Raw genomic sequence first — 115,343 nt, 5'->3', positions numbered from 1 at the left:
AAATAAAGTTGATGGTCCTGGTATCGAATGCTGCTGTGCGCCCTGTCGGGCAGGATGGCCATCCCGCACACGGGATCTCTCACCTTATGCAATACGTGGCCCTCGTCCGGGGATAATGTCTGCTCAGAAGCAGTCTGGTTGTTGTGTTGCACTGCATTGTCATTTTTCACAGTAACTCTCCTTATGCATACCGAAGCATCTTCTGTCTTCAGGGTATGTCATGGATGCGATTACCACGAATATCGCCGGCACAGGAGTGCCTGCTACCGGCGTCCCGTTATCAGCCGTTCCGCTGACTATTCGATTCGCTGGAAGACTTTTTTACTTCCATCCGGTGAGAATGCGATAACATCGTAAGCCTCTTTTCGGGCTCCCATCTCCATTCCAGGACTTCCTGCTGGCATACCGGGGGTGGCGAGACCGTATATACCCGAACCAGACTGCATTGCCTTATGTATCGTTGTCGCAGGCACATGGCCTTCAATGATCAAATTACCGGCAACCGCGGTATGACAACTTCGTAGTCCTGCAGGAATAGCATGCTTTTCTTTCAGGGCTGACAGCGCCTGATCATTCATGACGTGAGTTCGTACTTCAAACCCGTCTTTTTCCATCGCTTTGCCCCACAGGGAACAACAGCCACAGTTTTCAGATTTGTACATATCAATCACTTTTTCACTCGCCATTGCGGGCAGTGAAAGGCCGAGAGCCAGGGCCACCAGGACCACTTTTTTCATACTCACCTCTGTATATTATCGATATAACCCCTGACGTCAGGATGAATCAGTACAGAAGGGCACCCACAGAGGATGCCCTTACAGGGTTATGACACGCTTTTTTTATGTCTGCGCAGCCAGATTAATTTGTAGGCGGCAGGAATTATGAACAGGGACAGCAGCGGAGCCGTGATCATCCCACCAATCATGGGTGCCGCGATACGGCTCATGACTTCTGAACCTGCACCGGTTCCCCAGAGTATTGGCAGCAGACCCGCAATGATCACCGCCACGGTCATGGCTTTCGGCCGGACACGCAGCACGGCACCATGATAGAGGGCTTCATCAAGACCTTCCGGTGTGAACGTCTCTTTACGGGACAATTCCGGGTGCACTTCAATGGCATGACGCAGATACATCAGCATGACCACGCCAAACTCTGCTGCCACCCCGGCCAGAGCGATAAACCCCGTTCCGGTTGCGACAGACATATGGAAGCCCTGCCAGTACAGGAACCATATCCCGCCAACCAGGGCGAACGGCAGGCTCATCAGGATCAGCAGGGCTTCATCAACCCGGCGGAATGCCAGATACAACAGGATGAAGATGATCATCACCGTCATCGGCACCATCAGCTTCAGTTTCTTGTTGGCATGCTCAAGCAGTTCAAACTGTCCGGAGAATGACACGCTGGTACCCGGTCTCAGTTTCACTTTCTGACTGATCGCCGTTTTAATGTCATTAACCACCGACACCATATCCCTGCCGCGCGCGTCAATGTAAATCCAGCTGGCTGGACGGGCATTTTCCGTTTTCAGCATGGTTGGTCCGGAAACGACCTTAATATCCGCAACATCGCCCAGCGTGATCTGCTGCTTCATCGGGGTCAGGATCGGCATCTGTTTCAGAGCCTGCGGGCTGTTCCGGTAATCCTGCGGATAGCGGATATTAATCGGGTACCGGGCCACGCCTTCAACCGTTTCCCCTACCGTCGCGCCGCCGATGGCTGATGAGATGAACAGCTGCACATCGCCCACCGTCATTCCGTAGCGGGAAGCTTTTTCCCGGTTGATATCGATATCGATGTAGCGCCCACCCTCAAGTCGCTCAGCCAGGGCAGACACCACGCCCGGTACCGTTTTGGCTACCGCTTCGATACTCTGCGCCGTTGCATCGATATCGGACAGAACCGTTCCGGACACCTTGATACCTATCGGGCTTTTGATCCCGGTTGAGAGCATATCAATACGGTTACGGATTGGCGGCACCCAGAGGTTTGCCAGCCCCGGTAAACGGACGGTCCTGTCGAGTTCTTCAATAATCTTGTCAATCGTCATGCCAGGACGCCACTGATCCTCAGGTTTGAGCTGGATCGTGGTTTCAACCATTTCGAGCGGTGCGGAATCCGTTGCGGTCTCTGCTTTACCAGTCTTGCCAAATACAGAGGCCACTTCAGGAACGCTTTTGATTAACTTGTCCGTCGTCTGCAGGAGCGCTGCAGCTTCTGCCGGAGAGACGCCCGGCAGGGTCGACGGCATATACAACAGGTCGCCCTCGTTAATCTTTGGCAGAAACTCACCACCCACCTGACTCAGTGGCCAGATAACGGTGAAAATGGACAAGGCCGCAACCAGCAGGGTTGTTTTTGGCCAGTGGAGGACCCGCAATAGTAATGGATGATACGCTTTTATCAGCATCCGGTTCAGGGGGTTACTGGTCTCGGCAGGAATTTTCCCCCGGATCCAGAATCCCATCAGAATCGGAATGACGATGATGGCCAGCGCGGCCGCGCCAGCCATGGAGTACGTTTTCGTGAATGCCAGCGGGCCAAACAGACGTCCTTCCTGACCTTCCAGGGTAAAGATAGGAATAAAGGACAGGGTGATGATCAGCAGGCTGATAAACAGTGCGGGTCCCACTTCCACGGAGGCGTCGGTAATCACCTTCCAGCGGGTGGCGTTGTCAATCTGCTCACCCGGATGCTGGTGATCCCACTCCTCAAGCCGTTTATGCGCATTCTCAATCATCACAATGGCGGCATCCACCATCGCACCGACGGCAATCGCTATTCCTCCCAGAGACATGATATTGGCGTTAAGTCCCTGGAAGTGCATGACGATAAAGGCGATACACAGGCCAAGCGGCAGGGAGATAATCGCCACCAGGGCAGAACGAACGTGCCACAGGAACAGGGCACAGACGATGGCCACCACGATAAACTCTTCCAGAAGTTTGGAGCTGAGGTTATCAATTGCCCGGTCGATTAACTGGCTGCGATCGTAGGTGGTCACGATTTCAACGCCTTCAGGCAGGCTGGCCTTCAGCGTCTCAAGTTTATCCCTCACTGCCGTGATAACGTCGCGCGCATTTTTACCCGATCGCAGGATCACCACGCCGCCTGCAACTTCTCCCTGGCCGTTCAGCTCGGCAATACCACGCCGCATTTCGGGCCCGGTCTGCACGCGGGCAACATCCCGCAGATAAACCGGCACGCCGTTCTCGCCTGTTTTCAGGACGATGTTATTAAAATCATCAATGCTCTGAAGATAACCGCTGGCACGGACCATATACTCCGCTTCGGCCATTTCAACGGATGAGCCACCGGCCTCCTGGTTAGACGATTCAAGTGCCTGTTTCACTTCGGGCAGGCTGATACCGTACTGGGACAGTTTTACCGGATTGACCTGAATCTGGTACTGTTTCACCACGCCGCCAACCGAAGCGACCTCAGCCACGTTCGGGATGGTTTTCAGCTCAAATTTCAGGAACCAGTCCTGCAGAGAGCGCAGTTCTGAAAGGTCGTGTTTTCCGTTGCGATCGACAAGGGCATATTCAAATATCCAGCCCACTCCCGTGGCGTCCGGGCCGATTTCAGAGCTCACACCCGCAGGCAGTTTGCCCTGAACCTGATTCAGGTATTCCAGCACGCGCGAACGGGCCCAGTACAGATCGGTGCCGTCTTCAAAAATGACATACACATACGAATCACCGAACTGTGAAAAGCCACGCACGGTTTTTGCGCCAGGTACGGACAGCATGGTGGTGGTAAGCGGATAGGTGACCTGGTTTTCTACAATCTGCGGGGCCTGTCCGGGATAGCTGGTTTTAATAATGACCTGCACATCTGACAGGTCAGGCAGCGCATCGACCGGCGTGTTAATTATCGTCCATGTGCCCCAGATGCTGAGAAACAGTGCGCCCATCATGACCAGGAAACGGTTGGCGACAGAGCGCCGGATAATCCATTCAATCATCGTCGTCTCCTCAGTGCCCTGAATGCATATTTACAGGCTGCTCAGACATTGCTGGCATACTGTTTTCTGTTTTTTCAGGGTGGCGCATACGTTCCAGCGCGCCCGTAATATTGGCTTCGGAGTCAATGAGGAACAGGCCACTGACCACCACGGTATCGCCTTCATTCAGGCCGGAGCCAATGCCGGACTGTTGCTGTGATTCATGCAGAACGTGGATCTGTTTCGGCACAAACTTGCCTTCATCATCAACAGTAATCACGCGCTGTTCTTTGCCGGTATCGATAACGGCCTGGCTTGGTATCAGCAGCATCTCCTGGCTCCTGGTATTCAGTTTCAGATAGGCATTCATGCCCGGCTTGAGAAACTCATCCTTATTAGAAACCTGGAGACGGACCTGAAGCGTACGGGTTGTCTGATCCACGCTGGGAAGAATGTTCCATTTTTCGACATGGAATGTTTTATCCGGATAAGCCGGTACCGAAATTTCAAACTGCGACGTATCTTTCAGCAGATATGCGATAGATTCTGGCACTGCAGCGCTGATCCAGACCGGGTCCATCCCCTGAATCTGAGCCACTACTTTATCTTTCGAAATATTCATTCCGGTGCGCAGGTCAAACGCAGTAATGACACCATCAATAGGTGCTTTAATGGTAAAACGGGTCTGGATTGTGCGGGTTGAACGCAGCCTTTGAATATCCTCTTCCGGCATACCAGCCAGACGAAGTCGCTCCAGAACCCCTTTTATCTGGGTTGACGTACCGCCTGTACCGGATAACAGCAGGAACTCACTTTGTGCCTCAACCCATTCAGGAATGGTGATATCGATAAGCGGAGTGCCTTTCTTCACATGATCGCCAATCGTCAGGGGATACACTTTTTCGACGAAACCGTCAGAGCGCGCCTGCACAATGACAAACTGATACTCGTTGTAACTGACATTAGCCGGGATTGTCTGAGAATAATTCAGCATTCCTCGCGTGACTTTTTGCGTTTTTAATCCCAGATTCTGAACCTGCGTTGGATCGATACGGATCCCGCCACTGCTTTTATCGCCGCTTTCATCAGCATATTTTGGCACCAGGTCCATATCCATAAAGGGAGATTTTCCGGGTTTATCAAATTTGGTATCCGGTTTCATCGGGTCATACCAGAAAAGTACCTTTCGCTCCGGTGCCTTTTGTTCGGTTTGTACTGTTTTTTGTGATGAGTTTACATACTGCCAGGCAGTAACCGATATCAGCCCTCCTGCTATGAGGCTGCTGATAATTATTGCAGCATATTTTATCTTTAAAGAAGCCATACAATTTCTCGCTGAAAAATCAAAACACCTGGCATATGCGCCCGATCATTCATTCACAGTAATCCCTTAATGAATGTTCAGGCGCACTGGATGTATTCGCTCCGGACTGATAATCAGGATTGCGTAACGTTAATGCTTTTGAGTAAGGAGATATTGCCCTGCTGAATAAACGAGAAATCGACATGGTTGCCGGTTTTCAGGGCATTGATAGCGTCGTCTGCATTAACAAAAGTGAAGCGCATGGTCATTGCAGGCCAGCCCACAGCAGGGATTGCTTCGTGCGAAATGGTAATCTTTTTACTATTCATATCAATGTTTTTAACGACACCGGTGCCCTTGATAACCTGCTGTACCGAAGCATCACTGGCAGCATTCATATCGCCATGCTGATGTGTTTCAGCATGAAGACCGGCAGAAAACATGACAGAGAAGGCACCAAATAAAACGGCTTTAAGTGAATTACGCATTTTTAATTTCCTGATTAATTAAATAAATTTACTCTACCCAACCGCCACCCAGCGCGGTAAACAGATTAATTTCGTTAACCTGTCGGGAATAGGTAAGATCGAGAATGGTTTGCTGCGTAGCGAAGAGGGAACGTTCTGCATCCAGCACTTCGATGTAACTGACAGCACCACTTGCATATAATCCTCTGGCACGCTGGAGAGTTATCTGAAGTGAATCAAGATAACGCTGCTGTGACTCAAGTTGCTGGCTAAGGCTGTCGCGCAGCGCAAGCGTGTCGGAAACATCCTTAAAGGCTGACTGAATTTTTTGTTCGTAATTAACCACCGATTGTTGCTGGCGAATTTCAGCCAGCTTCAGATTGGCTTTATTCCTGCCAGCATTAAAAATAGGAATTTCAATTTTAGGGATAAAATTCCACATTCCACTTCCTGACGTAAACAGGCTGGACAGCTCCGTACTGCTTGCGGAAAGACCACTGGTCAGGGTAATGGAGGGGAAAAAGGCCGCTCGCGCTGCGCCAATATTGGCATCAGCCGCTTTCAGCTGATATTCCGCTTCCATAATATCCGGTCGCTGCAGCAAAATTTGTGAAGATAGATTTGGTGGCAATTTTACTGGTGCGATCTCCCCGCCTTTCATCCCTTTTTCTGACGGAAGTGCGCGGTACGTTCCCAGCACCAGTTGCAGGGCATTGTTTGCCTGAGCCAGATCGCCTTCTCGTTTGGCTATTTCGGCGCGGGTACTTTCGATTTGTCCTCTCGCCTGTTCAAGTGCCAGAACGTTCGTACTCCCGGTCACGAGCTGTTGCTCAACGAAAGCATAGGACTGTTCATAATTTTTCAGCGTTTCCCGCGCAATACGGAGTTGTTCGTACGCCAGTTGCTGGCTGAAATAGCTCTGTGAAACGTTGGAGACCAGCAGGATGTGTACGGCCCGACGGGATTCTTCGCTGGCAAAGTAGTTCTGGCGGTCAGCATCACTCATGTTCTTAAGTTTGCCGAAAAAATCGAGCTCATAGCTGAGCTCCAGTCTCGCGTCGTACTCCTGTGTGGTCGGCTTGTCACCTTTCAGACCACCGCTGTATGTTATCCCGGATGAGGCATTCAGCTGGGGATAACGATCTGCATCCGTGACGTTGAACTGGGCTCGGGCCTCTTCAACCTTCAGGGCAGCCATTCTCAAATCACGGTTATTAGTCAGAGCTTCACCGATCAACCGGGTAACCTGGGGATCGACAAAAAAGTTACGCCAGCCCGTATCCTGATAGCCATTTACCGCTGGCGTCAGGCTGTTATGGGACAGTGAAAACTGCTGGGGTACCGGTGCTGCGGGCCGCTGATATTCAGGCGCAAGCGACACGCAGCCTGCCAGGATGAATATCGTGCTAATGCTGAGTAATTTTAATTTGAACATAACGCTTCTCGTCCAGGCAGACCTGGTAAATGGTTCAAATGAAGTCCAGAGTATTGATAGGGGTACTTTACCTAACGCTCTCTGTTTGCCGGGTGACAGGATAATGACAATGTTGTCATTTTTGCTGTAATCCGTTGATAACGATCGTGGGCGCAATAGAATGACATTAGCAGCCAGCCGGGGAGCAAGATGAAAATATTGATCGTCGAAGACGAAATTAAAACAGGTGAATATCTCAGCAAAGGGCTTACAGAGGCAGGGTTCGTAGTGGATCACGCTGATAATGGTCTTACCGGATATCATCTCGCCATGACAGCCGAGTATGATTTAGTCATTCTGGATATCATGCTACCTGATGTGAACGGCTGGGATATCATCCGCATGCTGCGCACTGCCGGAAAGGGTATGCCGGTCTTACTGCTGACAGCCCTCGGCACGATCGAACATAGGGTCAAAGGACTGGAACTGGGTGCGGACGATTATCTGGTTAAACCCTTTGCGTTTGCCGAACTGCTCGCCCGGGTGAGAACCCTTCTGAGGCGGGGAAACACGATGATCACGGAAAGCCAGTTTAAGGTGGCTGACCTCTCGATTGATCTCGTATCCAGAAAAGTCAGTCGCGCCGGAAACCGCATTGTGCTCACCAGTAAAGAGTTCAGCCTGCTGGAATTTTTCATTCGCCATCAGGGAGAGGTTCTTCCCCGCTCCCTGATTGCCTCTCAGGTCTGGGACATGAATTTTGACAGCGACACTAATGCGATCGATGTCGCAGTAAAGCGACTCCGCGCTAAAATAGACAACGATTACGAGACAAAGCTGATCCAGACAGTCCGGGGCGTGGGCTACATGCTGGAGGTCCCGGATGCATAGCAAACCGTCCAGACGCCCTTTCTCACTCGCTCTGCGGCTGACCTTTTTTATCAGCCTGTCCACGATACTGGCTTTTATCGCCTTCACCTGGTTTATGCTGCATTCTGTTGAAAATCATTTTGCCGAGCAGGATGTCAGCGATCTTCAACAAATCAGCACCACACTGAACCGTATACTGCAGTCCCCGGTGGATCCGGATGATAAAAAAATAAGCAAAATAAAGGAATCAATTGCCAGCTACCGCAACGTTGCCCTTTTGCTCCTCAATCCCAGGGGTGAAGTGCTCTTTAGCTCAGCTCAGGGGGCGGCACTACGCCCGGCAGTGAATTCAGCAGATTTTAGCGAGCACAGCCGCGCACGGGATGTCTTTCTCTGGACGGTGGAGGATCCTGCGGGACCGATGGATACCGGGTCCGAAATGAAGATGGAAACATACAGGATTATCGCCTCCTCTGGTCAGGCGATATTTCAGGGCAAACAGCAGAACTATGTCATGCTGACTGGCCTATCCATTAATTTCCATCTCCATTACCTCGATGCGCTGAAAAAGAACCTGATTGCGATTGCCGTCGTGATAAGCCTGTTGATTGTTCTGATCATTCGAATCGCTGTCCGTCAGGGGCACCTGCCCCTTCGTAATGTCAGCAATGCCATTAAAAACATCACCTCCGAGAATCTTGATGCGCGACTGGAACCGACACGCGTTCCCATTGAGCTGGAGCAACTGGTTATCTCGTTCAATCATATGATTGGAAAGATTGAGGATGTCTTTACCCGCCAGGCCAATTTCTCTGCCGATATCGCGCATGAGATCAGAACGCCCATCACCAATCTGGTGACGCAGACTGAAATCGCACTGAGTCAGGATCGAACCCAGAGGGAACTTGAGGATGTCCTCTATTCCAGTCTTGAAGAGTATAACCGGATGACCAAAATGGTCAGCGATATGCTGTTCCTGGCACAGGCAGATAATAATCAGCTGATACCTGACAGGGTCATGTTTGACCTCAGAGCGGAAGTCATGAAAGTCTTCGAGTTTTTCGAAGCCTGGGCCGAAGAACGCAATATCACGCTCAAATTTAACGGGATGCCCTGCCTGGTTGAGGGAGATCCACAAATGTTCAGAAGGGCGATCAATAATCTGTTATCCAATGCCCTGCGTTATACCCCGGAGGGACAGGCAATCACCGTCTCAATAAGAGAGCAGGAGAGCTTTTTTGACCTTGTGATTGAAAATCCGGGGAAACCAATCCCTGAAGAGCATTTATCAAGGCTGTTTGACCGTTTTTATCGGGTAGATCCGTCCAGACAACGAAAAGGAGAAGGCAGCGGCATCGGCCTTGCGATTGTGAAGTCCATCGTGGAAGCACATCACGGAAGAGTGCAGGTGGAATCGGACGTACGTTCAACTCGTTTTATCCTATCCGTGCCCAGACTGGAGAAAATGATTCCGGAAACCCAGTACTGAGAATAAAGATTTAAATGACAAAGATGTCATTAGCCTGTCATGCAGCAAACAGAAGCCATTCGATATAATTAGTGCAACTTATCAGGAAGGCATTATTACTTCATCCATACACGGCATCAGCACAAGCCAGGAGTTGTATTAAAGCCTCATCCCGGCGGAATAAGGTCTGTAGAGTTGTCAGTTGTACTACTGAGGACACAGATCGAAATTCACGGACATCACTAATTCAGAAATGGAGAGTTACCATGAAAAATATCGTCTTAGCATCAGTGTTAGGTTTGAGCTTAATTTCTACGGCCTGGGCCACTGAAACTGTAAATATCCATGAGCGTGTCAATAATGCTCAGGCTCCGGCCCATCAGATGCAGTCTTCTTCAACTCCAGCCGCCATCCAGGGGGCAGCTCCACGGATGGCCGGTATGGATCAGCATGAACAGGCTATTATTGTTCATGAAACCATGAACAATGGTTCAGCAGATGCACATAAAAAAATGGCGGAAAGTCATCAGAAGATGATGGGAACTGGCACCGTTAACGCTTCCCGTCCGGCGACTTCGTTTGCGGCAATGAATGAGCATGAAAGAGCTGCAGTTGCCCATGAATTTATGAATAACGGTCAGTCCGGCCCACATCAGGCCATGGCCGAAGCGCATCGTCGTATGCTCAATGCAGGCTGACGGCGATGGTAGTATCTTTGCAGTCCTGATTTCCTTGATAGATTTTTCCGTAACCGGATATATTGCAACATCTTTGCCCCCTACAGGGGGCATTTTTATCAGATTCTGCTACAGTTAACGGGTATCAACGCTAAAAGGATATTTTTTATGAAAGCCAGAAACACTTTATTTGCAGTATTAATGTTATCCCTGCCAGCGATTTCAGCAGAACATTCAGAAATGAAAATGACTGATATGTCTACCTCAGCTTCGTCACAGGAATATATGGCTGGCATGAAAGACATGCATGACAAAATGATGACTGCTGTAAATGAATCCGATCCCGACAAGGCTTTTGCGAAAGGCATGGTAGCACACCATGAAGGGGCAATAGCAATGGCTGAGACTGAGCTAAAATACGGAAAAGATCCCGAAATGAGAAAGCTCGCGCAGGACATCATTAAAGCTCAAAAAGGTGAAATTGAGCAGATGAATAAATGGCTTGATACTCAAAAGTAAAATTTGCAGAAATGTCACGATAAGCGTGATTTTACATCATTCCTGGACACAGGAGTCTGTTAATCGTTAAATAATTCAAACCCGATTAATTTCGGGTTTTGTATTTTTACGCGCCAAATCGGTAACTGCCAGGAAATAATGACATTCTCTGTAAGTAAGGTAAAAGCATTACTATTGAATAACATTCACCTGTTCTGTCCTTTATAATAGCGAATCAAATCCTCCAGAGATATATCGATAGCTACCTGTTTTAACAACTCCTTTCTCTCATTATATATTTTCTCAAGCATTTCTTCATATCCCTGTCCGAGGTGAATTTGCTTATGGCAATTGCAACACAGCGATATTATATTTTCTTCGACGTCAAGCGAAGTGTTAAAGTCATCCTGCCTGGACATAGGTACAATGTGATGAGGTTCAGTATAATTCAGGGGAGAGTTACGCCTTCTGAAGGTTGGGTGTTCGCCATCGACTTCACATCTGTAACCTGCTTTGTTCAGTGCATTTTTTGAAACCCCTTTACTTCTTGGGTACGAGACGCCATTTTTTACTTCTGTTGCATGTTTCTTTGGTTTAGCTTCCCCTGTATATTCAAATGTCTGCGCGACATCAAATGTATTATTCGCCTCCATGGCGTTGATCAACTCATCGTCTGAGTAATACTCATTGGTGGTTATTTCTTCCGACCCAAAAAAATCCAGTTCTTTAATTGCCTGAACAAGTTCATCACGAATAGTCCATAAGTATCTTTTTGGTTTTTCACCGGTTTCTTTACTCTTCATGACTGTAATGAATTTTGTGCCGGGTGCTATATTGCCGATCCCTTTAACTTCAAATCTGCCAAGCTCTTTTTGAACTCTACCACCGAGCCCGTTAATAACGCCATTAGCACTCATACTGTGCTGTTCGTACTTTTTGCCTATATCGAAACATGTGCAGGAATGATTTGGTTCAACATACCATTTTTTTAACGCCTCAATACTTTTAGAGTCAAAAACCTTTTCATTCATTAACAGAGCTTTCCATTCTTCCACACTGATATCAATGTCGCAGACGTACTCCCCGTCAATTACCTGGCAAATCTTATTGATCACGATCATCCCCCTGTAATAAAAAAATCATCACAATACACAGTTCGTTACCCGGTATGAGTGCGGCCGGGTAACATCTGCAGTATGCCATATTCACAGCTCAGGTAAATCAGAAAAACTATTTTTACAGTACCACAAATGAAATTGTTTCATAAATGACAGAATCTCAGCATCCATAACCAACCATTCCATGTTTTCAGCCTGCCCCAGATATAGTGGACAGATAATTCTGCTCATTATCCGCGACGATGAAACAGTCTCCGGTCAACAAAACCGTACAATACTTTCAATGATCTGCACTTTTAACTGCACAAGCGACATACCATTCAGAACTTAAAAAGTTAACAATGTTTTCATACTGGCGTGTATGCCACATTATTATCATTTTGCGAATAAAAATAACTGGCATAATTGTATTTAATGATAATGTTACATATTGTTAGCCAGGTTCCGGAAAGCGAGAACCGGAACCGCACCTGTCCAGCCGGTATTCCCGTCGATGACCCTCGCTTTTTACTGATTTGTGCCCGACTGAGAAGTCGGTAACTCAGTTTCGGAATCGGCGCAGATGAGTTTCGGGAACAAAATAAATGTTGCCGCGCGCCCGTGAGCATGCCACGTACAGCCTGTTACGGGACGACGGTGGAAGGGTTGCCAGTTCCTGACGGGTCAGAAGCTTCCAGTGGGAGGATCCCATCACAATGCAGACATCCTGAAAGTGATCGAGCCCTTTACTGGCGCCCCAGTTCATGGAATAGCAGCCGTAACGGTGATGTTCACGATAGAAGAGCTTAATCACCGTATTATCGGCGTGCAGGGTGGCTGAGCGCTCTGTATCTGCGATCGTTTCAATCAGGGAGGCATGTATCCCATGGGCAGCGATACGGATGTTCAGTTGCCCGGTGATAAACTCGCACACTGAAGCTGAGCAACGCCATGTCCGGTTGAGCGTGTCCCGGTCAACCGCGAAACCTGCTGCGTCGAAGCGGGCCTCATATCGCGTGATGTCGTCGTGCAGCGTTGAATTAACGTTGCCGTCATGGCTTGTATCAAAGGTATGCTGATAAAAATCGCCGCAACAGAGCACAGTGATTTCCGCGCGGCAGAGCTCCAGCAGAAAATTAAAGTCATGTCCGGCAAAGTCCTGGACTTCATCGACAAGCAGTTCATCATAGTAACGGGCAAGCCGGATACGGATATCCGGCAGCAACCCCCGGGCTGTCAGTAAATGTGCGAGCCTCCGGTGATACAGCCGTCCGGCGGGATCCTGATAATGCCGGGCATTCGTGCGCGGTATTCTGGGTGGGGGCTGGTCGAAGCTCAGGCCACGCGATGCCAGCTGCTCCTGCAGGAAAGGCCGGAAGCAAAAACCGTGCAGAAACTCAAACCAGGTCATCACCCTGATCCCTTCCGGGATAAAGCCAAAACGTCTGATAATCTGTGCCCGCAGATGCGCTTCATTATTCACGGTGAAGGTCAGGAGCAGCGTCCTCCTGTCCTCACTCAACCGTCGTATCAGCAGCGTGGTCTTGCCCGAGCCGGCAACCGCAAATATCACTCTCTTATCCATGCCAGTGCCTCCTGAATATAATCAGGTACGGTCAGCTCTCCGGCGTGCAGCTGTAACAGCCGGAATGCTGCTTCTGCCTTATTGGCCAGCATGTATTCCTGCACCGTGAGTGTCCGGCGGGGTCCGCGGAAAAGCGTATCACACAGATCAGCGTTATCCTGATACAGGCTGATTTCAAATGTGGATCGGGTGTTATCGCGATCAGCAAATACCCGGGAGCGGGAACAAATCACGTCAGCATAGCGTTCATCGCAGTTTTGCTGATAGTTGCCGTCATTATCACGAAGGGCCGCGACGCGATTTTCCAGAAGACGGGCCAGTTCAAGATAACGACGGAAACTCGTTCCGCCGATAGCGATGATGTGAACTCCGTCTTCCTCCGGTGCCCTGCCATACAGGCGGCGATAAAAGGCCTCGATCAGAATAAACTCAGCATCCCCCTCCACGAGCAGCACACGTCTGGCCAGCGCAAATTCCAGTACGTTATTATCCGGTGCTTTCATGAAGAAGGCGGCAGTTTCAGCGGAAAGTTCATTCATCAGTACCGGCCGGGCAGACCCGAGGAGGATTGCCTTACGCAGATCGAGGCGGGAGGAGATATGGCTGCTGTGTGTGGCAATAAACACCTGCGTCTGCCGTTCAGTGGCAAGCTGATTAACCAGCCTCTTCATACTGACATGGCTGAGATGATTTTCCGGCTCCTCAAGCAACAGTACGTGGAGCTCTCCCTGCTGCTGATGCCGCTGCAGCGCAAACTCCGTTTTGATGAAGCACTGCCTTCCTTTTCCACGGTGACGAATGGAAATACCGTCCTCGGTAATGTCCAGATTCGCCTCAAGCCCTGATTTAGCACCGGAACGCACGCCAAACTGATACGTTTCCAGCGTGTCGTTTATGGCTGACAGATGCCGGGTGCAGAAGTGCATTTTCTGTTGCCGGTAACTGTTTTCAAGCCGGTACCGATCGGCCACCGGCACATTGACGCTGTAAACTGTGCGCGTATATTCCTGTGCGGCGTGCTCGTTATCGATGCGTGCACTGTCTAAGAGCAGATGGCGCAGATAGCGTCTGAAGCTGGCGAAATGACCACCGGAGAAGGTGCTGAACCGCACGGAATAGTATTCATAGGGAAAATTATCGGGATCCTGCTGTAGTACATTGTGAATATCCTGGCCGTATTCCTCCGTCATTGGTGCAATACGCATTCTGAGACCATCCGCATTGATACCCGCCAGATTTTGCCTGCCGTTCAGGTCAGGATCTCCCCCATTACTCAGGAAAACGTCAGCTGTCAGCACGGGTAACTGATCGGCGCGGCGCTCACCTTCCTGAAACTGCCTTACTGCTGACTGGGACAGGAGCGATTCCACACCCAATGCCTCGACCCGGTGCCGGCTGTCACTCAGCACAAGGTCAAGGGCCAGCAGAATCGTGCTTTTCCCGGACTCATTGTCCCCGACCAGAATGTTACGGTCATGAGTGAAGCGCAGGTCCAGTTCCGGAAACTTTTTAAAGTTTTGCAGCATAAGCCGCGTGATCAGAGGCATCTTTTATTCCTTTATATACCGCTGACTGAAAGAGTGTCCGGCTGCGCCAGACCGCCTGTTTTGTTTTACAGCGTTATCTTACCCAGTCTTCCAGCACAAGACCCGGTACCCGCTCAAATTCCCGCGTATTATTCGTCACCAGCACGGCACCGGCGGCGATGGCGTGCCCGGCAATGGCCGTGTCGTTCGGGCCGATCGGCGTCCCGGCCATTCGCAGCGCCACCTTAATCTCCGTGGTGGCGTCCACCGCAGCGCGATCCCAGGGCAGGATGGCATCGAGGCGGGCGCAGAACGCGTCGACCAGCTCGACGTGGCGCGGGGAGGCCTTCGGGCCGGTGGCCCCGAAGCGCATTTCAGAATAAGTGATGGCCGAGACAACGATGCGCTGGCCGCGCAGCACCGCCAGCTCCAGGCGCTTCAGGACGGCTTCCGGCTGCTCGCGCATGATGAACGAGCAGATACAGGTGTCGAGCATATAGGTCTTGTTCACAGGTTAAATCGTCCTTCGTCGCTGACAACGTCCTCGCGCTCCGCCATAAAGTCCGGGTCTGCCTTCTCGAACTGCGCGAACGAGCCCCAGGTCGGCCGGACGGGACGCAAAATAATGCTGTCCCCTTCCCGGACGATCTCCAGCTCGCTCACTCCTTCAAAATCCAGATCGCGGGGCAGACGAATGGCGCGGTTATTGCCGTTTTTAAAAATGGATACAGTTCTCATCATTTCCTCCTGGCCGACCGGCCTGTATGACTATGTTCAGTATATGCAGATGCAAAGCATATGTATAGCCATAGCATATGCAGATGGTAAGTATATGCGTATGCCACACCTATGCAGATGCCCGGCATATGGATATGTTGAACCTATGTTGTATTCTCTCTTTTCCCGGTCAGATCCGAAAAAAGGTAGTTCCGGATCTGCCGGAGCCACCCTGGCGCGCAGCGGCACGGCAACACAAGATGTAGCAGTATTCTCAGTTGAAAATGACGCTATATGTTGTGTCTCTCCCCTGCCCCGTGACTGCCTGCTCACCACCATAAAAGGGCGCTTTGCTTATTCCCTGACCATGGTACACTTCCGGAAACTTATCCAAACGTGAAAAGTCGGATCCGGACGAAACGGCAGTCCGGTAATTTAGTGGCGTGACTGTATTTCTAATTATTGTAAGATGAGTTACTATAACTCTTTGCGTCAACGCAAACAGGAAGGATGCGTCAGGAGGGGGGGCATGGCGGGATTATTAATATAGAGGATAGTTAATTGCACACCTCAATTATTCAGGCTTGGGATTATCTGACACACCTATGTGGTCATAAATGGTTATGGGTAAAATTGAATCAATTACCTCGTGGATATACAGGTTCCACTTATAAACATAAATTAGCCATTTACAGTCAAAGCGGCCGCATTTTAGGGACTCTCGATCCGTTCAGAGGTATATGGGTGTATTCAAGTTTCACACCACGCTGTATTCCCGCAGATAAAATACTTACTGGGTTTCAAGACGCTCTGCTTCTGGATCGAGATCTAGCGTCACATTTTCGTTCACAAGGATACTGATCCCTGACATCTGAAATAGGCATTAAGTAACTCAATTGTAGGCGGGATTTCTCAACAGATCATCGGTACAGAAAACCTATGAAAAAGAAAAAAGCGTCAGAACCGGTGTTACTGACAAGCGACAGCGACTGGCACAATAATGCATGTTTAAATTACATGTCGGATCACGGCACAGCGTACACCGAAGGTTACCGGCGGGCTGGTGACATTGATGTGTCTGGACGGGTTCAGAATTTTCTGGTTTATCCGGTGTTGTTTCTCTACAGGCATCACATCGAACTCCTTATCAAACAAATTGTCGGACTGGCTTTGGTACTATCAGAGGTGCCGGATACAGACCAGTACAAAAAAGATAACCATAACCTGAATACCTTATGGCTGCTGGCAAAGAAACTTCTCCCTGAAGTTAATGACAGCCATCGATCTTCTAATTTTCGACTCATCAAGGAAGTCGTTAAAAAGCTTCACAATGCGCACAGGCTAGTAACGGATTTGCGTTATGCCCGGTGAAATGACGACACGCGGAGCTTTGAAGGAATTCAGGATGTCAACACCAGTTGCTTTAGAGAAAAATGGAAACGGCTTCCTATTCACTAGATGCAATAGATAGCGGTCCTCGTTATCTGCTGAAGCAAATATTGGAATTGCATTCAACCCTCAACGACTTCTGATTTTCAAGACAGTGTCTACTTGTACATAACACATATCTGCAGCACTGTGCTGAATTAGGGCCAGATGGCACTCCAGCCCCCTGAGGTAGGGACACATCTTCAAAGATTCCAGGTTTTTTTCTACTACTTTCATCAATGCCATCTCTGGAAGGCGCTGAGTAGTTATCCGCAGCAACCAGCAGAGTTATGTTGCAGACGAATAATGCTGTCTACCGGATACTGGCAGCCCCGACTCCTCTGTACTATGAGACAAAGCTCGCTCATCTCAGTAAATATTACATTCGGTGTTCCGTGTTTTTGCATCAAATCACATCCTGGTTTCTCTGTTATTTAAGCAGTTCAGAACGACTTTTCAGTAACGCTTTCCCCTGCGCCAGCAGCAGGTGATTACACTGCCCTTCAATTTCTACCAGCTGATCGGCAAGCAATTGCTGAGTGTTTGCGCTGAAAGTGCCGTCAGTTCAATTCCCGGATGGTAAGTTTTCTCGCTTCTTCCAGCGGAAGCGCTCTGGAGTAATACCAGCCCTGAGCATAACTCTGTGGCCAGAACGTCTTCAGATAGTTCACCTGCTCCTGAGTCTCTACACCCTCAAACACAATCTTATCTGCAATGGAGCGGAACATCTCATGCAGTCCGGGAAGAAGATCATATCGTAAAGATTCAGTACCAATAGCACTAGTTAGCGATTTGTCTATTTTTATTTCATCTACATCAAGCGCAGCTACCAGATTAAGATTAGAATATCCTGTCCCAAAGTCATCGATGGCAAACCTGACACCATGATTTTTATATTTATCAATGTGAATTTTCATACCTTCAAAATCCCCTCCTTGACGCTCCGTAATTTCAAGAAGGATTGTTTTATATGGGATGTTATATTCAGAAATTAATCCTAGTAGTTTATCCCTGAATTTTTCTGAGTCAAGATCGCTTGGATTAATGTTAACGCTCAAAAATATTTCATTCTGAATAGCAGTATGGATAAATTCTCGGATAGCATGGTTAATGACGAATAAAGTCACATCCTCCTGCAACCCTTCCCTTTCAGAAAGCGGTATAAATACTTCAGGGCTAATATTCCCGAGTCTTTCATCTTTCCATCTGAGCAAGGCCTCAAATCCGCAGATCTGTCCGTCTTCAATTCTGTAAATAGGTTGATAGACCAGCGACAGGGCTTCATTTTTCAAAGCCTTTACAAACCTTGCAGATAGTGAACTATTGAGTTCTGCTCTGTTCATAATGAGAATATAAATCATTAAACCGGAAAGTAGTGACACTGTTACTAATAACATTTGTATGCTCCAGTGCTCTGAAAATATCCCCGTAAAATACCCACCTCCTGCAACACAGAGATCATAATGTAGGCTACATGCCCTAAACACTCTAAACCTTAGTGGAACGCTATCATGCCGATCAAGAAGAGGAGCATCAGGTCCTATATTGAAGTAATGCCTGTCATGCTTACTATTTCCGACAACAGCGCTAAAGTTTTTTGAATACATATCAGTTTCGAATCGTCTGAAGACAAATGGTGATAGGGTCACCATAATACCTTCAGAAATATATCCATTGACGGATATATCATCCATAAGCTTAATACCAAAAAGCCACACTCCTTCCCGCGAAGGCCATTTTTTATCAAAATGTTCCAGACTTAAGGTGGGACGTAAACTCCCCCACAGAGCACTACAGGCTAATTCTCCTTTTATGATGTAGCCAACATCTTTAATCAACGGATAGGGCCATACTACAACCCGAAGATGTAGGATATTTTCATTAGTACATGGACTGTCGCCTATATTCACATGTGACTTTGCAGCAGTCTTGACAGATTCAGTCTGAACTAGGAGCGATTCAGAGCGAACAAGCACATCGGAAGTATAGTCTTTAATTTTATCCCGAAAAATCAGGTAAGCTACGCTCTCAGATAATACAAAAAAAAATATACCAGTTGAAAGAATCGATAAAGAGAGGGCTGATAGATTATGTATCCACTTTCCAGGGCTAATCAAACGTTCCAGCTTACGACTAACCATGCAGATCTCCCCTCAAATTGAAAAGATATAAAGCTATATTTTCGCCAACTTCACTGACCGATAAGCTGGCACTGAACATACTATTCCAGTATACCTATTCTTGCCTTACTCATCACGGGTATGAATCAAATAATGTGACATGGTTCGGATAGATACTGGTTATGATTTACAGAGAGAATTCATGCGTGATTAATAGCCTTGTGAAGGCTCCAGATTTATTGCGCAACTTTTAAGCAATGCATGTAATGCGGTTTTTTACTCGCTATTATAGAACGAATATTGATTTTTTGCTGGGCGATCGCCCCCTAATGTGTGCACCAAAACAAAGGTACTCTTTTTTTTAAAAAAAACAGAGTAAAATGTTGTGTGGTGCCGGCATTACAAAACGAAAGATTATGTTATAATCGGGTTATTGTTGATAATGTTTCGCATTACAATGTGTAACCAGATATCTGCATTTGGGTGGAGATAGCTTAAGATGGATAAAAAATATGATTTTTCGCTCAGCTATGAAGCCTTGACACGAGTATGTGAAAATGCAATATGTGAACATATTCGCAGAGCAGGTTCTCTGGAAGGGTTAGGTTTCGCACTTGAATATACCAAGGCCTATGCCATCCTGGAAGTATGGTCTCTGCTGGCAGCTACTGGCGATACATTTCCAGCTCTCATTGAGAAAGACAGAATATATCTATTGCAGCTAATTTCCGGGAAAAATAATATAGAACTACATTAGATCATATATTATTTGGCAGATCTTCTCAGTTTTTACTAAACGCACGTCAGAATCAGTGAAGTGAGGAAAAGAAAATTTGTTGTGCAATAATAATTCTGATTATTCTGGTCAGTCGGATTGGCCGTAGATTTTCAGTATTCTTGTGCAATGACAAGACGGGATAACTACCGTCATCGCGCCCTGTCTGGAATCAATGACTTCAGTTTTAGATATAAAGACACATTAGATAAAAGTGAGAACAACTCGTCCTGTATAACATGAGGTAAAGTATTTATCATTAACTTACTGAAGACGGAATAACTACATTTATACCCGAAAGCTATTCTCTTTGAATCTACATTAGATTTCTATTATTCCTGATTGCCATAGGCTTTTTTACAGTGCCCTGTGATTTCCTTGATTTCACTTTATATTTTATTATCATCCCATATAATAAAACCAGCGAAATAGATAAAACAACATAGAATAACATAAAAATACCTGTGTTAACAATTAAAAAGGGATATTAGGTCGAGTCCGTGAGGGATTTTAACATATGCGCGAATTGATACAACTCATATATGCTAGCCAGTTTCATCTTTTTCTTTATTTCTTTTATATGATATTTTATAGTATTGACAGTAACTTTGTTTAGTGAAGATGGTAATGCTGCCAACTTACTGATTTAGTGTATGATGGTGATTTTAAGGTGCTTGCGTGGCTTCCATTTCCATCAGATGTCCTTCCTGCTCCGCTACTGAAGGCGTGGTGCGTAACGGCAAAAGCACTGCCGGACATCAGCGCTATCTCTGCTCTCATTGCCGTAAAACATGGCAACTACAGTTCACTTACACCGCCTCTCAGCCCGGTACGCACCAGAAAATCATTGATATGGCCATGTATGGCGTCGGATGTCGCGCCAGTGCACGCATTATGGGCGTTGGCCTCAACACGGTTTTACGTCACTTAAAAAACTCAGGCCGCAGTCGGTAACCTCGCGCATACAACCGGGCAGTGATGTGATTGTCTGCGCTGAAATGGACGAACAGTGGGGCTACGTCGGTGCTAAATCACGTCAGCGCTGGCTGTTTTACGCGTATGACAGGATACGGAGGACGGTTGTGGCGCACGTCTTCGGTGAACGCACTCTGGCCACACTGGAGCGACTTCTGAGCCTGCTGTCGGCCTTTGAGGTCGTGGTATGGATGACGGATGGCTGGCCGCTGTATGAATCCCGCCTGAAGGGAAAGCTGCACGTTATCAGCAAGCGTTACACTCAGCGCATTGAGCGACATAACCTGAATCTGAGACAACATCTGGCAAGGCTGGGACGGAAGTCACTGTCGTTCTCAAAATCGGTGGAGCTGCATGACAAGGTCATCGGGCATTATCTGAACATAAAACACTATCAGTAAGTTGGAGTCATTACCCAAATTGCCTTCTCTCAAACTTACAGAATAGATAAAGAAAATGTAATATTTGGTAGCGAAAGCTTATATAAAGAACACAAAGAGAGAATTATTATGCTTGGTCTGCTAACTGAAGCAATTCGCGAAAACCAATTTGTTGTTTATTATCAACCTAAATATAGTTTTATTAATTCTGATGTAGCCGGCGCAGAAGCATTAATACGATGGTATCATCCAAATTATGGTTTCATACCACCAGACAATTTTATTCCTTTTGCTGAGAAAGTAGATTTAATACATTCTATAACTGCAATGGTTATCACAACGGTCTTCAGTTTCTCACAACAGGTGAATAGCATTTCTTTCTCGATTAATTTATCTGGTAAGGATTTTGAAAATAGTACCCTTCTTAATCATATAGACAAAATGGCTGAACTATATGAAGTCAATCCTTGCAGAATAATTTTTGAAATTACTGAGAGCGAAATGATAACTAATCCAACTTTAGCTTTAAACAACCTGATTAAACTTAAAGAAAAAGGATATAAAATTCACATTGATGATTTTGGGACTGGATATTCCTCTCTCAACTATCTTAGAGAATTTCCATTTGATGCGATTAAGTTAGACAGAACTTTCATTAGTGGTATTGCTTACGATGCACGGGACTTATCTATTGTAAGAAGCATAGTGTCTCTTGGAAAAGCTTTCAGTTTAGGTATAGTAGCAGAAGGTGTGGAAAATAATGAACAGTTTGAATTGCTTAAAAATATGAATTGCGATGAATTTCAAGGTTATTATTATTCGAAGCCTTTGTCAGGTGATCAACTGATTGATTTTTTGAGGGGCCAAAAAAAATAGGGCTGTATGCCCTATTTTTTCATATACTATCGTTTTCCCTTTTTAATTTCATACATTCTTTCGTCTGCATCCTGCATGATAGCAGAGCGTTCAGTATGAATTTTCTCATCATATTCAATAATCCCTGCAGAAAAATCTATGTTGTATTTTTTTTGAGAATTAAGATTGTAGCTGGTAATCCCGGCCCTCAATTTATGAAGGAATTCTTCTGCTTCTTTATAGGTTGACTCGGGTAATAGAACACCAAATTCATCACCTCCTAATCTTGCAACAACGCTTTTTGAACTACTAAGATCTTCCAGCATATCTGCAAAATTGCAAAGTACTTCATTACCTTCTGAATGACCGAAGTTATCATTGATTGGTTTAAAATTATCGAGATCTATGATCAGAACACAGAATGTTTTTTTCTTTTTTTTGGCTTTTCTTAACGATTCATCCGTCATTAGGGCGAAAGAACGCCGGTTACATATACCTGTCAAAGGATCAGTAGTTGCTTCGTTTATTATTCTAAACTCATCCTCTACGATTTCTGCTAAATCTTTAAGCAATAAGAAGTCATCTCTGGTTAATACTCTTGGTTCTGTATCAATAATACATATTGTTCCAGCTATCTCACCATCTGGCAGTCTTACGGGATGCCCTGCATAAAACCGGATATAAGGATCATTTTTAACTAATTTATTTTCTTTGAATCTTGGATCAAGGCTTGCATCGGGCACTATTAATGGTTCACTAAGATCTACTGCTATTGTACAAAATGAATCACTTCTATCTGTCTCTTTTATCTTCAGCCCATAACATGACTTAAACCATTGCCTGTCTCTATCAATTAATGAAACAAGTGCTATTGGTACATCAAAGAGTTTGGTGGCAATCCTCGTCAATCTGTCAAATCGTTCTTCAGATTTTGTATCAAGGATCCCCATAGAATATAATGATAATAACCTGTTCTCTTCTTTATGGTTTGTCATAATTTTCATCTTGAGTGGTTATTGCAGGGTAGTGTTGGTTATCGCTATCTTATCAGAATTGTCCTGGAACTCAATAATCCCAATATCTCATAATCATATAAAACTTAACAAGTTTCCAATACATCATGATGAATAGTGAACTGTTACATCTAATCATCTGTGACCTGAAGCGCTCATTATACACTTCCATGTATTCAGAATGCATAATGATTTGTATATTAAAAATCGCCATAACTTACAATGACTTATTTTTGTGGCACAATTAAAGCGCATCTGTTCAAATGAATGTAAAGACATTAATGCTTGATCTTCATGGTTTCTTATGAAAACCAGTGGCTGAAGAAACGTATGGCAGTTCTGAATCTGAACAAGACGAAACGGCATGAAAGGCTCAAGAAAATTGTCCAGGAAGGTGCATAGTTTCCTTATCCAATATTTTCTACTGAGGGTATATTGTATCAGCTTAAGACAGGAACTGTTGATACAGAACAGAAAAGTTCAACACAGCCTGAATCTGCGCGACGCTAAATTTTTTCCTTCTGGCGAACCAACAAACAGCCCGTTTATAGATAGATTCTGCAGACGACAAAAGGATTAACCCCTGAAATTGCACTGAATTGTCACCTGAAGATGTGCAGGACAAGCCAGATTACTCTGACAAGGGATACCATCGTAATTTAGCAAAAACACCTAAGACCTAAACGACAGCTAAGTACATAGTGCCGGACGGATCATGATTTTTTATTTAACTTACGGACTTCATTTTTCAGCAAATATCTTTTCTCTTCTGTTGTAAACTTATGAAAGCGTTACGCGAAATCCCGCAAGGTTACAGGGGTGTACCAGGCCGGAAATCGCGTAGCGCTCTCTTCTCTTCTTTTTCCTGCCTAACATGTACATCCTGGCATTACTCCAATAATACATATTGTTCCAGCTATCTCACCATCTGGCAGTCTTACGGGATGCCCTGCATAAAACCGGATATAAGGATCATTTTTAACTAATTTATTTTCTTTGAATCTTGGATCAAGGCTTGCATCGGGCACTATTAATGGTTCACTAAGATCTACTGCTATTGTACAAAATGAATCACTTCTATCTGTCTCTTTTATCTTCAGCCCATAACATGACTTAAACCATTGCCTGTCTCTATCAATTAATGAAACAAGTGCTATTGGTACATCAAAGAGTTTGGTGGCAATCCTCGTCAATCTGTCAAATCGTTCTTCAGATTTTGTATCAAGGATCCCCATAGAATATAATGATAATAACCTGTTCTCTTCTTTATGGTTTGTCATAATTTTCATCTTGAGTGGTTATTGCAGGGTAGTGTTGGTTATCGCTATCTTATCAGAATTGTCCTGGAACTCAATAATCCCAATATCTCATAATCATATAAAACTTAACAAGTTTCCAATACATCATGATGAATAGTGAACTGTTACATCTAATCATCTGTGACCTGAAGCGCTCATTATACACTTCCATGTATTCAGAATGCATAATGATTTGTATATTAAAAATCGCCATAACTTACAATGACTTATTTTTTGTGGCACAATTAAAGCGCATCTGTTCAAATGAATGTAAAGACATTAATGCTTGATCTTCATGGTTTCTTATGAAAACCAGTGGCTGAAGAAACGTATGGCAGTTCTGAATCTGAACAAGACGAAACGGCATGAAAGGCTCAAGAAAATTGTCCAGGAAGGTGCATAGTTTCCTTATCCAATATTTTCTACTGAGGGTATATTGTATCAGCTTAAGACAGGAACTGTTGATACAGAACAGAAAAGTTCAACACAGCCTGAATCTGCGCGACGCTAAATTTTTTCCTTCTGGCGAACCAACAAACAGCCCGTTTATAGATAGATTCTGCAGACGACAAAAGGATTAACCCCTGAAATTGCACTGAATTGTCACCTGAAGATGTGCAGGACAAGCCAGATTACTCTGACAAGGGATACCATCGTAATTTAGCAAAAACACCTAAGACCTAAACGACAGCTAAGTACATAGTGCCGGACGGATCATGATTTTTTATTTAACTTACGGACTTCATTTTTCAGCAAATATCTTTTCTCTTCTGTTGTAAACTTATGAAAGCGTTACGCGAAATCCCGCAAGGTTACAGGGGTGTACCAGGCCGGAAATCGCGTAGCGCTCTCTTCTCTTCTTTTTCCTGCCTAACATGTACATCCTGGCATTACTCCAATTCTCCCAAAAACCGTAAAACAGCCATCAACCCGCGTCATGACTGGCTTCATGGAGGATCTGAGCAAAAAAAGGATCCTTTACGTATTTGGTTTTACCCGCAATAATGCGGGATAAGACAACAAAAGGATCCGCGCGCTGCGATTTATTGTCATGGCAGGATCGGCCCGTCAGGTGCAAAATACCTGTATCCATAAACAGTGCGTGCGCTACGTGAAAAATAACTCATGAACAGCATCATTCCCCTGCAGAATTCACCAGAACGCGTCTCCCTGCTGCCGATCGCCCCGGGCGTTGATTTTGCGACCGCGGTGGCACTCCGGCGGATGGCCACCTCAACAGGTGCCACGCCGGCTTACCTCCTGGCGCCGGAAGTGAGCGCCCTCCTCTGGTATATGCCTGACCAGCGTCACCACATGTTGTTCGCCACCATGTGGAATACCGGGATCCGTATCGGTGAAGCCCGGACGCTCACCCCGGAATCGTTCGACCTGGATGGTCTGCGCCCGTTTGTTAGGGTGCTGTCGGAGAAAGTGCGCGCGCGGCGCGGGCGGCCACCAAAAGATGAAGTGCGACTGGTGCCGCTGACGGATGCCAGTTTTGTGCGTCAGATGGAAAGCTGGATGGTCACCACCCGCCCCCGCCGGCGTGAGCCGTTATGGCCGGTCACGGATGAGACAATGCGCAACTGGCTGAAACAGGCGGTGAAGCGGGCTGAAGCTGACGGCGTGCATTTTTCGATCCCCGTGACGCCGCATACTTTCCGCCACAGCTATATTATGCACATGCTTTATCACCGGCAGCCCAGGAAGGTCATCCAGGCACTGGCCGGGCATAAGGATCCGCGCTCGATGGAAGTCTATACCCGGGTATTTGCGCTGGACATGGCTGCCACCCTGGCCGTTCCCTTTACCGGTGACGGTCGCGATGCCGCGGAGATCCTTCGCTCCCTGCCCCCGGCCGGCTGAGATTGGCACGCCTGGCATGACGTCCTGTATTCCGCTAATACGGAATACAGGAGCAGAGCGCATTCAGCCCCCTCCCTGCTCCAGCACACCAGTCCATCATGCTGATGACTGAACCGCCGTAGTCTTTCCCGGTGAGCTGCAATCCTGCAGGCATCAACATACCGCAGACAAGACAGGGCACAATGCAGGCATTCTGGCCGTGCATCCCACGGTGCGTTATTTCCTGAAAGCTCAGCGAATCATCCCGTTAACTGCGACAGTCATTGACCATCTGTGGCCCACATTTTTCTGCCATCCGGCTCCCGTTTCCTGATCGCATTTAGCAGCGTGAAGCTGGCGCCGGGTTATACAAACAGCTGCAGTCTCATCCTGCCGGGCTAAATCTGCAGTACACAGGGGAACGGATACCATCAGGTAACATGACCGTCTCAGCATCCGATTGAGATCTTCGTAAGGGGTATAGAGCTTTACTGAAAAATTGACTGTGGCATGTTATCACCCATGAAATAGTGAACAGACCAGGGAATACCCCCGTTAAACCCGCATGCCGTAGTCAATATCTGCGTATCAAGACCCGAAATCACATATTACAGTCAATATTGTTCGATCCGGGCAGACATGATAGAGAATAAATATTGACTGCGGTATGCGTGATGCATATCACAGTCAATGGAATGTCCTTAGCGGCATACGGCAGTCATGATATGCATATCGCAGTCAATTTTCTGGCTTCATCGCTGAGAGGGCTTCAGCCAGTTTAAGAGGATCGATGCCCGCAGCCTTCAGCGCCTTAATGACTTCGTCATAATTTTGCTCTGGCGCCTTCTCTTCTTCCTCATTGCGCGGAACCTTCACAGGGGCACTGATGAGTTTGGGGTTGCGATAATGCACGCTGAAATAGGTGGCTCGGCCACGTTTAAACTCGGTGTAATCCAGATAACCAATATCCCGCAGCTGCTCCATCGCCTTACGCACCGTGTGGTTCTGCGTATAGACATTTGAGGTGAGATTCAGCCGCTCACGCATCCGTTTCATGGAAATAGGTGCAGGATTCTGGGGAAGACTTTCGATGTAGGTATAAAGCGCCTGGGCTGATTCCTTGCGCTGCAGGGCGTCAATGGCTTTCAGCCGCAGCAGTACCCTTCTGTCCATGTGGTAAAGCTCAAACAGCTTAGGTTCAGCCTTGATCTCAACGATATCCTCGTTGATGTCATAATAGGCTGACTGCACCAGATGGGTGGTCCATCCTTTGGTCTCGCTCTGGAACTTCAACGTAACCGAGGCGAGTTTAAACAGGGAATTACTGATGCGATCGCGCATTTTTTTGTTTGAACGACGGGAGTCAAATCCGCACATCTTAACGAATTCGACGAACGACAGTTCCAGGGTGTCACTTTTTACCCCATACTCCGACATGGAGCGAATTATCCCCAGCCAGACTTTAAAATCCGTGTCCATATCAAGACGCGAACCGGTGATCTTAACGTCAATGTACCCTTCGCTTTTGGCAATGGACAGCTGTACAAGCTCCTCAGTCGCGTCTGTAACGTTTTTCCGGTTCGCCTTGCTCTTCCCTGTTGATTTCAGAGTTGGGACGAAGAGACCGAGTCTCATGAGCGCTACTGGCTGCACGGTACTGGTGCTGTTGACATCCAGCTTAACAACTTCGCCGGTTGTCTTATCAACTTCCTGAAGGTTCAGAAGTAAGCTGTTATTTTCGCTCGTCATCTTGATCCTCAACGGTTATCCACAAAAGGATGTAGTAATACGTATCGCAGTCAACGGATATACATACCTCTGTAAATACCGTTGCATATCACAGTATTAGATTATGCATATAACAGTCAACATTTTACATTCCGCAGTCGATCCAGACAGACGTTAAAGCCAGTTACAGCGCATGCTGGAGCGATCCGGGGATCTCTTTTGGATCTCACTATGATCTCCTTGGGATCAATTATTGGATCGAGACCATGAATAACCCAGATACAAGGCCGGAAGCGCCATACCAGATATCCAGAACCCTGGCCTGATTTTCCTGAATACGCTCTGGAAGATTGAGATCTACAGGTACAACAATGAAACATTGACTGCGGTATGCTGAGTCGTCTTTCCTCTTTCTCGACACAGATGCGGTAAGCATCATACCATAGTCAATATATTACATACCGCAGTCAATTTCATTATAACTGGCTTATCCAGAGCCATCTTTAGCAACCCGACGTACGTGCAATCTGTGAATTCTGTGATTTTCCGCTTCCTCGCCGCTTTCTCACTCCGTGAGATCGCTTACTGCGGCGAGCGGCAGTGATTAATATTGACTGCGGTATGTACTCTTTTGTAATCCCCTGCGTTCTTTGCATCACCCAATGCGGTTCACTTTGCACTTTTTCGTGCACTTTGCGTTTTTATTGTTGCTTTGCAATAAATTCCAAGATTTAATAAAATAATGCAAAGTGAAGATTAAAGGATGTTCAGTATGGGACTCATGGATACACTCAACCAGTGCATAAGTGCTGGTCATGAAATGACGAAAGCAATCGCCATTGCGCAGTTTAATGATGACAGTCCGGAAGCCCGGAAAATAACCCGGCGCTGGAGGATTGGTGAAGCAGCTGATTTAGTTGGCGTGTCATCTCAGGCTATCAGGGATGCCGAGAAAGCTGGCCGGCTGCCGCACCCTGATATGGAAACCCGTGGGAGAGTTGAGCAACGCGTTGGTTATACCATCGAGCAAATCAATCACATGCGGGATGTATTTGGTACACGACTGCGCCGTGCTGAAGATGCGTTTCCGCCGGTGATTGGTGTTGCTGCTCACAAAGGTGGTGTTTACAAAACCTCAGTATCCGTTCACCTGGCTCAGGATCTTGCTCTGAAAGGACTCCGTGTTCTGCTTGTTGAAGGCAATGACCCACAGGGAACTGCTTCTATGTATCACGGATGGGTGCCCGATCTTCATATTCATGCTGAGGACACTCTCCTGCCCTTTTATCTTGGGGAAAAGGATGACGCCAGCTACGCTATAAAGCCCACCTGCTGGCCTGGCCTTGATATCATCCCGTCCTGTCTGGCACTGCACCGCATTGAAACCGAGCTGATGGGGAAATTTGACGAAGGCAAATTACCTGCTGACCCGCACCTGATGCTCCGTCTGGCCATTGAAACTATCGCTCATGATTATGACGTGATAGTTATCGACAGTGCACCCAACCTTGGTATCGGTACGATAAATGTTGTATGCGCTGCTGATGTACTGATTGTCCCTACTCCGGCAGAGCTTTTTGACTACACCTCCGCACTGCAGTTTTTCGATATGCTGCGTGACCTGCTTAAGAACGTGGATCTTAAAGGCTTTGAGCCAGATGTCCGTATTCTGCTTACTAAATACAGTAATAATAACGGCTCGCAGTCCCCGTGGATGGAAGAACAAATTCGGGATGCCTGGGGAAGCATGGTCCTTAAAAATGTTGTGCGCGAAACGGATGAAGTCGGTAAAGGTCAGATCCGTATGAGAACCGTTTTTGAACAGGCTATTGATCAACGTTCTTCAACTGGCGCCTGGCGTAATGCCCTCTCTATATGGGAACCTGTTTGCAATGAGATTTTTGATCGTCTGATTAAACCACGCTGGGAGATTAGATAATGAAGCGTGCTCCTGTCATTCCAAGACATACCACACATACTCAATCGACTGAAGATACTTCATCACCGGCGCCAGCCGCACCTATGGTGGATTCATTAATTGCGCGCGTGGGTGCTATGGCCCGAGGTAATGCTATCTCTCTTCCGGTATGTGGACGGGAAGTAAAATTTACCCTTGAGGTGCTCCGGGGAGACTCTGTTGAGAGCGCTTCACGCGTATGGTCAGGCAATGAGCGCGATCAGGAACTACTTACCGAAGATGCTCTGGATGATCTCATTCCTTCATTTTTACTGACCGGTCAGCAGACTCCAGCTTTCGGCCGCCGGGTTTCTGATGTCATAGAAATTGCAGACGGCAGCCGTCGCCGTAAAGCCGCAATCCTGACGGAAAGTGATTATCGCGTTCTGGTTGGTGAACTGGACGATGAGCAGATGGCTGCATTGTCCCGACTGGGTAACGATTATCGGCCGACGAGTGCTTATGAACGTGGCCTGCGTTATACAAGCCGGCTGCAGAATGAGTTTGCAGGAAATATTTCTGCGCTTGCCGATGCGGAAAACATCTCTCGTAAGATCATTACCCGCTGTATTAATACGGCCAAACTGCCTAAATCCGTTGTTGCCCTGTTTGCACATCCTGGAGAACTGTCTGCCCGGTCAGGTGAAGCCCTTCAGAAGGCTTTTGCAGATAAAGAAGAATTACTGAAGCAGCAGGCTGAGACTCTCCACGATCAGAAGAAAGCGGGACTAATCTTTGAAGCTGAAGAGGTCATTAGTCTTTTAACATCCGTACTGAAACAATCTCCCTCTCCAAGGGTTAATCTGAGCTCACGTCATCAGTTTGCTCCAGGGGCAACAGCATTGTATAAGGGCGATAAAATGGTGCTTAATCTGGATAGGTCCCGCATTCCTGTGGAGTGTATAGAGAAAATAGAAGCCATTCTTAAGGAGCTTGAGAAACCAGGAGTCTGATGCGGACACGCTTTAGTCTACGGTTATCTCCCTTTACTTCATTTCCTTTCTCACAGGCCAGAAAACATAACTGGCCTAAATATTCTCTCTGAGATCACGGTCCCACCTGCATCGTCGGTCAGGTTATCTTTCTGGGACCACGGTCCCACCTGCGTCGTCGGTCAGCTTAGCTGCCTGGGACCACGGTCCCACCTGCGTCGTCGGTCAGGTTATCTTTCTGGGACCACGGTCCCACCTGCATCGTCGGTCAGGTTATCTTTCTGGGACCACGGTCCCACCTGCATCGTCGGTCAGCTTAGCTGCCTGGGACCACGGTCCCACCTGCATCGTCGGTCAGGTTATCTTTCTGGGACCACGGTCCCACCTGCGTCGTCGGTCAGCTTAGCTGCCTGGGACCACGGTCCCACCTGCATCATTGTTTAGGTTTCCAGCCTGGGACCACGGTCCCACCTGCATCGTTGGTCAGGTTATCAGCCTGGGACCATGGTTGCATTGATGTCAATGACGAACTGATTTTTGACATGATTGCATCACGAAGAGCGGAATAATCTTGCAGCAGAACTGAAATATCTGGCGATTGAATAGTAATGGATCGGGATTAGAGCCGAGTATACTGAGTACAATTTGTCAAATTTCGCAGTGTATTCGGTTTAATCTCCTCCAGTTTTTAAAGGTCAATTGCTGCCGCTACGCGCTGTTCAGACCTTCGTCCGGCAAGTAACCAATCCAGGCTATTTTCACAACCCAGGGTGAATAACATCATTCCGTCATCAGCATAGCCACATCATGCATTTCGTCACACTGTATGATCTGGGGATTTCAGAGACATTACTTATCACAGGTTATGCAGATGAATAAGACTCAATAGATTGTTTATCCACAGTGACGGGGATATACATGTGGGTAGCTTCTTGAAAGACTTATGATGTAAATCCAGCCTCTTGACTCTCACATTGCCAATATATAGCTCGTGACCTGCTCCCCGTTGATTAGTACACCCCGATGTTAGTAATGTCTTCATAAGCCACATGAGGACATCCCCATGAAGAAGCGTTTTTCCGACGAACAGATCATCAGTATTCTCCGCGAAGCCGAAGCTGGGGTACCCGCCCGTGAACTCTGCCGCAAGCATGCCATTTCCGATGCCACGTTTTACACCTGGCGTAAGAAGTATGGCGGTATGGAGGTGCCTGAAGTTAAGCGCCTGAAGTCGCTTGAGGAAGAGAACGCCAGACTCAAGAAGCTGCTTGCCGAAGCCATGCTGGATAAAGAGGCGCTTCAGGTGGCTCTTGGGCGAAAGTACTGACGACAGACCAGAAGCGGGAAGCCGTGATGCTGATGTGTGATGCGACCGGTATGTCGCAACGTCGTGCCTGCAGGCTTACAGGTTTATCCCTGTCGACCTGCCGCTATGAGGCTCACCGTCCGGCTGCTGATGCGCATTTATCAGGGCGCATCACTGAGCTGGCACTGGAGCGCAGGCGTTTTGGCTACCGTCGTATTTGGCAGTTGCTGCGCCGTGAAGGGCTTCATGTTAATCATAAGCGCGTGTACCGGCTTTATCACCTCAGTGGCCTGGGCGTAAAACGCAGAAGACGTCGTAAAGTGCTGGCAACAGAACGTCTGCCGCTGCTCCGTCCGGCGGCGCCCAATCTGACCTGGTCGATGGATTTCGTCATGGACGCACTTTCCACCGGTCGCAGGATCAAGTGTCTTACCTGCGTCGATGATTTCACAAAGGAATGCCTGACGGTCACTGTTGCCTTTGGGATTTCAGGCGTTCAGGTCTCGCGTATTCTGGACAGCATTGCACTGTTTCGAGGCTATCCGGCGACGATAAGAACTGACCAGGGGCCGGAGTTCACTTGCCGTGCACTGGATCAATGGGCCTTTGAGCATGGTGTTGAGTTGCGCTTAATCCAGCCGGGAAGCCAACGCAGAACGGATTTATTGAGAGCTTTAACGGACGATTTCGCGATGAATGCCTGAATGAGCACTGGTTCAGCGATATCGTTCACGCAAGGAAAATCATTAATGACTGGCGGCAGGATTATAACGAGTGTCGTCCACATTCAGCACTGAATTATCAGACGCCATCAGAGTTTGCAGCACGGTGGCGAAATGGAAAATGTGAAGGTAAACAAACCGACCTTACTAACTGACGGTTGTATCTAATCCTGGGGGCAGGTCACTCGACTAACTTCATAATGGCGCGCCAAAAATTAGTAAAAAATTACCATATGGCTGTCATTGAATTTGTGAAGGTGAGTACCATGCCGACATCGGCAAAGGTACAAAAGAGTAGTATTGTTCCAATGTTAGAGCTAAAGCATGTCTAAAGTAGCAATTGCTGGGATAATGCTAAGGCAGCATCGTTTCTTGTTTACTCATATAAGTGCGTGTAAGGAAGTGAATATATCAAGCCCGGGCCATGGCCCGGCAGGATATATTTGATTACATTGAAGTGCCCTGCAATCATATCTGACGCCACAACTTCCTCTATGGATTAAGCCCGAAGACTTTCTAATAGGCCTCTCTGCGAGGATGAAATTTGTCTACGGATGAGGGGACAGTACAACAAGCAAACAGGACCTCATATTACTGGCTGGAAGCCAAGCTTTCTTTTACCGGGTATTGAATTTTGTTTTACAGTATATGCAAGCGCTTTAACGGGATATCGTCCGCTTTGTGAAAAAAGCGGAAGTAGCTAATCACAGTTTGAGTGGAGCAACTGAATGAAGGTCCTGTTTGTTCTGCGTACCAGACACAATCACTCAGACAGTGGCTTATTTAAAATATGTTAATGAAACCTAAGCAAGAGAACTGAAATGGACAAATTGTTAAATATGCTGCGTTATAAGAGTGAGGGGTCTGATATTGACTTCAAATCTACCCAGTACCGCTTTAACAATGGTTCTGAGGGTAATGACTCCAACTTATTGATAGTGTTTTATGTTCAGATAATGCCCGATGACTTTGTCATGCAGCTCCACCGATTTTGAGAACGACAGCGACTTCCGTCCCAGCCGTGCCAGGTGCTGCCTCAGATTCAGGTTATGCCGCTCAATTCGCTGCGTATATCGCTTGCTGATTACGTGCAGCTTTCCCTTCAGGCGGGATTCATACAGCGGCCAGCCATCCGTCATCCATATCACCACGTCAAAGGGTGACAGCAGGCTCATAAGACGCCCCAGCGTCGGCATAGTGCGTTCACCGAATACGTGCGCAAACCGTCTTCCGGAGCCTGTCATACGCGTAAAACAGCCAGCGCTGGCGCGATTTAGCCCCGACATAGCCCCACTGTTCGTCCATTTCCGCGCAGACGATGACGTCACTGCCCGGCTGTATGCGCGAGGTTACCGACTGCGGCCTGAGTTTTTTAAGTGACGTAAAATCGTGTTGAGGCCAACGCCCATAATGCGGGCGGTTGCCCGGCATCCAACACCATTCATGGCCATATCAATGATTTTCTGGTGCGTACCGGGTTGAGAAGCGGTGTAAGTGAACTGCAGTTGCCATGTTTTACGGCAGTGAGAGCAGAGATAGCGCTGATGTCCGGCGGTGCTTTTGCCGTTACGCACCACCCCGTCAGTAGCTGAACAGGAGGGACAGCTGATAGAAACAGAAGCCACTGGAGCACCTCAAAAACACCATCATACACTAAATCAGTAAGTTGGCAGCATCACCGAAGATCGCGGGCGGAAACATCCAGATCACCGTCACCTCAGTTCGCAATGGAAACGTGAAATTCCAGCACGTTCAGGTGCATTATGAGCCGAACACGATCTATGGCCATGCAGACTTTACTGCGAACCTCTCTAAAGCCCAGCAAACGACGCTGCGGCAGCTCTATGACGGCTGCAACCCGCGCCCGATGCGCGACCTACTGCGTGGTGGAGCCGATCGCCTGCAAGTCGGGGCGATGGAGTTTCAGTGCTCCCCTGAAGAGCTATTGTCGGGATTGATTGAAACGATCTACGCTATGCGAAACGCCCTACTACACGGCGAAGTAGACCCCGACCCGAGGGTACTGTCTTGCTATGAGCCAGCTTATCGGATCGTAATGCTGTTTCTAGGCTGCGTGAGATAAGCAGGAGATGTACCCTGTGTTCATATTTTTTAGATATGGCATTAGTCATGGCATTGATATTTTATTTGATATTTAATCTAAGTAAATTAATATGATATATAGGCAGTTGATAATAGAGTGGGAGTGAGGCTATTATTTAGCCTATTGTTTTATTTGATTTAGTGAGTGCCATTGATGATATGACTGCATTATCAATGGCATTTTTTATGGTTTAAGGCCGACGCTGAATCGAAGATATAGCAAATACCATGTGACCGTATCAGCAAATGCCATGGTATCGACAACCGGGTGCATTGCAGCGCTGTGCTGATGCCATCGATGCTCGCTTTGATCAGAACCGCTCTCTCGACCCATGCCCCAGATCGTTAAATATGCGCCAGAGGAGCACCTCGTGATAGAAATTGTGAACAAGACAGCCGCCACTCGGAATCGAAGTATCCATATAGGTGAATAAAGTTTGCGGAAAATACGCTGAGAAAATAGAAAAGCGTCAATGAAGGGACATAGGAATGGCGATTAACGGAGAGAACGGTGTTAGTGCAGTCACCGTGGATGAACTACTCAAGCAAGGCCTTCGGATACCGAACTATCAACGCCCATACAGTTGGGATGTATCGACTGCTCTACAACTGGTGGATGATATCAGCGAAGCTCTTCGAGATACCGAACGAAAAGATATTCCCTATGTTTTGGGTGCAATCATTCTTCACGATGATGGTGAGTATCTCAATGTAGTCGACGGGCAGCAGCGCCTGCTGACTTTGCGAATGATTCTTGCGGCCTTAGATCCGATAAATCATCAAATTTCGATGTCTGGTAACAGCGACACTCCTGTCTCCCTAGTTTGGATAGAGCTTCAAAGGCGCCTGTCGCAGTTGGAAGATAAAAAAGAGTTTTTGGATTTTATCTGTCACAAATGTCAGTTGGTGCGTATTGTGACGGACGATATTGATGAGGCATTTCGTGTCTTTGATTCCCAGAACTATCGCGGCAAACCGCTTGCCCCTCACGACTTGCTCAAAGCACACCACCTGCGCGAAATGCACGATGAGTCCGCTGCTATGAAAGTGGCTGTCGTTGAGGCTTGGGAAGCCGTAAACGATGAGGATCTGGACAGGCTTTTTTCTACTTTTTTATACCGGATATCCAAGTGGTCACGAGGCGAAAGCTCGCTCGAATTTACTATTCGGGACATCGGCATGTTCAAGGGCATTTCATCACGATCCCACAGGTCATTTTCGCCAAATCTGCGATATCACCTTGCAGCACAAGCCGCTATGCCACTTCTAAGTGCATGGTCGGTATCCTCTACACATGATGCACGAAATGCCGGGCGCAGCCGCTTTCAGCTTGATGCCCCGATAATCGCAGGACGCTCATTTTTCGAGATGGTGACATTCATGCTTGACGAATTGAAGATACTGGAACAAGAGGTTATTGACAGAGGTTTCAAAAACTTTGGCCCATCTCAAAGTCGCTACCGCTACGTGTACGAATTGTTCATTGCCGCGCTGCTTTGCTATACAAACAAGTTTGGCGATGAAGATGTAGATGAAGTGCGAAATAGGTTATTCGCATGGGCATATGCCTTGCGGGTCGAGTTACTTCGTGTGCAATTTGTATCTGCTGACAACCGAGCGCGAGGTAAAAACGATGCAAATAAATCGCCTTTTGTTTTGCTACGTAATGCGATGACTGGAAGTGTTGTCCGCAAACTTCCAATAACAAGTAAGCCATACAGCGATAACCACGAAAAGGAACTCGTTGCTTTTATCAAGGGGCTGCAATGAGCAAGAAGGAGTTGAAACCTGAACTGTTAACAGTAGGCAAGTTATTCACTGACAATTATCTGATTCCTATTTATCAACGGAACTATGCTTGGCGGGCCGAACAGATTGAGCAACTTATTAGCGATATTCAAGACTCGGTGGTAGGGGGCCAGGACAACTATTTTCTTGGGAACCTTGTTGTAATCAAGCGGGGTAGAGAGGATGAGTTCGAGGTCATAGATGGACAACAACGACTTACAACCCTCTATCTGCTTCTTACCTTCCTGGAGCAAGACGGTGAGGGTGAGAAGCCGTCGGTTGGCCATGCAGGCCACTTGCAATATGAGTCGCGCGCACGGGCAACTGAGGCCCTGCTGCGAGTAGCACAGGAGGCGGCTAAGGAGCACGTTCGACCGCAGGGCTCCACGAGTAATGCAGATGCTGGCATTCATGAAGGCTACAGCATCATCAATCAGTTCTTCAAACAAAATGAAAACCTTAATCGCTCACGCGAAAAATTCTCCGATTTCTTGCTAACGAAGGTGACTGTCGTCCGTGCCTCGCTGCCACCCAATACCGACCTCAATCGCTACTTCGAGATCATGAACACTCGTGGGCAGCAACTCAAGCAGGTTGATATTGTTAAGGCTCGCCTGATGAGCAAACTGCCCAATCAATATGAACGCGAATGCTTTGCGTGGGTTTGGGATTCCTGTGCTGACATGGATTCTTATGTCCAGATGTCTCTGACCCGTGGTGACACAAGTTTGCGAAACAAAGTATTTGGTGATGAATGGTCCTGGCTGGAGGTGACCAGCTTCTCTTCGCTAATGGAAAGTCGTCCGCAATCCGGCATCAATTCATCAAGGCAATCCTCCGAAGGGGTATCGTTGTCCTTGGATGAGGCGTTGTCAAAATACGCTAAAGAGCTCGAGTCAAATTCCACTGAAGACGAGGGCAACGAGCGGTTTCGTTCGACTATTGAGTTTCCGGCCTTTCTGCTACACGTTCTAAGAATTATGAAAGGCGATGAGGTCGAAGACGAAGGCCTGCTTGACGACAAGCGCCTCATCAAGTCATTTGACGACGCCGTAAATAATGTACCCGATGCTAAAGCCGATTGGGTGCGTAGTTTTGCATTTATGCTTCTCAAGTGCCGCAACCTCTTCGATGGCTTCATCTTGAAGCGTCAATTCACGGCAAACATCGGTGACGATGGCGATTGGTCTCTCCAGCGACTGAAAAAAGGAGGCGGGGACAAGAAGCCAACCCCGACGTACATCCATGTTTTCTCGGCCAGCAATGGAAGCTTAGAGGAGGACGGGAGTGCTGACCCACATACCCGAGATGTATTGCTGCTTCAGTCCATGCTTCGGATTACCTACACTTCTCCGCGAACGATGCACTGGATTACCAAAGTTCTTCGCTGGCTCTCCGTTAAAGCCCCTCGAGACGTGAAACATGCGGATCTTGCCGATTTGTTGAAGGGATATGCCCGCAGCAAGGTTAAAGAGACATTCTCCTTTGAGAAAGATCAGCAACCACAAGGGTTTGGTATCAGCCGTATCGTCTTTTCGTATCTCGACTATCTTCTGTTGAGTGACTCCTCAAAACGAGATTTCAAATTTCAGTTCAGAACTTCCATTGAGCACTTCTATCCACAGCATCCTGACAAAGAACAGTCGGGCGCGGTTGTTTCAGGTTCTAGCCTTAACCTGCTTGGCAACCTCGCGCTCGTAAGCGTCAGCGCGAACTCAAAATTCAGCAATAGCCTCCCCAGAGCAAAGGCCGAAAACTTCAAGGATACAATTGAACTTCAAAGTCCCAAGCTCAAGAGAATGGCGGAAATCACCCGAAATACAAACTGGGACGATCAGCAGATAACAGCACATCATGAAGCGATGGTGACATTGCTTCGTGATGATGTAAGTCTGGTGGAGGCAAGCGGAAGATCCAACCCAGGGCGTTGACTTCTTTGAATAACTGCTTTTGGATGAATATCCTTTGTGGTGTGCAAGTTGTCAGTCTAAAAGCGTTTTGCGTCGGGCGACACGATCAGTACAGTCTCCAAGTTTTCTTACCATGGTATTTTGTATGGTATCGACATGCAGATATAATTCTATTTTATTGATTTTATAGTGTTTTAAGACAGCATTGATCATCGAGTGGGTAACATAGGCTTAATACATTCCTTGCTCCTCGCACCGGAGCACATCACAGATACTGATTGAGATCCACTTCACGCAGCGGCTGGTTTTGACGTTCTGTTATCATTTGCACTAGGTCTTTTTCGTCCAGCTCATCGAGCATTTGTTCATACAGAGCCGCGGGCACACAATAAAAAACAGGGCGGTTGCGGTCAATAATCGCGACCGGGTAGCCGCCGCCGGCACTGGCGGTGGCCACCGGATCGTTTTTAAGTTCGCTGATGCTGGCAGTCACATCACACAGAATGATATTTGTCATGGTCCCCCCCTGAGACAAGTCATCTGTATGATCGGTAAAGTAAGCTCTTGCGGCAAGTCCCGTCTGTCATTTCGACGGTCAGAAACGGGCAACCGGCAGCTCCTTCCAGCGGGTGGTATATGCCGGTGACAGCATCTCCCGTTTCATCTGCCAGTCCGGCGCAATACCCCGTCCGGCAAACCAGACTTTCCCGAGTCCGGAATGATTAATGCCGTCGAGTACCTTCATCAGCGCATCGCTGTGCGGCCGTGGCTGCACGTCATCGAACAGATTCAGCTGCGCGACGCCGTTCGGACTGAAATCATTGAGCATTATCCCCGCTTTTGCGTAGCGGTGGCCATCGAGCCAGATCCTGTCCAGAGACCTGACCGCAGCCGCGATAATGTCCCGGGTGTCACGGGTAGGGGTGTGCAGTTTTTCCGTGGCCACGTTACCGTAATACGGCTCATTAACCGCAAAAGGGGATGTCTTGATGAAGGTGCTGATATGCCGGCAGTACTGTCGCTCACCGCGCAACTTTTCCGCCGCGCGCTCGGCATACTGGCAGACGGCCTGGCGCATTTCTTCGTAGGTGGTGATCCGCTGCCCGAAGCTGCGACTGCAGACAATCTGCTGTTTCGGCGGCGGCGCTTCCTCCAGTGAAATGCAACTCTCGCCGTTCAGCTCACGTACCGTGCGCTCCAGCACTACGTTGAAGTTTTTCCGGATAAATGTAGGGTTCGTCAGCGACAGCTGTAGGGCGGTGGTGATCCCCATAACGTGCAGCTTTTTCGCTATCCGGTTCCCCACGCCCCAGATTTCTTCCACCGGCTGCAGGCTGAGTAATTTTGCCGTTCTGCGTGGATTATCGGGCGACAGCGCCAGCACCCCCCTGAATTGTGGCCATTCCTTTGACGCCCACTGCGCCGATTTGGCCAGTGTTTTTGTGGCGCCGAAGCCGACACCGATCGTCAGTCCGGTTCCACTGAGAACATGCCCACGCAGCTGCCTGCCAAAATCCTCCAGATCCATACAGTGGCCAATTCCCCGGGCATCCAGGAAACATTCGTCAATTGAGTATTGTTCGACGCGGGGCGACAGCTCTTCCAGCAGGGCGACCACACGGTTACTCAGGCTCGCGTAGAGCTCGTAGTTGCTGGAAAAAACGTACAATTTTTCAGGAAACTGCGCCTCTTTGAGCTGGAACCAGGGGGTTCCCATCTTTATACCCAGCAGTTTGGCTTCAGCACTCCGGGCAATAACGCAGCCATCGTTGTTACTGAGAACGACGACAGGTTTGCCGCGCAAATCCGGCCTGAAAACCTTCTCGCAACTGGCGTAGAAGGAGTTGACGTCAGCCAGGGCGAACATCAGTCTGCCCTCCGGGTTTTATGAATGAAGGCTGTCACCACGCCGAAAATTTGCAGCGTTTCCGGATCCGGGTACAGGGAAGGGAAGTCCGGGTTCATCGCCTGCAGGGCTGGCCGCGGCGTCAGAAGCAGGCGTTTTACCGTAAATTCACCCTCAATTTCCGCGATAACAATATCCCCGTGCCGCGGCTGTTCTGCTTTATCCACGACCAACAGATCGCCGGAATAGAGGCCAATATCAGTCATTGAGTTGCCAATCGCCCTGACAAAATAGGTGGAGTGGCGCCGGTGAATGCAGTACTCATTCAGATCCAGTTCAGACTCAGTGTAGTCTGCTGCCGGTGACGGAAAACCCGCAGGGCATCGCTCTGTGAACAAAGGAATTTTTACTATGCTGGCTTCTGATACTGCAGGAATGAACTTCATCGTTTTTTCCCTCGCTTAAGGCTGTATATATATACAGTGTGCGCCGGGAGACCGGTAAAGATCAAGGGGTGAAAGTCCCCGACCATTGAAGGACCAGCAATCCACAGGGTCCCCGAGTCATGCGTTGTATACCGTGAGGTATGGGGCGAAGCGTTGACAGGGGTGTTGACAGGCCAGCCATTGAGCCACGAAATGTATATTAAATTCCCGGGTGCCGACGTTGTACTGTTTACGGAAGGCAACATCATAGGGTGCGTTACTGCGAGTGCCATATGGACCCGGCGGGGTCTGAGACCCTGGCATGTCAATACGATCTTTACGCGGGAACCGGGAGATCTCCCCTCTGACCATCTGCCAGTGCCGGAGATGGCCCGCACCGGGAAGGCGAGGAGCCGAAGCCGGTGATGTACGGAGAGGAGAAGTCGGACTCGCTCATAGTAGCTGCGAATCTGGCGAACAATCCGCAAGGAGCGGAGTCAGTGGAGCGAAGGAGCGGGGCCAAGGGAAACGCGGAACAGCCACACATGCGCCGGACGCAGAGCCGGGAAAGTATGTCACAGAGGCTGTCACGCGTGCGGGAAGCTGCGAAGCAGCGGAAGAAAGAACGGTTTACCGCATTGTTCCACCTCCTGACAGCAGAGGCACTGGAGAACGCATTCCTCTCCCTGAGCAGGAAAGCGGCTGCCGGAGTTGATGGTGTCAGGTGGAAGGACTACGCCGAAAACCTGAAGGTCAACATAGCAGATCTGCACCGGAGGCTTCATCAGGGTAGTTACAGGGCTCAGCCCGGCAGGCGGCACTACATCCCGAAAGCGGATGGAAAACAGCGCCCGCTCGGCATCGCCTCACTGGAGGACAAAATCGTCCAGTATGCGCTGGTTAAGATCCTGAATGCAGTCTACGAAAATGACTTTATGGGGTTTTCATACGGGTTCAGACCCGGGCGAAGCCAGCACAATGCGCTGGACGCACTGGCCACAGGGCTGGTTCGGACCAATGTAAACTGGGTACTGGATGCCGATATCAGTCAGTTCTTCGACAAGGTAAGCCATGAATGGCTAATCAGGTTCATAGAACACAGAATCGGCGACCAGAGGGTAATCAGGCTCATACGAAAGTGGCTCACAGCCGGGACCTCAGAGGAAGGAGAATGGCGGGCATAGGAGGAAGGCACCCCACAGGGTGCGGTTATCTCGCCGCTGCTGGCAAACATCTACCTCCACTATGTCTTCGATCTGTGGGCGCATCAGTGGCGACGCCGCCATGCCACAGGCAATGTGGTCATGGTCAGATACGCAGATGACATAGTCATCGGGTTCGACAAGCGAATCGACGCTCAATGCTTTCGTATAGCCATGCAGCGCAGACTGAAGGAGTTCGGACTCACGGTACATCCGAAGAAAACCCGACTGACGGAGTTCGGCCGCTTCGCAGCCGAAAACCGCGCCAGCAGGGGAAAAGGTAAACCAGAAACGTTCAACTTCCTCGGGTTCACGCATATCAGTGGGAAAGATCGTAGTGGCAGGTTCATGCTGATACGAAAGACACGCCGGGACAGGATGACGGCGACACTGAAAGCGATCAAGGGCGGACTACGAAAGCGCTGGCATTACTCAATCCCCGAACAGGGAAAATGGCTCAGGAGAGTGGTTCAGGGATACCTGAACTACCACTCAGTCCCGGGCAACTATCCCATGATGCGGAAGTTCAGGATATACGTAACAGACCTCTGGCGACGGGCGCTGAGGCGCAGGAGCCAGCAGGATGATACGACATGGACGAAAGCAAACAGACTGGCAGCCGTATGGCTGCCGAAGGTTCGGGTTCTGCATCCATGGCCTGTGGAGCGGTTCACCGCCAGACACCCAAGGCAGGAGCCCGGTGCGTGAATAGCGCACGCCGGGATCTGTGCGGGGGGTACCCGGTAACGGGTATCCCTACCGCGACATTATTTTGCGGAGGCCGTTTTTTTTCAAGTCATCTTGTTGCCGTTGTCTGTAACCATTTGCTGTTCCTGCAAAAACAGGGAAATTTCAGAAGGATCGCTGCCAGTCCGGAGAATCGTTATCTAATAAAATGTAATATACTGACGTACAGTGCATTTATTCTGAGTGGAGTGATTATGAATACGGGTTTAAGGCAGGTTCTGCGATATGCAGGCGTCCCGGTTGACGCCGCTGAACCGGTGCGCCGGCAATTCGGTAGCCGCCTGATTTTAATCGTGACGGTTGCTCTTCTTCCGCTGTTGATTGTTGACGTCCCTCAGTGGCTATTTGTGCTCTCTCAGATTATCTGGGGAAGCGGTATGTACATTGGTATCTCCGTGGCCAGTGATAAACCAGATCGCCGATAAGCTCAGAACGAGAGGTCTCCCGGGCCGCCTGGTGACGGGCAGCTGATAAACTGGCGCCATGCCATCAACACCGGATAAGGACGTCGCCGGCTTGTCTTTGCCGCCGGCTCCGCTTTGTCCGGCCCCCTCCCTCCGGTCTGCGGCCTTTATACGCAGCCATCGCGTCGCGATGCCAGCTTCTGCTTTTCTCCCTGCGCTCGTAAACCGCGACAGGGGACCTCATGTTGTATCTCCTGCATCGCTTCGGGTAGTGCCGTGCCTTCACTTTAGCCCGGCCGCTGCAGATGCAAGGGTTCGCTGGCGCCGCCATCCTCGCCCGGTCACAGTTTTTTTAGGAAGCTCGCCGTTCTTCCCGTCGTTTTCTCGCTCAGGTTCGCTCTAAAACCGTCCAGACCAGCTTCGTGCTTTATCTGCGCTGCGGCCTCCGGTGTCGCCCTTGCATCTTCCGCTTTCCGCCGGGCTGTCGTGTCGGCACGGCACAACCCGGTGCCGCAATCTTATGAACCTGTGGAGGTTGCTATGTATCATGCCCGTCAAACCATGCTGAATGTAGAGGAGTCCGACCGTCTCTCGTTCCTGCCGGATCTGTTTGGTAACGATTTTCTGGCCGGAGAGATGCAGGTCTATGCGCTCGCTGAGAAACACATCACCGATTACTGCGGAGGCTTCTGGCATTTCATCCGTATTCCGGAGGGCGGCGGCTACATGATGCCTGACGGTGACCGTTTCCATCTGACTAACCCGGATAACTGGTTTGATCGGTCCGTCAGCGCGGATGCGGCCGGAGTTATCATTACGGCGCTGGCGATCAACCGCCGTATCTGGCTGCACCATGAACGCGGTGATGCTGCCCTGACACGCCACCTGATGCTGCGGGAATCGCAGCTGTGGAATTTCATTGACTCTCATGACGAATGCGCTGCTATTTACGCGGCTCTGGACTGATACTATATCGGGGCGCCCGACGCCCCGTTTAAGGTCAGAGACGGCACGATCTGTGAGGAGCTTACCCGGCTTCGCAGATCGGTGCGGCCGCGCGAAAATCCTGGCAGGCTTCGCCTGCCAGTGAGGCGGTTCGCCACACCTGCGGCGCTGCGTACTGGCCTCACCTCAACAGGTCGCCAGTTAAGGATTAAGAGCGTAATATCTGCGTACCTTTTCTTCTTTTGCTGATTTTGCGTATGTCGCAGTGGAATATTGCCTCTTTTTCAAAGGAGGAGCAGGACAAAGTTGCCGTCGATAAGGTGGCTGCTGATGTTGCCTGGCAGGAGCGCATGAACAAGCCCGTCATGCCGGAACTTGTTGAACGGGAACAGCCTGAACACCTGCGCGAATATTTCCATGAACGGTTCCGCGTACATCGACTGAACAGTCAGCAGCTGCCGCGCGCAAATGCACCCGAATATAATAAACCGGGCGATGATCAGCAGAATTGATTTTCTTACTCAGTGTGTCCAGGGAGGGTAATCTGTGCGTATGTCTCTGATGTTTGCTGCCGTGACGCTTTTAACCGGTATTAACCTGTTTTTTATTCCGTTTCAGCCTGTTCCGGCTCTGTGGGGGGCTATCCTGGCCGTTGCTTTTGTTCTGATTAATGTCGTGGCGGATAAGCTGCGCCTCTGGAGTGGTATTGCGTGGATTATCGTTGCCGGCATCATCATAACGCTGATGCTGAAGGGGAAAGAGCCGGGTGACGAATTTCGTGTCCTGATCACCGTTTTCGCTTTCCTGGCTTCAATCTGGTATAGCGTTGCGCAGTTCAGGAAGGAAAATAAGCTCCGTTCCTGACGCCCCGTCTGGTATGCCGCCGGTTTATCATGGCTTCTTTCCGGCGGCATGAAAAACATATTCTCTCCAGCCTGCATCTTTACGTTTCCGGCTTGCTCCCTGCTGTCTGTCTGCTTTCTCTTCTTCTTCCTGCTGTGATGTCTCTTTTTAACCCTTAAAGGCTTTAAAAGCACACCCGCACTGGACACCTTCGGCTCCCGGCCAGCTGCGCTGTCCAGTCGTCGAGCCACACTCCGCTAACCGCGAAAAGACGCGGTAAACTCCGCCGAACCCGCTACGCGGTTTCGGGCCTGGCGGCTAGTGTCTGATGTCTGAAGTCAAGGTCAACGGCAGCGCTTGCTGCGACCGTTCCGGCCGCGCCGCTTTCACCGTGCCGGCGATAAAGCTGCCGGCACTCTGCAGGGCAACGCCGTTTCGCGCCCGCGCTCTTCGTCGTTGCGGCGGGTGCCTGCTCCTTCCCCCTGGCGCCGTATCACCCGTTTGAGTCCATTCGCCGGGGCTGAGACAAGCACAGTCGCCATCATCCGTCCAGGGTAAATGGCACGCGGTAAACCGCGCCCTGGACAGCTGCCGTCGCCCGTGCTCGTTTACGCCCTTGCGGCGAACGGCTCTCAAACGGGTGAAGTTAATACCAGGGGGCAGGTTCAGCAGGTCCCCGCACAAAGTCAAAACCGCGGCCCCGGCAACTCAACGGGTGATGTTCTTTAAAAATCAGGAAAAAGAAAAATGCAGGATCCTTCATTGCGAACGTATCGGATCGCATTTCTGGGAAGCAATGCCAGCGGCAATCTGCCGATGTTTACCCGGGTGCAGGCCACGACCGGAAAACGGGCGATAAAAGCGTTTATTGAACGCTGTGAACCCGTCAAAGGCTGGTTTCTGGGCGCACCGGAAGACATTACCGATCAGGTTCAGAAGGAGGAAGAAGAGGCGGGAAGCAAACCGCAGGTATGAAAAAAGCAGGGTAAACCCTGCTTCTCCCACGCCGTAAAAATCGCACGAACGGTTTTTCCGGCTTCGTTAACTACCATAAGGAGTCAACTTTATGATCGTTTCTATTTTTTCACCTTCCGCAGGCGCTGTAAAGCCCCGTCGTCATTCGCGCATTCTGCGCGCAGATATCACCGCACCGGAGATTGATCCCGCTCTCAGAGCTTTCGGGCGTCATATCGCCAGAAGTCACCGCAAAGGGCGCGGTGTCCACATCCCCGCGATGAAAAATACCGCCCTCGGGCAGGTACTCCGCACGCTGGAACTGAAACGCGCATTTAAATGATGAGGTGAGCCGCCCCGCGAGGGGCGGCAACTGCAGGAAGGAGAAAACACAATGACACCGACTACCGCACAGATCATGACGGAAAATACCGTCAGCCAGACTTACCGGGCAACCTATTCACCCGATGATAATAAATTGCGACTTTACGCATCATTACGGCTCGATGAAGAAACGTATTCCCTGATCAACAAAGCAGGCTTTCGCTGGGCGCCCAAACAGAAACTCTTTGTGGCGCCAGCCTGGACGCCGGGGCGGGAGGATGTCCTGCTTTCGCTCGCCGGTGATATCGAGGACGAGGACAGCACCCTGTTTGATCGCCAGGAGCAGCGCGCCGGGCGGTTCAGTGACTACAGTGACCGGCGGGCGGTTGAATCGGAGCAGGCGCTTGCGCATGTTGATTCGCTGGCATCGGCTGTCCCGCTGGGACAGCCGATCCTGGTAGGCCACCACAGCGAGCGCCGCGCGCGCCGGCATGCGCAGAAAATTGAGAGCGGCATGAAACGTGCCGTGATGCTGTTCGAGCGTGCGGAATACTGGGAACAGCGCGCGCAGGCCTCTCTGCGGCACGCAAAATACAAGGAGCGTCCGGATGTGCGTTACCGCCGTATCAAAAAAATCGAGGCGGAATTACGCAAGTCCCAAAAGCACATTGCCCGGTCTGAAAAGTATATGACGATGTGGCGTGCGCAGACGCTCGATCTGAAAATGGCGTTACTGGTCAGTAATTATGATCATATTCATGCCTGCTTCACGCTCGACAAATACCCCCGCCCGGCAGAGAAAAGCCAGTATGAGGGCTCGATGTCTCTCCATTCTGCCCTGTCGGAGGAGATCATTACTTTTGAACAGGCGCGTGATATTGCGATCCGCTGTCATGAGCGCACGATTAACCACCAACAGCGCTGGGTTAATCATTACCAGAACCGCCTGGCCTACGAACGCGCGATGCTCAATGAAAACGGTGGCGTTGTCACCCGAACACAGGAATTTGAACCAGGCGGGCAGGTACTGAGCCGGGGAGAATGGTTAACCATTCTCCGGGTTAACCGGAGTAAGGGGGAGGTGAGTTCAGTCGAAACGCCCGGTTATCGCTTTCTGGGCTACAGCGGCACGATGAAACTCACGCCCGACCGTATCACGGACTACAAAGCCCCGACAGCGGAGGAAGCCAGCGACGCGAAGAAAGCGGCGAAGCGCCCACCGATCGTCAATTATCCGGGGGAAGGGTTCCGGGAAATGACAAAAGCCGAGTGGGCGAAATTACCCGCTGATTATAAAGGCGTGCGGGGTGCTGCAGAAACCGAAACACACGGCGCCTACCGCTTCCGCCGGTGCATGACGCACGGTTGTACGCTCGTGAATGTGTATATCACAGACATGAAAACCGTTGAAATTCCGAAAAAATAGCAGGAAGGCTCCCCGGCATCTTGCCGGGGAGGTCAGGGAGTACATTCATGCATCATGACCTTAAACACCGTATTCAGGCGATGCGGGTCAAACTGGAAGGGCGCGCCCCTGTCGCTGAAATTCGGGGTAGCTCGCAACTTTTTGTCACCCCCTCCCCGGAATGTCGCCGGTTGGTTGAGCTGGCTGATGTCCGGGAAACCGATCGCATTCTGGAACCCAGTGCCGGAACGGGCGCCATACTGCAGGCGATCAGGGATGCAGTCCCCCGGGCGAAGTGTGACGCCGTGGAGCTGCACGCCGGGTTAGCCCGTCACCTGCAGGCTCATTTCCCGGAGGTCCGGATCTGGTGCGGAGATTTTCTCGAATATCATCCGGAGCGCCGGTATACACGAATTATCATGAATCCGCCGTTTAATCGCGGTGATGATATCCGGCATATCCGGCGGGCATTAACTCTGCTTGAGCCTGGCGGGATTCTGACGGGCATATGTCTGGACGGGCCGCGTCAGCAAAAGGCGCTGGAGTCCCTGGCGGACGTCTGGGAGCCGTTGCCACGGGGAACATTCACGTATACCCAGGTAGCGACCGCCATTCTCAGAATAACCGTCTGATGACACGTTAAGCCGGCGGGGCACCTGTCCCCGTCTGGCCGCGCCTCGAAAGACCGCGCGCCTGCGGCGCCGGGAAAACCGGGCCGCGCTGACGCGCCGCCCGCATTTCCTTTCCGCGTCTTCCCTGTTTGCTGCCTGCTGTTTGCCTGCTTCCTCTCCTTCTCCCTGCTGTGATGCCTCTTTTTAAACCTTAAAGGCTTTAAAAGCATACCCACACTGGACACCTTCGGCTCCCGGCCAGCTGCGCTGTCCGGTCGTCGAGCCACACTCCGCCAGGGCAGCTGCTTCGCACCCGCCGGGCTCCGCCGAACCCGCTACGCGCTTTCGGGCCTGACGGCTAGTGTCTGATGTCTGAGGTCAAAGTCAACGGCAGCGCTTGCTGCGGCCGTTCCGGCCGCGCCGCTTTCACCGTGCCGGCGAAGGACTGCCGGCACTCTGCGGGGCAACGCCGTTTCGCGCCCGCGCTCTTCGTCGTTGCGGCGGGTGCCTGCTCCTTTCCCCTGGTACCCGCATCACCCGTTTGAGTCCATTCGCCGGGGCTGAGACAAGCACAACCCGTCTTGCTGTCCAGGGGACGGCAGAGCCTTTCGCAATAAATTTTTCCCGGCCATTCCGCTGCGCTTCATTAGACCGAAAAAAATTTCCCGCTCACCCCCGGACATCTGCACCGGGCCGTGCTCGTTTACGCCCTTGCGGCGAACGGCTCTCAAACGGGTGAAGGTTATATCCAGGGGCAGGTTCAGCAGGTCCCCGCACAAAGTCAAAACCGCGGCCCCGGCAACTCAACGGGTGATGGTTAAAAAATTAAACAGGTGAAGGAGAATAATATGCGTTTAGCATCCCGATTTGGACTTACTCATTCCATTCGTCAGGAACGCCCACTGACTAACGATGAATTGGTCAAGGTTGTACCTTCTGTGTTTTCAGAAGAAAAGCATAATTCACGTAGTGATCGCTATACCTATATTCCAACCATTACACTGCTGGATAAATTACGTGAAGAAGGTTTCCAGCCATTTTTTGCCTGTCAGTCACGAGTAAGGGATGAGGATAAACGGGGGCATACTAAGCATATGGTAAGACTTCGCCGTGAAGGGGCCAATAAAGGAACAGAAGTACCCGAAATCATTCTTCTTAACTCGCATGATGGATCGTCCAGTTATCAAATGATCCCGGGTATGTTCCGTTTTGTATGCACAAATGGCCTTGTGTGCGGTACGTCGTTTGGTGAGATTCGTGTACCTCATAAAGGTGATATTGTGGGAAGGGTTATCGAAGGTGCTTACGAAGTTTTGGGAATTTTCGATAAAATAACTGAAGGCGTTGATGTCATGAAGTCTATTACCTTAACCAAGGAAGAACAGCGTCTGTTTGGACAAGCTGCATTAACCTACCGATATGAAGATGAAAATAAATCTCCGGTCAGTATTGAACAGATAATTCATCCGCGCCGTTATGAAGATAAAAAAGATGACATCTGGACTACATATCAAAGGGTCCAGGAAAATCTGATTAAAGGCGGTTTGCCTGGCCGAACTGAAAAAGGGAAAAGAACAACAACCCGGCCAGTAAAAGCAATTGATGGTGATGTCAAACTCAATAAGGCATTGTGGTTAATTGCGGAGAAATTCCGCACTCTTAAAGGCTAATTATAAGCGCCGGGCAGCTGTCCGGCGTTTTGATGGTGGGAATACTTATGTTTGAATTTAAAGCTGTCTGTATCAGTATTTCACATATGGAAGAAGGTGATATCAGAGTTCTTCAGGTGCTTTCATCAACAACCAATTATCTAACTTGCGATAGTTACTTAGAGTGGATACATGATACACCTTATGGTTGTGTTATAAGGATGTATGATTTCAAACGCCATCTTCTGGCGCTAAAAAGAGGTGGGGTGTCAAAATTTTTACGCAAAAATCTCATACTAATGCACCGGGAGGGCGGGTATCTGCTTTTTCATTTTGATAGTGATGCCGATTATTATCCAGGTATAGATGCCGTAGATTTTTAAGAAATTCAAGCCTTCTTATATCAGAAGGCTTTTTAGTTCATGGCGATTTTCTGATCTTTAGAAGAAGTTCGTTTGCTTGCTTTGATAGCCGTGTAGTAGTAATGGATCTTCTTCGCATACTCGTAACGTCTTGCTGCCTGGCGCGGGGTCTTTTTGAAGCCTGCATTGTATGCCCCGACTGCATCCCACGAAACGCCCCACTTTTTAAACGCCTGAGCCAGATAATAGGCTCCGGTGTAGATGTTAAGACAAGCATCGCTAAGAAGATGATCCGGTTTTATTCCATATCGCGACAGTTCGTTGAAATGCTGCGAGTCAATTTGCATCAAGCCTGATCCATAACCCGTAACAGGATTACGACCAATCGCATCAATTTTAAATCGTGATTCTTGCCATGATATAGCACGCAGGAGATCCGGATCAATTTTGTAATCCCTGCCAGCCATATCAAAGCAGTCTGCTGCCATTGATGACAATGGTATTAAAGACAGGATGATACCAAACGCTGCTCCCTTCATGAATTCCCCTCCGTGCCAAATCCCGGAATAACCTTAACCCATCCAAGACCGAGACTCAACATATATGCACTCCTCACCACAAAATGACCACACCCCACGCAAAATTAAAATTTTGCAGATTAATATTTTACTTCAGTGGGTTAGCTATGGTTACATTATTTTATATTATATAAGTTTATATGAATGCGAGTTGTCGGCAATTCACCAATGAGTTGTAGGTGAGTCTTTAGGGACTTACCTACAACTCATTCATTTATTTTCAGATGGTTATGATGACTTGACTCTAGGCTTAAGTCGCTATATGACTTGTGTTATAAGTTGTTTAGAGTTTTGACTTAAGTTTAGAGTTGTAATTACTTAAAACACGGGTTATCTTCATCTGATAATATTAAGTTTATAGCATGGTTCAATAAAGGAACAGTCATGGCCAGGGTGCAAGCATATCCCAGTGATGAGGTTGTGCAGAAAATTAATGCGATAGTTGAAAAGCGCAGAACTGAGGGGGCTAAGGAGAAGGATATCAGCTTCTCAAGTGTTACGACGATGCTACTTGAATTAGGCCTCAGGGTTTATGAAGCGCAAATGGAGCGAAAAGAATCAGGTTTCAATCAAATGGAATTTAATAAAATATTACTTGAGAATGTTATGAAGACGCAGTTCTCCATGTCAAAGGTTCTGGCTATGGAGTCACTTAGTCCGCACATTGTTGGTGACGAAAGATTCCAGTTCAAAAATATGGTCCGGGATATCATCGATGATGCAGGGGATGTAGTAACAATGTTCTTTCCTCGGCAGGATGATTCTGAGGAAAATGAATAAGTCTGAACTCTACGATATAGAGTTTACATCTTTAGTTTGGTATTAAAAAAGAATAAAGATCTAGTCACTGGAAGTGACAGGGAAGGTAATGGACTATAAACTAGGTATTGCGAATTAAACAAAATTTATTGAAGCGTTGACGCCTGGGGCTGGTACCCCCTGACGTCAACTATCCATAGTGTCCTTTCGAGGAGGCGCCTATGTGTGCGAAGGATCGTAGTCAAATTGCTGTACGCCGTCAAACAGAATCCATTCAGAATGTTGCCGAAATGCTTAACATTTCGTCGAGTCCTTCTTTTATTCGTAACTCCTCTGGTGAGTTCATCTATTCCAGCCCCCTTTTTGATCAAATTTTTTTAACAAAATACGATCGTAAATCATGGTTTTCCTCCATTTCCGTCGATGCAGGTATGGAGTTGATTCATTCAGAGCTAAAAGCATTAACATCAAGAAATGCTTGCTTGGTGAAAAATGTAAAGGCTGAAAAGCAAATATGGTCAGTATTTATAGAATGCATCACTTTGAATAATGAAGTTTTCACGAAATGGGTTTTTTTAAATGAGGTTAATAGTGTTATCGATCGTTCTGGGAAGCATGGTGCATTTTCTTCAAAGATGGATAAATATTTAGCGAAGGTTGCAAATATGGCTAGTTCTGAATGGGCTGTTCTGAATCTTTACTCTGTAGGGTTCACTCATTCAACTATTTCTAAAATAACAGGATTGGAAGAGCAAACCTCTAAGAACGTTGTTCATAAGATGAGGAAAGAATTAAACTATCCCGACAGAGACTACCTTATATTATCTTTATTGCACTCTTGTAGTTACAGCAAGATCTTACAAAATGTTATTGAAGTGCTAAGAGTACACTGTTAATGATTTGTAAATTTTAAAAGTACGAAGCGTACTCTTTATTTGTAAAAATAATTTACGCATTGTTTTTGTGTAAATAGTTTACTTTTTATTGTGTCAATGTAAGATTTATTAAGTTTTATTAAACTTTACCATTGGAGGACGATTGGGAAGAGCGATTAGGAGTAACGCGCGACCAGCACCAGGACAACATGTGCTTCTAAGGTTAGATGAAGATACTAATCGTCGTCTAATTAAAGCAAAAGACAGGAGTCGAAGAAGTAAGACTTCTGAGGCATATCTGCGTTTGAAAGATCATCTTGAAAGATTTCCCGACTTTTATAATTCCGATATCACTGAGCCAGGAGGTAAGCAGACATAAAGAATTAATTGAAGTGACATAATCGTTTTAAACTAATCATTCTTTTTAAAGGAAATAAATATGAATGCTGTATTAAGTGTTCAGGGCACTGCTGTCTCTGAAGAAACTAAGCCGTCTTTTCTGTCCCGTGTTTTCAACAAAAAGAATGCGCTGAAAATGACAAAAGCTGTCGTACCTGTTGCGGCGCTGGCGTCGTTCTTTCCAGACTTAGCCATGGCTACCACAACTGACCTGATGAAGTCCGGTGATACCACGGTCAAAGGCACCTTCGGTAAGTCTTCCAGCGTGGTCAAGTGGGTGGTGCTTGCGGAAGTTATCGTCGGGGCCATCATGTATATGACCACCAAGAACATTAAGTTTCTGGCTGGTTTCGCCATTCTGTCTGTTTTTATCAGCGTCGGCATGACCGTCGCCGGTTACTGACAGGAAATACGTGATGACGGGAGACGAATTAAAAAAATACCGTTTCCCGGGAACACTGACTAACCAGTCCCGCTGGTTTGGTTTATATCTAGATGAACTTATCCCGGCCGTCATTTGTCTCGGCTGGGGTTTCTGGACCAGCAAGTTCATATTTGGTATGGCTGCAGCGGCACTGGTTTTCTGGGGTATCAAAAAACTGAAAAAAGGGCGCGGCAGTTCCTGGCTACGCGATCTGATTTACTGGTATCTGCCAACCTCCCTTCTTAAAGGTTTTTTTCATGATGTTCCGGACTCCTGTTTCCGGCAGTGGATTAAATAAATCAACGGGGAAATAACATATGGAACATGGTGCCAGACAAAGTACCACGCGTGTTATCGCCGTGGGATTTATCTGTCTGGGGACGTTTTTTACCCTCAGCCTTGCGACAAATATCATTCAGGGTATTAATAACTATCGTCTTCAGACAGAACAGAAAGTCGCGGTGACACCGATGTTATTCAGTGCGCCGTTTGCCGTTTCGCAGAATCAGGCGGACGCCTCTTATCTTGAGCAACTGGGCCTGAGCTTTATTGCGCTGCGCCTTAATGTCACGCCGGAAACGGTTGATGCCCAGCATCAGCAACTTCTCCGGTATGTATTTCCTGCCTCGCAGAACAGTCTTAAGATTCAGCTGGCTGAAGATGCTAAGCGCATCAGGGAAAATAATGTTAACGCTACCTTCTATATGACGTTTATCCGTGCATATCCGGCAGAGAACCGCGTTGATATCCGGGGCGAGCTGAAAACATGGATAGGGGATTCGAAGCCCTATAGTGAAATTAAACATTATGTTCTGCAGTTCAGTCGAGTCGATGGTGTCAGCTGGCTGGCGCGTTTTGGAGAAATAAATAATGAAAATGATTAACCCGTTATTTATTTCAGGATGCCTGTTATTTACGGTACCCGCGATGTCGGCCCCCCTCAGCGGTACGCTGTCACCGACAGTGGTCCCTTTGGCGAACGGCGGTCAGGCCAATATTGCGGTGAGTAACACCGATCCGAACCTCTTTACCGTGCCCGGGGACCGCATCACGGCGATTAACAGTCTCGATGGTGGCCTGACTAACCAGGAGCAGACCGACAGCGGCGGTGCGATTCTGGCGACCATCAGCAAGAAGCCGTTCACCTTTATTGTGGAAACCGAGCGCGGCTTCAACTTCTCCATCCGCGCGGTTCCCCGCGTGGGTGTCGGCCGCACAATCCAGCTGGTTAGTGAACTCACAGGTACACCCGGTCCGGCAAAAGCCTGGGAGGAATCAAATCCGTATGAATCGGTGCTGGTCACCCTTAACCGTGCCGTGCGGCAGGGAAGCGTCCCGGATGACTATCAGGCGGTTCCTGTTACGTCAGAAACACTCACGGTACCCGCTGGCCTGCGTGCCACGGCAGAGAAAGTCTGGACCGGTCATCACCTGAAGGTCGTCCGTTACAGCCTGGACAATGTCTCTCTGTCGCCTCGTGTGGTGCGTGAGAGCGATTTCTGGCAGCCCGGCACACGTGCCGTCATGCTCAGTACGCCTGCAGGTCTGCTGACCACCGGTGGCCGGATGCAGGTCTGGGTGACCACCTCTGATACAGGGGAGAGCCGCTGATGGCGAACTTCAACACGCTGATTAAACGCAAGCAGTACCTCTGGCTGGGGCTCATTCTGGTTGGCGGCGCGGCTGCCGTCGGTGGGGGCCTCTATCTGTCTGAACTGAATCTGAGCACCGATGAGGAAGCGCCTGTGCAGGGAGAGCCGGCGCCGGACATGACCGGTGTGGTCGACAGCCACTTCAATACCAAAGTGGAGCAACACGCAACCACGGAGATGCAGGCCACTGCATCCGACCTGAAAAAGAGCTTTGATGGTCTGCGCAATGAAGTGGACCTGCTCAGTAAAGCCCGTACCGCCGACCAGATACGTATCGACAGACTCAGCAATGAGAATGCGGCCATGCAGGAACAGCTGAAGGTGCTGGGTGTGAAACCTGCCGTCTCCGGTGGCGAACCGGCGCCCGCGCCGTCCTCACCGCCTCCGGGACCGGAAGGGGAGCCTCAGCCTCTGAGCTATCCACCACAGTCTGGCGCAGCGGTACCCCCACCCACCGCCTTTTATCCGGGCAATGGCGTGACACCGCCTCCGCAGGTCAGCTACCAGTCTGTGCCGGTACCGAATCAGATACAGCGCAAGACGTTTAACTACAACAAAGGGAAAAAGAGCAAAGAGCTGCCTTACATTCCGTCCGGCAGTTTCGCGAAAAGCATCCTGATTGAAGGGGCCGATGCGAATGCTTCTGTCACGGGTAACGAATCCACGGTGCCGATGCAGCTGCGCGTGGTGGGCCTGGTGGAGATGCCGAACAGCAAAACCTATGACCTCACCGGCTGCTTTGTCGGTCTCGAGGCCTGGGGGGATGTCTCCAGTGAGCGTGCCATCGTCCGCACCCGGAACATCAGTTGCATCAAGGGCGATAAAACCATCGACCAGCCGATAGCCGGGCACGTCTCTTTCATGGGCAAGAACGGGGTGAAAGGGGAGGTCGTGATGCGTAACGGCAAAATCCTCGGCTGGGCATGGGGCGCAGGCTTTGTTGACGGTATCGGTCAGGGGATGGAGCGGGCGTCACAGCCGTCCGTTGGCCTCGGCGCCACGGCGTCAGTGGGCGCCGGGGATGTGTTCAAAATGGGGATTGGCGGCGGGGCGTCGAAAGCCGCGCAGACGCTGAGCGAGTACTACATCAAACGTGCCGAACAGTATCACCCGGTTATCCCGATTGGTGCCGGCAATGAAGTCACCGTGGTCTTTCAGGATGGTTTTCAGCTGAAAACCATCGAAGAGCTGGACGCAGAAAAGAACGGACAACAACAGGCGCACAACCAGGAGCCGGTCGCGCAGTCTGAAGCGCAGCAGTCAGACAGTAACCTGAACGGGTTTAACACTGACGAGATGCTGAAAAAACTGGGCAAGCTGGACCCGCGCCAGTTCTCACCAGGCGGAGAAGCACAGGGAGAAAACCATGGTTAAGTCCTGCGCCGCTCACAGCACTGGCAAAGAAGCAGGTTACAGGCAACGTTCAGCGCGGGCCTGAATTAATATCAGAAAAATGACGGGAAATATCATGAAGGAATTAATGCTGTTAATTCCTCTGGGCAGCGCTTTGCTCTTAACCGGGTGCGCGGGCACAGAGACGGAATTCGAATGTAATGCCACGACATCGGATACCTGTATGACGATGGAGCAGGCGAATGAGAAAGCTAAGGCACGGGAGGAAAGCGCCGCAGCAAAGCCGGCTGCGGCCGGGTTGCCACGACTGGCTGACGGCAACTTCAGAACGCCGTCGCAGGTATCTTACCCGCTGCCGCCGCAACCGACCCTCTCTGTAACCGGCACAACTACAGTGTCAACGGCGGCAGTGAAACCGGCAGGCATGCTGAGCGCGCCGCCAGTACACCCGGTGCAAAACGCCAGCAACCAGACCGCGCCGCCCACTGCCACACCGGTCAGCCAGACGGCATTTCGCTCACCTGCAACGCTGCCGGGCAATTATCCCCGCCCACTCAGGAAGGGAGAACAGACGGCCTCCCTCTGGATAGCGCCGTATATCGATGCTGAAGACGTCTATCACCAGCCCACCACGGTGTTATTTGTGGTGATGCCATCGGCATGGGGCCAGCCCCGAATTAACTGATCAACAGTGTCGTTAATGGCGCTGTGAATACTGAATGAACACCGAATTTAAAACGAGTGCCCTCTGCGTTGAAAGGGATGGGCGGTAGCGTGCTTTATACCTCGCGCTTGTTGTCTGAAAATTTATGAAGAATGGAGTCGTTTTTTATGATTAAGTTTCAGGATTTTAAAAAAGATAAAAAAACATCTGGCGATGAGGAGTTTGACTGTGTCCGTAAAATGAATGACTGGATTGAAAACAAGAATATTCAGGTGGTTTCAGTTGAAACCCTGTTCGAAGTTACTGGCGACGGTTTCTCTACCGACACCAGTTTTATAATGTTCAGACTCTGGTATAAGGAACTCTGTTAAGTCCAACGGAGTCAAGTATCAAATTCGGGCAAGGATTGATGATGACCCGCTACCTTCCTGTTAAGTACAGGCCAGAGGGCATTTCATCTGAAAAGAAACAGAGTAAATTGCATTGAATTTAGTAACCGAAAGGTCAGGCTGATTATGAGTGAATTATTCAAATGGAGTCTCGCGCTGGTCATTTTAGTGGCCGTATACGTTGTAATCTTTGCTTCAGGAAGTCATACCGTATCCGACGCACAGTCTCAATACTGGATAAATAACTGCCGGTTGCTTGAGGTTAATATTGACAGGGGGTTCCTCTCTCCCGCACAAAACCGGCTTCAGTGTGGTGATGTTATTGAAAATGTCAGCAAGGCTGATTATGACAGCGCGGTAAATGGCGGTAAGAAAATAACAACTATCAAAGCATTACTCGAAGAACTATTCGGTCGTTAATTTATAAACGGAGACAATAAGGTATGCATACCTTCATTTTTCTGGTGCTGATGACGCCGAGTAGCGGCGGCGGAGTCTGGAACCTTACTCCCATGCCCAATACGGATGTCTGCCTCAAAATGCTGCGGGCAGTCGAAGCGCGTGGAGGCAGGGGCTACGGAAGTAACACAGGGGAGTGCATTGAGGTTAAAACGCGCGAGCCCCTGAACAGTACGATGGAAACACTGAACGGAGGCAGTCAATGAGAGCCTACTACCTTGAAGGAGATAATATTGAGTGGCTTATTGGTGTGTGCCTGATCCTTTTTGTTATCGGTGTTGTTGGTGCTCTGGCCATGTTTGTTATCCCTGAAAAGATTAATCTGCGAGTCTGCAGGGCTAATGTATTTTTCTTTAGTGCGCTTATGGCAGTGGTTGCGTTTGTCATACTTATCGTCTTTACCAGTCGGTCATTCACGATGGATGAGCTGGAAGCCGGGGGGCACTGGAAAAACGACTGTAAACTTCTGGAGGTCAACTTTCCGATGGGCACATTTACCGAACCTGTTAATAAACTGGATTGTGCCGGCGTCATTATTAACATACCGAAGGTTCAGTATGATGAGTATATTCGCCAGTGGGGGTTGTATGAAGGGAAAACAAAATGAAGCTTTATGTTTTTGGCGCTTTATCGATACTTTTATTGTCATCCTTTATAAGCGGCAGCCTCTACGATCTTTATATCAGACAGACGGTTCATATCGCAACAGATGATGAGTTGTTAATCATTTCGAGAGAATCACCCTGTGCAGCCGAAGAATTCCGTAATGCGCTGGCCCCGTCAGGCGACTCAATCAGTAAACCTCTGACAATCCGCGATGCACACAACCTCGCATCAGAATGTACGGCCAGGGACGAGCAAAATGGTTTGCGCGAAAAACAACTAAAAGCATTGAATGAATTCCCCCCTGATAAAAAAGGTCAGCAGTAATTTCCTGTTAAACGACTTCCGTCGATTTTTGTCTGTGATTTTATGCATGAGATCTCGTGATATATCCACGACCCGCAGCCTGATATTTCTCTGATTTTCTAAAATGTATTAAGGAATGCTCGCATGAGTAATAACATCATGGATACCGTCGCGCAGGCCGTGAATTCACTGGTCTCTGCGCTGAAGCTGCCCGACGAATCCGCCAAAGCCAACGACATGCTGGGTAGCATGAATTTTCCACAGTTCAGCCGTATACTGCCCTATAAGGATTATGACTCCGCCACCGGGCTGTTTATTAATAACAAAACGGTTGGTTTTATGTTTGAGGCGCGACCTCTTCCAGGTGCGGATAAAGATATCGTCGCCACGCTTGAGCATTTACTGCGCAGCAAGCTTCCCCGTGGTGTACCGGTCAGTTTTCATCTCGTCTCCAGTAAGCTGGTCGGGAATGATATCGACTACGGTCTGCGTGAGTTCCGCTGGAGCGGCAAGCAGGCTAAGAAGTTTAACTCCATCACCCGCGCATACTACCTCCGTGCGGCGGAGACGCAGTTTCCCCTGCCCGACAGTCTGGATTTGCCTCTTACGTTGCGCAACTATCGCGTCTACATCTCCTGTTGCGTGCCCCGGAAGAAAAACTCCGCCACGCAAATTGTGGAGCTGGAGAACCAGATAAAAATCCTGCGGGCATCGCTCGGCGGGGCCTATATCCCGACGCGTATCCTCGATGCTGCCGGGCTGGTCGAACTGATGCGGGAGCTGATAAACCCTGACCCGCATGAGATGTACCGCGTACCGTACAAGCTGGACCCGTATCAGGACCTCAATTACCAGTGCGTGGATGACAGCTTTGATATGCAGGTCACCGCCGGTCATCTGAAAATCGGCCGCCTGGGGCGCGACGGGAAAGAGTGCGTGACCCGGGTGACTAACTACCATCTGGAATGCGATCCGGAAATCGCCTTCCTCTGGACCACCGCCGATAACTACGCCAACCTGCTTAACCCGGAACTCTCCATCTCCTGCCCCTTTGTTATCACGCTGACGTTGATGGTCGAGGATCAGGTGAAGACTCAGAACGAAGCCAACCTGAAGTTCATGGACGTGGAGAAGAAAAGCAAAACGTCCTACGCGAAGTATTTTCCAAACGTGATAAAGGAAGTGCAGGAGTGGGGCGATATCCGCCAGCGGCTTGCGACCAACCAGACCTCTCTGGTGTCCTACTTCTTTAACATCACCACGTATACCGCAGACAACGCAGAAGCTTCACTCACCACTGAACAGCAGGTACTCAACAGCTACCGTAAGGGAGGCTTCCAGCTTATCCCGGCTCGCTATCATCATCTGCGTAACTTTTTGGCTATGCTGCCGTTTAAGTGCGGGGAAGGGCTGTTCAAAGAGCTACAGGCCGCAGGTGTGGTTAAACGGGCTGAGACGTTTCAGGTGGCCAACCTTCTGCCGGTTGTTGCTGACAGCCCACTGGCACCTGCGGGACTGCTGGCGCCAACCTACCGTAACCAGCTGGCGTTTATCGATCTGTTCTACGAGGGGATGAACAACACCAACTTCAATATGGCTGTTTGTGGGACGTCCGGCGCAGGGAAGACGGGATTAATACAGCCCCTTATTCGTAGCGTACTGGACTCAGGCGGGTTTGCCTGGGTGTTCGACATGGGCGACGGCTATAAGTCCCTGTGTGAAAACATGGGCGGCGTGTATCTCGACGGCGACTCCCTGAAGTTTAATCCGTTCGCCAATATTCTTGATGACGCGAACTTTGACCTGTCCGCCGAGCGTATCCGCGACCAGATGTCGGTGATGGCCAGCCCCAACGGTAACCTGGATGAAGTACACGAAGGTCTTCTCCTGCAGGCGGTCCGGGCTGCCTGGCTGAGTAAGCGCAACAAGGCGCGCATCGATGATGTGGTGGCCTTCCTCCAGAGCGAGAAAGACAGTGAGGAATATGCCGACTCGCCGGGGGTGCGCAGCCGTCTTGATGACATGATCATCCTGCTCGACCAGTACACCGTGAACGGGCTGTACGGGGAGTATTTCAACTCCGATGAGCCGTCCCTGCATGACGATGCCCGGATGGTGGTGCTTGAGCTGGGCGGGCTGGAGTCGCGCCAGTCCCTGCTGGTCGCGGTGATGTTCTCGCTCATCATCTATATCGAGAACCGGATGTACCAGTCTCCCCGCAGCCTGAAAAAACTCAACGTTATCGATGAAGGCTGGCGACTGCTGGACTTCAAAAACGAGAAGGTCGGGACCTTTATTGAGAAGGGCTACCGGACGGCGCGCCGGCACACCGGGGCCTATATCACCATCACCCAGAACATCGTCGACTTCGACTCCCCGACCGCATCGAGCGCTGCACGCGCCGCCTGGGGGAACTCATCTTACAAGGCCATTCTGAAGCAGTCAGCGAAGGAGTTTGCCAAATATAACCAGCTGTACCCGGACCAGTTCAGCAAGCTTGAGAAAGACATGATTAACGGTTTCGGCTCGGCCAAAGAGCAGTGGTTCTCCTCCTTCATGCTGCAGGTGGAGGCGAACTGCTCCTGGCACCGCCTGTTTGTCGACCCGCTCAGCCGGGCGATGTACTCCTCTAAAGGTCCGGATTTTGAGTACATGAAAGCGCGCCGGGCAGAAGGTGTCGATATTCACGATGCGGTGTACGGTCTGGCTTGCCGGAACTTTGAGAAGGAGATGGCTGAGCTTGAATCCCGGATATCTGAAAACGACACAGAGGAAAACCGCTGATGGAAGAGAATACAGAGCAACAACCGGAGCAGCTGCAACAGCAGCAATCACAGAAACCGGAACCACAGAAGGATAAAGCGACATCGCGCACTTTCCGGCGGGTGCTGGTCATCACCGCCCTTGTCGTTTTTACCCTGGCCTGCAACGTCATGCTCACGCGGGTAATGCTGGCGTACACCACACCACGGGTAGTGGCCTTCGATATGAAAAAGACGCTCGACAGCTTTATGGACAGCGTCAGCCAGAAGCAACTGACGGAAGCGCAGTCGAAAGCGCTCTCGGACAGGTTTAACGACGCGCTGGAGAAGAGCCTGGCGGACTATCAGCAACAGCATCGTGTGCTCATTCTGGTCTCACCCGCGGTGGTTCAGGGCGCATCCGATGTGACCCGTACTATTCAGCACGACATCGCCCGCCGGATGAAGGGGGACCGTGAATGACAACGCTTCGTGCTTATCTGCTCGTCGGTTGTCTGTTGTCGCCGCTGACACAGGCTGCTGATCTCGGGACGTGGGGGGATTTATGGCCCGTCCGTGAACAGGACATGTTGCAGCTCATCACGCAACGTCTGCAGACGCTGCAGACCACAGGAAAGTGGGACCAGACGATGGATGAGTTTAAACAGCGTGTCATTGAAAACAGCCAGCGCCCGGCCCCGGTGGAGGGGATTAAACGGGCAGAGAAGTATGAGCAACGCTGGTTTGACCCCAGTATCCGCCTGACCGAAGACCTGAAGGACAATAAGGGCCGGGTGTTTGCCCGAAAGGGAGATGTGGTGAATCCCCTGAAAACCGTGCCGTTTGTGCAGACCCTGTACTTTATCAACGGGGATGATGCCGACCAGATAGCGTGGATGAAGCGCCAGGTGCCGGAAACCCTGATGAGCAAGATTATCCTGGTGCGGGGCAGCGTCCCTGAGACCTCTGCTGTGCTGGACAGCCGGATTTATTTCGACCAGAACGGCGTATTGAGCCAGCGCTTTGGCCTGACCACGGTGCCGGCGCGTATCACCCCGGCGCCTTCCGGTGAACGGCTGAATATTGAGACCTTCCCTGTTAAATAAGGATGTTTTTGTGAGAACCCTGACTCTGTTCCTGAGTGCCCTGACATTGTGGGGGTACAGCCTCAGTGCGGCTGCTGACTCTTCCTGTGAGGGGCGATTCGTTAACCCGATCACCGATGTGTGCTGGCGCTGTATCTTCCCCCTGTCGCTCGGCAGTGTGCAGGTCGGCAAAGGCGACCAGCCAGATACCAGCAATCCCGGGAGTCCCCTGCAGCTTTGCCCGGCTCCACCACCGTTGTTTGTTCGCCCCGGCCTGGCCATCGGGTACTGGGAGCCGATGGCCATGACGGACGTCAGCCGTTCGCCGGGCTGCATGGTCAATCTGGGCGGATTCAGTATCAACCTCGGTAAGACCGGCATGGGGACGGCGAAAAAGGACGACAAACAGGTGAACGGGGCCTTCTATCACGTTCACTGGTACAAGTATCCGCTGACGTACTGGCTGAACATCATCACGTCAGCGGGCTGCCTGGAAGGGGGAGATATGGATATTGCGTATCTCTCCGAGATTGACCCGACCTGGGTGGACAGCAGTCTGACTACCATCCTGAATCCGGAAGCCATTCTGTTTGCCAATCCCATTGCGCAGGGTGCCTGCGCTGCGGATGCGATGGCCAGCGCGTTTCATATGCCGCTGGATGTTCTGTTCTGGTGTGCCGGCTCCCAGGGCTCGATGTATCCCTTTAGCGGCTGGGTCAGCAATGAGTCCAGTCCGCTGCAGTCCTCGTTACTGGTCAGTGAGCGCATGGCCTACAAGCTTCACCGACAGGGACAGATCATGGAGAGCATCGGCAAAGACAAGGCGGTCTGCTATGAGTATCCGTCCCCGATCATTCCTAAAGAGCGCTGGCGTTATCAGATGGTGAACATGTATCCGGACAGCAGCCAGTGTCACCCTCTGGGGCGCAGCGTGATGCGCTGGGAAACCGGAAGAAACCCGCCCAATACGCGTAAAAACTACGGCTATCTGATGTGGCGTAAACGTAACTGCGTCTTCCTCTGACAGGAGTCTTCGATGAAATTTATCAATGCGATGATAGTGATGGCCTTACTGACCATGAAGGTGTGTGGGGCCGTTGGCCCGACAACCGAAGACAGAGACTGGCTGAAACAGCAGGAGAATTTAAGCGAGCAGCTGCGCCAGCATCCCGACAGACAGCTGCAACAGGAGCTGGAAGCGCAGATCAAGCGCAATCCACTCAACCGCTCAGACAGCCAGTTTATCGATAATCTTCTGAGCCAGCAGAAAGCAGCGAATCAGGAAAAGCCGACAGAAGGGGCGCTGTACTTTGTCTCCTTCTCGATACCGGAAGAGGGGCTGAAGCGCATGCTGCATGAAACCCGCCAGTACGGTATTCCGGCAACACTGCGGGGACTTATCAATAACGATATGAAGACCACCACTGACGCGGTGCTGCAGCTGGTAAAGGATGGCGTTACCGACGGCATTCAAATAGATCCGACGCTGTACTCACAGTACAACATCCGGAGTGTGCCGGCCCTGGTGGTCCGGTGTCAGACGGGGTTCGACGTGGTGCGCGGCAATATTCGCCTGAAACAGGCGCTGGAGAAAGTGGCGGAAACAGGTGACTGCGCACAGACAGCCAGAACAATGCTGGGAGGTATCCGGTGAAAGAACTCCCGCTCATTCTGACACTACACGCCTCTGTCCTCAGTGCCTTCATCTGGCTGGCATCACCGGCCTGTGCTGACAGCGGTACCGACTATAAAGCCGGGTCGGATTTTGCGAAGCAGGTGCAGGGCAGCGGGATTGACTCGCTGAAAAACTTCAGCGGCGAGCAAAACCTGCCGGGGTATACCGACAGCCCGGACCAGACAAAATACTACGGTGGCGTCACTGCCAGCGGAGACAGTTCCCTGAAAGGTGACTCGGCCTCTGAGTTCAGCCAGGGCGAGACCGGCAAAATCATTACCGAATCGTTCACAAACCGGCCACCGGACCTGATTTCCCCGGATGCACCGTTTATTCAGTCGGCAAAAGACATCGAATCCCGGGCGGATACGATTGTCGGGGATACCGGCCAGGCCTGTATGGCACAGGTAGTGAACCGCAGCGAATTCACGAACCACACCTGTGAGCGCGACCTTCAGGTTGAGCAGTACTGCATGCGGACAGCGACCATTACCGGTCACTATAACGATACGACGACGACAGATGTTTACAGCGTGGCGCTGAAGGATGCGTGGCAGGAAGGCGACCAGGTAAAAGTCCGCTTCAGCTTCGGTGTGACAGGGACGCTTATTCATGCAGAGGCGCAGTATTTCATTACCAGCCTGCCGAATTATGCGCCTCCGGGGCAGGCAAGGACGCTCTATGCCCTTGGCGGTTCGGTTCGTGTGGAAGGGGGGCAGGAGTGGAAAACCCTTTCCGGTGGCGGTTATCAGGTTGTGGAAGGCCGGGATGAAATTATGACCATTAAGCTGCATGACAGCTATTCGGTCAGCTACTTCGCCGGCGTGCTGGCCCGGAATCTCCGCTCCGGTTACATCACGCTGAACATCCGCGCCACAATGCAGGTCGCCTCAAAAGAATGGGAACCTGACATCACCTGGGTTGAGAACTGCGCCTTTAACAAAGATGAAGGAAACAAAACATCGTCAGAATGTACTGAGCCAGGAGGTACGAAAGAGGTCTGGCAGGATGGTAAAGCATATTCGGTGCATCAGGCCTGCTGGGCTTACAGGGACACTTACATTACTCAGCCTGCAGATTTTGGCGCCTGCCAGTCTCTGATGGATAACAAAGCCTGCACCCTGTCATTCCGGCAGTGTGCGTTCTCCAGTGAAGAGGGAACCTGTCTTCATGAATACGCCACGTACTCCTGTGAGACGCGGACCAGCGGGAAGCAGATGATTTGTGGCGGGGATGTGTTCTGTCTCGATGGCGAATGCGATAAGGCGGCCTCCGGGAAGAACAATGATTTTGGTCAGGCAGTCTCCGAACTGGCGGCACTCGCGGCAGCTGGTAAGGACGTGGCTGAGATGGACGGCGTAAATGTCAGGGCCTTCACCGGCAACGCGAAATACTGCAAAAAGTTCGCGGCCGGATTCAGTAACTGCTGCAAGGACAGTGGCTGGGGCCAGGATGTGGGACTGGCCCGCTGCAGCAGCGAAGAGAAAGCGCTGGCCAAAGCGAAAACCAACAAGCTGACCATCAGCATCGGGGAGTTCTGTTCGAAAAAAGTCCTGGGTGTCTGTCTGGAGAAAAAGCGCAGCTACTGTCAGTTCGATTCAAAACTCGCGCAGATTGTTCAGCAGCAGGGACGTAACGGCCAGCTGCATATCGGATTTGGCGGCGCGAAAAGCCCGGACTGTCGGGGTATCAGCGTGGACGAACTTCAGCGTATCAACTTTGACCAGCTGGATTTCACAAACTTCATGGAGGATTTAATGAATAACCAGGCCATCCCCGAGAACGCAGAGCTGACAGAAAAAACGAAAGAACGCATCAAAGAGCTTCTCACGCAGTCTTCAGCAAAGTAACTCCTCATTAATAACATATCAAAGGTGACTAAATGGCTGCGTCCCTGATGGTCGTTGTTCTGCTTGTGGTCTTTCTTTTTATTCCGGCCTGTATTGCCCTGTTCATGTCAGGTCGCAGTCTGCTCATGATATTCCTGGGTGCCCTGGCGTGCCAGGCGGCTGTTGCCGTTGCGTTTGCCGTACTGTCTGCCCGGGGCGGGTCTGAATCGATGGGGATGGGGGCGGCATCACTCATCTTCTACGTTATCGGGCTGCACAAGGTTGACGGTATAAAACAGAATATACATAACGGGAGAGAAAAGAATGAAAGTTAATTTTCACAAATATCCTGCCATTGATTTCTCGCTGAGGCTGGTACTGACCCTCATTATTATTTCCCCGGTGGTGTATTTCTCATGGGATGCGGTCACCGGGACATCGGGCAGCGATTATGTCGTGAGCGTTATCTTTATTCTGGTTACAGGTGGTATCGGTCTGGTGAATTATCTGTTTGTTTCTGCCCTGCTCGGGCTTTTACAGAAGGTGAAAAAATGAAGCGGGCGGGCACAATCCAAAAAATAAAAAAATGGCGAAAAGGTGCAGGAGTGGCTCTCGTTCTTGTTTTGCTGCCGGTATGCATAGCTAAGTTACTCACGAGTGACGATGCATTTGTGGTCGCTCAGTCTCTTGTCTGCATTATTTTGCTCATGATTTTAGCCAGACGACTTCTGCCATAACGGCAGGTTTTTACATCGTTAATCGGCAGAATAAACAGGAGTGTTCATGGAAGAGAAAAAGGGAGATGGCCTGATGATGTTCTGCGTCGCGGCCTTCGTTATTTTTCTGGTCAGTATCATGTCCTTCAGCCTGTGGCGGGACAAACAGATTAATGCGTTTATGGCGACCAACCGTGCATGGGGTATCCAGTGCGACAGGGTCTCCCAGGCCGCGTGGGTGGTCCAGGACGGGGAGCGGGTTAATTTAACGATAAACGATTTCCCCCTTTACTGCAGCGGCTACCGCTTTGAACTGCGCAATGGTCAGGGTGAAGTCATTCACCTGCTCGATAAACACGCTGCCTACCGGCAACTTTCCCGCCAGCCACACTGATTAAAACAGGTATTTATCATGCGAAAAACACACACCGCCCTTCTGGCGGGGTGCCTTTGCTGCACCCTGTTGCCGGCTTTCGCCAAAGATGCGGGCTGGCAGTGGTACAACGAGAAACAGAAGCCCCGGGAAGCTGAAAAGCCGCCAATACCGGCGGCCCCGCCACCGCAAATGGATATTCTCCAGAAGCAGGCTCTCCTGCAGCAGGCGACGAAGAAAGCCCTAGCGGAAGCGATTATGTATCCCTCAGTACCGGCCTTTGTGAAGTACTTCCGGCTGCAGAACTACTGGACGCAGCAGGCCGGCCTGTTCTCGATGAGCGCGAAGAAAGCCATGCTGGCGCACCCGGAACTCGATTACAACCTGCAGTACAGCCACTACAACGGCACGGTAAAAAACCAGCTGGCCGCCGATTATGCCGAACAGCGCCGGGCTATCTCCACCCTCGCGCAGCATTTTGGCGTGATGTTCTTTTACCGGGGCCGCGAAGCCATTGACGGCCAGCTGGTCCAGGTGATTCAGAACTTCCGAGAAACCTACGGCCTGAGCGTAATACCTGTGTCGGTCGACGGCGTTATTAACCCCATGCTGCCCGACAGCCGGACTGACCAGGGACAGGCCGCACAACTCGGCGTGAAGTACTTCCCCGCGATGATGCTGGTCGACCCGAAAAGCGGCCAGGTGAAGCCGTTGAGTTACGGCTTCATCAGCCAGGACGACCTGGCGAAGCAGTTCCTCTATGTCTCCAGCGACTTTAAACCCAATTTTTAAGGAATGAGTGATGCGAAAGATTCGTTTCCCCGATTTAGATATCACCGGGATGTGGGTGCTGGCTGTGGGAGTGTTTTTTCACCTGATAGCCAGGCTTGTCAGGAAACAGCCTGAAATGGCCATGCAGGCCGCAGAAATTCTGGGTTTAGGAATGGTCATCTTCGGCGGGTACCGCATTCTCAACGCCCTCATTGCCGAAGCCGAAAAGGAGGAAAAAAACCGTGAAAAACAACCTGAAGAACACAACTAAAACAGCAATCAAAACGGCGGCCTTACTCCTGACCCTTTCCGGCATGGGGCACGGAGGGACGCTTGATGAGGTGAAGTCGCTCTGGGACCCGCAGGGTATCTCCGGTGCTTCATCTGCCTCCCGGCGGGATGGCGCTCCGCACGCGGTGACGCCGGCTTCTCAGCCCCGCTGGTTTCGGCTCAGCAACGGCAGGCAGGTGGACCTTCGGGACTGGAAAGTCGTGCTGTTCATGCAGGGGAAGTGCCCGTACTGCCATAAGTTTGACCCGGTCCTGAAGCAGCTGGCCACGCAGTACGGCTTCTCTGTCTTCCCCTATACCATTGACGGACAGGGCGATGAGGCATTTCCCGAGGCGCTGCCGGTACCGCCTGAGGTGATGCAGACCTTTTTCCCCAATATCCCGGTGGCCACGCCGACCACGTTTCTGGTCAACGTGAATACGCTGGCCGCTTACCCGGTTCTGCAGGGTGCCACAGATGCGCAGGGTTTTATGGCGCGAGTGGATACGGTATTTCAGATGATGGGGGCGACCGGGAATGGGCAACATTAAAAGGGCCGCGCTGGCGGGCGGTTTTTTGCTGGGGTTGTCTCTCCCGGCCGCCGCCGATGTGAACGGCGATATGAACAACTTCTTCAACAAGCTGGGGTTCGCGTCCAATACCAGCCAGCCGCAGGTCTGGCAGGGGCAGGCAGCGGGCTACGCCTCCGGCGGTTCGCTGTATGCCAGAACACAGGTGAAAACGATCCAGCTGGTCAGCATGACCCTGCCGGATATTAACGCTGGCTGCGGCGGCATCGATGCGTACCTGGGCTCATTCAGCTTCATTAACAGCGAGCAGCTGCAGCGCTTCGGCAAACAAATCATGTCCAACGCCGCGGGCTACTTCTTTGACCTTGCCCTGCAGACCACGGTACCCGAAATCAAAACTGCCAAAGACTTCCTGCAGAAGATGGCCAGCGACATTAACAGCATGAACCTCAGTTCGTGCCAGGCCGCACAGGGCATTGTGGGTGGTCTGTTCCCCCGCACCCAGGTGGCGCAGCAGAAAGTCTGCCAGGACATTGCCGGCGAGAGCAATATCTTTGCCGACTGGGCGGCGTCTCGTCAGGGCTGTTCGGTCGGCGGGCAGATGGGCAAGGTGCAGGACAAAGCCAGCGACAAGGACAAGGAGCGCGTCATGAAGAACATCAATATCATGTGGAACGCCCTGTCCAAAAACCGGCTTTTTGACGGAAACAAAGAGCTGAAAGAGTTTGTGATGACGCTGACCGGGACGCTGATTTTTGGTGAGAACAGTGAAATTACTCCACTGCCGGCGCGCACCACAGACCAGGACCTGATTAAAGCCATGATGGAAGGTGGTACTGCTAAAATCTACCACTGCAATGATTCTGAAAAATGCCTGAAAGTAGTCGCCGACGCAACGGTCTCCATCGCCTCAGACAAAGCGCTGAAAAACCAGATTTCTGCTCTCCTGAGCAGTATTCAGAATAAGGCCGTTGCAGACCAGCCGCTCACAGAAATGGAAAAAGGCTTTATCAGCAGCACGACCATCCCGGTATTCAAATATCTTGTCGACCCGCAGATGCTCGGTGTGTCTAATACGCTCATCTACCAGCTGACGGACTATATCGGCTACGACATTCTGCTGCAGTACATTCAGGAGCTCATCCAGCAGGCCCGGGCGATGGTCTCAACCGGTAACTACCCGCAGTCGACAATGGATTTAATTCTGGAAAACCTGAATCAGGCGAGTGTGCAGATTGCTGCTTTCCAGTCCCGAGTGCAGGTCCAGCAGGACGCGTTGCTGGTTGTTGACCGGCAGATGAGTTACATGCGCCAGCAAGTCTCCGCCCGCATGATGACCCGCTACCAGAACAACTACCATTTCGGAGGGAGCCTCTGATGACGCCACTTGAAATCTACACCATCGCCGGCGGCGACTGGCTGCGGGGTAATCTCAATGCCATCGCGGCGTTCATGGGGACCGCCACCTGGTCGTCCATTGAGAAAATGTGCATCGCGTTTTCGGTGCTGATTGTGGCCGTCAGCTGGGTGAAAAAACACAACATCATGGACCTTGTCGGTTGGGTGTTTTCCCTGACCCTGGTCTCGATGCTGGTTATCGTCCGTACACCTGTACAGATAATCGACTACAGCAACGTGGCGCAGGTCTACAAAGTGGATAACGTCCCGGTTGGCCTGGCCATTCCGGCGTCGCTGACCACGCGTGTGGGTAATGCCCTGGTACAGAGCTACGAGATGATTTTCTCCCTGCCCGACAGTGTCACCTACAGTAAGACCGGGATGCTATTTGGCGGAAACCTGGTGGCGAAAAGCACGGATTTTGTTTCGCAGAACCCCGAAATTACCACGCTGTTCTCCGACTATGTCCAGAACTGCGTGATGGGTGACATCTTTCTCAATGGCAAATACACCCTTGAAGAACTGATGAACTCGCCCGACCCGTACACACTGGTGTTTTCTAATCCCAGCCCGCTGAGAGGGGTATTCGATAAAAACAACAAGTTCCAGACCTGTCTGGAGGCTTCACGTGATTTGAAGTCAGCGTTAGCACTCGACTCTCAGACCGGCGGGAAAACATGGAGTTATTATGTACGCCAGCTGTTTGGTGGCAAACCGAATCCGGACCTGCTGTTCAGCCAGATGATAGGCGACAGTTACAGCTACTTCTACAGCTCAGGCCAGAATGCCGGGCAGATTATCCGGCAGAATGTCACCATGAATGCGCTGCGCAACGGCATCCAGAGTTACGCGGCCCGCAGCGGCGACACGGCAAGTCTGGTGAACATCGCCAACACCACGTCGCTGGAGAAACAACGCCTGGCCCAGGCCACGATGGGGCATCAGGCCCTGCGCTCCCTGCCAATGATGCAGACGGTGATCATGGGTATCATGATTGGGTTGTTCCCCATACTGATTATGAGCGCGATGTTCAACATGATGACGCTGCAGGTGATAAAGGGCTACGCGTTTGCCCTGATATGGCTGCAGTCCTGGCCACTTGTCTTCTCCATCCTGAACAGCGCGATGGCCTACTACGCAAAACAGAACGGTGTCCCTGTGGTTCTCTCTGAGCTCTCTCAGGTGCAGTTGAAGAATTCGGATATTGCGACAACGGCCGGGTATATCTCGATGATGATACCGCCGCTCACCTGGTATATGGTCAAAAATATCGGTGCCGGCTTCTCCAGCGCATACAGCCACTTTGCCTCCTCGGGACTCAGCTCGACGTCTCAGGCTTCATCGGGAGTTGTGGATGGTAATTACTCCTTCTCAAACATGCAGATGGAAAACGTCAGCGGCTACAGCTGGGGTACCAACAGCACGACCAGCTTCGGGCAGATGTCGCGGCAGCTGGGGAATGGGGCAATGAGCACGCAGACCAGGGATGGCTCAATGGTCTGGGACAGTGGTGGTGCAATGTCAAAACTGCCGGTGGATATCAACGTCGGTCGTCAGATAGCCAGTGCGCAGCAGCAGATGGCCAGAGAGTCGGATGTGCAGGCTGAAAGTGCTCTGCATGGTTATAACAGCAGCGTGACAAGTGCCTGGAACAGCCTGCAGCAGTTCGGCACAAATAAAGGGAACAGCGCGTCGACAACAACCGGGGCCGATAATACTGAGTCGTCGCAGGACTCAATGGCCAGAAGCAAAATGTGGAATGCCGTTGTTTCAAATGCGAAGGCCAATAACATCAGCAATGAAGAGTCATTCCAGCAGTTGATGGATAAGTCAACGAAAGGGTCTGTATCAGGTGAGATGTATGGTAATGCAAAATGGAGTACTGGTGATCAGCTGGCCGGGAAACTGGGTAAATGGGCTACAGGCCTGTCTGCTGAGGGGGGAGCAAAAATTAGTGCTGGATTGAATGCATCAAGTGGCTCTACTGATTCGACAAACGAATCTGGAAGGTCATCTCATGACAGTCGACATGATACCAGCAGTCAGGCTGCCAGAGATTTTAAAGAAGCATCTGACTACTTTACCAGCCGCAAAACCACCATATCTGGTAATATTACCGATAATAATGCCAGTTCGCGTGTTGAGCAGTTTGCTGCATCACTCTCTAGCGCAAAAAATAGTTATGACCAGTATACGAACAGCCGGACTCGTAGCCATGAATACAGTGAGATGGCATCCCGTACAGAGAGCATGAGCGGCCAGATGAACGAGAACCTGACTCAGCAGTTTGCTAACTTTGTCCAACAGCGCTCTCCGCAGAATGCAGAAGCCATTCTGACCGACACAAGTTCGCCAGAAGTCGCTGCACAGCGTGAAGCACTGGCGCGTGAATTCGTCAAAGCGCAGGTTGAACCAAAAGTTAATGGTGCTTATCAGCAGGGCCGCGAAAGCATCGGTCAGAACATGTCCGGTGTATCAGGTGGTGGTGATCGTGGTTCGGTAATGGCTGACTACGGACATAATGCCGGCAATATCGAAGCGATGACACGAGATGCGGGGATTAAGGATAATGTGGGGCAGAAAGTGGATGGGATGATAGCACAGAATAACCAACAGCATCAGGAATCCCGTGAAGGCATACAACAGCAAGGCGGTGAGGTGAAAAAAGAGAATGCTGAACTGGAAAATGAACACAAAACAAAAGGAAATGATTTCAAAAGCTCTTATAATGATATGAAGGATAACCAGATTAAATTGCCTGGTGCGGATACAACTAAAGAACTTTTGGATAAAGCAAACAAATTAGAAAAAGACGAATCAAAGAGGTAGGGAGAATAGGATGTTAACCCATCAAATAATACAAAGTGAAATCGAAGAACTAAAACAGATCCTGACTCATAAGGACTTGACGATCCCCTCATTCTGGAGCTGTATCTGGCCCGGCATAGTATGCATGTTATGGTTTTTTCTTTCATCATATTTCTCCTATGGGATAAGTGATCTTTCTACTGGACTTGATAGGATCGCAGCAATGGTTTTTGCTGGGGCTGTGGGCGTATTTTCTATCATTGCAACTGCGAATACCCGATCGCTCTTCCTTTCTTTACCTGAATCTTTCAGGAAAGAATCGTTATTTTTTGGTTTTTTAGCTAAGAAATGCAAAGTGTATGGTATGGTGGTTTTTGTTATATTCTCATGCTTGGCATTTTTCTTTGCATACAACGGAATTAATGCGATTATCTTTATTGTTGTTACAGGATTTAGCCTTATACTAACAATTATGATAATGAATATCGATCTTGGTCGATATCAATTAGCAACACTCACGTCAGTTGTTGAGTCTTTCAGAAATAAAGAGGCTAAGTCGGTACAATAACTTGAGTTCTGTTATTAACCAACCGGCATTTTTAACTTGGCTGGTTAATTCTCATAATTTTCAATGTGTTATTTAAGTGTTTTAATTCAAACGGTGAGCAGGTGCGCAATTTATTTGTGCATCTGTTAGGCGTTGCCGCCATCGGCGGAATAATTCAATGACGTAATACACTATTGTTGGATATTTTCCTGATATCCGGCCTCTCTTCCTCAATGGTTTTTTGACGGACTATTGCCATGAGTTTTAATGCCAAAGATATGACCCAGGGCGGTCAGATCGCGAATATGCGTTTCCGTATGTTCGGTCAGATTGCCAATATCATGCTCTACGTGCTGTTTATTCTCTTCTGGGGCCTGTGCGGCCTGCTGCTGATGTTCCGCCTCAGCTGGCAGACCTTTGTGAACGGCAGCGTGTACTGGTGGTGCACGACGCTCGCACCGATGCGCGACATCATGCGCTCTCAGCCGGTCTACACCATTCAGTATTACGGACATTCACTGGAGTTCACCGCCGAGCAGATTCTTTCCGACAAATACACGGTCTGGTGTGGCGAACAGCTGTGGACAAGTTTTGTTTTCGCTGCCGTGGTATCGCTCATTATCTGCATTATTGCCTTCTTCGTTGCCAGCTGGGTGCTGGGCCGTCAGGGGAAACAGCAAAGCGAGGATGAGAATACCGGCGGGCGCCAGTTGTCCGACAAGCCCAAAGAGGTCGCCCGGCAGATGAAGCGCGACGGCATGGCCTCGGATATTAAAATTGGCGACCTGCCGATACTGCTGAACTCTGAAATCCAGAACTTCTGTCTGCACGGGACCGTGGGCTCCGGTAAATCCGAAGTGATACGCCGTCTCCTGAACTACGTCCGCGCCCGGGGCGATATGGCCATCATCTACGACCGCTCCTGTGAGTTCGTCAAAAGCTATTACGACCCTTCGCTCGATAAAATCCTCAACCCTCTGGATTCGCGCTGTGCGGCATGGGACTTATGGAAAGAGTGCCTGTCGCTGCCAGATTTTGACAACATCTCCAACACCCTTATTCCTATGGGGACCAAAGAGGACCCGTTCTGGCAGGGCTCAGGGCGCACCATCTTTGCCGAAGGTGCCTACCTGATGCGTGAAGACAATGACCGTAGCTACGAGAAGCTGGTTGATACCATGCTCTCTATCAAAATTGACAAGCTGCGCGCCTATCTGCAGAACACCCCGGCGGCGAACCTGGTGGAAGAGAAGATTGAGAAGACCGCTATCAGTATCCGTGCGGTACTCACTAACTACGTTAAGGCCATCCGCTATCTGCAGGGGATTGAGAAGAACGGCGAGCCGTTCACTATCCGGGACTGGATGCGCGGTGTCCGTGAGGACCGACCCAACGGCTGGCTGTTTATCTCCTCCAACGCTGACACTCATGCCTCCCTGAAGCCGGTTATATCTATGTGGCTGTCGATTGCCATCCGCGGCCTGCTGGCGATGGGGGAGAACCGTAACCGGCGCGTGTGGATTTTTGCTGACGAACTGCCAACGCTGCACAAGCTGCCGGACCTGGTCGAAATCCTGCCGGAAGCGCGTAAATTCGGCGGCTGCTATGTCTTTGGTATCCAGTCCTATGCCCAGCTGGAAGATATCTACGGCGTGAAACCCGCCGCCACGCTCTTTGACGTTATGAACACCCGGGCCTTCTTCCGCTCCCCGAGTAAAGAGATTGCCGAGTTTGCCGCCGGTGAGATTGGTGAGAAAGAAATCCTCAAGGCCAGCGAGCAGTACTCCTACGGTGCAGACCCGGTTCGTGATGGTGTGTCGACCGGGAAAGAAAAAGAGCGTGAAACGCTGGTCAGCTATTCCGATATTCAGACACTCCCGGACCTGTCCTGTTACGTCACGCTGCCCGGACCGTACCCGGCCGTGAAGCTGGCCCTGAAGTACAAACCGCGCCCGAAAATTGCCGAGGGATTTATTCAGCGCACTCTCGATACGCGGGTGGATGCACGGCTTAGTGCTCTGCTGGAAGCGCGGGAGGCCGAAGGCAGTCTGGCACGGGCGCTTTTCACGCCGGATGCGCCGGAGCCTGAACAGAGTGATGCAGACAGCAGGACATCGCCCGGACAGCCAGAGCCGGAAAGCGCCCCGGTCTCACCTGCACCCGTGAAGTCCGCGTCGACAGCTGAAACGCTGGCCGCACCGCCATCCGTTAAGGCGTCAGAAGCGCCACAGGCTACAGTCACGACCGTACCGTTAACCCGCCCGGCACCGGCAGCGACTCCTGCTGCTTCCAGCGCGACGGCGTCCACGACCGGCGGCACCGAACAGGAGTTGGCTCAGCAGCCTGCAGAGCAGGGACAGGAGATGATGCCGGCTGGCATGAATGAGGACGGTGAAATCGAAGACATGCAGGTGTATGACGCCTGGCTGGCTGATGAGCAGACGCAGCGCGAGATGCAGCGGCGTGAAGAAGTCAACATTAACCACAGCCACCGCCGCGATGAGCAGGATGATATTGAGATTGGAGGGAATTTCTGATGATGTCGATTGGCTCCGTCAAGTCGGCCGGGAGTGCCGGTAATTACTATACAGACAAAGACAATTACTACGTCATCGGCAGCATGGAGGAACGCTGGCAGGGCAAAGGGGCGGAAGCGCTGGGTCTGGACGGAAAAGCGGTCGACAAGGCCGTGTTCACCGAACTACTGAAAGGGAAACTGCCGGATGGCAGCGACCTGACCCGGATGCAGGACGGCGCCAATAAGCACCGGCCGGGTTATGACCTGACCTTTTCGGCGCCCAAGAGCGTGTCGGTGATGGCGATGCTGGGCGGTGATAAACGTCTTATCGATGCCCACAACCAGGCGGTGACGGTAGCCGTGAAGCAGCTGGAGACTCTGGCGGCAACCCGTGTCATGACGGACGGAAAAAGCGAAACGGTACTGACCGGCAATCTGATTGTGGCGAAATTCAACCACGATACGAACCGTAATCAGGAGCCGCAGCTGCACACCCATGCCGTCGTTATCAATGCCACGCAGAACGGGGACAAGTGGCAGTCTCTCGGCACCGATACGGTTGGTAAAACGGGTTTTATCGAGAATGTGTACGCTAACCAGATAGCCTTCGGGAAACTCTACCGGGAGGCGCTGAAACCCCTGGTGGAAAAGCTCGGGTATGAGACAGAGGTGGTGGGCAAGCACGGCATGTGGGAGATGAAGGACGTGCTGGTCGAGCCGTTTTCCACGCGCAGTCAGGAGCTCAGGGAGGCGGCAGGACCCGATGCGTCGCTCAAATCCCGCGATGTGGCTGCGCTCGATACCCGCAAGTCAAAGGAAGCCATCGACCCGGCAGAGAAGATGGTGGAGTGGATGAACACGCTGAAGGAGACCGGGTTTGACATCCAGGGCTACCGAGAAGCCGCTGATACCAGAGCGGAAGAAATAGCCCGTGCACCTGCAGCGCCGGTGCAAACCGACGGGCTGGATATCGCGGATGTGGTGACGAAAGCGATTGCCGGTCTCAGCGACCGTAAGGTGCAGTTTACGTATGCCGATGTGCTGGCGCGCACGGTAGGCCAGCTGGAGGCAAAGCCCGGCGTCTTTGAACTGGCGAGAACGGGCATCGATGCGGCGATTGAACGGGAGCAGCTTATCCCGCTCGACCGGGAGAAAGGCCTCTTCACCTCAAACATTCACGTCCTTGATGAGCTTTCCGTGAAAGCGCTCAGCCAGGAAATCCAGCGCCAGAACCACGTCTCCGTCACGCCGGATGCAGGTGTGGTGCGCGAAAAACCCTTCAGCGATGCGGTCAGCGTCCTGGCGCAGGACCGTCCGGCGATGGGGATTGTTGCCGGTCAGGGCGGGGCTGCGGGCCAACGGGAGCGGGTGGCCGAGCTGACGCTGATGGCCCGGGAGCAGGGACGCGACGTGCATATCCTCGCTGCCGATAATCGCTCCCGTGATTTTCTCGCCGGGGATGCGCGACTGGCCGGAGAAACCGTAACCGGCAAGTCAGCCCTGCAGGACGGGACGGCGTTTATCCCGGGCGGGACATTAATTGTCGACCAGGCGGAGAAGCTGAGCCTGAAGGAGACGATTTCCCTGCTCGATGGCGCCATGCGCCATAACGTGCAGGTCCTGCTCTCCGATAGCGGCAAGCGCAGCGGAACCGGGAGCGCGCTGACGGTCCTGAAAGACAGCGGCGTAAACACCTACAGGTGGCAGGGCGGAAAGCAGGCGACGGCAGACATCATCAGCGAGCCGGACAAGAGTGCGCGCTACAGCCGGCTGGCACAGGAGTTCGCCGTCAGCGTGCGCGAGGGGCAGGAAAGTGTGGCGCAAATCAGCGGCACGCGTGAGCAGAATGTCCTGAACAGCGTTATCCGTGACACCCTCAAAAATGAGGGAGCGCTCGGCAGCCGGGACATGACGGTGACCGCGCTGACGCCAGTCTGGCTTGACAGTAAGAGTCGGGGCGTGCGGGACTATTACCGTGAGGGCATGGTCATGGAGCGGTGGGACCCTGAGGCCCGGAAGCATGACCGCTTTGTCATTGACCGGGTGACGGCCAGCAGCAACATGCTGACCCTGAAAGACCGTGAGGGAGAGCGTCTGGACCTGAAGGTCTCCGTCGTCGACAGCCAGTGGACGCTGTTTCGCACGGATAAGCTGCCGGTGGCAGAGGGCGAACGTCTGGCGGTACTCGGGAAAATCCCCGACACGCGCCTGAAGGGCGGGGAAAGTGTCACGGTGCTGAAAGCGGAAGCCGGGCAGCTGACGGTTCAGCGTCCCGGACAGAAAACCACCCAGACGCTTCTTGTCGGCAGCAGCCCGTTCGACGGGATTAAGGTCGGCCACGGCTGGGTGGAGAGTCCCGGCCGGTCGGTCAGCGAAACGGCGACCGTCTTTGCCTCCGTCACGCAACGCGAACTCGACAATGCCACGCTCAACCAGCTGGCACAGAGTGGAAGCCATATCCGGCTGTACTCCGCACAGGATAAAGCCCGCACGACAGAGAAGCTGGCGCGTCACACTGCGTTCAGCGTGGTCTCAGAGCAGCTGAAGGCCCGCTCGGGAGAAGCAGACCTGGAGGCGGCCATCGCACAACAGAAAGCCGGACTGCACACCCCGGCAGAGCAGGCGATTCACCTTTCCATCCCGCTGTTGGAGAGCAACAGTCTGACCTTCACGCGCCCGCAGCTGCTGGCCACGGCGCTGGAAACCGGCGGCGGTAAGGTTCCGATGAAGGACATCGAGGCAACCATACAGGCGCAGATTAAGGCCGGCAGCCTGCTGAATGTCCCGGTGGCCTCCGGCCATGGCAACGACATGCTGATTTCCCGCCAGACCTGGGACGCCGAAAAAAGCGTCCTGACCCGGGTGCTGGAAGGTAAGGATGCGGTGGCACCGTTAATGGACCGGGTGCCGGGCAGTCTGATGACGGACCTGACCGCCGGACAGCGGGCGGCAACCCGGATGATACTCGAGACCCCGGACCGGTTCACCGTGGTCCAGGGGTATGCCGGGGTGGGGAAAACCACGCAGTTCAAAGCTGTGATGAGCGCCATCAACCTGCTGCCGGAAGAGACCCGCCCGCGCGTCATTGGTCTGGGACCGACACACCGCGCCGTGGGCGAGATGCAGAGCGCCGGCGTTGACGCGCAGACCACCGCCTCATTCCTGCATGACACGCAGCTGCAGCAGCGCAACGGCCAGACGCCGGATTTCAGCAACACGCTGTTCCTGCTCGATGAGAGCTCGATGGTCGGGCTGGCAGACACCGCGAAAGCGCTCTCCCTGATTGCGGCCGGGGGAGGCCGTGCCGTACTCAGCGGCGATACCGACCAGCTGCAGTCCATCGCGCCGGGGCAGCCGTTCCGGCTGATGCAGCAGCGCAGCGCGGCCGACGTCGCCATCATGAAAGAAATCGTGCGCCAGGTGCCTGAGCTGAGACCGGCGGTCTACAGCCTGATTGACCGGGATGTCAGCCGTGCGCTGTCCACAATTGAACAGGTCACGCCGGAGCAGGTGCCCAGAAAGGACGGCGCCTGGGTACCTGAAAACTCGGTCACAGAATTCACGCCGGCACAGGAGAAAGCGATACAGGATGCGCTGAAGGAGGGTAAGGAAATACCGCCTGTCACGCCAGTGTCCCTCCATGATGCGATTGTGAAGGACTACACCGGGCGCACCCCGGCGGCGCAGGCGAACACGCTCATCATCACGCATCTGAACGCAGACCGCCGGGCACTGAACGGGCTCATCCATGATGCGCGGGTACAGAATGGCGAAGTCAGCAAAGATGAGGTGACCCTGCCGGTACTGGTCACGAGCAACATCCGTGACGGCGAGCTGCGCAAACTGTCCACGTGGTCAGAGCATCAGGGCGCCGTGGCCCTTCTCGATAACACGTATCAGCGCATTGAGAGCGTCGATAAAGAAAACCAGCTCATCACCCTGAAGGACAGCGAGGGGAATACCCGGTTTCTCTCTCCCCGGGAGGCATCGGCAGAGGGCGTCACGCTATATCGCCCGGAGCACGTCACCGTGTCACAGGGTGACCGGATGCGCTTCAGCAAAAGCGACCCGGAGCGGGGTTATGTCGCCAACAGCGTGTGGGAGGTGAAAGCGGTCTCGGGTGACAGTGTCACGCTGTCTGACGGTAAAACCACCCGGACACTGAACCCGAAGGCCGATGAAGCGCAGCGCCACATCGACCTTGCCTACGCCATCACCGCCCACGGCGCGCAGGGGGCCAGTGAACCTTTCGCCATCGCACTCGAAGGCATGGAAGGGCGCCGGAAAGCAATGGTCAGCTTTGAGTCGGCCTACGTAGCGCTGTCGCGCATGAAACAGCACGCGCAGGTGTATACCGACAACCGGGAGGGGTGGACCACGGCGGTCAGCCGTTCTCAGGAGAAGGCCAGCGCACATGACGTGCTCGAACCGCAGAACGCCCGGGCGGTGAGGAATGCCGGTCAGCTCTATGGTCGAGCACAGCCGCTGGATGAAACCGCCGCAGGCCGGGCTGCCCTGCAACAGTCAGGTCTGGCCAGAGGCCGCTCTCCGGGTAAATTCATCTCACCCGGTAAAAAATATCCGCAGCCACATGTGGCCCTGCCGGCATTCGATAAAAACGGCAAGGAGGCCGGTATCTGGCTCAGTCCGCTGACCGACAGGGACGGGCGGCTGGAGGCCATCGGGGGCGAGGGGCGGATTATGGGGGACGAAACGGCCCGGTTCGTCGCTCTGCAGAACAGCCGCAACGGCGAGAGTCTGCTGGCCGGGAACATGGGCGAGGGCGTCAGAGCAGCCCGTAACCATCCCGACAGCGGGGTGATAGTACGCCTTGCCGGCGACGACCGGCCCTGGAATCCGGAAGCCATCACCGGCGGGCGCATCTGGGCTGCCCCCCTGCCGAATCTTCCGCTGCCTGACACCGGTGCGGATACCACACCCCCTCCGGATGTGCTGGCACAGCGGGCTGCAGAAGAGGCACAGCGCCGGGAGCTGGAGAGACAGACAGAGCAGGCGACCCGGGAAGTCGCCGGCGAGGAGAAGAAAGCGGGCGAGCCGGGCGAGCGGATAAAAGAGGTTATCGGGGACGTCATTCGTGGTCTGGAGCGTGACCGCCCGGGTGAAGAGAAAACACCGCTGCCGGATGACCCTCAGACCCGGCGCCAGGAGGCCGCGATACAGCAGGTCGCCTCAGAGAGCTTGCAGCGTGAACGCCTGCAGCAGATGGAACGGGACATGGTACGTGACCTGAACCGGGAGAAAACCCTCGGGGGCGACTGACGCGCCTGCAGCATTTATCAGGCACAGTAATATCAGGGATAAATAAGGAAATCACGATGACAACACACGTATTACGCGTCAGCGCCGCAGACCGCTGGCTTAAGGCTCTGCTGACCTTGACGCACGGACAGGCGGATGTGATTAAAACGGTGGCCCTGCTTCTGATGGTCACCGACCATGCCGGCCTGTTGCTGGCAGATAACAACGAGCTTATGCGTCTTCTGGGAAGAGGCTGCTTTCCGCTGTTCGGTCTGGTCTGGGGGATGAATCTGGCCCGACACGCGGATATCCGCCAGTCGCAGTTGAACAGCCTCTGGGGCTGGGCGCTGGTCGCCCAGGTGCCGTTCATGCTTATCGGGTATCCGTGGTACGCGGGAAATATCCTGTTCGCCTTTGCCGTCACCGGTCAGGCACTGCGGTGGTTCAGCCTGCCGTTCTGGCGTTATACCTTCGCCGCCATGGCCATCGTTGCCGTCTGGATACCGTTCTCCTGTGGCAGCTACGGCATGGCCGGGGTGGCCATGCTCACCGTCAGCTGGCTGCTCTGCCGCGCACAGGCTCCCCGGGAGCGACTCGGGTGCGGGGTGTTGTGGGCCATCATGGTGTTACTGATGAACCCGAATGACGTCTGTGAATCACTGGCCGGACTGGCGATTGCCTTGCTGACGCTGATGGTGTGTTCATCTGCCGGGGAAGGAGTGAAGCGTTTCTGGCCACGGCATTTCTTTGTGCTGTTCTATGCGCTGCACCTGTCGGTGCTGGAGATAGTGGCGACGATGTAAAAAAAACCGGACAGAGGTCCGGTGGGCGGGAACATTGCCCGTAAACGTGACAAAGGGAACATCATCGCTGTGTCCACTGTTTCCTGAGGTGAAACGATGATGCCGTTAGCGTATCGTATACCCCAGACCTGAAGTTTTTATTGATATGGCCCCTTATGAGTGAAGAAAAACGCCCTGTACTGAGTCTGAAACGAAAACCGGCGCCGGACAGCACGCCTGCTCCCGGGAGCGATGCCACGCCTGGTGTGGTTCGTCGGAAGAAGGTGGTGGTGGTGTCAGCCCCGCCGGCCTGGAAGGTCAAAAAAGAGAAGCTGGAGCAGGCGAAAAAGGCTGCCGAAGCCGCCGCACGCCAGGCTGTGGCAGAACCGGTCAAAGCAGCAAAGGTTCCGCCTCCTGTGCGTTATCTTCAGCTGCTTCCGCCGGAGCAGGCTATCATGACCCTGAAAGCGTTCTGGCCGCAGCTGTTTGATAACAACTCGCCACGCCTTCTGGCCACGGGGATGCGTGAACAGCTGTTTGCCGATATCGAGAGGCGAGACCTGCCGCTGTCGCATAAGCAGGTGATTAAGTGTCTCAAAAGCCTGACCCGGTCAGCAGGCTATCTGTCCCGGATGCGGGAAGGGGCCTCCCGCTATGACCTGCAGGGAAATGTTGTGTCCACCGTCACTGCTGAGGAAGCGCGCTACGCCAGTGAGCGCATGATGAAAGAGCTGTTGCGGGCCGAGCGTAAGATGAGCCAGACGATTTAATTCTTTTATCTCTTTCGAATTAAATATATCAGTCATTAAGCAGCTAATGGATACTGACTCCATTAGCTGACAGCATTCGTCGTTAATGAGAGGGAATAATATGAGAGTCTGGGTTGATACGGATAAGATTTGTGAGGATACACAAAACATTATTAAAATGTTATCAGCGTCGGATGTGAATAAATTCAGTTGTGTCAGCGAAAAAATCATATTACTGGAGGAGTGCCTCGATGAGGAAGAATACGAATGTGGCTGGTTCTCAGATGCTGCGTTTAAACTTATGAAGGCCTTGCTCAGAGTCCGCATTAAACTCAGAAGGACAGATCCTGTTCACCACCTTGTTCCGGTACTGACTCAGGCTGTCGATGGTCTGAAAGAGCAGCTCAGGTTAAACAGGAGGCACGCTAATGAGTTGATTGAAGTGCATGTGTTCTCGGGACATGCCCGCAACTTTTTCTGGCTTGGTTGTGCTACAGCAATGATACTTGTACTTGCCGCAATCATTTATATGACATGAAGCCAGCTAATATCTTCTGCACAGTAGTGATAATCGGATTTTTCAACAAGTACACCTGCAAATTAAATCTTCACGCGATTGATATATATCAGGTCGGTAAATAAAAGCAGTAAATAAATCACTTATTCTTCAGGTTGAATATTTAAAGGGACGTTAAACATGTTTCGATATTTCGCTCTGCGTTTTGAACAGCAGTTGCTGTGTTATTTATCCGGCGGTGTGCTGGCGGTATTTCTGACAATACTCATTCCGTCTGTAACGGTCATGGTTTTCGCGCTCATCCTGGTACTGTCGACGGCGGTTTGCTGGACCGCGCTGGCTCTGTATATCTGCGACACCGACCAGGTGAGAAAAACGGAGGTGTCCCCCCAGGTCCGTATACGTGACGGTATTCAGGTGGTGGCCATCCTGCCGCGTCATGAGAAGGCCCGGATTGAGTGGGACATTCTCCGGGATGATGAGGTGTTTCGCCAGCAAAGTCGGGAGCTCGCAGCCCTGACCGGGCGGGTTATCCGTCGGGGGCTGTTGTATGCGCCGGTGGTGATGCTGGCGGGTACGGGCATTCTCGCCTGCAGTTTTACGCAGGACGCCGTCCGGCTGGTCAGTGCGCTTCGGACTCTGCCTGCGGCAGAACTGGTACATCAGACCGGATTCGCTCTGCGCAGTGTTCTGCTGATTTCCGTGGTATCGGTGCTGACAGCTGACGTGGTGGCCGGAAGAGGTTTGCCGAATGCCTTTCGCCGCGCATTGCTCGACAGGCTGCCGGCAGAGGCCTGGCATATCAGAAGAGGGACAGAGCGATGAGAAAATCGCCCGGCAAACGCACCGGGACAGACAGTGAGATAAGGGAACACAAAACATGGCAAAGATACTAATGATGGCAGGCATTGCTGTCGTTCTGATGAGTCTGCTGGGATTCGCGGTGCTGCTTCTGAGAGGTCGGATAATGGCCGGGACGTCACCGGTCCTGATGTCACTGAAAGCACTGGGGATTCGGCCCTCAGAAGCGGAGAAGCGGCTGTGTCGCGAGCGGGTCTGGGTGGGCAACGACACGCTGATGACGTTACGGGAACAGCATTTTTACCGGGCATTGCTGGGGCATACCAGCCAGAAGCGCTGGCTCCTGTGCCCGCAGGTCCGGGTGGCGGATATCGCCACACTCGCTCCTCACATCCGGCCTCGCTCCCGGGCCTGGTGGCAACTTTTCCGGATGGCGTCTCAGTGGCACTGTGACGTGGTCATCGTTGATATCCGGACCTTCGCCATCGTCGCTGCTATTGAACTTGATGATGCCTCACACCTGAAAAGGCATCGTATCCGGCGCGATATCCTGCTGGAAGAGGTTCTGAGGCAGGCCGGTATTCCGCTGCTGCGCGACCGGGATTCAGAGAAGCTGGTCAGAAGAATCAGAGAGTTTCTCAGGCACCATGAAACCGACACTGACATCATATCCACTGGCGGTATGGCGCCATCAACAGAACAGACTGAACCCGGGGAGAAAGCAAAATGATAGTTGCCACTGACGTAAAACGTGATGAGCAGGGGTACTGGACGCATCCTGCGCTGGCGCGCAGTGGCTGCGAAACCCCGGCTGAATTCCGCTACTGGCTGAAAACCCACGGGCTCCAGTGCTTCGTGATGATAATGCGCGATGAAGCGCCTGAGGTCTACGCAGCCGGATTGACTGATGAAGCCCCGGATGCCCGTGACTGGATACCTGAGCCGCCGGATGAGGATGGCTGGTTCCTCGGCTCCGTCCATGCTACCGGCGACGGGCCTGTCTGCTACTGGTTCCGCCAGACCACAATAGCCTGACGCCTCCGAATGGCGTCGTTGTCCAACGCCGGAGGCGGGGGAAAACCAGTTTCCCCCGCCCCCGGCGTTTCTCAAAAACAGTGAAGGAAATACTGTGAAAATAAATCGTACTCTCCGCAGATGGTGTCTGCCCGGGCTGGTCAGCCTGAGCCTGTGCGCTCCCTTACCCGCCGTTTATGCCGCGAACATCGAGACCGGGTTTTCCCCGGAAGGGACGGCCCTGCAGCTGGTTCTGAAAACCATTGCGACCGCACAACAGGAAATCCGGCTGATGGGCTATTACTTCACGTCTCCGGATGTGGCCGGCGCGCTGGTCAGAGCCAGACAGCGGGGCGTGGATGTGAAGGTCGTTCTGGACCACAAAGCCAATACCGGCGAGCGCAACAAGGTCAGTCGGGCCGCCATGAATCTGCTGGTCAGCGCGGGTATTCCTGTCCGGACGGTGGATACCTATAAGCTCCTCCACGACAAAGTGATCATCGCTGACGGGCGGAATACCGAGGTCGGTTCGTTCAACTTCAGCAGCGTGACCGATCGTGCCAATTCAGAGAATGTGCTTGTTGTATGGGATCACACTGCTGTTGCTCAACGCTATCTGCAGCACTGGTCATCCCACTGGTCGAAGGGTACGGACTGGAAACAGACCTACTGATACCGCTTTAAACGATCCCCGGACGTAAACCGTGCGCCAACGCGGGTTACGTTCATAAAGTAAGTCGCTGATTTAAATATTCTGTAGTATTCTCTGCAAACGATCCTTTTTTAGATCCTTGATGAGGCAGAGATGTCGCAGAACGATAATGCAGTGACTTCCGCTTCTAAAAATAAGCGGGCCTATCGAAAAGGTAGCCCAATGTCAGACTCTGAAAAACAGATGGCTGCAGTTGCAAGAAAGCGCGTCACACATAAAGAAATCAAAGTCTTTGTACGTAACCCATTGAAAGATATTCTTATTGAGCTCTGTAACCGTGATGGAATAACGCAAGCCCAATTTGTTGAAAAATTGCTCGAAAAGGAATTCAAAGCTCAGGGGTTATTTAAGTAAAGTCTTTACTTTTATTCGAAGCGTGCTAGATTACTGATCGTTTAAAGAATTTTGATGGCTGGCCACGCCGTAAGGTGGCAGGGAACTGGTTCTGATGAGGTGTCTACCCGGGACCAGAAAAGCAAAAACCCCGATAATCTTCATCTAGTTTGGCGACGAGGAGAAGATTAACGGGGTCTACTTAAACTGTATAGAAGCTGTTGCTCTATGCAGGGAGTATAGTTTTATGCTCAGAAAACTGCAATACCCGTTTCTGTGCCATTTGCTCTTTCCGTGCAACATAAGCGCGGGAAGGCGTGACTGAACAGCACAATCCGCAACACTGGAGTCAGCTGGATACGGAAGAACAGATCCGTTTCTGGCAGGGCATTGATGATGGCCATGTCGGGTCTTTTCTGGTTTCTCCGGAGAAGAAGCGTACCCGTCGCCGTCGCGGTGAACACTCCACTAAACCCAAATGCGAAAACCCGTCCTGGTTCCGGCCGTCTCACTATAAGGCGCTGGGTGGACAGCTGGGTCACGCCTATAACCGTCTGGTGGAAAAAGATCCGGCCACGGGCCAGTCCAGACTCCGCATGCACATGTCACTGCATCCTTTCTACGTCCGGGAACGGCAGCGCGCGGGGCGCAGGTATGCTTTCCGTCCGGAAAAACAACGTCTTCTCGATGCGCTCTGGCCGGTACTGGTCAGTTTCTGCGATGCCGGTAAACACACGATAGGAATGAGTGTGTCCAGACTGGCCAGAGAACTCAGCCCGAAAGATGCCCGAGGGGAAGTTATTTCCGGAACGGAAGTCACTGTTCGCCGGATTTCGGCATTAATCGCCGAGCAGGTCCGCTTTGGTGTACTTGGCGTATCAGAAGAAACTCTGTGGGACAGGGAATCACGGAAGCGACTGCCGAAATATGTCTGGATCACGCCCGTTGGCTGGAAAATGCTGGGCGTTGATTTGATGAAGCTGCAGGAGCAGCAGCTTAGAAAACTGCGGGAATGTGAGGAACGTCAGGCGCTCATTAAAGAGGGGCTGTTAGGCGAACATGAGGAGATTTCTGTTCTGAGGGCGCGTAAACGCTGGTATGAGCAGCGCAGCCGTGAAGCCCTGCAGTATCGCCGTGCAAAAGGCGCCGCACGTAAGCGTGCAAACCGCCTGGCCAGAATGCCCCGGGACCGTCAGGTCTACGAAATGACCTGCTGGCTGAAGAAAACGCTGCCGGCAGATGAGCTCTATGGTTATTCTGCAGATAAACTTGAGCAGCTGGCCGTGCGGCATCTCTACCAGCTGGAGTTGTCACTGAACCCTTCCCCGCCTCATTAGTCAGGCAAATCACAATTTGCGTTAAAAACGGCCCCTCCGGGGCTTTTCGTGCTGGATTTTTTCAGCCATTTTCACCACTCAAATATTCTGCCGCCCTGATTACTCACTTTTCCTGATGATTTTGCCACCATCATGGGCATAGCGCGCACTTCGCTGAATACTTATCCACATAAATCCGCAAACAGATAATATACATATTCCGGAAACAGATAACGGGAAATCTGCAAAACAGTCTTAACCCAGTTATTAATCCCCTGCATAACAAGCAGCAGGGAGATCCTTTATCTCTGTCACTTCAGTGAAGAGTCACATTAAGGCCTTCGCTCGCGGCGACCGCAAGCGTTCGCGCCGCTCAGAAACTAAGTACCTCCCACCGCCATGCGGCGGGCCTGTCAGCAACACTTCATTATTTAGTTACATCATCCAAGTAAATCCCCTGAGAACCACACCCGTGCTGTCCTCGACATCGCATCACACACTAAAAAACAGCAAAAACCTCACCTCTCACCACCGGAGAACGCTGACGCTTCAATTGCACCTGTGCCCACCTGACCGCCACTGAAAAGCGGCGCCCACCCCGGCCACCGGCCGGGGTAATGCATCGCTTTAAAATGGCGGATGTTGTAACTAGATTTCGTGGTTGCTGCAGGTAGTGTTGCTTTGAGTTCTGGCATACACGCTCGTAAGCGGCCCTTACGGCCCGCTAACGCGGAGATACGCCCCGACTGCGGCTATCGCCTTGTCGTGACCACTCCGACCGCGCACAGCAGCTTCTGAATCGTTTTCAGCGGGTTTGGTTGGGCTTAGCAGGGTGGGGGATTATTACGGCTGAAGCCGTAATGCTTTTTTCGTCCTCGCTTCGCTGCGGGGGTCTCCGGCGCATAGCGCCTCCCATGCGCTCACGCGCATCTTAAAACCGTCCCCGGCATACCCTGAGCGTGAAGCGTGTTCAAGCAGGACTGAGAGGCCAGCAGGGTAATGTCAGAAAGCCATTGTTGGTTTTCTGTTAAAAAATCGGTGACATTTTCTTCTATCTCATTCGCTTTTTCTGTTCAGAACCATGAATTATTTGACGCCAGAGTCGGGATATCAGACTTATGCATGTAAAATACGTGCCCGGAGCTGAACGGAAACAGAGCAGAGAATGAACCGCAAACAATTTATTCAGAGCCGGGGCGCCAACTGTCGTAACTGGACCTGGAGCTGGTCTTTTATTAATCATGACGACCAGCTGGTCATCTTCGGGGCATGGGACGTTGAGCGCGACCAGGAGCGCGCTGTCATCCTGCGGGAAGAATGGGAGTACAACGCCAGACTCAGAAAGAATCCCGGCTACACCCAGGCGGTTGAGCATATCGGCTACATCCTCGGGGGATACGACCTGTACACCTTCAACATGGTGCAGGCCACCAGTCCGGATGCGCCGGACGTCGCGGTCATTCAGGATTTTGAGCGCCGGCTGGAAAAACGCTTTCTGAGAAAAGAGGGCGCCGTCTGGTACGCCGACTTCACGGCCAGTCCGTACCCTGAGGAACTGTCCGTTGCCGGCAGTTACAGTGAGGGTGCTACAAAAACCATCACCGTTAATGCATACGAACGCGACCCGGCCGCCCGGCGGGCCTGTATTGCACATCATGGTGCTGTCTGTCAGTGCTGCGGATTCGATTTTGAGAAAACCTGGGGCGAGCACGGGAAAGGATTCATCCACGTTCATCATATCCGGCCGCTGAGAACGCTCGGGGCTGACTATCAGATTGACCCGGTAAACGAGCTGGTCCCGTTGTGCCCGAACTGCCACGCCATGATTCATCGGGGCAATGAGGCAAAGCCGTTGTCCGTTGAAGAACTTCGCGCCATGATGAGGCCCGCCGGCTGAATGCCGGCATTCTTACAGACACGAAATACTGTTAACCGGAGCCCTGCATGCGCGTTGCCGAACATATCCTCCTCGATGCCCTCACTCGCGGAGGATGCATCAAAACCTTTTACCGCATATCCTCACGACAGGCTGCTGAATCGGCCACGCGGATACCTGAGGGGTATATTCTGGAGTCTCCCGGCGACCGGGAAGATATTGTACTCAGCCATGCGGACTTTCATGCGCTGGAGAAGCTGCTGGAGCAGAAGGATACCTGGGAGCAGATGGTCGGGGTGACCTGTTTTGGTGGGGCAACCTGGAAGCTGAGAGCCGGGTCCATGTGATGAGTGGCTGGGGTGCTGAAATAATTCTTTTATTTCAGCAGTGGCATTCCTGCAGTCCAAGACTACAGTCTTCTTACCGGATGCATTGTGTCTGTCCCACACTCCGGGGATTTCCCTTTGACGGACTACAATTGTGTCTGGCCAGCGCCCTTCAGGCTGGCTTTTTTTCGCACAAACCTGTTCAGACTAGGTCTGAATGGTTGTCTCCCTGCCCTGCCCGTTTACGCTGATGGCCAGACAGGGAGTGCCAGGAAAGAATGGTTAGTGGCGGATCTGCGCCAGGTCGTCTTCCGTCAGACCGGTCATTTTCATCACGGTACTGCGGTCAATGCCGTTCTGCAGCATGGTACGGGCAATTTTCAGAGTCGCTTCGCGCTCACCTTCTGAACGGCCTTTTTCAATACCCCGTTTTTCACCCAACTGGATGCCCTGCTCAATACCCTGCTCAATACCCTGCTGGATACCCTTCTCAATACCTTTCTGCTCGAGCTGTTGTGCGATGGTCATGAGTGCGTCTCCGTGTTGCGGCACACGCTGTGCCAGTTCGCGAACAAAGGTTTCGGCGTCGGCTGTCTCGCCTGCCTGGACTATATAGTTTACCAGTGATATGACCTGGGATGAAGACAGGTATCCGGCCAGCAAAATGGGCGCCAGACGGTCAACCAGTTCAGCGAGGTCGCGCTGATGAATATGTTTCTGAAGCAGCGTCAGGGCGGCCATGCTGCGATGGCCAGCGATGTCATCATCCGGAATAACGGTCACATCAACCAGCGGGAAAGCGTTGCTGTAGAGTGTGCCTGCCAGCGCTGGGTCGTCAAACTCATCCAGCCAGCGGGTAGAGTACGGATACGGACTGCGTTTACCGGTATAGAACAGGACCGGTATCACCAGGGGGAGCTTCTTATGGCCCGCTTCCAGATGGCGCTGCATGGCGGCCACCGCGTAACGTATCAGGCGAAACGCCATATGTTTGTCGGGTGAGGACTGATGCTCAATGAGCACGTGAACGTAGCCATCCCCGGCGGTGGTTTTCAGGCTGTAGAGGACGTCGCTGAAATACTGGCGGAGGTCATCCTCAACGAACGAGCCGGATTCGAGTTTCAGCGTGCTGAGGTCACAGATGGCCTGCAGTTCTGCCGGGAGATGCAATTCCATGAAATCCCGGGCAATATCGGGTTGCGTCAGGAACTGCCGGAATGTCGCATCGTGAGGAGTGGGTGTGCTGTTTTTCTTCTTCATCAGCCCTGGCTCTGAAAAATGACCCGGATATGCTATCACAGGCAGGAGCAGCACATAATGGCCAGTCAGATGATGATATAGGGGTCAGTTTGGATATAGAGAATTATTGTACGGTAAGCCTGTTTTTTGAACAGACTTACCTATAGCAATAGGGTGTACTCCCGCGCTATACGGCATTTTCAGAGGTTTGACCTTAATCGGATAACCTAAATGCGATACTGCAAGAGCGACAACTTAAAAGCGATAGCCACTGACGCAAAATCAACCCCTTACGAACCAAGATTGGTTAAATAATGCGCTTAACGTACAAAAATTTCCGATCTCCAAACTGACCCCAATAGCGTCATTAACGAGGTTTTCGCGTTGATTGTAGAAAAATTGCGACATAACAGTTTCCTGAGCTTAGGGTGTGACACATCTGCACAGTGAACTGCGCAGCGCGTGTCAGAGAGTGAACGGGTCGTTACTGTCTGGTATTCAGACGGTTTAACGTGAGTGGGTCGCCGTTGTGCAGGTTATCAAAGGCGGTACCCTGCTGGCACAGCCAGGGAATACCGCCCTGACGGGCAATAATCGCGCCGTGGGCTAATGGGCTGCCGTGCTGCAGGCAGATAGCGGCGGTGTTGCTGGCGTCGAGTTGCAACACAACGGACGGGTAGATGTCATCGGCAATCAGGATGGTGCGATGTAGCAGAACAGGGGCGTTGTCGGTCACATCCGTCAGATGCCCCAGCGTGCGATGCATAATGTCTTCGACGTCGATATAGCGCGCCTGAAGATAGGCATCATCAAGCTCACGATACTGCTGGCTGAGGGCCATCATGGTCTCTTGCCAGGCACGCTCGGCGCTGCATTTCCGCTGACGCAGCGTCTCGCTGGCGCTGTTCAGCAGGTCGGGATCGTCAAGCAGGGTATGCTGGCCCGAGAAGATGGCGGCAATGTCGTCCGAATATTTTTCAGCTGCCAGGCGAGTTAAGTCGATGAGATCGTCCAGGGTATGACTTACCGCTATTTTCAGACGACGAAACTCCTCTTCCTGCGTACCGCCTGCAAGATCATCGAAGTGATGATTAATGGGGTGGTAATGCAGCACCTGTCCACTCACCGTTGTCAGCGCGGGTTGTGCGTTATCAACCTCAGCGTCTGCCTGGCAATGTTCGCCAAAATTGTCGGCGGCCAGCGCCTGAAATGCGATCAAGGCGTCTGCGGCCTGAGGCCCTTTGGCTACCAGCCGAACCCGATCGTGGCAGCGAACTTTCAACAGTGCAATTTGATTGATGCTGTCAGGTTTGACGCATTTGCCCTCTTTTTCCAGCAGTAGCACCGCATCAAACCCGGAAAGCCCCTCAACCAGCCGGGCGGCAGGGCGAACGTGCAGGCCGTTAGGGTTGTTAATCTCCACCGTAACGGACTCGGCCTGCGCATCGCAAGCATCGATTTCTGCGGACGAAAGGCTATTACGGGACTCTTCCAGCGCGGGGAAACCGAGCTGAACACGCTTTGCCTGCAGCGCACTTTGCGCATCTTCGATAACCTTATCGATGCTCGCGCCACTGGCGGCACTGACCGTGGCGGCCAGTGCGCCCTCGACCAGCGGGGCCGGGCATAAATGCACGCGTGCGGCCACCTCCGGTTCCAGCAGGTCGAGCGCGGTTTCGGCACTCAACAGTGCGCTGCCCATATCCATTAACACCAGAATCGCGTCCGTATCCGCCACGGAGAGGATTGCGTCCATCACCTTAATCGGATCGGTGCCGATAGGATTGGTTGGGTCGTCAATGCCTGCGGCGATAGCCAGCTTACAGCTATCACCCCTTAACATCTGGCGAGCCAGTTCCCCGACGCCCTGGCCCAGTTGGGCACTGTGCGAGACAATTACCAGGTTTACCATCGCCTTATCCTCTGTATTACGCGTTAGCCGCAGCAGCCAGCATTTGCACCATAAACAGCGCTGATGTGGCGCCCGGATCCTGATGACCAATACTGCGTTCCCCCAGGTAGCTGGCACGTCCTTTACGCGCCTGCATGGTAATGGTGGATTGCGCGGCCTGTTCTGCCACCTCGCAGGCCGCTTCCAGCGCGGCGGTCATTGATAAATGGTTTTCGCTGGCGTGACGCAGTGAATCCGCCACCGGGAGCCAGACGTCACACATGGTTTTATCACCTCGTTCGGCTTTCCCCCTGCTCACCACACCGTCAGCACCTTCGCGGATCATCAAATAGAGCTCCTCAACGCTGAGGTTCTGACGAGCCTGGGTAACCTGGGCTGCGCGGATAAAAAAGGTTCCGAACAGCGGGCCACTGGCTCCCCCCACGTTGGAAAGCAGCACCATGCCTGTATTCTTCAGAATAAAGCCAATGTCTTTGTCGGCAATGGAGGGTAATTTTTCTACCACCTTGCTGAACCCGCGGTGCATATTCAGGCCGTGATCGGCGTCGCCGATATCGCGGTCGAGGCCGGTAAGAAAATCGCTCTGGGTGGTGAAAATTTCTCCACAGCGATACAACCAGTCGACAATGTTATTTCTGTTCAGTGACATCGCAGATCTCCTTAATGACCCCAGTTGAAGGCAGGGGTGTGAACGGGGGCATCCCAAAGAGCGAGCGTTTCAGCATCGGCTTTCAGCAACGTAATAGAAAAACCGGACATATCCAGCGAGGTACACCAGGAACCGACCAGACTGCGGGCAAGAGTGATTCCGGCGTCATCGCACAGTGTTTCCAGGCGGTTATAAACGCCGTAGAGTTCGGAAAGCGGGGTTGCACCAAGGTTGTTGACCAGCGCAATCACCTGATCTCCCTGTTGCAGCGCCTGTTTGGTCTGGGTAACTTCCTGCCAGTTGCCTTTTACCGGGTCCCACTGGCGTAACGTACGGCTGTAATTGCCGTTCTCCAGCAGGGTGGTAAACATGGCGTCAACGGTGTCGTTCAGCGAGGTGAAGGGGCGGCGGTCGATGCCTGGTTCGCCGTGGATCCCCACGCCAAACTCCATTTCGTTATCATTGAGTTCAAACGATGGTTTTCCGGCGGCGGGGACGGTACATGCGCCAAGCGCAATGCCGATAGAGTGACCCTGATTGTTCAGCCTGCGGCCCAGGCTGGCACAGGCTTCAAGGCTGTCACCACGTTCTGCGGCTGCGCCCACCAGTTTTTCGATAAGCACCGTGTTCGCCACGCCGCGCCGACCGGCAGTATAGAGGCTGTCTTTGACGGCGACATCATCATCGACCACCACCGTGGTGACTTTTACGCCGCTCTCGTGGAGTAGCTCGGTGGCGGTTTCAAAGTTCAGCACATCGCCGGTGTAGTTTTTGATGATCAGCAGCACGCCTTCGCCACCGTCGATATGCATCGCGCATTCAAACATTTTATCCGGGGTCGGAGAGGTGAAAATTTCTCCCGGGCAGGCACCACTCAGCATCCCCATACCAATAAACCCGCAGTGCATTGGCTCATGGCCGCTTCCGCCGCCGGAAAGCAGGGCCACTTTACCCGCGACGGGCGCATCTGCCCGGGTAACATAGACCGGGTCCTGGTGTAGTTTCAGTTCAGGGTGCGCTTTCGCCATCCCGGCAAGTTGTTCAGTCAGTACATCTTCCACACGGTTAATCAGTTTTTTCATTATGCATACTCCGCTGGATGTTATTGGGCCACCTGGTCAGTGAGCCCGTTGTAGGGTTTCGGCTGCGGTATTGGCGTTTCCAGTATCCTGGCCGATGAATTGATTCTCCCCTGGCGGGTAAAAAAGAAAATCCCTGTTGATTTTGGTTTCAAGTCGGAACGGAAATAGGTGAAAACGTTCCATATTGGAACGATATTAATGGGTTGTCGCTAAAAGTGAGAAGCCGGACAATATTTCAAGGTGTGTTTCGGTATTCGTCGGAGACGATGAGCGTCGCAGAGACTATTTTTTTTTGCCCATTAGGGTCAAAATGGCGGTGATACAGAATTTTCTGTCGTTGAATTGTGTGATAGCGATCCAGACCTTGATCTCAATCCTGATGTTTTGTCGTGGTTAATGTTCCATTTTGAAACGTTATTTTCTGAATCGCGTTCCGATGTGGAACCAAACAGTGAAGCATTTTTTTGTTCTGCGCCCGCTCTACAGTGAGTGCTACCGCGTCGGTCGTGCTCAATCTACCGTTGGAAACGCGATAAACAGGAGCGAGCGTCACCCGGCGTCATCATGGAAACGAGTTCAATGTGAGGGTGTAGAGAATGCTACAAGTTATTCAGTCTCCGGCAAAATATCTTCAGGGTCCTGATGCAGCTGCGTTGTTCGGCGAGTATGCCAAAAACCTGGCAGACAGTTTTTTTGTGACTGCCGATGATTTCGTCATGAAACTGGCGGGTGACAAGGTACTGAATGGTCTGCATGAAAACGGCATAAGCTGCCATGCAGAACGCTTTAACGGCGAATGCAGCCATGCGGAAATCAATCGCCTTGGCGCGATTTTGCAGCAGAAAGGGTGCAAAGGCGTGGTGGGTATTGGCGGCGGGAAAACGCTCGATACCGCAAAAGCCATTGGCTATTACCATAAACTGCCGGTTGTGGTTATCCCGACCATCGCCTCTACGGATGCGCCGACCAGCGCGCTGTCGGTTATTTATACCGAAGCCGGGGAATTTGAAGAGTATCTGATCTACCCGAAAAACCCCGATATGGTGGTGATGGATACGGCGATTATTGCCAAAGCCCCCGTACGATTACTGGTTTCGGGTATGGGTGATGCACTCTCTACCTGGTTTGAAGCGAAAGCCTGCTACGACGCACGTGCGGTCAGTATGGCGGGAGGTCAGTCAACGGCCGCCGCATTGAGTCTTGCACGCTTGTGTTACGACACCTTGCTGGCGGAAGGCGAAAAAGCACGTCTGGCAGCCGAAGCGGGTGTCGTTACCGTTGCGCTGGAACGCATCGTTGAAGCCAATACCTATCTGAGCGGCATTGGTTTCGAAAGCAGTGGCCTGGCAGCGGCTCACGCCATTCACAATGGCTTCACCATTCTGGAAGAGTGTCACCATCTGTATCACGGTGAGAAAGTGGCTTTCGGTACTCTGGCCCAACTGGTGCTGCAAAACAGCCCAATGGAAGAAATCGAGACGGTACTCCGTTTCTGCCAGAAAGTGGGCTTACCGATGACGCTGGCGCAGATGGGCGTGAAAGAAGGCATTGAGGAGAAAATCCTCGCGGTGGCAAAAGCGACCTGCGCGGAAGGGGAAACCATCCACAATATGCCGTTCCCGGTGAGCCCGGAAAGCGTTTACGGCGCGATCCTGACGGCCGATCGCCTGGGCGCACAATGGTTGGCTACTGAGTAACGATTACCGCTGGTCGCTAATCCGGCCAGCGTTCCACCTGCGTTGTGGATCTCCCCTGGCGTTGCCGTTACCGGTGCCGGGGGTTGTTGTTTTTATGGACCGGCCTTTTCAGGCAGGCAGAGAAGAGAGTAATAAGGCTATGACCACGCAGAATGAGCACGTCGAACAGGCCCTGACGTCATTTATTGACCAGTCCTGGCACCGCTGCGGCAAGATGATGAAGCGCGAATTCTGGAGTACGCCGCATCAGGCTAAGGGGCTGACGTTCCAGTCTATCTGCCGTCGTAAGACTGCGCTGCTGACCATCGGCCAGGCGGCGCTGGAGGATGCCTGGGAGTATATGGACGGTCGCCCGTGCGCCCTGTTTATTCTGGATGAGTCTGCTTGTGTTCTGACCCGCTGCGGCCACCCGGATACCCTGGAGGCGCTGGATTCTCTGGGGTTCATGGCCGGTAGTTACTGCGCGGAAAGTATTATTGGTACCTGTTCTCTCTCTCTGGCGTCAATGATCGGGCAGCCGGTAAAAACTCTGGGCGATCAACACTTTAAACAGGCCTTATTCCCCTGGGCATTCTGCTCTACGCCCATTTTTGATAACAATGGGCGTTTATTTGGCTCGATTGCCCTGTGTTGTCTGGCTGAGGACTCGGGCGTGGCAGATCTCTCTTTGACCCTGGCGATGACCAGAGAAGTGGGGAATTCGTTGCTGACGGATAGCTTACTGGCGGAGTCTAACCGCCATCTCAATCAGATGTACGGCCTGCTCGAGAGCATGGATGACGGTGTGATGGCCTGGAATGAGCAGGGCATATTACAGTTTCTTAATCCCCAGGCGGCGCGGTTATTACACCTCGATGCGCAGGCGTGTCAGGGGAAAAATATTAACGATCTGGTGACGCTGCCCGCCCTGCTTCGGCGGGCCACCAAACAGGCGCGCTCCCTCAGCCACGCCGAAGTCACGTTCGAAAGCCAGCACCAGTTTGTCGATGCGGTCATCACGCTAAAACCGATTGTCGAAGCGCAGGGAACCAGTTTCATTCTGCTGCTCCATCCGGTTGAACAAATGCGCCAGTTAATGACCAGCCAGTTGGGTAAGGTGAGCCATACGTTTTCTCAGATGTCGGCGGACGATCCGGAGACCCGGCGGTTGATTCATTTTGGTCGTCAGGCTGCGCGGGGCAATTTCCCGGTACTCATGTGCGGGGAAGAGGGGGTTGGTAAAGAGTTAATCGCGCAGGCAATTCATAACGAAAGCGAACGGGCGGCGGGCCCGTTTATTGCCGTTAACTGCCAGTTATATGCTGATAATGCCCTTGGCGTAGATTTCATGGGCAGTTCGGCAACGGAAGAAGAGAACGGGCGTCTGAGTCGCCTTGAGCTGGCGTCCGGTGGCACACTTTTTCTGGAGAAGATCGAATATCTGGCCCCGGAGCTACAGTCCATTTTACTTCAGGTGATCAAGCAGGGTGTGGTGACGCGTCTGGATGCACGGCGGTTGATTCCGGTGGATGTTAAAGTGATTGCCACCACGACGATGGATCTCGGCAATCTGGTGGAACAAAACCGTTTTAGCCGCCAGCTTTATTACGCATTACACTCGTTTGAGATCAGTATTCCACCGTTGCGTGAACGGCGGAACAGTATCCCGTCGCTGGTGCATAGCCGCTTGCGCACGCTGGAGCGGCGTTTCTCATCTCGGCTAAAAGTTGACGACGATGCGCTGGCGCATCTGGTGGCCTATTCGTGGCCGGGAAATGATTTTGAGCTGAACAGCATCGTGGAGAATATTGCTATCAGCAGCGAGCACGGGCACATCCGCTTAAGCAATCTGCCAGGGTGGCTATTCAGCGAACACCCCGGTGTGGCGGGAAACAGTACATTAATGCCCGCCAGTATGAGCATTTCGGCAATAGAGAAAGAAGCGATTATTCACGCCGCCAGAGTGACCAGTGGGCGCGTACAGGAGATGTCACGGTTGCTGAATATTGGCCGCACCACCCTGTGGCGTAAACTGAAGCAGTTTGATATTGATGTCACTCAGTTCAAGCATCGACATCAGGATTAAGGTTCTCCTCTGGCTGGCACTCCGCCACGCGCGCCATCGCAAACAACGCATCAGACAGACGGTTGATGTAACTTTTTAACGATTCGCGCAGGGGCACAGTTCTGTCCATTGCCACCAGAATCCTTTCAAGTTGTCGGGCCTGCGTGCGCGCCACATGCAGGTAAGCCGAAGCCAGGTTCTTGCCGGGGATGACGAACGCTTTTAGTGGGCCCGTTGCGGTCATATTGCGGTCGATCTCTTGTTCCAGTCGGTTAATATCCGCCTGATCGATAACGCGGCTAAGACGAGTAATCCCCCTTTCATCGCAGGCCAGTTCAGCGCCCACCACAAACAACTCCTCCTGAATGCGGTGCAGCCCGGCACGCAGGTCAGGATCGTCGTTGGCAGCATGACAGACGCCCAGCAGTGAAATTAGCGTATCCACACTGCCGTAGGCTTCTACTCTGATATCGTCTTTATTGATTCGGCTACCGCCAAACAGCGCCGTCGTGCCTTTATCACCGGTTCGGGTATAGATGCGATACATGTTATAGCGCCTCGCTAAAGGGGATGACTTTCACCAACTGGCCCGCATTCGCGCCGAGATTACGTAAACGGGCGTAGCCACTGTCAGGAGGGCAGTGACGCAGGGGGCGATCGGCAGGGTACTGGGCATGTGTCAGTACGGTATCGCCGCTGGCGGAAACGCCGATCCCGGTGCGGAGCGCGGAGTGCTGCGCGGCCTGATGGGCAAGCGCCAGTGCGTTATCGATGTCAGCACAGGAGATGGTTCGGCAAGGTACACCCTGTTCCTCAAGACCGAGGCTTATCTGACGCAGCGTTTCGCTGTCGTGCAGGCCTGGATGGTAAAACAGATGCACTGCGGGTGAGCCGGGAATACCAGGGTTTTGCATACGCGTTCTCCACGTCAGTTAAATCACAAAAGCGGGCACAGCGGCCCGCGAATGGTTTGGTGACGTGCTTCAGAACGCCTGACGGAAAATCTCAACAATCTCTTTCTCATTCCCTTTACGCGGGTTAGAGAACGCGTTGCCGTCTTTAAGCGCCATCTCCGCCATATATGGGAAGTCAGCCTCTTTTACGCCAAGTTCATTCAGGTGCTGAGGGATGCCAACGTCTTTGGACAAACGGGCAATGGCGTTAATTGCGCACTCAGCGGCATCCATCGTGGAGAGCCCGGTGGTATTTTCGCCCATAAAGGTGGCGATATCGGCAAATTTTTCCGGGTTGGCTATCAGGTTGTAGCGGCAGACGTGCGGTAACAGCACGGCGTTTGCCACACCGTGAGCCATGTCGTACAGGCCGCCAAGTTGGTGAGCCATCGCATGGACATAACCGAGGTTAGCATTGTTAAACGCCATCCCGGCAAGCAGTGACGCGCAGGCCATATTTTCACGCGCTTTGATGTTGGTGCCCAGCGCCACGGCCTGACGAAGGTTAGTCGCAATCAGTTTAATAGCCTGGATAGCAGACGCATCCGTCACCGGGTTGGCATCTTTGGAGATATAGGCTTCCACGGCATGAGTCAGCGCATCCATCCCGGTTGCGGCGGTCAAACCGGCAGGTTTGCCAACCATCAACAGCGGATCATTGATGGAAACAGAAGGCAGGTTACGCCAGCTCACAATAACGAATTTCACTTTGGTTTTGGTATTCGTCAGTACGCAGTGACGGGTGACTTCGCTGGCGGTGCCGGCGGTGGTGTTGACGGCAATAATCGGTGGCAGCGCATGGGTCAGGGTTTCGATACCCGCATAGCTATAAAGGTCGCCTGGGTGGGTCGCGGCGATACCGATACCTTTCCCGCAGTCATGAGGACTGCCGCCGCCCACGGTGATTATCATGTCGCAATGCTCTTTCTGGAAGACCGCCAGACCATCACGCACGTTGGTGTCTTTCGGGTTCGGTTCGACACCATCAAAAATTACCACGTCAATACCGGCTTCGCGCAGATGTTTTACGGTCTGATCGACTGCGCCGTCTTTAATGGCGCGCAGGCCTTTATCGGTCACCAACAGGGCTTTTTTCCCGCCCAACAGTTTGCAGCGTTCGCCCACAACAGACACCGCGCCCGGGCCGAAGAAGTTCACATTTGGAACAAGAAAGTCATACATACGATCGCTCATAATAAGCCTCAGAAAATTGAGTTAGAAATAAAGTTGATTAATGCTTGTCGAAATAGTCGAGCGCTGACCTGGCTATTTCCATATCCTGTTCAACCGTGCCACCACTGACGCCGATTGCGCCAATAACCTGATTGTTTTCAATAATGGGGAAACCACCGCCAAAAATAACAATTCGCTGCTGATTGGTAAGCTGCAAACCATAGAGTGACTGGCCCGGTTGAACGCCTGCGGTAATTTCATGCGTCGGTTGTTGCAGGCAGCAGGCAGACCACGCCTTGTTCAGCGAAATATCACAACTGGTGACAAAGGCTTCGTCCATTCGCTGCATTATCAGCGGGTTTGCTCCGCCATCGACGATGGATATGACCACTGGTACATTGATTTCACTGGCTTTACTCTCAGCGGCTGCCGTCATCGCTTTTGCCATGGCAAGGCTGACGGTGGCGCGGGGAAGGCTTTTAATCATACATACTCCTGAAATCATCCACAGAGTGTTAATGGGAGTGGTGTTAATTTAATAAAAAATTAAATGCTGGATGATTAATGGATGAAAATCACATTAATCCTTTGGTGTTATTTTTGCTTTTAATGAACGTAAGTCAACAGGGAGTAATGGGCGGGTGATTTTATAGAAAATGCTTTTTTAGCACTATTTTGATTTGACGTCGGTCGTGTATCACATTTATTTGTGAGGCTGTTTTAATGCGTTCCACTGTGAAACGGATTAACAAAAAGATGTCCCAAAATAAAACCAAATTTATTTAATTTTTTTATTGCGCTGCGCCCTTTAAGTTGCCGGTAATTCTCACCCGGAGAGCACTACCGGGCACAATTTTTTAATCTTATGAGCCAGAGCAAAATGAGACGATCAAAACGATTCGAAGTCCTCGAAAAGCGGCCAGTTAACCAGGATGGCCTGATTGGTGAATGGCCTGAAGAAGGGCTGATTGCAATGGGTAGCCCCTGGGACCCGCCATCTTCCGTGAAAGTCGAAAACGGGCGCATTGTTGAACTGGACGGCAAAGCCCGTGCCGATTTCGACATGATTGATCGGTTTATCGCCGATTACGCCATCAACATTGAACAGACAGAACGCGCAATGGCCCTGGATGCGTTGACGATTTCACGCATGCTGGTGGATATCAACGTGGGGCGGGCAGAAATCATTAACATCACCACCGCCATTACCCCGGCGAAAGCGGTGGAAGTGATGGCCCACATGAACGTGGTGGAAATGATGATGGCGTTGCAGAAAATGCGCGCGCGGCGTACGCCTTCCAATCAGTGCCATGTAACCAACCTGAAAGACAACCCGGTGCAAATTGCGGCGGATGCAGCCGAAGCGGGGATCCGCGGATTCTCCGAACAGGAAACCACCGTCGGCATTGCCCGCTATGCGCCGTTTAATGCCCTGGCGTTGTTGGTGGGCTCGCAATCTGGCCGTCCTGGCGTATTAACCCAGTGCTCAGTGGAAGAAGCCACCGAACTGGAGCTGGGTATGCGCGGGTTTACCAGCTATGCGGAAACCGTCTCCGTGTACGGTACTGAAGCGGTGTTCACCGATGGCGATGACACACCGTGGTCGAAAGCCTTTCTGGCGTCTGCCTACGCGTCTCGCGGGCTGAAAATGCGCTACACGTCTGGCACAGGCTCGGAAGCGCTGATGGGATATTCCGAGAGCAAATCGATGCTTTACCTGGAGTCGCGCTGCATCTTTATCACCAAAGGTGCCGGGGTGCAGGGGCTGCAAAATGGCGCGGTAAGCTGCATTGGCATGACCGGGGCGGTACCTTCCGGTATTCGTGCGGTGCTGGCGGAAAACCTGATTGCCTCCATGCTCGACCTGGAAGTGGCCTCAGCCAATGACCAGACGTTCTCCCACTCTGATATTCGCCGCACGGCACGCACGCTGATGCAGATGCTGCCGGGGACGGACTTTATCTTCTCAGGCTATAGCGCCGTACCGAACTACGACAACATGTTTGCCGGGTCGAATTTCGACGCCGAAGACTTTGACGATTACAACATTCTGCAACGCGACCTGATGGTCGATGGCGGTCTGCGTCCGGTATCGGAAGAAGAGACCATCGCCATCCGCAATAAAGCGGCCCGCGCGGTACAGGCCGTATTCCGTGAACTGGGGCTGCCTGCGGTGACCGATGAAGAAGTGACGGCGGCGACCTATGCGCACGGCAGTAAAGACATGCCGCCGCGTAATGTGGTGGAAGATCTGGGCGCAGTGGAAGAGATGATGAAACGCAATATCACCGGGCTGGATATTGTTAAGGCCCTGAGCGTTAACGGATTTGATGATGTGGCCGACAATATTCTCAATATGCTGCGCCAGCGTGTGACCGGGGATTATCTGCAAACCTCCGCGATCCTCGACCGTGATTTTGACGTGGTCAGCGCCGTAAACGATGTCAACGATTACCAGGGGCCGGGTACGGGCTATCGAATTTCCCCGGAACGCTGGGAAGAGATCAAAAACATTGCCACGGTTATCCAGCCTGACAGCATCGAGTAAGGGGAACTGCATCATGGAAACGAAACAGAAAAAGAGCCCGGTTTTTACCCTGACGCTGGTTGAAAACGGCGTTGCCGGTGCGGGTGAACGTGCCGATGAAGTCGTCATTGGCGTTGGCCCGGCATTTGATAAATTTCAGCATCAAACCCTCATTGATATGCCGCATAAAGCAATTATCAAAGAGCTGGTGGCGGGCGTTGAGGAAGAGGGGCTGCATGCCAGAGTGGTCAGGATCCTGCGCACCTCGGATGTCTCTTTTATGTCCTGGGATGCGGCAAATCTCAGCGGCTCGGGGATTGGAATCGGTATCCAGTCTAAAGGGACAACCGTTATCCACCAACGCGATCTGTTGCCGCTCAGTAATCTGGAGCTGTTTTCTCAGGCTCCGCTGTTAACGCTCGAAACCTATCGTCAGATTGGCAAAAACGCCGCGCGCTATGCCCGTAAAGAATCGCCCTCGCCGGTGCCGGTGGTGAATGACCAGATGGTGCGCCCGAAATTTATGGCGAAGGCGGCATTGTTCCACATCAAAGAGACAAAACATGTGGTGCCGGATGCCAAACCCGTTGCGCTGAATATTGAAATTATCCGGGAGGAAAAATGACCACCAAAACCACAATGACGGCCGCAGATTACCCGCTGGCAACCCGCTGCCCGGAGCGTATCCAGACGCCGACCGGAAAACCGCTTACCGATATCACGCTTGAAAATGTTCTCGCCGGAAAGATAGGCCCACAGGATGTGCGTATCTCACGAGAAACTCTGGAGTATCAGGCGCAAATCGCAGAACAGATGCAGCGCCATGCTATCGCCCGCAACCTGCGTCGCGCCGGGGAGTTAATTGCCATTCCTGATAGCCGGATCCTCGAAATCTACAATGCGCTGCGCCCGTATCGTTCTTCCACTGAGGAGCTGCTGGCGATTGCCGATGAACTGGAATACCAGTATCAGGCGACGATCAACGCCGCGTTTATTCGCGAATCGGCAGAAGTCTATCGCCAGCGCGATAAGCTGCGTAAAAAAGAAGCATAAGGGCGAGCTGATATGGCATTGATTGCGGGGATTGATATTGGCAACGCCACGACAGAGGTCGCCCTGGCTGAGTCCACCAGTCAGGGGCTGCGGTTTCTTACCAGCGGAATTGTGCCGACGACCGGAACGAAAGGGACACGGGACAACATCAGCGGGGTGATTGGCTCACTCATGCAGGCGCTGGATAAAGCCGGGCGCAGTCAGCAGGATGTGGCGCTCATTTGCCTGAATGAGGCCGCGCCGGTCATTGGCGATGTGGCGATGGAGACCATTACCGAAACGATTATCACCGAATCGACGATGATTGGTCATAACCCCCAGACGCCGGGCGGTGAGGGACTGGGCGTTGGAACCACGATCCGTCTGGAAAATCTGGACGCGCTGACGCCCGAAGAATACAGCAGTGGATGGATACCGCTGGTGGACCATCAGGTCGATTTTATGGATGCCGCCTGGCAACTGAATGAGGCGCTCACGCGGGGCATCAACGTGGTGGCGGTGATCCTCCAGCAGGATGATGGTGTGCTGATCAATAATCGCCTGCAGCGTACCTTGCCGATTGTTGATGAAGTGACGCTTATCGACCAGGTACCCGAAGGCGTGCTGGCGGCGGTAGAAGTGGCGGCGACCGGGCAGGTGATTTCGCTGTTGTCTAATCCCTATGGCATCGCCACCTGGTTTGCGCTCACCCCGGAAGAGACACGGATGATTGTGCCCGTGGCGAGAGCGCTTATCGGCAACCGTTCGGCGGTGGTGCTGAAAACTCCGAAAGGCGATGTGAAATCGCGGGTGATCCCGGCGGGGCATATCACCGTGCGTGGGGAAAAACGTACCGTCCAGGCGGATGTGGCACGTGGAGCCGAGTCGATTATGCACGCGGTCGCCGGGTGTGCCCCAATTTGCGATATTCGCGGTGAACCCGGCACCCACGCTGGTGGGATGCTGGAACGGGTGCGCCAGGTGATGGCTTCCCTGAGCGGTCACGGTGCTCATGAGGTCTTTATTCAGGATTTACTTGCCGTGGACACATTCATTCCCTGCAAGGTTCAGGGCGGGCTGGCGAATGAGTTCTCGATGGAAAATGCCGTGGGCATTGCGGCTATGGTGAAATCTGACCGACTGCAAATGGAGGTCATTGCGCGCGAACTCAGCCAACGTTTAAACACCCGTGTGGAAGTGGGCGGCGTGGAGGCCAATATGGCGATTGCCGGGGCGCTCACCACACCGGGGAGCGACACACCGCTGGCTATCCTGGATTTAGGCGCGGGTTCCACGGATGCCGCCACCATCAATGGAGCAGGGCAGATAAAATCGGTGCATCTGGCGGGGGCGGGCAATATGGTCAGCCTGCTTATCAAAACCGAGCTTGGATTAAGCGATTTGACGCTGGCGGAGGAGATTAAGAAATACCCGCTCGCCAAAGTTGAAAGCCTGTTCAGTATTCGCCATGAAAATGGGGCGGTAGAGTTTTTCCGCGAACCGCTCAGCCCGGCCGTGTTCGCTAAAGTGGTGTATATCAAAAACGGCACCCTGATCCCGATTGATAATCACACTTCGCTGGAAAAAATCCGTCTGGTGCGCCGACAGGCAAAAGAAAAAGTTTTTGTGACCAACTGCTTGCGGGCTCTGCGGCAGGTCTCGCCGGGGGGCGAAATCCGTGACATGGCCTTTGTGGTGCTGGTAGGCGGATCATCGCTGGACTTCGAAATCCCGCAAATGATCACCGATGCGTTATCCCATTATGGTGTGGTCGCCGGGCAGGGCAACATTCGCGGAACGGAAGGCCCGCGTAATGCGGTGGCAACCGGACTCGTGTATCGCTGCGATACAGATAATGACCGGGTTTGCGATGACAGATAAATATAAGTTAGGGAAGGTGCGAACAAGTCCCTGATATGAGATCATGTTTGTCATCTGGAGCCATGGAACAGGGTTCATCATGAGTCATCAACTTACCTTCGCCGACAGTGAATTCAGCAGTAAGCGCCGTCAGACCAGAAAAGAGATTTTCTTGTCCCGTATGGAGCAGATTCTGCCATGGCAAAACATGGTGGAAGTCATCGAGCCGTTTTACCCCAAGGCTGGTAATGGCCGGCGACCTTATCCGCTGGAAACCATGCTACGCATTCACTGCATGCAGCATTGGTACAACCTGAGCGATGGCGCGATGGAAGATGCTCTGTACGAAATCGCCTCCATGCGTCGGTTTGCCCGGTTATCCCTGGATAGCGCCTTGCCTGACCGCACCACCATCATGAATTTCCTCCACCTGCTGGAGCAGCATCAACTGGCCCGCCAATTGTTCAAGACCATCAATCGCTGGCTGGCCGAAGCAGGCGTCATGATGACTCAAGGCACCTTGGTCGATGCCACCATCATTGAGGCACCCAGCTCGACCAAGAACAAAGAGCAGCAACGCGATCCGGAGATGCATCAGACCAAGAAAGGCAATCAGTGGCACTTTGGCATGAAGGCCCACATTGGTGTCGATGCCAAGAGTGGCCTGACCCACAGCCTAGTCACCACCGCGGCCAACGAGCATGACCTCAATCAGCTGGGTAATCTGCTGCATGGAGAGGAGCAATTTGTCTCAGCCGATGCCGGCTACCAAGGGGCGCCACAGCGCGAGGAGCTGGCCGAGGTGGATGTGGACTGGCTGATCGCCGAGCGCCCCGGCAAGGTAAGAACCTTGAAACAGCATCCACGCAAGAACAAAACGGCCATCAACATCGAATACATGAAAGCCAGCATCCGGGCCAAGGTGGAGCACCCATTTCGCATCATCAAGCGACAGTTCGGCTTCGTGAAAGCCAGATACAAGGGGTTGCTGAAAAACGATAACCAACTGGCGATGTTATTCACGCTGGCCAACCTGTTTCGGGCGGACCAAATGATACGTCAGTGGGAGAGATCTCACTAAAAACTGGGGATAACGCCTTAAATGGCGAAGAAACGGTCTAAATAGGCTGATTCAAGGCATTTACGGGAGAAAAAATCGGCTCAAACATGAAGAAATGAAATGACTGAGTCAGCCGAGAAGAATTTCCCCGCTTATTCGCACCTTCCTTAACATTCCGTCCTGATAAGTTGGTCGGATAAGGCGCTCGCGCCGTATCCGACATTAATTTCTTAAGCGACTTCATTCACCTGGCGACGCAGCAGGGAAAGTGGGCCGGGGCCGCTAAGCGTGAACACGGAAATTAAGGTGAAGCCCAGCGCCACCAGACCCAGCACCAGGTAAGCGCCCTGGAAACCGATGCTTTCATACATATTGCCCGCCAGAATAGACATAAAAATCATCGCCAGTTGCTTAAAGAAGCAGAAACAGACCAGATAAATCGTCGCTGAAAAACGCACTTCAAACTGGCTGGTAATATATTTAAAGCAGCCCACCAGCAGGAACGGTACTTCAAACATATGCAGCGTTTTCAGAATAACCACTTCCAGTGCTGAGGTAGCGAACGATGAGCCAATAATACGTACTGACATAATAGTGCCAGCCAGCAGCAGGGCGTTTTTCCCACCGATGCGATTAATGATCAGTGGCGCAAAAAACATAATCGAGGCGTTAAGTAATTCGCCCATTGTCGTTACGTAGCCAAATACCCGCGTACCCTGTTCACCGGTAGCAAAGAACGAAGTAAAGAAATTAGCAAACTGTTGGTCAAAAACATCGTAGGTGCAGGAAACGCCAATAACATACAGTGACAAAAACCACAGTTTTGGCTGTCTGAACAGTTCCAGCGCCAGCTTAAGGCTAAATGCCGAATGGTTGGCACCTACCGCATTGGCAACCGTGGCAGAAGAGGGCGCATCCGTTTTGGCGAAAAAGAGTAAAACGGCGAGGATGAATGCACAGCCAGAACCCAGCCAGAAAACAAACTGATTATTGATGGTGAACATGATGCCGACAATCGAGGCACACAGCGCCCAGCCAACACAGCCAAACATCCGCGCGCGACCAAATTCGAAATTACTGCGACGGCTGACTTTCTCGATAAATGCCTCTACTGCTGGCGCACCGGCGTTAAAACAAAAGCCTAGATAAATACCACCAACAATCGATCCTACTAAAATGTTGTATTGTAACAGTGGCCCGAAGATAAAAATAAAGAACGGCGCAAACATCACTAACATGCCGGTAATAATCCACAGCAGGTATTTGCGCAGCCCGAGTTTGTCAGAAAGCAGACCAAACAGCGGTTGGAATAATAGCGAGAACAGAGAAATAGCGGCAAAAATAATACCCGTATCACTTTTGCTGATATGGTTGATGTCATGTAGCCAAATCGGGAAAAACGGGAAGTAGGCTCCCATGATAAAAAAGTAAAAGAAAAAGAATAAACCGAACATCCAAAAGTTTGTGTTTTTTAAATAGTACATAATGGATTTCCTTACGCGAAATACGGGCAGACATGGCCTGCCCGGTTATTATTATTTTTGACACCAGAGCAACTGGTAATGGTAGCTACCGGCGCTAAGCTGGAATTCCGCCGACACTGACGGGCTCCAGGAGTCGTCGCCACCAATCCCCATATGGAAACCGTCGATATTCAGCCATGTGCCTTCTTCCGCGTGCAGCAGATGGCGATGGCTGGTTTCCATCAGTTGCTGTTGACTGTAGCGGCTGATGTTGAACTGGAAGTCGCCGCGCCACTGGTGTGGGCCATAATTCAATTCGCGCGTCCCGCAGCGCAGACCGTTTTCGCTCGGGAAGACGTACGGGGTATACATGTCTGACAATGGCAGATCCCAGCGGTCAAAACAGGCCGCAGTAAGGCGGTCGGGATAGTTTTCTTGCGGCCCTAATCCGAGCCAGTTTACCCGCTCTGCTACCTGCGCCAGCTGGCAGGTCAGGCCAATCCGCGCCGGATGTGGCGTATTGCTCGCCACTTCAACATCAACGGTAATCGCCATTTGACCACTTCCATCAATCCGGTAGGTTTTCCGGCTGATAAATAAGGTTTTCCCCTGATGCTGCCACGCGTGGACCGTGGTAATCAGCACCGCGTCGGCAAGCGTATCTGCCGTGCACTGCAACAACGCTGCTTCGGCCTGGTAATGGCCCGCCGCCTTCCAGCGTTCGACCCAGGCGTTAGGGTCAATGCGGGTCGCTTCACTTACGCCAATGTCGTTATCCAGCGGTGCGCGGGTGAACTGATCGCGCAGCGGCGTCAGCAGTTGTTTTTTATCGCCAATCCACATCTGTGAAAGAAAGCCTGACTGGCGGTTAAATTGCCAACGCTTATTATCCAGCTCGATGCAAAAATCCGTTTCGCTGGTGGTCAGTTGCGGGATGGCGTGGGGCGCGGAGGGGAGTGTCACGCTGAGGTTTTCCGCCAGACGCCACTGCTGCCAGGCGCTGATGTGTCCGGCTGCTGACCATGTGGTCGCGTTCGGTTGCACTACGTGAACCGTTAGCCAGAGTTGTCCGGCGCTCTTCGGCTGCGGTAGTCCAGGCAGTTCAATCAACTGTTTACCTTGTGGAGCGACATCCAGAGGCACTTCACCGCTTGCCAGCGGCTTGCCATCCAGCGCCACCATCCAGTGCAGGAGCTCGTTATCGCTATGACGAAACAGGTATTCGCTGGTCACTTCGATGGTTCGCCCGGATAAACTGAACTGGAAAAACTGCTGCTGGTGTTTTGCTTCCGTCAGCGCCGGATGCGGCGTGCGGTCGGCAAAGACCAGACCGTTCATGCAGAACTGGCGATCATTCGGCGTATCGCCAAAATCACCGCCGTAAGCCGACCACGGATTGCCATTTTCATCATATTTAATCAGCGACTGATCCACCCAGTCCCAGACGAAGCCGCCCTGTAAACGGGGGTACTGACGAAACGCCTGCCAGTATTTAGCGAAGCCGCCAAGACTGTTACCCATCGCGTGGGCGTATTCGCAAAGGATCAGCGGGCGCGTCTCTCCAGGCAACGAAAGCCATTTTTTGATGGACCATTTCGGCACAGCCGGGAAGGGCTGGTCTTCATCCACGCGCGCGTACATCGGGCAAATAATATCGGTTGCGAGGGTGTCGGCTCCGCCGCCTTCATACTGTACCGGGCGGGAAGGATCGACAGATTTGATCCAGCGATAGAGTGCGTCGTGATTAGCGCCGTGGCCTGATTCATTCCCCAGCGACCAGATGATCACACTCGGGTGATTACGATCGCGCTGCACCATTCGCGTTACGCGTTCGCTCATCGCGGGTAGCCAGCGCGGATCATCGGTCAGACGATTCATTGGCACCATGCCGTGGGTTTCAATGTTGGCTTCATCCACCACATACAGGCCGTAGTGGTCGCACAGCGTGTACCACAGCGGATGGTTCGGATAATGCGAACAGCGCACGGCGTTAAAGTTGTTCTGCTTCATCAGCAGGATATCCTGCACCATCGTCTGCTCATCCATGACCTGACCATGCAGAGGATGATGCTCGTGACGGTTAACGCCGCGAATCAGCAACGGCTTGCCGTTCAGCAGCAGCAGACCATTTTCAATCCGCACCTCGCGGAAACCGACATCGCAGGCTTCTGCTTCAATCAGCGTGCCGTCGGCGGTGTGCAGTTCAACCACCGCACGATAGAGATTCGGGATTTCGGCGCTCCACAGTTTCGGGTTTTCGACGTTCAGACGTAGGGTGACGTGATCGGCATAACCACCACGCTCATCGATAATTTCACCGCCGAAAGGCGCGGTGCCGCTGGCGACCTGCGTTTCACCCTGCCACAAAGAAACCGTCACCCGCAGCTCATCGCGCAGCTCGCCGTACATCTGAACGTCTGCCTCCAGTACAGCGCGGCTGAAATCATCATTAAAGTGAGTGGCTACATGGAAATCGCTGATTTGCGTGCTCGGTTTATGCAGCAACGAGACGTCACGGAAAATGCCGCTCATCCGCCACATATCCTGATCTTCCAGATAACTGCCGTCACTCCAGCGCAGCACCATCACCGCGAGGCGGTTTTCTCCGGCGTGTAAAAATGCGCTCAGGTCAAATTCAGACGGCAAACGACTGTCCTGTCCGTAACCGACCCAGCGCCCGTTGCACCACAAATGAAACGCCGAGTTAACACCATCAAAAATAATTCGCGTCTGGCCTTCCTGTAGCCAGCTTTCATCAATATTAAATGTGAGCGAGTAACAACCCGTCGGATTCTCCGTGGGAACATACGGCGGATTGACCGCAATGGGATAGGTCACGTTGGTGTAGATAGGCGCATCGTAACCGTGCATCTGCCAGTTTGAGGGGACGATGACAGTATCGGCGTCAGGAAGATCGCGCTCCAGCCAGCTTTCTGGTACCGCTTCTGGTGCCGGAAACCAGGCAAAGCGCCATTCACCATTCAGGCTGCGCGACTCTTGGGAAGGGCGATCGGTGCGAGCCTCTTCGCTATTACGCCAGCTGGCGAAAGGGGGATGTGCCGCAAGGCGATTAAGTTGGGTAACGCCAGGGTTTTCCCAGTCACGACGTTGTAATACGACGGCCAGTGAATCCGTAATCATTGTCATAGTTGTATCCTGCGTGAATTGTTATCCGCTCACATTTTCGCATAACATACGAGCCGGACACATAGAGTGTAAAGCCTGGGGTGCCTAATGAGTGAGCTGACTCACATTAATTGCGTTGCGCTCACTGCCCGCTTTCAAGTCGGGAAACTTGTCGTGCCAGCTGCATTAAGGAATCTGCCAACGTGCGGGGAGAGGTGGTTTGCGTATTGGGCGGTAGGGTGGTTTTTCTTTTCACCAGTGAGACGGGCAACAGCTGATTGCTCTTCACCGCCTGGCCCTGAGAGAGTTTCAGCAAGCGGTCCACGCTAGTTTTCCCCAGCAGGCGAAAATCCTGTTTGATGGTGGTTAACGGCGGGATATAACACGAGCTGTCTTCGGTATCGTCGTATCCCACTACCGAGATATCCGCACCAACGCGCAGCCCGGACTCGGTAATAGCGCGCATTGCGCCCAGCGCCATCTGATCGTTGGCAACCAGCATCGCAGTGGGAACGATGCCCTCATTCAGCATTTGCATAGTTTGTTGAAAACCGGACATGGCACTCCAGTCGCCTTCCAGTTCCGCTATCGGATGAATTTGATTGCGTGTGAGATATTTATGCCAGTCCGCCAGACGCAGACGCGCCGAGACAGAACTTAATGGACCGGCTAACAACGCGATTTGCTGGTGACCCAATGCGATCAGATGCTCCACGCCCAGTCGCGTACCGTCTTCATGGGAAAAAATAATACTGTTGATGGGAGTCTGGTCAGAGACATCAAGAAATAGGGCCGGAACATTAGCGCAGGCAGCTTCCACAGCAATGGCATCCTCGTCATCCAGCGGATAGTTAATGATCAGACCACTGACGCGTTGCGCGAGAAGGTTATGTACCGCCGCTTTACAGGCTTCGACGCTGCTTCGTTCTACCATCGACACCACCACGCTGGCACCCAGTTGATCGGCGCGAGATTTAATCGCCGCGACAATTTGCGACGGCGCGTGCAGGGCCAGACTGGAGGTAGCAACGCCAATCAGCAACGACTGTTTGCCCGCCAGTTGTTGTGCCACGCGGTTGGGAATGTAGTTCAGCTGCGCCATCGCCGCTTCCACCTTTTCCCGCGTTTTCGCAGAGACGTGGCTGGCCTGGTTCACCACGCGGGAAACGGTCTGATAAGAGACACCGGCATACTCTGCGACATCGTATAGCGTTACTGGTTTCACATTTACCACCCTGAATTGACTCTCTTCGGGTGCTATCATGCCATACCACGAAATGTTTTGCGCCATTCGGAGGGGGCACGCCGAAGTGAGATTCAAAATGCCGACGTCAGTTCACAGGTGGGTAATGATACCAACGTGTTGATTTCGTATTTTCACTGACACCAGGATCATCCTGATGTTACAAGGATTGAATGACAACAGATTAAAATAGTCATCAACAGGTTGACAGCATTACCGACTGACCTTATCCATAGCGGTAACCTGACCGTTAACGAAATTAACCGCTCAGCCGGATTTCTCATCAACAGTTTTGATTTGCCGGGCATTGGTATATTCATGGGCATCAGCGCCCGCTTTCTGCGTATTTTTCGATTTGCACTGCCGGGGGCACTGGCGGGTATCGCGTTCCGCACACTTTTACATTTATTTATCTGGTGACTGACCTTTTTAAGGAGACAGAATGAAAGCCGTTGGTTTCTGGCAACCCGGGGAAAGTACATCCGTTATTGAAGATTTGTCGCTTCCCCACCCATCCATGCCCAAGGGGCGTGATCTTTTGATCAGAGTCAGGGCGGTCGCGGTTAACCCACGGGACCTGAAAAGCCGGCGAAACATCAGCCCCTCTGCAGGCAATCCGGTAGTTATGGGATACGACGCTTCCGGTGTTGTTGAAGCAACCGGACCAGATGTGACGCTGTTCAGGCCAGGTGACCACGTTTTCTATGCCGGTGTGCTCGATCGCCAGGGAGCCAACGCAGAGTTTCAGCTGGTTGACGAACGCATTACGGGGATAAAGCCGGCAGCACTAAGTTTTGAAGCTGCAGCGTCGGTTCCTCTGACCGGTCTGACAGCCTGGGAAATGTTATTTGATCGTCTGCAGTTGTCAGTGAACGGAGATGCTGATCAGACCCTGTTGATGCTTGGCGGTGCGGGCGGAGTCCCTTGTATGGCTATACAGCTTGCCCGCACTCTGAGTCGGGTGAACATCATCGGGACTGCCTCCCGGCAGGAGAGTGTCAGAGCGGTTCGCGGGTTTGGTGCGCATTATGTCCTGGATCATTCATGTGCGCTTGCGCCACAGGTTGCCAGCCTTGCTGGACTCCCTCCCATTACCCGGATTTTCTCAACGTACACCACGCCATCTGCCTGGGAAAATATGGCCGAAATTATTGCCCCACAAGGCCGTATCGAACTCATCGACGACCCTGAACCACTGGATCTGCGTTTGATCAAATTTAAGAGCGTTTCTGTTCACTGGGAGGCAATGTTTACCCGCCCCATGCATGCTACTGCGGACATGTCTAAACAGCATGATATTCTTAACAAACTCTCATGCATGCTGGATTCCGGTAAGCTCAAACCTCCGTTGCTGGCAGAGTATGGCAGGCTGAATGCTAAAGCACTTCGCCGGGCTCATGAGGACATGGAAAATAAAAATGTGAACGGGAAAATTGTTTTTTCAGGGTTCTGATGAACAGGCCTGTCAGAGTAAAAAAAGATTCGGGTTCAGCACAATGCTGAATTCTGTCTGGCTATAGAGTAAGAATCGTACCGGAATTGAGCATTTACCCTCAGTACCTGCGGATGAAAAAGCAGTCTGCCCTGACATACTGAATAATCCCTTCTCATAAGATGCCTCTCTTTTGCTGTTTAAAGAGCTGAGCAGTCCGGGCGGAGACTGACCTCGTTCCGCTTTCCAAGCGACCCCCTTGTTGAAAGTGCGACAAAAGAGATAGGGCGAATGACTATACTTCGCTCATAGCTGCCCGTCATGCCAGCTCAAAAAACAGGCTTAACGTAGGATATTTTCCGTTTTCCAAGCGGCCCCCATATTGAATGGCTGACGGTACTGGATTTCGATGAGATAAAAATAGACCGTATTTTTATTGCCAATATTGATGACCCGGTGAAGCGAGCGCTACTTGTTTCTGTGGTGAAAGGGTTACGTGGTACTGGCAAACCACTGGTGTTTGAAGGGGTGGAAACGCCAGGACAGTTTGAATTCGTCCGTTCTCTTGGCCCCGGTTACCTAGTTCAGGGCTGGTATACCGGAAAACCCGAAACAATATCTGCGATGAATATTCAGGGTTAAAACGATACGGGGCCCGGCCCGTATCGGCAACCCGACCCGTCAGCGTATCGCTTTCTGTCTGAAGCCGGTTCAGGTCGGCTTCTATCTGCGCGATGCGGCGGGAGATTTATTCAGAATGACTGCCGAAGTTCATTCGGCGAAGCTTATCCAGCTGCGCCTGCAGATGGTCTATTTCGCGCTCCCGGTCGGCCTGCTTTTCCAGCAGGGCGCGGTTCAGCGCTTCCTGTTCGGACAGGCGCTGTTTCAGCAGAAGGATGTCGTCAGGGGGAGGTGTTGTTCATAAGCCCGCATTTTACCAGGCTTATTCAACGACAACCAGGATAAAGAGGCCTACAACATGGTCAGGGACGTAAGCAGTCTTTTAGGCTGCCGCCAGTCG

109 protein-coding genes and 7 pseudogenes (2 of these 116 cut by a window edge) are annotated in these 115,343 nt (G+C 51.7%); 81 read left to right on the top strand and 35 right to left on the bottom strand.

Going from position 1 to position 115,343, the window contains the following annotated elements:
• From silP to silC, 6 genes are all read right to left on the bottom strand, one after another.
• Positions 1–170, bottom strand: the start of a protein-coding gene (gene silP / locus EGY08_RS00920; RefSeq protein WP_001514621.1) for an Ag(+)-translocating P-type ATPase SilP. It extends 2,278 nt beyond the left edge of the window; the window shows 170 of its 2,448 coding nt (coding positions 1–170); its start codon is at positions 168–170; the stop codon falls past the left edge of the window.
• 126 nt (positions 171–296) lie between these two features.
• Positions 297–737, bottom strand: coding sequence for a DUF411 domain-containing protein (locus tag EGY08_RS00915; RefSeq protein WP_009654300.1), 441 nt, complete (start codon positions 735–737; stop codon positions 297–299).
• Between the two features lie 86 nt (positions 738–823).
• Positions 824–3,970 (bottom strand): Cu(+)/Ag(+) efflux RND transporter permease subunit SilA, encoded by a 3,147-nt coding sequence (gene silA / locus EGY08_RS00910; RefSeq protein WP_042946271.1) that lies wholly within the window; start codon positions 3,968–3,970, stop codon positions 824–826.
• A 10-nt stretch (positions 3,971–3,980) separates the two neighbouring features.
• Entirely contained in the window at positions 3,981–5,273 is a 1,293-nt protein-coding gene (silB, locus tag EGY08_RS00905; protein ID WP_042946269.1) for a Cu(+)/Ag(+) efflux RND transporter periplasmic adaptor subunit SilB, read from the bottom strand.
• Positions 5,274–5,386: 113 nt separating this feature from the next.
• A complete protein-coding gene (cusF, locus tag EGY08_RS00900; RefSeq protein WP_047722681.1) occupies positions 5,387–5,740 on the bottom strand; it encodes a cation efflux system protein CusF in 354 nt (117 codons plus the stop codon).
• A 28-nt stretch (positions 5,741–5,768) separates the two neighbouring features.
• On the bottom strand, positions 5,769–7,154 hold the full coding sequence (gene silC, locus EGY08_RS00895; protein WP_064352055.1) for a Cu(+)/Ag(+) efflux RND transporter outer membrane channel SilC: 1,386 nt from the start codon (positions 7,152–7,154) through the stop codon (positions 5,769–5,771).
• 189 nt (positions 7,155–7,343) lie between these two features.
• Between silC and silR the strand changes: the two genes are divergently transcribed.
• The 4 genes from silR (at position 7,344) to EGY08_RS00875 (ending at position 10,667) form a co-directional block, all read left to right on the top strand.
• On the top strand, positions 7,344–8,024 hold the full coding sequence (gene silR, locus EGY08_RS00890) for a copper/silver response regulator transcription factor SilR (RefSeq protein ID WP_000697968.1): 681 nt from the start codon (positions 7,344–7,346) through the stop codon (positions 8,022–8,024).
• Positions 8,017–9,492, top strand: a complete 1,476-nt coding sequence (silS, locus tag EGY08_RS00885) for a copper/silver sensor histidine kinase SilS (protein WP_007374412.1) — start codon at positions 8,017–8,019, stop codon at positions 9,490–9,492. The genes silR and silS overlap by 8 nt, the downstream gene beginning before the upstream one ends.
• Positions 9,493–9,737: 245 nt before the next feature.
• The gene (gene silE / locus EGY08_RS00880; RefSeq protein ID WP_009309902.1) at positions 9,738–10,169 is read left to right on the top strand and encodes a silver-binding protein SilE; all 432 of its coding nucleotides are present in this window, start codon (positions 9,738–9,740) and stop codon (positions 10,167–10,169) included.
• A gap of 147 nt (positions 10,170–10,316) precedes the next feature.
• Positions 10,317–10,667, top strand: coding sequence for a DUF305 domain-containing protein (locus tag EGY08_RS00875; protein WP_004187110.1), 351 nt, complete (start codon positions 10,317–10,319; stop codon positions 10,665–10,667).
• 185 nt (positions 10,668–10,852) lie between these two features.
• On the opposite strand, the gene EGY08_RS00870 is transcribed toward EGY08_RS00875, so the two are convergent.
• From EGY08_RS00870 to vapB, 5 genes are all read right to left on the bottom strand, one after another.
• Positions 10,853–11,761, bottom strand: coding sequence for an HNH endonuclease (locus tag EGY08_RS00870; RefSeq protein WP_032451458.1), 909 nt, complete (start codon positions 11,759–11,761; stop codon positions 10,853–10,855).
• Between the two features lie 544 nt (positions 11,762–12,305).
• Positions 12,306–13,328, bottom strand: coding sequence for a helicase UvrD (locus EGY08_RS00865; protein WP_000361404.1), 1,023 nt, complete (start codon positions 13,326–13,328; stop codon positions 12,306–12,308).
• The gene (locus tag EGY08_RS00860; protein WP_004206609.1) at positions 13,313–14,875 is read right to left on the bottom strand and encodes an ATP-dependent nuclease; all 1,563 of its coding nucleotides are present in this window, start codon (positions 14,873–14,875) and stop codon (positions 13,313–13,315) included. Before EGY08_RS00860 ends, EGY08_RS00865 begins: the two co-directional genes overlap by 16 nt.
• 73 nt (positions 14,876–14,948) lie before the next feature.
• Positions 14,949–15,365, bottom strand: coding sequence for a type II toxin-antitoxin system VapC family toxin (locus tag EGY08_RS00855; protein WP_016236302.1), 417 nt, complete (start codon positions 15,363–15,365; stop codon positions 14,949–14,951).
• On the bottom strand, positions 15,362–15,592 hold the full coding sequence (vapB, locus tag EGY08_RS00850) for a type II toxin-antitoxin system VapB family antitoxin (RefSeq protein ID WP_001261282.1): 231 nt from the start codon (positions 15,590–15,592) through the stop codon (positions 15,362–15,364). Before vapB ends, EGY08_RS00855 begins: the two co-directional genes overlap by 4 nt.
• Here vapB and EGY08_RS00845 point away from each other — a divergent pair.
• Positions 15,549–15,971, top strand: a complete 423-nt coding sequence (locus tag EGY08_RS00845) for a hypothetical protein (protein WP_160887026.1) — start codon at positions 15,549–15,551, stop codon at positions 15,969–15,971. The genes vapB and EGY08_RS00845 overlap by 44 nt on opposite strands.
• Before the next feature lie 539 nt (positions 15,972–16,510).
• Complete coding sequence (locus EGY08_RS00835; protein ID WP_174805835.1) at positions 16,511–16,942, top strand: hypothetical protein; 432 nt, start codon at positions 16,511–16,513, stop codon at positions 16,940–16,942.
• Between the two features lie 617 nt (positions 16,943–17,559).
• On the opposite strand, the gene EGY08_RS30945 is transcribed toward EGY08_RS00835, so the two are convergent.
• Positions 17,560–18,396: an EAL domain-containing protein gene (locus EGY08_RS30945; protein ID WP_032693954.1), complete on the bottom strand. Its 837-nt coding sequence runs from the start codon at positions 18,394–18,396 to the stop codon at positions 17,560–17,562.
• A gap of 66 nt (positions 18,397–18,462) precedes the next feature.
• Positions 18,463–19,140 (bottom strand): annotated as a pseudogene (locus EGY08_RS30940) (CSS-motif domain-containing protein); the annotation flags it as partial.
• Positions 19,141–19,618: 478 nt separating this feature from the next.
• On the opposite strand from EGY08_RS30940, the gene EGY08_RS00825 reads away from it, so the two are divergent.
• From EGY08_RS00825 to EGY08_RS00815, 3 genes are all read left to right on the top strand, one after another.
• Positions 19,619–19,876: a hypothetical protein gene (locus EGY08_RS00825; RefSeq protein WP_023292103.1), complete on the top strand. Its 258-nt coding sequence runs from the start codon at positions 19,619–19,621 to the stop codon at positions 19,874–19,876.
• Between the two features lie 696 nt (positions 19,877–20,572).
• A protein-coding gene (locus EGY08_RS00820) for an IS1 family transposase (protein WP_223330887.1) occupies positions 20,573–21,270 on the top strand; the annotation gives its coding sequence in 2 pieces (ribosomal slippage) (positions 20,573–20,822 and positions 20,822–21,270; 699 coding nt in all).
• Positions 21,271–21,378: 108 nt separating this feature from the next.
• On the top strand, positions 21,379–22,125 hold the full coding sequence (locus EGY08_RS00815; protein WP_123828068.1) for a putative bifunctional diguanylate cyclase/phosphodiesterase: 747 nt from the start codon (positions 21,379–21,381) through the stop codon (positions 22,123–22,125).
• Positions 22,126–22,151: 26 nt separating this feature from the next.
• Here the strand turns inward: EGY08_RS00815 and EGY08_RS00810 are convergent, their stop codons facing one another.
• Both EGY08_RS00810 and EGY08_RS00805 read right to left on the bottom strand, forming a co-directional pair.
• Entirely contained in the window at positions 22,152–23,099 is a 948-nt protein-coding gene (locus EGY08_RS00810) for a sensor domain-containing diguanylate cyclase (protein WP_022064516.1), read from the bottom strand.
• A 902-nt stretch (positions 23,100–24,001) separates the two neighbouring features.
• Positions 24,002–24,397: pseudogene (locus EGY08_RS00805) on the bottom strand (GAF domain-containing protein); the annotation flags it as partial.
• Positions 24,398–25,540: 1,143 nt separating this feature from the next.
• On the opposite strand from EGY08_RS00805, the gene EGY08_RS00800 reads away from it, so the two are divergent.
• Positions 25,541–26,281: a tyrosine-type recombinase/integrase gene (locus EGY08_RS00800; protein ID WP_001515717.1), complete on the top strand. Its 741-nt coding sequence runs from the start codon at positions 25,541–25,543 to the stop codon at positions 26,279–26,281.
• 717 nt (positions 26,282–26,998) lie between these two features.
• Here EGY08_RS00800 and EGY08_RS00795 read toward each other — a convergent pair.
• Positions 26,999–28,009, bottom strand: a complete 1,011-nt coding sequence (locus tag EGY08_RS00795; protein ID WP_064352019.1) for a RepB family plasmid replication initiator protein — start codon at positions 28,007–28,009, stop codon at positions 26,999–27,001.
• 751 nt (positions 28,010–28,760) lie between these two features.
• On the opposite strand from EGY08_RS00795, the gene sopA reads away from it, so the two are divergent.
• The 3 genes and pseudogenes from sopA to EGY08_RS00775 all read left to right on the top strand — a co-directional run bounded on the left by sopA (position 28,761) and on the right by EGY08_RS00775 (position 33,060).
• Positions 28,761–29,927, top strand: a complete 1,167-nt coding sequence (gene sopA, locus EGY08_RS00790; protein ID WP_004182032.1) for a plasmid-partitioning protein SopA — start codon at positions 28,761–28,763, stop codon at positions 29,925–29,927.
• The gene (locus EGY08_RS00785; protein WP_004182039.1) at positions 29,927–30,898 is read left to right on the top strand and encodes a ParB/RepB/Spo0J family plasmid partition protein; all 972 of its coding nucleotides are present in this window, start codon (positions 29,927–29,929) and stop codon (positions 30,896–30,898) included. Before sopA ends, EGY08_RS00785 begins: the two co-directional genes overlap by 1 nt.
• A 1,042-nt stretch (positions 30,899–31,940) precedes the next feature.
• Positions 31,941–33,060, top strand: a pseudogene (locus EGY08_RS00775) (IS3 family transposase).
• A 774-nt stretch (positions 33,061–33,834) separates the two neighbouring features.
• Here EGY08_RS00775 and EGY08_RS00770 read toward each other — a convergent pair.
• Positions 33,835–34,530 (bottom strand): annotated as a pseudogene (locus tag EGY08_RS00770) (IS1-like element IS1A family transposase).
• 41 nt (positions 34,531–34,571) lie between these two features.
• On the opposite strand from EGY08_RS00770, the gene EGY08_RS00765 reads away from it, so the two are divergent.
• The 3 genes from EGY08_RS00765 (at position 34,572) to EGY08_RS00755 (ending at position 38,727) form a co-directional block, all read left to right on the top strand.
• Complete coding sequence (locus EGY08_RS00765; protein WP_196530244.1) at positions 34,572–34,988, top strand: hypothetical protein; 417 nt, start codon at positions 34,572–34,574, stop codon at positions 34,986–34,988.
• A gap of 509 nt (positions 34,989–35,497) precedes the next feature.
• Positions 35,498–36,778 (top strand): DUF262 domain-containing protein, encoded by a 1,281-nt coding sequence (locus tag EGY08_RS00760; RefSeq protein WP_004182042.1) that lies wholly within the window; start codon positions 35,498–35,500, stop codon positions 36,776–36,778.
• On the top strand, positions 36,775–38,727 hold the full coding sequence (locus EGY08_RS00755; protein ID WP_000037308.1) for a DUF262 domain-containing protein: 1,953 nt from the start codon (positions 36,775–36,777) through the stop codon (positions 38,725–38,727). Before EGY08_RS00760 ends, EGY08_RS00755 begins: the two co-directional genes overlap by 4 nt.
• Before the next feature lie 244 nt (positions 38,728–38,971).
• Here the strand turns inward: EGY08_RS00755 and EGY08_RS00750 are convergent, their stop codons facing one another.
• From EGY08_RS00750 to umuD, 3 genes are all read right to left on the bottom strand, one after another.
• The gene (locus EGY08_RS00750; protein WP_004182043.1) at positions 38,972–39,223 is read right to left on the bottom strand and encodes a type II toxin-antitoxin system Phd/YefM family antitoxin; all 252 of its coding nucleotides are present in this window, start codon (positions 39,221–39,223) and stop codon (positions 38,972–38,974) included.
• 78 nt (positions 39,224–39,301) lie between these two features.
• Complete coding sequence (locus tag EGY08_RS00745; RefSeq protein ID WP_023157784.1) at positions 39,302–40,573, bottom strand: Y-family DNA polymerase; 1,272 nt, start codon at positions 40,571–40,573, stop codon at positions 39,302–39,304.
• Positions 40,573–40,998 carry a translesion error-prone DNA polymerase V autoproteolytic subunit gene (umuD, locus tag EGY08_RS00740; protein ID WP_004182047.1) on the bottom strand — a complete coding sequence of 142 codons (426 nt, stop codon included), beginning with the start codon at positions 40,996–40,998 and terminating at the stop codon, positions 40,573–40,575. Before umuD ends, EGY08_RS00745 begins: the two co-directional genes overlap by 1 nt.
• A gap of 401 nt (positions 40,999–41,399) precedes the next feature.
• Between umuD and ltrA the strand changes: the two are divergent.
• The 11 genes and pseudogenes from ltrA (at position 41,400) to EGY08_RS00665 (ending at position 50,444) form a co-directional block, all read left to right on the top strand.
• A pseudogene (ltrA, locus tag EGY08_RS00730) lies at positions 41,400–42,887 on the top strand (group II intron reverse transcriptase/maturase).
• 233 nt (positions 42,888–43,120) lie between these two features.
• Entirely contained in the window at positions 43,121–43,351 is a 231-nt protein-coding gene (locus EGY08_RS00725; protein WP_004118481.1) for a hypothetical protein, read from the top strand.
• Positions 43,352–43,870: 519 nt separating this feature from the next.
• A complete protein-coding gene (locus EGY08_RS00715; protein ID WP_004118478.1) occupies positions 43,871–44,296 on the top strand; it encodes an antirestriction protein in 426 nt (141 codons plus the stop codon).
• A 236-nt stretch (positions 44,297–44,532) separates the two neighbouring features.
• Entirely contained in the window at positions 44,533–44,787 is a 255-nt protein-coding gene (locus EGY08_RS00710) for a DNA polymerase III subunit theta (RefSeq protein WP_004152754.1), read from the top strand.
• A 34-nt stretch (positions 44,788–44,821) separates the two neighbouring features.
• Positions 44,822–45,139 carry a hypothetical protein gene (locus EGY08_RS00705; RefSeq protein WP_004118473.1) on the top strand — a complete coding sequence of 106 codons (318 nt, stop codon included), beginning with the start codon at positions 44,822–44,824 and terminating at the stop codon, positions 45,137–45,139.
• Positions 45,140–45,865: 726 nt separating this feature from the next.
• The gene (locus EGY08_RS00700; protein WP_004182050.1) at positions 45,866–46,093 is read left to right on the top strand and encodes a hypothetical protein; all 228 of its coding nucleotides are present in this window, start codon (positions 45,866–45,868) and stop codon (positions 46,091–46,093) included.
• 91 nt (positions 46,094–46,184) lie between these two features.
• Complete coding sequence (locus EGY08_RS00695; protein ID WP_064352021.1) at positions 46,185–46,415, top strand: hypothetical protein; 231 nt, start codon at positions 46,185–46,187, stop codon at positions 46,413–46,415.
• 51 nt (positions 46,416–46,466) lie between these two features.
• Complete coding sequence (locus EGY08_RS00690; RefSeq protein ID WP_004182052.1) at positions 46,467–47,822, top strand: DUF3560 domain-containing protein; 1,356 nt, start codon at positions 46,467–46,469, stop codon at positions 47,820–47,822.
• Positions 47,823–47,869: 47 nt separating this feature from the next.
• On the top strand, positions 47,870–48,433 hold the full coding sequence (locus EGY08_RS00685) for a methyltransferase (protein ID WP_004182054.1): 564 nt from the start codon (positions 47,870–47,872) through the stop codon (positions 48,431–48,433).
• Positions 48,434–49,260: 827 nt separating this feature from the next.
• Positions 49,261–50,082 carry a DUF932 domain-containing protein gene (locus EGY08_RS00670; protein WP_004182076.1) on the top strand — a complete coding sequence of 274 codons (822 nt, stop codon included), beginning with the start codon at positions 49,261–49,263 and terminating at the stop codon, positions 50,080–50,082.
• A gap of 32 nt (positions 50,083–50,114) precedes the next feature.
• Complete coding sequence (locus EGY08_RS00665; RefSeq protein ID WP_011977736.1) at positions 50,115–50,444, top strand: DUF5983 family protein; 330 nt, start codon at positions 50,115–50,117, stop codon at positions 50,442–50,444.
• A gap of 32 nt (positions 50,445–50,476) precedes the next feature.
• Here the strand turns inward: EGY08_RS00665 and EGY08_RS00660 are convergent, their stop codons facing one another.
• The gene (locus EGY08_RS00660; RefSeq protein WP_004178063.1) at positions 50,477–50,962 is read right to left on the bottom strand and encodes a transglycosylase SLT domain-containing protein; all 486 of its coding nucleotides are present in this window, start codon (positions 50,960–50,962) and stop codon (positions 50,477–50,479) included.
• A gap of 423 nt (positions 50,963–51,385) precedes the next feature.
• Here EGY08_RS00660 and traM point away from each other — a divergent pair, with 423 nt between their 5' ends.
• The 39 genes from traM (at position 51,386) to EGY08_RS00460 (ending at position 86,333) form a co-directional block, all read left to right on the top strand.
• Positions 51,386–51,781, top strand: a complete 396-nt coding sequence (traM, locus tag EGY08_RS00655; protein ID WP_047722590.1) for a conjugal transfer relaxosome DNA-binding protein TraM — start codon at positions 51,386–51,388, stop codon at positions 51,779–51,781.
• Positions 51,782–51,981: 200 nt separating this feature from the next.
• Positions 51,982–52,656, top strand: a complete 675-nt coding sequence (locus EGY08_RS00650) for a hypothetical protein (protein WP_047722589.1) — start codon at positions 51,982–51,984, stop codon at positions 52,654–52,656.
• A gap of 154 nt (positions 52,657–52,810) precedes the next feature.
• Positions 52,811–53,014: a TraY domain-containing protein gene (locus EGY08_RS00645; RefSeq protein WP_171972759.1), complete on the top strand. Its 204-nt coding sequence runs from the start codon at positions 52,811–52,813 to the stop codon at positions 53,012–53,014.
• A 60-nt stretch (positions 53,015–53,074) separates the two neighbouring features.
• The gene (gene traA, locus EGY08_RS00640; protein ID WP_047722588.1) at positions 53,075–53,437 is read left to right on the top strand and encodes a type IV conjugative transfer system pilin TraA; all 363 of its coding nucleotides are present in this window, start codon (positions 53,075–53,077) and stop codon (positions 53,435–53,437) included.
• A 13-nt stretch (positions 53,438–53,450) separates the two neighbouring features.
• Complete coding sequence (traL, locus tag EGY08_RS00635; protein ID WP_047722586.1) at positions 53,451–53,756, top strand: type IV conjugative transfer system protein TraL; 306 nt, start codon at positions 53,451–53,453, stop codon at positions 53,754–53,756.
• A gap of 19 nt (positions 53,757–53,775) precedes the next feature.
• The gene (gene traE / locus EGY08_RS00630; RefSeq protein ID WP_047722585.1) at positions 53,776–54,342 is read left to right on the top strand and encodes a type IV conjugative transfer system protein TraE; all 567 of its coding nucleotides are present in this window, start codon (positions 53,776–53,778) and stop codon (positions 54,340–54,342) included.
• On the top strand, positions 54,329–55,069 hold the full coding sequence (gene traK / locus EGY08_RS00625) for a type-F conjugative transfer system secretin TraK (protein WP_047722583.1): 741 nt from the start codon (positions 54,329–54,331) through the stop codon (positions 55,067–55,069). Before traE ends, traK begins: the two co-directional genes overlap by 14 nt.
• Positions 55,069–56,484: an F-type conjugal transfer pilus assembly protein TraB gene (gene traB, locus EGY08_RS00620; protein ID WP_047722582.1), complete on the top strand. Its 1,416-nt coding sequence runs from the start codon at positions 55,069–55,071 to the stop codon at positions 56,482–56,484. The genes traK and traB overlap by 1 nt, the downstream gene beginning before the upstream one ends.
• 94 nt (positions 56,485–56,578) lie before the next feature.
• Complete coding sequence (traV, locus tag EGY08_RS00615) at positions 56,579–57,148, top strand: type IV conjugative transfer system lipoprotein TraV (protein ID WP_047722665.1); 570 nt, start codon at positions 56,579–56,581, stop codon at positions 57,146–57,148.
• Between the two features lie 146 nt (positions 57,149–57,294).
• The gene (locus EGY08_RS00610) at positions 57,295–57,498 is read left to right on the top strand and encodes a hypothetical protein (protein WP_047722580.1); all 204 of its coding nucleotides are present in this window, start codon (positions 57,295–57,297) and stop codon (positions 57,496–57,498) included.
• 144 nt (positions 57,499–57,642) lie between these two features.
• A complete protein-coding gene (locus tag EGY08_RS00605) occupies positions 57,643–57,936 on the top strand; it encodes a hypothetical protein (protein ID WP_047722579.1) in 294 nt (97 codons plus the stop codon).
• Between the two features lie 23 nt (positions 57,937–57,959).
• Entirely contained in the window at positions 57,960–58,181 is a 222-nt protein-coding gene (locus EGY08_RS00600; protein WP_047722577.1) for a hypothetical protein, read from the top strand.
• Positions 58,178–58,582 (top strand): hypothetical protein, encoded by a 405-nt coding sequence (locus tag EGY08_RS00595; protein WP_047722576.1) that lies wholly within the window; start codon positions 58,178–58,180, stop codon positions 58,580–58,582. The genes EGY08_RS00600 and EGY08_RS00595 overlap by 4 nt, the downstream gene beginning before the upstream one ends.
• Positions 58,579–58,905, top strand: a complete 327-nt coding sequence (locus EGY08_RS00590) for a hypothetical protein (protein WP_052958980.1) — start codon at positions 58,579–58,581, stop codon at positions 58,903–58,905. The genes EGY08_RS00595 and EGY08_RS00590 overlap by 4 nt, the downstream gene beginning before the upstream one ends.
• A gap of 123 nt (positions 58,906–59,028) precedes the next feature.
• A complete protein-coding gene (gene traC, locus EGY08_RS00585; protein WP_047722575.1) occupies positions 59,029–61,668 on the top strand; it encodes a type IV secretion system protein TraC in 2,640 nt (879 codons plus the stop codon).
• Entirely contained in the window at positions 61,668–62,108 is a 441-nt protein-coding gene (trbI, locus tag EGY08_RS00580) for a type-F conjugative transfer system protein TrbI (protein WP_101836779.1), read from the top strand. Before traC ends, trbI begins: the two co-directional genes overlap by 1 nt.
• Entirely contained in the window at positions 62,105–62,731 is a 627-nt protein-coding gene (gene traW, locus EGY08_RS00575) for a type-F conjugative transfer system protein TraW (protein ID WP_047722574.1), read from the top strand. Before trbI ends, traW begins: the two co-directional genes overlap by 4 nt.
• A gap of 19 nt (positions 62,732–62,750) precedes the next feature.
• Positions 62,751–63,734, top strand: a complete 984-nt coding sequence (gene traU / locus EGY08_RS00570) for a conjugal transfer pilus assembly protein TraU (RefSeq protein WP_160887030.1) — start codon at positions 62,751–62,753, stop codon at positions 63,732–63,734.
• A 12-nt stretch (positions 63,735–63,746) separates the two neighbouring features.
• Positions 63,747–64,364 (top strand): type-F conjugative transfer system pilin assembly protein TrbC, encoded by a 618-nt coding sequence (gene trbC / locus EGY08_RS00565; RefSeq protein ID WP_064352022.1) that lies wholly within the window; start codon positions 63,747–63,749, stop codon positions 64,362–64,364.
• On the top strand, positions 64,361–66,235 hold the full coding sequence (gene traN, locus EGY08_RS00560; protein WP_047722571.1) for a type-F conjugative transfer system mating-pair stabilization protein TraN: 1,875 nt from the start codon (positions 64,361–64,363) through the stop codon (positions 66,233–66,235). Before trbC ends, traN begins: the two co-directional genes overlap by 4 nt.
• A gap of 32 nt (positions 66,236–66,267) precedes the next feature.
• Positions 66,268–66,549 (top strand): hypothetical protein, encoded by a 282-nt coding sequence (locus tag EGY08_RS00555; RefSeq protein WP_064352023.1) that lies wholly within the window; start codon positions 66,268–66,270, stop codon positions 66,547–66,549.
• Positions 66,539–66,769, top strand: coding sequence for a conjugal transfer protein TrbE (trbE, locus tag EGY08_RS00550; protein WP_047722568.1), 231 nt, complete (start codon positions 66,539–66,541; stop codon positions 66,767–66,769). The genes EGY08_RS00555 and trbE overlap by 11 nt, the downstream gene beginning before the upstream one ends.
• Before the next feature lie 228 nt (positions 66,770–66,997).
• The gene (locus EGY08_RS00540; RefSeq protein ID WP_047722565.1) at positions 66,998–67,324 is read left to right on the top strand and encodes a hypothetical protein; all 327 of its coding nucleotides are present in this window, start codon (positions 66,998–67,000) and stop codon (positions 67,322–67,324) included.
• A gap of 18 nt (positions 67,325–67,342) precedes the next feature.
• Positions 67,343–68,095 (top strand): type-F conjugative transfer system pilin assembly protein TraF, encoded by a 753-nt coding sequence (gene traF, locus EGY08_RS00535; protein ID WP_047722564.1) that lies wholly within the window; start codon positions 67,343–67,345, stop codon positions 68,093–68,095.
• Between the two features lie 10 nt (positions 68,096–68,105).
• On the top strand, positions 68,106–68,345 hold the full coding sequence (gene traQ / locus EGY08_RS00530) for a type-F conjugative transfer system pilin chaperone TraQ (protein ID WP_047722563.1): 240 nt from the start codon (positions 68,106–68,108) through the stop codon (positions 68,343–68,345).
• A complete protein-coding gene (gene trbB / locus EGY08_RS00525) occupies positions 68,317–68,895 on the top strand; it encodes a type-F conjugative transfer system pilin assembly thiol-disulfide isomerase TrbB (RefSeq protein WP_047722561.1) in 579 nt (192 codons plus the stop codon). Before traQ ends, trbB begins: the two co-directional genes overlap by 29 nt.
• Entirely contained in the window at positions 68,882–70,252 is a 1,371-nt protein-coding gene (gene traH / locus EGY08_RS00520; protein WP_047722560.1) for a conjugal transfer pilus assembly protein TraH, read from the top strand. The genes trbB and traH overlap by 14 nt, the downstream gene beginning before the upstream one ends.
• Complete coding sequence (traG, locus tag EGY08_RS00515; protein WP_064352024.1) at positions 70,252–73,101, top strand: conjugal transfer mating-pair stabilization protein TraG; 2,850 nt, start codon at positions 70,252–70,254, stop codon at positions 73,099–73,101. Before traH ends, traG begins: the two co-directional genes overlap by 1 nt.
• 10 nt (positions 73,102–73,111) lie before the next feature.
• Complete coding sequence (locus EGY08_RS00510; RefSeq protein ID WP_064352025.1) at positions 73,112–73,648, top strand: hypothetical protein; 537 nt, start codon at positions 73,112–73,114, stop codon at positions 73,646–73,648.
• A 236-nt stretch (positions 73,649–73,884) separates the two neighbouring features.
• Complete coding sequence (gene traD, locus EGY08_RS00505) at positions 73,885–76,164, top strand: type IV conjugative transfer system coupling protein TraD (RefSeq protein WP_064352026.1); 2,280 nt, start codon at positions 73,885–73,887, stop codon at positions 76,162–76,164.
• Complete coding sequence (traI, locus tag EGY08_RS00500) at positions 76,164–81,425, top strand: conjugative transfer relaxase/helicase TraI (RefSeq protein ID WP_064352027.1); 5,262 nt, start codon at positions 76,164–76,166, stop codon at positions 81,423–81,425. The genes traD and traI overlap by 1 nt, the downstream gene beginning before the upstream one ends.
• Positions 81,426–81,481: 56 nt before the next feature.
• Positions 81,482–82,207, top strand: coding sequence for a type-F conjugative transfer system pilin acetylase TraX (traX, locus tag EGY08_RS00495; RefSeq protein ID WP_064352028.1), 726 nt, complete (start codon positions 81,482–81,484; stop codon positions 82,205–82,207).
• Between the two features lie 155 nt (positions 82,208–82,362).
• Positions 82,363–82,956: a fertility inhibition protein FinO gene (locus EGY08_RS00490; RefSeq protein WP_047722660.1), complete on the top strand. Its 594-nt coding sequence runs from the start codon at positions 82,363–82,365 to the stop codon at positions 82,954–82,956.
• Between the two features lie 100 nt (positions 82,957–83,056).
• Positions 83,057–83,473 (top strand): hypothetical protein, encoded by a 417-nt coding sequence (locus EGY08_RS00485; protein WP_047722659.1) that lies wholly within the window; start codon positions 83,057–83,059, stop codon positions 83,471–83,473.
• A 159-nt stretch (positions 83,474–83,632) separates the two neighbouring features.
• Positions 83,633–84,277: a hypothetical protein gene (locus EGY08_RS00480; protein WP_064352029.1), complete on the top strand. Its 645-nt coding sequence runs from the start codon at positions 83,633–83,635 to the stop codon at positions 84,275–84,277.
• A gap of 55 nt (positions 84,278–84,332) precedes the next feature.
• Positions 84,333–84,983 (top strand): DUF2726 domain-containing protein, encoded by a 651-nt coding sequence (locus EGY08_RS00475; protein ID WP_064352030.1) that lies wholly within the window; start codon positions 84,333–84,335, stop codon positions 84,981–84,983.
• On the top strand, positions 84,980–85,288 hold the full coding sequence (locus tag EGY08_RS00470; RefSeq protein WP_047722655.1) for a hypothetical protein: 309 nt from the start codon (positions 84,980–84,982) through the stop codon (positions 85,286–85,288). The genes EGY08_RS00475 and EGY08_RS00470 overlap by 4 nt, the downstream gene beginning before the upstream one ends.
• A 100-nt stretch (positions 85,289–85,388) precedes the next feature.
• Positions 85,389–85,940, top strand: a complete 552-nt coding sequence (locus tag EGY08_RS00465; protein WP_064352038.1) for a phospholipase D family protein — start codon at positions 85,389–85,391, stop codon at positions 85,938–85,940.
• Positions 85,941–86,072: 132 nt separating this feature from the next.
• Complete coding sequence (locus EGY08_RS00460; RefSeq protein WP_064374395.1) at positions 86,073–86,333, top strand: replication regulatory protein RepA; 261 nt, start codon at positions 86,073–86,075, stop codon at positions 86,331–86,333.
• Between the two features lie 30 nt (positions 86,334–86,363).
• Here EGY08_RS00460 and EGY08_RS31375 read toward each other — a convergent pair.
• A pseudogene (locus EGY08_RS31375) lies at positions 86,364–86,477 on the bottom strand (replication protein RepA).
• Between the two features lie 82 nt (positions 86,478–86,559).
• On the opposite strand from EGY08_RS31375, the gene tap reads away from it, so the two are divergent.
• From tap to EGY08_RS00440, 4 genes are all read left to right on the top strand, one after another.
• A complete protein-coding gene (tap, locus tag EGY08_RS31370) occupies positions 86,560–86,637 on the top strand; it encodes a RepA leader peptide Tap (protein WP_071846032.1) in 78 nt (25 codons plus the stop codon).
• Positions 86,630–87,649, top strand: a complete 1,020-nt coding sequence (gene repA / locus EGY08_RS00450; RefSeq protein WP_064352031.1) for a plasmid replication initiator RepA — start codon at positions 86,630–86,632, stop codon at positions 87,647–87,649. The genes tap and repA overlap by 8 nt, the downstream gene beginning before the upstream one ends.
• Positions 87,650–88,793: 1,144 nt before the next feature.
• The gene (locus EGY08_RS00445) at positions 88,794–89,525 is read left to right on the top strand and encodes an HNH endonuclease (protein ID WP_004098867.1); all 732 of its coding nucleotides are present in this window, start codon (positions 88,794–88,796) and stop codon (positions 89,523–89,525) included.
• A gap of 47 nt (positions 89,526–89,572) precedes the next feature.
• Positions 89,573–89,851 (top strand): hypothetical protein, encoded by a 279-nt coding sequence (locus EGY08_RS00440; protein WP_004098869.1) that lies wholly within the window; start codon positions 89,573–89,575, stop codon positions 89,849–89,851.
• A 261-nt stretch (positions 89,852–90,112) separates the two neighbouring features.
• Here the strand turns inward: EGY08_RS00440 and EGY08_RS00435 are convergent, their stop codons facing one another.
• On the bottom strand, positions 90,113–91,090 hold the full coding sequence (locus tag EGY08_RS00435) for an Rpn family recombination-promoting nuclease/putative transposase (RefSeq protein ID WP_004098871.1): 978 nt from the start codon (positions 91,088–91,090) through the stop codon (positions 90,113–90,115).
• Between EGY08_RS00435 and EGY08_RS00430 the strand changes: the two genes are divergently transcribed.
• On the top strand, positions 91,048–91,236 hold the full coding sequence (locus tag EGY08_RS00430) for a hypothetical protein (protein WP_101867698.1): 189 nt from the start codon (positions 91,048–91,050) through the stop codon (positions 91,234–91,236). The genes EGY08_RS00435 and EGY08_RS00430 overlap by 43 nt on opposite strands.
• Before the next feature lie 317 nt (positions 91,237–91,553).
• Here the strand turns inward: EGY08_RS00430 and dhaM are convergent, their stop codons facing one another.
• Genes dhaM through dhaK form a run of 3 tightly spaced genes read right to left on the bottom strand, consistent with a single transcriptional unit; the run spans position 91,554 to position 94,712 of the window.
• A complete protein-coding gene (dhaM, locus tag EGY08_RS00425; protein ID WP_004098873.1) occupies positions 91,554–92,981 on the bottom strand; it encodes a dihydroxyacetone kinase phosphoryl donor subunit DhaM in 1,428 nt (475 codons plus the stop codon).
• A 16-nt stretch (positions 92,982–92,997) separates the two neighbouring features.
• Positions 92,998–93,630 (bottom strand): dihydroxyacetone kinase subunit DhaL, encoded by a 633-nt coding sequence (gene dhaL / locus EGY08_RS00420; protein WP_004098875.1) that lies wholly within the window; start codon positions 93,628–93,630, stop codon positions 92,998–93,000.
• 11 nt (positions 93,631–93,641) lie between these two features.
• Positions 93,642–94,712, bottom strand: coding sequence for a dihydroxyacetone kinase subunit DhaK (gene dhaK, locus EGY08_RS00415; RefSeq protein WP_004098877.1), 1,071 nt, complete (start codon positions 94,710–94,712; stop codon positions 93,642–93,644).
• Between the two features lie 596 nt (positions 94,713–95,308).
• On the opposite strand from dhaK, the gene EGY08_RS00410 reads away from it, so the two are divergent.
• Positions 95,309–96,409, top strand: coding sequence for a glycerol dehydrogenase (locus tag EGY08_RS00410; protein WP_004098879.1), 1,101 nt, complete (start codon positions 95,309–95,311; stop codon positions 96,407–96,409).
• A 139-nt stretch (positions 96,410–96,548) separates the two neighbouring features.
• Positions 96,549–98,474, top strand: a complete 1,926-nt coding sequence (dhaR, locus tag EGY08_RS00405) for a dihydroxyacetone kinase operon transcriptional regulator DhaR (RefSeq protein WP_064352032.1) — start codon at positions 96,549–96,551, stop codon at positions 98,472–98,474.
• Here the strand turns inward: dhaR and EGY08_RS00400 are convergent.
• From EGY08_RS00400 to EGY08_RS00385, 4 genes are all read right to left on the bottom strand, one after another.
• Positions 98,452–99,000: a cob(I)yrinic acid a,c-diamide adenosyltransferase gene (locus tag EGY08_RS00400; RefSeq protein WP_004098883.1), complete on the bottom strand. Its 549-nt coding sequence runs from the start codon at positions 98,998–99,000 to the stop codon at positions 98,452–98,454. The genes dhaR and EGY08_RS00400 overlap by 23 nt on opposite strands.
• Before the next feature lies 1 nt (position 99,001).
• On the bottom strand, positions 99,002–99,367 hold the full coding sequence (locus EGY08_RS00395; RefSeq protein WP_004098885.1) for a glycerol dehydratase reactivase beta/small subunit family protein: 366 nt from the start codon (positions 99,365–99,367) through the stop codon (positions 99,002–99,004).
• A gap of 69 nt (positions 99,368–99,436) precedes the next feature.
• Positions 99,437–100,600, bottom strand: a complete 1,164-nt coding sequence (gene dhaT, locus EGY08_RS00390; protein WP_004098891.1) for a 1,3-propanediol dehydrogenase — start codon at positions 100,598–100,600, stop codon at positions 99,437–99,439.
• Positions 100,601–100,637: 37 nt separating this feature from the next.
• Positions 100,638–101,066 carry a GlcG/HbpS family heme-binding protein gene (locus tag EGY08_RS00385; RefSeq protein ID WP_004098893.1) on the bottom strand — a complete coding sequence of 143 codons (429 nt, stop codon included), beginning with the start codon at positions 101,064–101,066 and terminating at the stop codon, positions 100,638–100,640.
• A 393-nt stretch (positions 101,067–101,459) separates the two neighbouring features.
• Between EGY08_RS00385 and EGY08_RS00380 the strand changes: the two genes are divergently transcribed.
• The 5 genes from EGY08_RS00380 (at position 101,460) to EGY08_RS00360 (ending at position 107,079) form a co-directional block, all read left to right on the top strand.
• On the top strand, positions 101,460–103,127 hold the full coding sequence (locus tag EGY08_RS00380) for a propanediol/glycerol family dehydratase large subunit (RefSeq protein ID WP_004098894.1): 1,668 nt from the start codon (positions 101,460–101,462) through the stop codon (positions 103,125–103,127).
• A gap of 13 nt (positions 103,128–103,140) precedes the next feature.
• Positions 103,141–103,731: a propanediol/glycerol family dehydratase medium subunit gene (locus tag EGY08_RS00375; RefSeq protein WP_004098897.1), complete on the top strand. Its 591-nt coding sequence runs from the start codon at positions 103,141–103,143 to the stop codon at positions 103,729–103,731.
• Entirely contained in the window at positions 103,728–104,159 is a 432-nt protein-coding gene (locus tag EGY08_RS00370; RefSeq protein WP_004098899.1) for a diol dehydratase small subunit, read from the top strand. Before EGY08_RS00375 ends, EGY08_RS00370 begins: the two co-directional genes overlap by 4 nt.
• 12 nt (positions 104,160–104,171) lie before the next feature.
• On the top strand, positions 104,172–106,019 hold the full coding sequence (locus tag EGY08_RS00365; RefSeq protein ID WP_004098901.1) for a diol dehydratase reactivase subunit alpha: 1,848 nt from the start codon (positions 104,172–104,174) through the stop codon (positions 106,017–106,019).
• Positions 106,020–106,098: 79 nt separating this feature from the next.
• Positions 106,099–107,079 carry an IS5-like element IS5 family transposase gene (locus tag EGY08_RS00360; RefSeq protein ID WP_004098903.1) on the top strand — a complete coding sequence of 327 codons (981 nt, stop codon included), beginning with the start codon at positions 106,099–106,101 and terminating at the stop codon, positions 107,077–107,079.
• A 209-nt stretch (positions 107,080–107,288) separates the two neighbouring features.
• Here the strand turns inward: EGY08_RS00360 and lacY are convergent, their stop codons facing one another.
• The 3 genes from lacY to lacI all read right to left on the bottom strand — a co-directional run bounded on the left by lacY (position 107,289) and on the right by lacI (position 112,872).
• Positions 107,289–108,542, bottom strand: a complete 1,254-nt coding sequence (lacY, locus tag EGY08_RS00355; RefSeq protein ID WP_004182120.1) for a lactose permease — start codon at positions 108,540–108,542, stop codon at positions 107,289–107,291.
• Positions 108,543–108,593: 51 nt separating this feature from the next.
• Complete coding sequence (gene lacZ / locus EGY08_RS00350; RefSeq protein ID WP_004182121.1) at positions 108,594–111,668, bottom strand: beta-galactosidase; 3,075 nt, start codon at positions 111,666–111,668, stop codon at positions 108,594–108,596.
• Positions 111,669–111,789: 121 nt separating this feature from the next.
• Positions 111,790–112,872 carry a DNA-binding transcriptional repressor LacI gene (gene lacI / locus EGY08_RS00345; protein ID WP_016831235.1) on the bottom strand — a complete coding sequence of 361 codons (1,083 nt, stop codon included), beginning with the start codon at positions 112,870–112,872 and terminating at the stop codon, positions 111,790–111,792.
• Positions 112,873–113,094: 222 nt separating this feature from the next.
• On the opposite strand from lacI, the gene EGY08_RS31290 reads away from it, so the two are divergent.
• The 3 genes from EGY08_RS31290 to EGY08_RS00330 all read left to right on the top strand — a co-directional run bounded on the left by EGY08_RS31290 (position 113,095) and on the right by EGY08_RS00330 (position 114,964).
• Positions 113,095–113,310 carry a hypothetical protein gene (locus EGY08_RS31290; protein WP_004152285.1) on the top strand — a complete coding sequence of 72 codons (216 nt, stop codon included), beginning with the start codon at positions 113,095–113,097 and terminating at the stop codon, positions 113,308–113,310.
• A gap of 22 nt (positions 113,311–113,332) precedes the next feature.
• Positions 113,333–114,343: a zinc-binding alcohol dehydrogenase family protein gene (locus EGY08_RS00335; protein WP_123828067.1), complete on the top strand. Its 1,011-nt coding sequence runs from the start codon at positions 113,333–113,335 to the stop codon at positions 114,341–114,343.
• Between the two features lie 333 nt (positions 114,344–114,676).
• Positions 114,677–114,964, top strand: coding sequence for an EAL domain-containing protein (locus EGY08_RS00330; protein WP_165765869.1), 288 nt, complete (start codon positions 114,677–114,679; stop codon positions 114,962–114,964).
• Positions 114,965–114,986: 22 nt separating this feature from the next.
• Here the strand turns inward: EGY08_RS00330 and EGY08_RS00325 are convergent.
• Together EGY08_RS00325 and tnpB are read right to left on the bottom strand one after the other, a co-directional pair.
• Positions 114,987–115,245: pseudogene (locus EGY08_RS00325) on the bottom strand (IS66 family transposase); the annotation flags it as partial.
• Between the two features lie 49 nt (positions 115,246–115,294).
• Positions 115,295–115,343, bottom strand: the end of a protein-coding gene (gene tnpB, locus EGY08_RS00320) for an IS66 family insertion sequence element accessory protein TnpB (RefSeq protein ID WP_004118251.1). Its footprint extends 245 nt past the window's final position; only the last 49 of its 294 coding nucleotides appear in the window; its start codon lies off the right edge, out of view; its stop codon occupies positions 115,295–115,297.

It is taken from the genome of Klebsiella sp. FDAARGOS_511, assembly GCF_003812845.1.
Lineage (GTDB): Bacteria > Pseudomonadota > Gammaproteobacteria > Enterobacterales > Enterobacteriaceae > Klebsiella > Klebsiella grimontii.
Note: the sequence above shows the minus strand (reverse complement) of the source record. Positions and strands in the feature narration are given on the sequence as shown.

Excerpts from the sequence above, each read along its gene's own strand:
- EGY08_RS00915 (WP_009654300.1), bottom strand. The coding sequence starts at position 737 with ATGAAAAAAGTGGTCCTGGTGGCCCTGGCTCTCGGCCTTTCACTGCCC.
- silA (WP_042946271.1), bottom strand. The coding sequence starts at position 3,970 with ATGATTGAATGGATTATCCGGCGCTCTGTCGCCAACCGTTTCCTGGTC.
- silB (WP_042946269.1), bottom strand. The coding sequence starts at position 5,273 with ATGGCTTCTTTAAAGATAAAATATGCTGCAATAATTATCAGCAGCCTC.
- cusF (WP_047722681.1), bottom strand. The coding sequence starts at position 5,740 with ATGCGTAATTCACTTAAAGCCGTTTTATTTGGTGCCTTCTCTGTCATG.
- silC (WP_064352055.1), bottom strand. The coding sequence starts at position 7,154 with ATGTTCAAATTAAAATTACTCAGCATTAGCACGATATTCATCCTGGCA.
- silR (WP_000697968.1), top strand. The coding sequence starts at position 7,344 with ATGAAAATATTGATCGTCGAAGACGAAATTAAAACAGGTGAATATCTC.
- silS (WP_007374412.1), top strand. The coding sequence starts at position 8,017 with ATGCATAGCAAACCGTCCAGACGCCCTTTCTCACTCGCTCTGCGGCTG.
- silE (WP_009309902.1), top strand. The coding sequence starts at position 9,738 with ATGAAAAATATCGTCTTAGCATCAGTGTTAGGTTTGAGCTTAATTTCT.
- EGY08_RS00875 (WP_004187110.1), top strand. The coding sequence starts at position 10,317 with ATGAAAGCCAGAAACACTTTATTTGCAGTATTAATGTTATCCCTGCCA.
- EGY08_RS00865 (WP_000361404.1), bottom strand. The coding sequence starts at position 13,328 with ATGGATAAGAGAGTGATATTTGCGGTTGCCGGCTCGGGCAAGACCACG.
- EGY08_RS00860 (WP_004206609.1), bottom strand. The coding sequence starts at position 14,875 with ATGCCTCTGATCACGCGGCTTATGCTGCAAAACTTTAAAAAGTTTCCG.
- EGY08_RS00845 (WP_160887026.1), top strand. The coding sequence starts at position 15,549 with ATGGCGCGGTTATTGCCGTTTTTAAAAATGGATACAGTTCTCATCATT.
- vapB (WP_001261282.1), bottom strand. The coding sequence starts at position 15,592 with ATGAGAACTGTATCCATTTTTAAAAACGGCAATAACCGCGCCATTCGT.
- EGY08_RS00835 (WP_174805835.1), top strand. The coding sequence starts at position 16,511 with ATGAAAAAGAAAAAAGCGTCAGAACCGGTGTTACTGACAAGCGACAGC.
- EGY08_RS30945 (WP_032693954.1), bottom strand. The coding sequence starts at position 18,396 with ATGTTATTAGTAACAGTGTCACTACTTTCCGGTTTAATGATTTATATT.
- EGY08_RS00825 (WP_023292103.1), top strand. The coding sequence starts at position 19,619 with ATGGATAAAAAATATGATTTTTCGCTCAGCTATGAAGCCTTGACACGA.
- EGY08_RS00815 (WP_123828068.1), top strand. The coding sequence starts at position 21,379 with ATGCTTGGTCTGCTAACTGAAGCAATTCGCGAAAACCAATTTGTTGTT.
- EGY08_RS00810 (WP_022064516.1), bottom strand. The coding sequence starts at position 23,099 with ATGACAAACCATAAAGAAGAGAACAGGTTATTATCATTATATTCTATG.
- EGY08_RS00800 (WP_001515717.1), top strand. The coding sequence starts at position 25,541 with ATGAACAGCATCATTCCCCTGCAGAATTCACCAGAACGCGTCTCCCTG.
- EGY08_RS00795 (WP_064352019.1), bottom strand. The coding sequence starts at position 28,009 with ATGACGAGCGAAAATAACAGCTTACTTCTGAACCTTCAGGAAGTTGAT.
- sopA (WP_004182032.1), top strand. The coding sequence starts at position 28,761 with ATGGGACTCATGGATACACTCAACCAGTGCATAAGTGCTGGTCATGAA.
- EGY08_RS00785 (WP_004182039.1), top strand. The coding sequence starts at position 29,927 with ATGAAGCGTGCTCCTGTCATTCCAAGACATACCACACATACTCAATCG.
- EGY08_RS00760 (WP_004182042.1), top strand. The coding sequence starts at position 35,498 with ATGGCGATTAACGGAGAGAACGGTGTTAGTGCAGTCACCGTGGATGAA.
- EGY08_RS00755 (WP_000037308.1), top strand. The coding sequence starts at position 36,775 with ATGAGCAAGAAGGAGTTGAAACCTGAACTGTTAACAGTAGGCAAGTTA.
- EGY08_RS00750 (WP_004182043.1), bottom strand. The coding sequence starts at position 39,223 with ATGACAAATATCATTCTGTGTGATGTGACTGCCAGCATCAGCGAACTT.
- EGY08_RS00745 (WP_023157784.1), bottom strand. The coding sequence starts at position 40,573 with ATGTTCGCCCTGGCTGACGTCAACTCCTTCTACGCCAGTTGCGAGAAG.
- umuD (WP_004182047.1), bottom strand. The coding sequence starts at position 40,998 with ATGAAGTTCATTCCTGCAGTATCAGAAGCCAGCATAGTAAAAATTCCT.
- EGY08_RS00725 (WP_004118481.1), top strand. The coding sequence starts at position 43,121 with ATGAATACGGGTTTAAGGCAGGTTCTGCGATATGCAGGCGTCCCGGTT.
- EGY08_RS00715 (WP_004118478.1), top strand. The coding sequence starts at position 43,871 with ATGTATCATGCCCGTCAAACCATGCTGAATGTAGAGGAGTCCGACCGT.
- EGY08_RS00710 (WP_004152754.1), top strand. The coding sequence starts at position 44,533 with ATGTCGCAGTGGAATATTGCCTCTTTTTCAAAGGAGGAGCAGGACAAA.
- EGY08_RS00700 (WP_004182050.1), top strand. The coding sequence starts at position 45,866 with ATGCAGGATCCTTCATTGCGAACGTATCGGATCGCATTTCTGGGAAGC.
- EGY08_RS00695 (WP_064352021.1), top strand. The coding sequence starts at position 46,185 with ATGATCGTTTCTATTTTTTCACCTTCCGCAGGCGCTGTAAAGCCCCGT.
- EGY08_RS00690 (WP_004182052.1), top strand. The coding sequence starts at position 46,467 with ATGACACCGACTACCGCACAGATCATGACGGAAAATACCGTCAGCCAG.
- EGY08_RS00685 (WP_004182054.1), top strand. The coding sequence starts at position 47,870 with ATGCATCATGACCTTAAACACCGTATTCAGGCGATGCGGGTCAAACTG.
- EGY08_RS00670 (WP_004182076.1), top strand. The coding sequence starts at position 49,261 with ATGCGTTTAGCATCCCGATTTGGACTTACTCATTCCATTCGTCAGGAA.
- EGY08_RS00665 (WP_011977736.1), top strand. The coding sequence starts at position 50,115 with ATGGTGGGAATACTTATGTTTGAATTTAAAGCTGTCTGTATCAGTATT.
- EGY08_RS00660 (WP_004178063.1), bottom strand. The coding sequence starts at position 50,962 with ATGAAGGGAGCAGCGTTTGGTATCATCCTGTCTTTAATACCATTGTCA.
- traM (WP_047722590.1), top strand. The coding sequence starts at position 51,386 with ATGGCCAGGGTGCAAGCATATCCCAGTGATGAGGTTGTGCAGAAAATT.
- EGY08_RS00650 (WP_047722589.1), top strand. The coding sequence starts at position 51,982 with ATGTGTGCGAAGGATCGTAGTCAAATTGCTGTACGCCGTCAAACAGAA.
- traA (WP_047722588.1), top strand. The coding sequence starts at position 53,075 with ATGAATGCTGTATTAAGTGTTCAGGGCACTGCTGTCTCTGAAGAAACT.
- traL (WP_047722586.1), top strand. The coding sequence starts at position 53,451 with ATGACGGGAGACGAATTAAAAAAATACCGTTTCCCGGGAACACTGACT.
- traE (WP_047722585.1), top strand. The coding sequence starts at position 53,776 with ATGGAACATGGTGCCAGACAAAGTACCACGCGTGTTATCGCCGTGGGA.
- traK (WP_047722583.1), top strand. The coding sequence starts at position 54,329 with ATGAAAATGATTAACCCGTTATTTATTTCAGGATGCCTGTTATTTACG.
- traB (WP_047722582.1), top strand. The coding sequence starts at position 55,069 with ATGGCGAACTTCAACACGCTGATTAAACGCAAGCAGTACCTCTGGCTG.
- traV (WP_047722665.1), top strand. The coding sequence starts at position 56,579 with ATGAAGGAATTAATGCTGTTAATTCCTCTGGGCAGCGCTTTGCTCTTA.
- EGY08_RS00610 (WP_047722580.1), top strand. The coding sequence starts at position 57,295 with ATGATTAAGTTTCAGGATTTTAAAAAAGATAAAAAAACATCTGGCGAT.
- EGY08_RS00605 (WP_047722579.1), top strand. The coding sequence starts at position 57,643 with ATGAGTGAATTATTCAAATGGAGTCTCGCGCTGGTCATTTTAGTGGCC.
- EGY08_RS00600 (WP_047722577.1), top strand. The coding sequence starts at position 57,960 with ATGCATACCTTCATTTTTCTGGTGCTGATGACGCCGAGTAGCGGCGGC.
- EGY08_RS00595 (WP_047722576.1), top strand. The coding sequence starts at position 58,178 with ATGAGAGCCTACTACCTTGAAGGAGATAATATTGAGTGGCTTATTGGT.
- EGY08_RS00590 (WP_052958980.1), top strand. The coding sequence starts at position 58,579 with ATGAAGCTTTATGTTTTTGGCGCTTTATCGATACTTTTATTGTCATCC.
- traC (WP_047722575.1), top strand. The coding sequence starts at position 59,029 with ATGAGTAATAACATCATGGATACCGTCGCGCAGGCCGTGAATTCACTG.
- trbI (WP_101836779.1), top strand. The coding sequence starts at position 61,668 with ATGGAAGAGAATACAGAGCAACAACCGGAGCAGCTGCAACAGCAGCAA.
- traW (WP_047722574.1), top strand. The coding sequence starts at position 62,105 with ATGACAACGCTTCGTGCTTATCTGCTCGTCGGTTGTCTGTTGTCGCCG.
- trbC (WP_064352022.1), top strand. The coding sequence starts at position 63,747 with ATGAAATTTATCAATGCGATGATAGTGATGGCCTTACTGACCATGAAG.
- EGY08_RS00555 (WP_064352023.1), top strand. The coding sequence starts at position 66,268 with ATGGCTGCGTCCCTGATGGTCGTTGTTCTGCTTGTGGTCTTTCTTTTT.
- trbE (WP_047722568.1), top strand. The coding sequence starts at position 66,539 with ATGAAAGTTAATTTTCACAAATATCCTGCCATTGATTTCTCGCTGAGG.
- EGY08_RS00540 (WP_047722565.1), top strand. The coding sequence starts at position 66,998 with ATGGAAGAGAAAAAGGGAGATGGCCTGATGATGTTCTGCGTCGCGGCC.
- traF (WP_047722564.1), top strand. The coding sequence starts at position 67,343 with ATGCGAAAAACACACACCGCCCTTCTGGCGGGGTGCCTTTGCTGCACC.
- traQ (WP_047722563.1), top strand. The coding sequence starts at position 68,106 with ATGCGAAAGATTCGTTTCCCCGATTTAGATATCACCGGGATGTGGGTG.
- traH (WP_047722560.1), top strand. The coding sequence starts at position 68,882 with ATGGGCAACATTAAAAGGGCCGCGCTGGCGGGCGGTTTTTTGCTGGGG.
- traG (WP_064352024.1), top strand. The coding sequence starts at position 70,252 with ATGACGCCACTTGAAATCTACACCATCGCCGGCGGCGACTGGCTGCGG.
- EGY08_RS00510 (WP_064352025.1), top strand. The coding sequence starts at position 73,112 with ATGTTAACCCATCAAATAATACAAAGTGAAATCGAAGAACTAAAACAG.
- traD (WP_064352026.1), top strand. The coding sequence starts at position 73,885 with ATGAGTTTTAATGCCAAAGATATGACCCAGGGCGGTCAGATCGCGAAT.
- traI (WP_064352027.1), top strand. The coding sequence starts at position 76,164 with ATGATGTCGATTGGCTCCGTCAAGTCGGCCGGGAGTGCCGGTAATTAC.
- traX (WP_064352028.1), top strand. The coding sequence starts at position 81,482 with ATGACAACACACGTATTACGCGTCAGCGCCGCAGACCGCTGGCTTAAG.
- EGY08_RS00490 (WP_047722660.1), top strand. The coding sequence starts at position 82,363 with ATGAGTGAAGAAAAACGCCCTGTACTGAGTCTGAAACGAAAACCGGCG.
- EGY08_RS00485 (WP_047722659.1), top strand. The coding sequence starts at position 83,057 with ATGAGAGTCTGGGTTGATACGGATAAGATTTGTGAGGATACACAAAAC.
- EGY08_RS00480 (WP_064352029.1), top strand. The coding sequence starts at position 83,633 with ATGTTTCGATATTTCGCTCTGCGTTTTGAACAGCAGTTGCTGTGTTAT.
- EGY08_RS00475 (WP_064352030.1), top strand. The coding sequence starts at position 84,333 with ATGGCAAAGATACTAATGATGGCAGGCATTGCTGTCGTTCTGATGAGT.
- EGY08_RS00470 (WP_047722655.1), top strand. The coding sequence starts at position 84,980 with ATGATAGTTGCCACTGACGTAAAACGTGATGAGCAGGGGTACTGGACG.
- EGY08_RS00460 (WP_064374395.1), top strand. The coding sequence starts at position 86,073 with ATGTCGCAGAACGATAATGCAGTGACTTCCGCTTCTAAAAATAAGCGG.
- tap (WP_071846032.1), top strand. The coding sequence starts at position 86,560 with ATGCTCAGAAAACTGCAATACCCGTTTCTGTGCCATTTGCTCTTTCCG.
- EGY08_RS00445 (WP_004098867.1), top strand. The coding sequence starts at position 88,794 with ATGAACCGCAAACAATTTATTCAGAGCCGGGGCGCCAACTGTCGTAAC.
- EGY08_RS00440 (WP_004098869.1), top strand. The coding sequence starts at position 89,573 with ATGCGCGTTGCCGAACATATCCTCCTCGATGCCCTCACTCGCGGAGGA.
- EGY08_RS00430 (WP_101867698.1), top strand. The coding sequence starts at position 91,048 with ATGTCGCATCGTGAGGAGTGGGTGTGCTGTTTTTCTTCTTCATCAGCC.
- EGY08_RS00435 (WP_004098871.1), bottom strand. The coding sequence starts at position 91,090 with ATGAAGAAGAAAAACAGCACACCCACTCCTCACGATGCGACATTCCGG.
- dhaM (WP_004098873.1), bottom strand. The coding sequence starts at position 92,981 with ATGGTAAACCTGGTAATTGTCTCGCACAGTGCCCAACTGGGCCAGGGC.
- dhaL (WP_004098875.1), bottom strand. The coding sequence starts at position 93,630 with ATGTCACTGAACAGAAATAACATTGTCGACTGGTTGTATCGCTGTGGA.
- dhaK (WP_004098877.1), bottom strand. The coding sequence starts at position 94,712 with ATGAAAAAACTGATTAACCGTGTGGAAGATGTACTGACTGAACAACTT.
- EGY08_RS00410 (WP_004098879.1), top strand. The coding sequence starts at position 95,309 with ATGCTACAAGTTATTCAGTCTCCGGCAAAATATCTTCAGGGTCCTGAT.
- dhaR (WP_064352032.1), top strand. The coding sequence starts at position 96,549 with ATGACCACGCAGAATGAGCACGTCGAACAGGCCCTGACGTCATTTATT.
- EGY08_RS00400 (WP_004098883.1), bottom strand. The coding sequence starts at position 99,000 with ATGTATCGCATCTATACCCGAACCGGTGATAAAGGCACGACGGCGCTG.
- EGY08_RS00395 (WP_004098885.1), bottom strand. The coding sequence starts at position 99,367 with ATGCAAAACCCTGGTATTCCCGGCTCACCCGCAGTGCATCTGTTTTAC.
- dhaT (WP_004098891.1), bottom strand. The coding sequence starts at position 100,600 with ATGAGCGATCGTATGTATGACTTTCTTGTTCCAAATGTGAACTTCTTC.
- EGY08_RS00385 (WP_004098893.1), bottom strand. The coding sequence starts at position 101,066 with ATGATTAAAAGCCTTCCCCGCGCCACCGTCAGCCTTGCCATGGCAAAA.
- EGY08_RS00380 (WP_004098894.1), top strand. The coding sequence starts at position 101,460 with ATGAGACGATCAAAACGATTCGAAGTCCTCGAAAAGCGGCCAGTTAAC.
- EGY08_RS00375 (WP_004098897.1), top strand. The coding sequence starts at position 103,141 with ATGGAAACGAAACAGAAAAAGAGCCCGGTTTTTACCCTGACGCTGGTT.
- EGY08_RS00370 (WP_004098899.1), top strand. The coding sequence starts at position 103,728 with ATGACCACCAAAACCACAATGACGGCCGCAGATTACCCGCTGGCAACC.
- EGY08_RS00365 (WP_004098901.1), top strand. The coding sequence starts at position 104,172 with ATGGCATTGATTGCGGGGATTGATATTGGCAACGCCACGACAGAGGTC.
- EGY08_RS00360 (WP_004098903.1), top strand. The coding sequence starts at position 106,099 with ATGAGTCATCAACTTACCTTCGCCGACAGTGAATTCAGCAGTAAGCGC.
- lacY (WP_004182120.1), bottom strand. The coding sequence starts at position 108,542 with ATGTACTATTTAAAAAACACAAACTTTTGGATGTTCGGTTTATTCTTT.
- lacZ (WP_004182121.1), bottom strand. The coding sequence starts at position 111,668 with ATGACAATGATTACGGATTCACTGGCCGTCGTATTACAACGTCGTGAC.
- EGY08_RS00335 (WP_123828067.1), top strand. The coding sequence starts at position 113,333 with ATGAAAGCCGTTGGTTTCTGGCAACCCGGGGAAAGTACATCCGTTATT.